This is a genomic window from Pseudoalteromonas sp. SG43-7, assembly GCF_014164295.1.
In the GTDB taxonomy this organism is placed as follows: domain Bacteria; phylum Pseudomonadota; class Gammaproteobacteria; order Enterobacterales; family Alteromonadaceae; genus Pseudoalteromonas; species Pseudoalteromonas rhizosphaerae.
Window position 1 is genome coordinate 57,672 of sequence record NZ_JACJEY010000007.1, and the last position, 89,687, is coordinate 147,358.

Genomic DNA, 89,687 nt, shown 5'->3' on the forward strand with positions numbered 1-89,687 from the left:
GCACGCTGGAACAGTAAAACTCTTGGTGTTGTATCACCTGCGGTGTTTATTCCTATCGCAGAGGAATACCGGATGATCAGCCGACTCACAGATCTCATAATTCAAAAAGTCTGTACTCAAATTGCAACTTGGAGCAAAGATGAAATTCCACTAGTGCCTGTTGCAATAAATATATCATTGCTTGATTTTGGCCAAAGCGATTTCATGTCAAAATTAGTAAAATACTTAGCGGACTTTAATGTCAAACCAAGTCAAATTGAATTAGAACTGACCGAAACGTCATTAGAAGCAAACCAAGAATATTCCTTGGCGCTAATGCAAAACCTACAATCATGGGGATTCACAATTTCTGTTGATGACTTTGGTGTGGGCTATTCAAATATTGCGCGCTTAGCCGAATATCCTATAAATAAGCTAAAACTTGATCGCTCGCTAATAAGCCAAGTTACAAGCTCAACAAGGCAAAAGAGCTTAGTAAAAGCAATTCACGTCATGTGTGATGAGCTAGGTATAAAATGCGTATCTGAGGGAGTTGAAACACAACAGCAAGTTGAAATTATGGCAAATATGGGATGTAAAGAATTTCAAGGCTTTTATTTTTCAAAACCATTATCGGCCTACCACTATACCGAGCATATAAAACAACAAGGTTTGAATTTTAATCCGCAAAAAATACCAACAAGTTAATACCGGAAAAAAATAGAATCGGCTATTAAGCTGACTGGAGTATTCGCATTGAAGACTAATGAGCGGTATTGTCAGCTTGTATTTTATTCTTAGCCACTGTTATTACTACACTTTAAATTTTCCAACTAGATCAGTAAGAACGTGTGATAAGGTTTTTAATTTATCGCCATTATTACTGGTATTGGCAGCAATTTCACTAACATCATCAGCCGCATTTTTGATTTCTATAACATTGCGATTTATACCTTCAGCGACATGCTGCTGCTCTTCTGCAGCGGTTGCTATCTGCGTATTTAAGTCACTAATATTAACAATAGACGCTGTTATTTCCGTAAATTGCAGCTGTGCAGCATGGGATAGTTCAACCGTTTTATTAGTGCTGTCTAAACTGCGTTTCATTTCAGTAGTGACTTGGCCAGACATGCTACGTAATTTGTCTAATTGCGTAGCAATCTCTTCAGTGGATTCAGACGTACGTTTCGACAATGCACGTACTTCATCTGCAACGACAGCAAAACCACGACCATGATCCCCCGCTCTAGCAGCTTCTATTGCAGCATTTAAAGCAAGCAAATTAGTTTGCTCAGCAATGCCTCTTATAACGCCTAAAATTGACATGATATTTTCACTTTCAGTGTCAAGTTGCGATATATCATCCGTTGCTTTACTTATCACTTCGCTCAAAACAACCACGCTTTGAACGGTCTCTGTGATCACTGTTTGACCTATCTCTGATGCCTGTTGCGTTTGCATAGCCAGATCTGCCGCATTAGCACAACTTGAAGCTACTTCGTTGGCTGTCGCAGCCATTTGATTAATTGCAGTTGCCGCCATTTCCAGTGCTTGTTGTTGTTGGGAGGTAGAACGAGTTAATTGCGATGCTTGTGTAGAAGTTTGCTCTGATGTACCGCTTACATCTAATGCACACTCGTTGATTTGTCTTACTAAATCAGCAATCAAGTTTAAAAATAGGTTAAAACTATTGGCAAGCTTTGCCGTCTCATCTTTAGTTTTTATCGTGAGCCGTCGAGTTAGGTCACCACCGCCTTGCGCAATTTCAGCCAGGCCATCACTGACTTCAACTATAGGTGAAGAAATTACTTTTGAGATATAACTTGCGATTAAAATGAATACAATAATTAGCACCGCACTAATAATTAAAATTGTAACGGTCATGGTGTTTGCGGCGCTCATCACCTCTGACTTTTCAACTAAGCCAATAAATTTCCAGCCTAACTTAGCTGAAGTATAAATATTGGCAATAAAATCTTTGTCATTAATAACAATTTCGAACTGACCTTGGGTATTAGCCGCTAACTGCTTGTATTTCCCACCCGCAATATCAGTTAAACGTTTAAAACGAAAATCTTCATTTTTAACATCAACAAGTATGTTTCCCGTATCTTCGATCAGCATTAAGTAACCAGTTTCACCCAGCTTAATATTAGCAATAATTTCTGTCAGTCCTTGCAAAGAAACATCCATTCCCTGTACACCGATAATTTGTCCATTATCTTTTATTGCTTTTACAGTAGAGACTATAACCATGTCGTCAGCTGCCCAATAATAAGCACTAGTGCGAACCGTTTTACCACTTGCAGATTTACCTGTTAAATACCAAGGTCGAGATCGTGGGTCATAATTAGCATTAACTTCTCCCGCTGGCCACTGAATATAACCACCTTGTTCATTACCCATATAAATATAAGCAAGCCCTGGGTGAGTTTGGCCGAAGTGATCAAACTGTTGAAATGCGGCACGTTCAACACTGCTGCCTTGGAGATGTTTTAGCATCACCGAATTATTTGTATCTACATGAGTTTTGACATCTTGCTTGGCAGCTAAGACCATTTGATGGGAAGCTAGATAATCAACATTTTTTTCTATTTCGGCAAAAAATATAGCGATACCATTATCTATTTGCCGTGCTTCTCTTTCGCTCATTTGCGCAAAATTATCAATAGCTTGCTCTCTTGTTTGCGTGATAACAAGTGCTGCAATAATAAAAAGAGGTAAGGCGATGGCGGAGGCAAAAGATAGTTTTAATTTTTTTGATATATTCATATATAGGAGGCCAAATAGATACTCCCATAAAGATAGTAAGCTATTGAGTATCCAGCAAGAAACAATCTCACTAAATTAACTAAGCAGTGACAAAACTAAAGCGGTGCAAAAAGACAACAGTAAAAGGGCTGGCACATTGCCAGCCCTCCATATTAACTGTAATAAATGGCAGCCAATAAACTAATATTTATTATCAACAATAATGCGTAGCATACGACGTAGCGGCTCTGCAGCACCCCATAATAATTGATCGCCAACGGTAAAAGCACTAATGAATTTAGGTCCCATGGCTAATTTACGAATACGCCCTACAGGAATACTTAATGTACCAGTTACTTTAACTGGGGTTAAATCTGTAGCAGTGATATCACGCTCATTAGGGATAACTTTAACCCACTCATTGTGTGAGGCTAAAATCTGTTCTATTTTCTCGACGCTAATATCTTCACGTAGTTTAATCGTCATTGCTTGTGAGTGACAACGCATTGCACCAATGCGTACACATAAACCGTCAATAGGCACAGGCTGTTTAGATGAACCTAAAATTTTGTTCGCTTCAACTTGCGCTTTCCATTCTTCTTTAGATTGACCTGATGGCATTGGCACATCAATCCATGGGATAAGACTGCCTGCTAACGGCACACCAAATTGCTCTTGCGGTAAATCGCTTGAGGCAATCTGCTGCGTGACTAGTTTATCAATTTCTAAAATAGCGGCCTGTGGATCAGCGAGCTTGTCAGCCACACTTGCATGAATAGAGCCCATTTGCGCAATGAGCTCTTTCATATTGCGAGCACCGGCACCCGATGCAGCTTGATAAGTCATTGGGCTTACCCACTCAATCAAGTCTTGCTCAAATAAACCACCCAATGCTAATAACATGAGTGACACTGTGCAGTTACCACCCACATAGGTTTTTACGCCTTGCTCAAGACCTTGTTCAATCACATCTTTATTGACCGGATCAAGTACAATAATACTGTCATCGCTCATACGCAGTGCTGATGCCGCATCAATCCAATAGCCGTCCCAGCCTGCTTCACGTAATTGTGGATACACAGCTTTAGTGTAGTCACCACCTTGACAGGTGATAATAATATCCATTTTTGCCAGCGATTCAAAATCCATTGCATTAAGTAATGGTTTTGCAGGACCCGCTAAATCAGGGCCAAGCTGACCGGTTTGTGAGGTGGTAAAAAAAGTGGTGTCGATATGAGCAAAATCATTTTCTTGTTGCATACGCTCTAATAACACTGAGCCAACCATGCCCCGCCATCCGACCAATCCTACTTTTTTCATTGTTTGTTCCACTGTTTGAGTCATAAGAAATACCTAATACGTTAAAAATTAAAATTCATTGCGTGAGATTTAATTTTTAGAACGAACAATCTAGCACTGTGATCGAGGCAACACCAGTGTTACTCATAGAACATAAAATTTTTTCATCTTGAGTCAATAATCATATTTCTAATAGTTATGATTATTGTGCATCATTGTAAAAGACCGGTGTTTTTGACATCCAACTGATTCATCTGTTGCTATTTTTTTGCAATATGAAACTGACTATCTGTACATAAGTAAGTTAATAAGAATGCAATAAACAAGATTTATAATCATTTCGCACTTTGTAGTCAGATGTATTGTGTATTATTTTATTCATTAAAAGGAATCAAACAAATGAAAACATTATACTTTTCTAGCCTAATTGCAACTTTTCTATCTTTAGGAGTATCTGCAAATGTTAACGAAATCAATGTAGAATCGAATACTTCTTTTGCCAGTTCAACAACTAGTGTTGAACACACATCGGGCTCAACAAAAAGCTTATCTACATCAACCCTACCCTACCGTAATAGTTGATAGTAGTTATAGCAACTTCTTTGTCAGTTTTATATCGGGAAATCAATTCTGTAAAGAGCGAGGTCATAAGCGAGAAATCACTGGCAGCACAGTGTGGTGAGGATGAATATGAGTATGCGGAATATGACTGGTATGGTAGCGCATGGGTTTCAAAAAATACTGGTAGTAAAAATCAGTGTTATCCATTGTACGCTAGTATAAAGTGCGGTAGCGGTAACTAACGTAAACAAACAGCTCAGTAACAACTGAGCTCTTATTCCATGGCGCAAAAATTCCTCCAATTAATATCAACATAGTTCAACTCATCATTAATCACATATCATCATTAAAATAATAGCCTTATATCAATTTGCATTAAATGATCACTTCTTTAATAACACAGATATTACACAACCATTAGTTTTACAAATAGCAGATATTAAAAAGCCCTGCATTTGGCAGGGCTGAGATAATAAAGACTTATGTAATTTGCCTTTATTAGATGACTTTAAAACTCGTAGCTAAAGCTCACGCTTAATTCTCTAGGCGTTTCTTGAGAACGAATTAGCACATCATTTTGATTAACTTCAAAGTTTTGTCCCAACATATTTTTCACTTTAAGTGTTAATGTGGTATTAAACGTTGGGTAATAACTATAAACCATGTCTAACGAGTTTAAAGGTTGTTCGTAAGCGTCATCAAAGTTATTAACACCCGCAGCTAAAATACGATCACCAAATACATTGTAGATAACAGATGCTTGATGCATGCCATCATGTGAATCGTAATTCAGTTGCAAGTTGGCAACATACTTTGAATGGCCCGTCATACGTCGCTTTAGGTTCGTGAGATCGCCACGCTGTTCTTCTGCAATTTCAACTTCTGAATCACTGAGCGTTATATTTCCAGAAGTAAAAAAAGCGCCCCCTAATAAATCACTGTGCAACTCAGTTAACCATTCAGCTTCAATACCGTAAACATAGGCTGTTTCTGCATTGTCAAACTGCAGAGTAAAACGGCCGTCGCTTTCTGTTAATAGTGCTTCGATTGGTTTATCGATATCTTTATAGAATGCGCCAACTGAGTAATTATCGCCATTGTCCATATAAAACTCGATACGTGCATCAAAGTTATCTAGGTAACTAGATTCTAAGAATGGATTACCAAGCGTTCGATAACCTGTCAGCGGATCTTGGAATTGAACAGGGCTTAGCTCTCGCAAATCAGGGCGTACAACCGTGTTGCCATAACCAAAACGAACTTGATACGATTGCTGACTATATGTCATAGATAACGAAGTAAAATACTCATCTTCCATCACACTTGCTTGTTCTATCGCATCTGCACTTAATTTATCAGCCAATAAAGCAGGATCGAATGCTGAGCGAGAAAAAGCAAGCGCAACTTGGCGGAAGTCCTCGTAACGCACACCACCGCTTAAACGCCAATCTTGAGCAAACGTTACGTCAAAAGAGCCGTAATAAGCATCAATCATTTGCGCTGCTAAGTAATCATCAGCTGTTGGTTCTTGGAACAATAACTCGACATCCGTTGAATCAACAACAGCATCGTTAGCAAAAAAACTACCAATTGACAGTGCTTCTTCTTCACTTTGTGCTAGATCTAAAGACTGAGTTTGGTTAAAACGATAGTTAAAAAAGTCAGTGCGGTAATCACGTGTTTTTTCAACAAAATAACCACCACCCGCAATTTCTACTTCGGCGTTATCAAAGTAAAAAACTTTGTTTACATTAACGCCCCAGTTTTCTACATCGTCTTCAAGCTCTACAAATCGATACAAATAAGGATTACCACCTAAGCTACCATTGTAAAAAGTACGTTGATATTTGCCATCTAAGTACTCATCACGAACCGTTACTTTAAGCTCACCAGGTATACTTGTAGTCGCTGTTGAGTCAGTATACTGCCAATCTACACCAACACCTTCAAGAAAACCCCAATCTAAATTGTGCATTCCACGAAGCTGAAGTATTTCAAGTTCTCGTTCCTCAAAAGAGGTTAAGTGACTACGCTGCAACTGCCCAGCATCAATACTTAATGACTTTGAAGGTTCTTGGTAAAGCGCAACAGAGGCTTCATCTTCAGAATCTCGTAACATCATATAAGTTGCTGTTAAATCGTGACCTCCAATTTTATAACCTAAATTTAGAGAGCTATTTAACTTTATATTATGCTTGGTTGACACTTCTTTCTCTGTTGCAGAGTAACAAGTAAAGTCATCTTGTGAACATGAGGACTCAGATGCGTCAACAGAAGAAAGTACAGCGCTAAACTTCTCAGCATTAGACCATTCATTTTCATAGGCAACTGACGCTAAGAAACCAAACGAGCCGTCTAAGCCAAATAAGTTATCAAAACGGTCGCCATACACAGCTTTAATACCGGCATCAGGATTTAAACTTTCTTTTTCCAAGCCAAAATCTCTTGGCAATGCTTTTGCTAAACTTTTATTTAAGTCTATCGCGGCAGCTTGGCCAATATCAGCCCCCTGACGTCTTGACTCTACATCTCTGATATTTCTATACGAAATATCAGACAGGCCATTGATATAGGTATTTAACGCAGTCTTAACTGAACCAGGTAATGCGCGTGTACCATCATCTTTACCTAACCAATCATCACTGCCACCATTATATGTATAGCCTTCGTCGTTTGTATCTTTATAACTGGCACCAATTTCGACTTTAAATAAAGTATCATTTGGAATGCTCTTGGTTCTGATATTAACGTCACCACCACCAAAAGCCGCAGGCATATTTGGTGAATAGGCTTTTTGTACAGCCAAGGATTCAATAATACTTGATGGGAAGATATCAAGTGGAATTACATTTCGTGTTAGATCCGGGCTTGGAACTACCGCGCCATTTAAACGTACGCTAGAGTAACGCTCACCTAAGCCACGGACATAGATAAACTTATCGTTAACTAATGATAAGCCTGTAACACGGCGAAGTGCCGAAGCTGCATCACTATCACCCGTTCTAGATATTTGCTCTGAACCCATTATATCAGCGACAAACGCCTGATTTTTACGCTCATCAATTACGGCACTAGCACTGCCTTTAAGGCGCGTACCTGTTGCAACAACTTCTTCTATCGCGTCTTCATTTATTATTTCTTGTGCCTGATCAGCGAAAGAATGAAATGAAGAAAAAAGGGAGAGCAGAGATAAAGTTATTAGATTGGTTTTAAACTGCTTTTGATGTTTCATATTTATATCCTCTAAACCTAAAATTCCCTTAAAAAAGGCGCCGTAGCGCCTTATAATTAGAGCCGGTCTAGATTAATTACTAGCGCGTTGTAAAGATGCGGCAACAAAATCAGCCCACTCACTTGATTCACCGTCTTTAAGTGCACCAATATAGCCTGCGTTAGTAAAGAAAGAGTTAACTTCACTCATGTCTTTAGCTGTTGTAGCTACTGCAGTGCCTTGTGAATCAGTAATAGTTGCAGCTGTTGAAACACCATCAGCACCAAGTACATTTGCAAAATCAGCAAAACCAATTAACTGGTTATTCTCGCCACCAGTAAACCAAGAAGCAATATCAAAACTTGCTAATGCGCCAGTTAAAGGTGTATTTACGTCTTCAAAATTCTTACCACAAGCAAATATTGAGCTCATAAATGCGATATCGCCATTATTTGCATTCGCATGCACACCAGCATCCCCTGATTGGTCTTTTTCATTATATAAATCAAGACAACCAGCACCATCTACAGATGAAGAGTTTACAAATAGCATATTCGCTAATTGCGCTTTACCCCATTCTTTCATTTCCATACCAGCACCAGTACGACGCCCTTCAGCACCTTGGTCGCCAGTAGTTACAACCGTTGCATTAGCAATTGTTGGATTAGAAACAGTTGTTACTAAATCTTGTGCATCTGCTGATAATGGATCTACCTTAGCGCCATCTGTTTCAAAGCCATGGTTTCCATATTCATTTGAACGTACAAGAATAAATTGTCCATAGCCTTTCCAGCCTTCATCCCAATCAATACCATCATCACCTGTATCAGTAATAACAATATGTTTAAGGTTAACGCTACCACCAAAAAGCTCTATACCATCATCAAAACCATTATGAACATGCACGTAATCAATCGTTGTGCCTGAGCCTACAGCATTAAGGGTTAAACCATTAAGCTCATCGCCTTCAACACCAAAACCCGCATATTTTATAACTATATGCTTAAGGATACCGCTGCTATCTTGCGGATCATTACCACCATAATACGATACAATACCTTCAGCAGCGTGGTTACACATATCTTGCGCCGCAGCCGCAGCCGTACAACGAATAGAATGGCCTCGACCATTTACCTGAACGCCACCCCAATCACCAATTTGTGCGGTTGTTGCATCATCGCCATCAACTTCTTTGATGCTTGTGAAAATAATTGGCTTATCTACTTCACCAATTGCTTCAATATTTGCACCACGTGCAATACGAATAAAACTCTCAGGCTTAGTAAAAGCTATCGTCGCGCCAGCTTCAATAGACAATGTAGGACCATTGCCATCAATTGTAGCGCCTGTTGATGTGTCTACATCATCACCAATAAATAATGCACCTTCAAATACATGTGCGCCGCCATTGCTTAATGCAGGGATAACAAAAGAGCTGGTAATTTCTTTCGCATTACTTGCAAATGCTTGACTGTAAACACAGTTAACACCTTCTGCTTCACCTGTAAATGTAGCTCCATCTAATGTATATGTAGCGCAACTTAATGTATCACCACCATTATCACCACCTGGGTTAGTCACTGAGTTGTCTACACTATTATCTACACTGTTATCAACTGTTGTAGGTGTAACATTAATATCACCACCGCCACAGCCAGCGAGTGTAATTGCAGTAGCCACAAGGCTGACTTTAAATAAACCAGATAATTTCATTGTTCACTCCGTTAAAGTATTTAATTATTTTGTTAGCGCATTAAGTAAAACTCAAGTCACTTTAAAACACGAAAAACATGCTTTAAGGTCACTTGAGCTTTAGAACGAGGACTACAATACGGGAGGTGTATGACAATACAGTTACACTTTAATAAACATAAAGTGACAATATAATTTATTTAAATAACAATTTGTTAGGAATATTTAGAACGAAAAAAACCGCCCTGAGGCGGTTTTGGTGTTGCGATTATAAAACGAGTTTTTTAATAAAATCGTTGAAGTTAAAATGGCATTTTTTAACGCCATATTTACTTATAACAAAGCGGTGCGTAATGTTTCAGCATGCAATTTTTCACGCTTCACGTATTTGATCCATTGTTCAGCCAATCGCTGCGATTTTTTGTGCTTTTCTGCTTGCTCAAACGCTAAAATAGAGGCATCAAAATTTTGCATGCTGTACTGCGCCATGCCAAGCGCAACATAGGCGTTTGATTCAAAATCGAGTGAGCCTTTATCAAGCGCCGTTCGGGCTGCATCAGCGGCATCTTCAAATTGCTCTAAGTTAACAAGTACTTCAGCCATACGTTGATCGTACTTACCGTGATCCGAAAGCTCTGCCGCTTTAGCAAAGTAAGTAACTGATTTATTATCTTCTTTTGCTTGGACCATGGCTTCTGCGATGAATGCATAATTCTTCGCAGACTTTTCAGCAACGCCTGATTCAATCGCTTTACTCATCACATCAGCCGCTTTAAACGCTAAACCGTTGTATAAGTAAACTTGGGCAAGTTGACGTAAATCTGATTTTGACGTTAAAAAACCTTGCTGGTAAGCGGCTTCAAGTACGGCTAGTTGTTGTTTTTCTTTACCCGTTTCACCGTACATACCGCCAAGTTGCACCCAGTATTCAGGCTTGTTATAAAGCTTTACCATACGCTCAAGTACAGCAACTACATTGTCAGTTTGATTAAGTGAGTAATACATGGCGCGTTGCAGTACTAACCAGTTTTCTTTTGGCTGTTTGCCTTCACTATCACTTTGCGCGATAGCCAAGTTAATGTTATCAATACCATTTTGGTAATCTTTTAGCTGATAGTAAGCTTGCGACTTAAGCACATAGTAAGCATCCGTTTTAGGCTTAGTGTTGATTGCATCCCATTGCGCTAAAAAGTCTAACACTTTGTTGTAATCGCTATTCGCCATTGCAAGCTGCGCTAAACTAAAGCTGGTACTTAATCGTAAAGACTCAGGGATCTCTTCTTCAGCAACGACTTTTTCAAACGACGCGATCGCTTTCGGTAAATCATTCTCGTTGTAATAAATAAAACCATAAAAATTATACATCATGGCTTTTTCATACGAGTTCATACTGGATGAACGTTCATTAATATTATCAAGCGCAGCAAGGCCCGCTTTTGCATCACCATCATCAGCTAACTTTTGCGCACGAGCCAATTGGCTATATACTTTTTCACGCAGTGCCGGCACGCGCTTTGTTTTTACTTCCTCTGCATAGGCCGTTGCTAAATTAACACCTGGCAACATACTTACTACGCTTGGTAAAGCAACACTAGCACTTAGTGCTAACGAGCAAAATAATGCTGTTTTTAATAATTTCATAATCGCCTCGTTTCTCTATCCATTTATTCAGTGCTAACCATTTATTTGGAAAGAAATTTTATTCTGTACACCCGCAACTTCAACAGCTTCACCGTCTACTACGCGAGGTTTGTATTTAAATTTAAGTGCGGCATCCATGGCTGCTTGATCAAACAATGATTCAGGCTCAGCTTTTACTACCTTTGCATCACGAACAGTACCTTGCTTAGTCACTGTAAACTCAACAATCACATAGCCTTCAATGCCCCGTGACAATGCTCGACGTGGGTAAACAGGTGCAACTTTAACAATCGGTAAGTATTCACCGTCGCTTGAATCAAGTGCTAACCCGCCACTGAGACTCACGTCAGCATCCACACTGGCACCAAAGTCAAAATTAGACGCTGCTGCATTTGGATCACTATTTTGCATTTGCGGTGAATCCATTGGCGGCGGAGGCTCTTTCGGCGTTGGCGGCTTTTGTGGTTTACGTTCTTTCTTTTGTACCGTTTCTTCTTTTTTAAGCCTTACAAAATCAAGTACATTGCCTTTAGCTGGCTCAGTCATCGCCCCTTCACCACCGGTGATAAGCGCTTGCATGCCCAAAAACAACATAAAGGTCACAACACCGGCAACTAATAATGCTACTAAATAACGCATTATGGCTTCCTTAGGCTTCTTGTGCCGCGATAGACACATCAAATACACCTGCGGCGCGTGCTGCATCCATCACTTTAATAAGGGTATCTGTAGTGGCTTTTTTGTCAGCCTGAATAACCACACTACCTTGTGGATTTTCTGCTTTTAAACGCTCAATGTTTGCTTGCACAGCACGCACATCGATTTGACGTTTATTGATCCAAATTTCACCTTGATCTGAAATCGCAACTAGAATATTTGCACGCTCTTTCTTAACGGCTGTTGCCGCTTCTGGGCGATTTACATCGATACCTGACTCTTTAACAAAAGAGGCGGTTACAATGAAGAAAATAAGCATGATGAACACAACATCAAGCATCGGGGTCATGTTTATTTCTTCAGCTTCATCTTCTTGAAAAAGGCTTCCTAATGGGGCTCTCATTTTATTCTCCTGATTGTATGTGGCTTTCGCCACATACTAAAAATTGTTGTTTAATGGTCTAAAACCATGCTGTCTTCAAGTAGGGCTACTTCGCGCTTTGCTTTGCGTTGTAAGTACGTAGAAGCAAATACACCAGATAACGCACCAACCATGCCTGCCATTGTCGGGATAGTCGCTTTCGATACACCTGATGCCATTGAACGCGCACTGCCCGTTCCGGTAATCGCCATCACATCAAACACTTCTATCATACCTGTTACCGTACCGAGTAACCCCAGCAGCGGACACAAGGCAACCATCACATTGATCAGCGCTAAGTTGTTGTTTAACTTCATCCCAGCGCGTGAAATAGTTGCTTGGCGTATTTGCTCAGCGTTCCAGCTATTACGCTCATCGCGCCCTGTCCAACTACTTTTAATGGCATGTTTGTAACTACGAAAACCATTAAAAAAATAAATAAATCGCTCGAGTATCAATAACCACATCGCGAAGATTAACACTCCGATGACCAACAGAACTTGGCCACCAGTGTCGAGAAAATCACGGATAGCATTGATTGAGTCAATCAATAGCACCATGGGTTATGCTCCCTTTTCGCTACGCTCAGCGATAATACCTGCGCTTTGTTCTTGCAAAATAAGCAGCAAGTTTTTAGAGCGGGTATTCAATAAGGTGTATAAAAATACTGTTGGGATTGCCACAACTAAGCCAAGTACCGTAGTAACAAGCGCTTGTGAAATACCACCAGCCATTAATTTAGGGTCACCTGTACCAAACAAGGTGATTGCTTGGAAGGTATTGATCATACCGGTCACCGTACCAAGAAGACCTAACAATGGAGCAACGACCGAGATAATCTTAATGAGCGTTAAGTTGCGGGTGATTTTTGGCATTTCACGTAAAATCGCTTCACTTAATTTAAGCTCTAAGGTGTCGTATGCTACATCTGGGTATTGATCTTTGACTTTCATTACACGACCAAGTGGATTGTCATCACGTGGCACTGAGTCTTTAAGTTGACGACGGATTTTGCTGCCCATTAGCATCAATGAAACAAATCGTTCAATAGCGATAATTAAAGCAAGTAAGCCAACGCCTAAAATAACGTAACCTACTGCACCACCTTGATGTACTTGCTCTGAAGTATCAGGTGCTTGTACCAATAAACCAAGGATAGAGCCACCGGTTGGGTCAAGCGCAAATTGTACAGTGCCTGATTTAGCTTGTTGTAAATCATTCGCCGTTGAGGTGTAACGGCCAACAGGCTGACGGGTAAGCTCGCTTAACGTATTAGTGCTGGTGTTATAATCAAGGTACTTACCTTCTGAAATTAAGTTAAAAGCCCCCACTCGCATAACTTCTTGTTTAGCTTTGTTGCCGCCTTCTACAATTACATCTGTTGTAAAACGTGACACTTTGCCTTGCTCAGTCATTTCGCGTTGCAGTTCAAACCATACTTTTTCAATGTCTTCGATTGATGCAAGTTTAGAAGTCGAGCCCATTTTTTGAGCCAATTCATCCATAAAAGCACCACGGCCAGGTAGCTGTGCAGACACTACTGACGTTGCAAATTTATTACTTGAATCGCCAGCCACTTGTTGCAGCACACCAAAAAGTTCTTTCAATGAACCCATACGCTTAGATAATGTATCGGTTAGGTTAGCAAGTTTTACTTCATTTTCTTCGAACTGTGTTTCAAGACGCTCAGACTCAACCAGCATTTGATTACGTTTTGCTTGAGTGTTTTTAAGCATTTGCACTTGTTCATTTTGACGTGCAGCAAATTCTTGCTCGCGTTGTTTATTTTGTGCTGATTGCTGTGTTTTACCTTGCTCAAGTGTTTTTAATAACGAGTCTAAATCCATAGCTTCAGCAGCAACGCTGTTGCCCGCAAAACCAAGGGTGGCACCAAATAAAGCAATTTTGGTCATTTTTGTAAAAAGTTTCATTTTAACCTCTTAATCCGCAGCGTGTACTGGCAGTGTTAACATATCTGGGGCAAGTTGCTTACGTGCAATACGTAAACCTTTACTAATTTGGCTGATTGTTGAGTCATCCAGGGCAACAAACTGTTTGCTTGTTGTATCCCATGAGCCTGCTTTTTTACCATCGCGAGTAAGGTAAATAAGTTCTAAACGACCAATGCGTAAGAAATCGACTTCACGCTCTTGACCATCAACATCTAATAACGCGGTATAGGCTTCGATGGTACGGCCGTAATCAACTTCAACTTGGTACGCTTCTAAAACACGGCGGAATTTTTCACTTGAATTAATGTCAGCTCGGTTCATCATGTCTTTTAAAGACGCTAAACGCTTTTCACGTTCATCGGTTAGAAACGGCACATCAAGAGCAACAAATTGCTCAAGGCCTGTGATCATGCGTAGCATTAATGGGGTAATTTGACGTTCAATAATAGACACTTGATCCATAGATAAGTTAATGGCTTCCATTTCACTCATTTGGTTACTAAGCTGTTTGCTTAGTTGTGCGTTATAAACCGTTAAACCATCAATTTCTTTATTGAGGGTTTTAAACTGTTGTAAACGACCCTGCATAGAGTCTGCAATCTTGTCTATTTTTGTTTGTGATTGCACAGCTGATTGGTTAATTTCACTGCTTTTATCGATAACCTTATTTAAATCATTTGCTTGCACTGTTGCACTCATGGCTACAATACTAGCTAATATCAATGGTTTAACGCCTTTCATCGCATACACCTTTACTCGTTAAATTAGCGGATTTGCTAGTTGCTTAATATCAATGAACGAGATTCTATAGGTGAAAAATGACAGAGGTGTTGCACTAAAAAGTCCTTTTTATGACAACTGCCATAAATACAGCTTTTTACCTTAGATAAAGCAATAGTTTTTAATATTTAACAAGCGTGTACGCTTTAATGATGAGTGAAGTGAGATTAAATAAATTAATCGGCAAGTATACGATGAATGGTGCTGAGCACAGCATTTGCGTTGGTATAGTTTACGGCGATAGCAAAGTACTGCTGTTTATGACAAAGAACTAACGATGGAAAACCCTGCACAGGTAACTGCTGAACATACGCTAACTCTTGTTGAAACGCCTGTTCAAGTTGTTCACTTTGCAATATAGCTAAAAACTCATCAGCAGCAATACCTATTTGCTGTGCACAGCTAACGAGTGTATTAAGATCCGATGGGTTTTGTGCCGATAAATAATAACCCTGCTGAATTGCACCAAGCATAACCCGCTCTTTATTAAAATAACGTGCTGCAATCACCGCCCGACATGCAGGGTAAGTGCTGCGGCGTGGTTGACAGTTTTGCCAAAAATCAAAGTTAAATTTAGCACCGGTTTGCTGGCCAATACGCTGCCAAGTTTGTTGTAAAAACTGTTGCATACTTACTGGCATTGGCTGTTCGGAATCAGCAGCAAGGCCACCTACTTTATAAATAATATCAACTTCATTCGCTAAGGCGTCTTGGATTTTTTGCCAGCACTTTTGAAAACCCCAACACCAACTGCACATTGGGTCGTACACATATATAAGCTGACTATTATTCATTATTGGCCTGTTACTGTTCACTGGAAACAACGTTATTTAGCCCTTCATCCTTGGCTTACAGGTGATTCCGGCATCATTTATTTTATCTTTTTAGTTATCGCTGATTGCATTTAGACTTTAAAACGTAGCACCATTTTTTCAAGTTCATCAAATTGCAGTTTTAAACGAGTACACTCAGCTAAAGTGTTATTTAAGTTTAGCTGACCTTGTTGAGATAACTCACTAATTGTATGAATATCATTATCTAAAGAGTGTATTACCTGATTTTGTTCAGTGGTCGCATTTGCAACACTATGATTTACATCATCAATTGCTTTTATAGCTTTGGTTACTCCTGCCATTTGCTCACCGGCTGCTTGCGCTTGTTTTACAGTATTTTCGCTTTCAACTAAACTGGCTTTCATAACCGCAACGGCACTGCCTGAACCTTGCTGTAATTGGCTAACGGTATTTTCAATTTCTTGGGTTGATTGCTGAGTACGGTGAGCTAACTGGCGCACTTCATCTGCAACAACGGCAAACCCACGACCAGCCTCTCCGGCACGAGCGGCTTCAATTGCGGCATTAAGTGCAAGTAAATTCGTTTGCTCGCTGACTCCTTTAATAACTTCGAGTACTTGACCAATACTTGCAGAGTGTTCAGCAACACTACTAATAATTTGTTGTGCTTGTTCCATATTTTGCGATAACACACCAATGGCATTGATATTATCATTTAACGTACTTTGACTTTGTACTGACTGTGTATTCGCATCAGTAGCAAGGGTTGATGCATGACTTGCGCTGCTTGATATTTCAATCGCACTTGATGACAGCTGATTAATCGCTGTTGCAACGCTGTCTGTGCGTTTAGTTTGGTCACTGTACATCGTTAGCGTTGACTCTGTTTGCTCAACTAAGCTTTCCACTGAACGTTCCAGTTCAACCGTGGTCGTTTTTACTTGGTCAATTGAGGTATGAATTTTATCTATAAAGGCATTAAAATAACCTGACAGTTCACCAAATTCGTCATCGTTTTCAATCTCTAAACGACGAGTTAAATCCCCCTCACCTTGGGCTATATCTTTAATTGCATCGTTTAAACGCTGCATAGGCCGCATCAAATAACGCAATGAAAATTGCATCATTAATATCGTCGCGATAACTCCCAAACACATATATATCGCAGCCATATTTCTAAATGAAGCCACTGATGAATAAGCAATATCTTTGTTGATCACCACACCTAAATACCAATCTACATTTTCAATACCTTTGATATGTGTAAATGATACAAGATGATCAATACCAGCGATTTCTTGCTCCACAAACTCAGCTTTTAAAGCAAGGTTTTTACCAAACAGCTTCGCCATACTCTGATCGTTTAATTTGATATCTGGATGGCTTAGAATACGACCGTCACTGTCTAATAGAAAACCATAACCAAAACCTAAAAAATCAATTTCGTTGACTATTTGAGTGATGGTTTGCATATCGATATCGGCGCCGGCGACGCCACTAAAACGGCCATTATTTAAAATGGGCGCAACCGCTGAAATAGTTAGCTCATTGGTGGTTACGTCGATATAAGGAGTCGTAAACGCTGTGGTGGTTTTATTTTCTACCAGCTTATACCAAGGACGGATTGTGGCATCATAATCAGCAGGTAATACAACTGTTTGATCATTGAGTACAAAAGTACCATCAGGTTTGCCTATATAGGTGTTTTTAAACTTACCTGCCATTTCTGCGCTATTGAGTTGGCTAAGAGTTAATTCCTTAGTGTCATTTTGCTGATGCGTTTTCGCTACAGACTGAACGATTGCTAATTTATTATTGAGCCAATTAGCAATATTTTGTGAAACCGATTGAGAGCTTTCTTGTAATATTAGAGACAGTTGCTGCTGCGTTTGTGAGCGCATTGAAATAAAGTTATTGATGGTAAATAACCCCAGCACCAACACTAATACCACAGATGCTGCGATAGTTACCTTAGTGGTAAATTTTAGCGAGCTTTGCATGACACACCTATTTATTTTTTTTATCGTTGTTAGCTAACTACTTTTTAACAAAAATAACGCTATTTGTCTTATCTTATCGCCAACAGTTGCTATGTTATAGCCAAAAACAATAATAAAGCATGGTAAAAAAATTAGTTTAGCGCTTACTCCTATAACAAATTCATAAAGTAATTAATCGATAAGTAAAGACAGTCAATGTCGTAATTGCACCGAAAAAATAACAAACTCAAAATTGGAAGGTTCCAGTGATTTTTATAAACAATAGCTATTGAATACGTATTCAGTGCATATCCGTCGTTATTTTGTAATGAACTAAACTGCGAGGTTTTACTTTAGAGTGCGATTGATTCATTGAGAATAATAAGAAAATAAATGCATTTACAGTGCTGCAAATGCATTTATCTAAAGAGGTTTTACTATTAGCTTAGTTTATTTTTTGTTGCCACTTGCTCGCAAGTTTTACAACATTCAACCCGTACCAAGCGATAAAACAATAGCAAAGTGCTGGGATAATAAAACTAACTTGAATATTCATTGCATCAGCAACAACGCCTTGAATTAACGGTACTAATGCACCACCAACAATCGCTAAACAAAGCCAACCAGATCCTTTACTGGTTAATGAACCTAGCCCTTGAATAGCGACTGAGAAAATTGTCGGAAACAAAATAGAATTAAATAAACCAATCGACAGCACAGCATACAAAGCAACGTCACCTTCAGTGAAGATTGTAATTAAAAGTAACGCAATGACCGCAAATGCATTAAAAGCAATTGCTTTTGATGGTGCAATTTTTTGTAATGCAGCAGAGCCAATAAAGCGCCCTACCATCGCCCCGCCCCAATAATAGGCAATTAATGCGGCAGCGGTATGCTCTTCGAGCCCTGCAATATGAGCTTCACCCAAAAAGTTAACTAAAAAGCTACCTATTGCCACTTCACCACCAACATAACAAAAGATACCTAACACCCCCATAACTAAATGCGGGGCTTGCGTTAAAGAATGACCTTTTGCTTTGCAATCGAGTTCTTCTTTGTGTGATTTGATTTCAGGTAATTTTAAAAATGCAAACACAACAGCAATAGTAAGCAGTGCTGCAGCAAGCATTAAATAAGGAATTTTTACCGATTCTGCTGTCGCCGCAGATGCAGTCAATGAGCCTGCTGCGCCAAAGAACAAAATGCCACCAACATAGGGCCCAATAGTCGTTCCTAATGAATTAAGTGCTTGCGCTAAATTTAACCGTGACGAAGCTGTTTTTTCAGGCCCAAGCGCCACAACATAAGGGTTAGCCGATACTTGTAAAATGGTGACACCACCGGCTAGTACAAATAATGCGGTTAAAAATAGCCAATATTCATGTACGACCACTGCAGGATAAAATAACATACAGCCGATAGAAGCCACGATAAGACCGCTAAGCACACCATTTTTATAACCAAATTTCTTAACCAATATCCCCGCGGGTAAAGAAACAATAAAGTAAGCACCAAAGAAGCAGAACTGCACTAACATCGCTTCCGTATAACTAAGATCAAACACCCCTTTTAAACGCGGGATCAGTACATCATTTAGTACTGTGATAAAACCCCATAAAAAAAATAGAGTTGTCATTGCAGTCAAAGGTAACAGGTAATTATTATTTTGCTGCGGCTGCTCAGTGACAAACGTTTTATTTATATTTATTTCACTCACGTGATTTTCACTCCATTAACAAGTTGTGTGTGATTCTACACATTAGTATAAAAAAATCACAAAAATTAAATTGGAACGATCCACGCATTGATATACAACCGTAACAAATAGTTACTAACGTGACACGTATTTTTGAAACACATAACAGCAGAGTTACTCACGACGATTGATACCACAGTAAATATCAATTTACTGTGGTATCAATCGCAAAGTATTAATCCTGCTTTTTGTTACATTTAGAAATAATAGGTAAGTAACGAAGAACCTTCATATCAGGATCAACGACTACGTGATCACCTGGATTGATATTTAAAATAATTTTTCCGTCTTGCGGATAATAAACATCCTCTTTACCATTGATAGAGATAGGTAAAGGCATAGGAAAAGGCTTATTATTTAAAGATTTCACATCCCAGTTAAGTGTAATAACTCCATCCACTTGTCGTTTATTTAAGATTGGTAGCTCAGCTTGCTTTAAATAAATATCGAATAGCCAATTATAATTATCACCTGTTAGTTTGTTTACAATATCAATAAAATGTTCTGTATTACGATATCGTGGTTTTATTGGATACTTTATGTCTGAGGTATTATCGATACCATACAATAATTCTCGTGTTGCACGCCAGAATAACTGCTCTCCAATTAACCAACGTAATGTATGTAACGTCCAGCCACCTTTACCATAAATATCCGAGTTAAATGCTTCATCAGAAGTAACTTCTCCTTCACGAACAACTGGCTGACAATTTTTTAACCCCAAATACGATTTGTACATCGTATAGCTATATGCGGCATTGCCAAATTTATTTAAGCTGTAAGCAGGCTGCATGTAAAAACCAAAGCCCTCATGAAGCCAGGCATCATTTAATCTCTCATGGGTCATTAAGTTCCCAAACCACTCATGTGCTAACTCATGCTGTAGTAGCCAATCATAGCCATTTTCATCACGTTTATACTTTTTTCCATAAGCATTAATCGTTTGATGTTCCATACCTAAATGAGGTGTTTCAACAAAGCCTAGCTTTTCATTCCCCCATGGATAAGGACCTAAATGACTTTCAAAAAATTGTATTTGATTGATCAAATCAAAATCGATCAAATCCTCTGCTTTTTGTTTGTTTTCAGGTAAGACCCAAAACTCAATAGGTACCTGTGTACCATTAATACTGGTATATGATTTTTGAATACGTTCGTAGTTACCAATATTTAAGGCTATATTATAATCACTGGCGGGAACAGATAACAGCCAATCAAATTGTACCTTATCATTTTGCAGCTTTTTGACATCTTGCAGCACACCATTAGTCACGGCACTAAGACCGTTAGGAACAGTTAAACGAATACGCATTGAATCCGCTTTATCACTAAAATGATCTTTGCAGGGCCAAAATAAATCGCACCCTTCTCCTTGTACTGCCGTTGCAATCCATGGTTTTCCATCAGACGACTTATCAAATACAAAGCCACCTTCCCATGGCGCATTGTTCGCAATATGTGGCTTCCCTGAATATTGAACTGCAACATCAACCAATTCACCCGGCGTTTTAACTTCCCCTAAGTTAATCGTAATAATACCACCTAGCCTTTTATAACTTGCGCTCTTTCCAGCTACAGTTACATCACTGATATTAAATCGACTGTCTAATTTTAGTTCTACATATTGGTTTGCTTTAAGCATTAAAAATGAGGTTTTACCAATACCGGCTATTTTTTTATCCGTAGGAAAAACTTCTAACTCTAAATCATAAAACTTCACATCACTACTTAACGCAATATCTGACAAAGCTTGCCCCGTGTCTCCTACAATAGGATCTAATGGCACTTCGCTTGAGGTGCAAGCAGCTAATGAAACTGTACTTATCAGTACTGCAATATAGTTAAGTACCCCTTTTGTGAAAAAAAGATTATTCATGATTATCCCATCTATTTTTATTATGAATTAGAATAGTCACATAACAACAAACAACATTCGATAATTTTGCGTTTAAACAACAAATTATCCATATAAAATTAATAATTTATATAATACCGTGCCCTCACTACAACCAACACTAATAGTGCTTTTCCTCGCTAGGCTACGCACTTTTATGATATCGTTTTACAAAACATAAATACTACAGAACGTACCGCTTGGTACTGATACAAAAAAGGAATTTCCAAATGAACACCAAACTACTTGCCGGTTGCGCAGTTGCTGTAGCGGCGGGTGCAATAATCTATACACAAACTGACAGTTCAACAGCCTCATTAGAACTTGCTCAACTTGATTACGTCCCTGCTGATACTGCTTTATTTTATGGTCAGCTAAAACCATTTCCCTATAGTAAATATTTCAATTTGATTCCAGATCAAATGAAAGGTGCTGACGATTTTACGCCATTGATCGAAAATTTAGCGGCAAGTAACGATAACAATGCACAGTTTTTAGCGTCTCTATTAGATCAATATCAAACATCATTGTCATCTTATGAAACACTAAAAGCAGCCTGGGGATTCGCCGATGATTATAAAGCTCTAGCCTATACAATTGGTCTAATGCCAGTATTACGCTATCAACTTGAAGATGAAACAGCTTTATTTAATACAATTAATAGCTCAGCTGATAAAGCGGGAATTAACTTCACAACACAAACCATCGAAGGTGTTGACTACAACACGTACCCTTTAGTACTTGAAAATGACATTACATTAAACTTAATTGTGTCTGTTAAAGATAACTGGGCTACCATCACGTTTGATACAAAACTTAATACAATTAAAGATTTACGTCTTGCTTTAGCAATTGATAAACCAACAAAATCATTAACGCAAACCGCTAAACTTGAAAACTATATTACTAATTATTCATTTGATGGCCACTCTATTGCGTATATAGACCATGTTGAGATTGCTAATGCTATTACCGCTAGAACACCATCACGCCTAGGTGAAATGCTTGATGAACTATTAAAAGAATTGGGTGATCCAAATGCTTTAGAGGTAGCTAGAACACCACAGTGCCAAAATGACATTACCAATCTTGTTAGTTATTGGCCTGCATCAGTAACCGGTAGCACGTACATACAAGTAACAAACTCTGATGCTCATTTTAAAGCAGATGCTATTTTCCAAAGCACTGCTACAGATATTATTAAAACATTAAAATCTGTGCGGGGTTTTGTTCCTGAGCATACAACTAAACTTGACGGGCAAATGCTAAGCGTTGCTTATGGTGCGGATATTTCAAAAATTCCACCGCTTTTAAATATACTCTCAAGTACATTTAAAAAAGCTGAATTTGAGTGTGCACCTCTTGTTGCTTTACAGCAACAAACTCAAGACTCAAATTTAGCTGCACTATCAATGATGACCGCTATGGCTAATGGTATTCAAGGTGTCAGTGTAAGTATTCAAGATCTTGCTTTAGGAGCCGATGCAAATCAACTGCCACAACTAAAAGCTTTAGACGCGCTAATCACACTTTCTGCGACAGATCCTGATAATTTACTTTTTACTGCTAAAGGATTTTTACCCGCATTAGCGGAGCTTGAAATACCAGAAAACGGCGATGCAATTAGTGTCAATGCTGCAATTCCTTATCCTTTACCTGCTGGCCTTGATATAAGGTTAGCTAAAAAAGGAAAGCATATTGTTTTATTCACTGGTGAAAAATCAGCGGCTATTGCAAATACATTATCAGAACAAGCACTTGAAAAAAATGGATTTTTAAATACCGCAGTTGATCTGAAATCATTAATGACTCCTGTCATCGAAGTATTTAAAATGACAGGACAAGTGATCCCGGAAGAACTTGAACAATTAAAAAATCAAACAATGTCTGTGTATTTTGCAACAGATATAAAAGATGAAGGGATTGTTATTAATTCAGAGATCAAAATTACTAAAAAGTAATAACTTTTTTGGAATTAAACGAAAAAAGGGGCATTAATTGCCCCTTTTTCAATTGTTTAATTCAGTTTGTACTATTTCTGCCATATCATTTTATTATTGGTGTCGCGGCTTTGAATAATCGTTTGATCAGAACTTTCTACACCACCGAGTTTGGCTTGTCGATCGTAAAGAACCACATTACAGGTAGCTGCTAAATTCATACAACCGATTGTGGGGATATACACCACTTCATCGCACCAGTTCAGTACATCTTTGCTAATAGAGCCATCTTCAGGGCCAAAAATATAAAATGCGTTTTCAGGATGAACAAACTCAGGCAAAGGGGTTGCACCTTCTATTAGTTCAATCACCACAACAGTCGCACCTGCGGGCTTTGCTGTTGCTAAATCGTCAACGCAAGTCAGGGGGATGCGTTCAGCAACATTTTTTGTGTCGGTATGAAACTTTTTAGCATTTAAATAACGCGTGCCAGTAAAAAATACTTGTTCAGCCCCATAGCAACCCGCAGCTCTTAACACTGCGCCAACGTTAGAGGGGCTTTTAGGATTGATCAAACCAATCTTCGCAGTCATTAATCGCAATCCTTAGTTGGCCAATCTGCTTCATACAGATCAAAGTCATCTAGAGCTACATCACAATCTTTTACTGTTTTGTCTTTTACAGAAATACCCAATGTATGCATTAGTTCTTTGCTGCCACCGTTATTTAATGGATGCCAAGACGCTAAACCACGGCCTTCGTGCAAACGGCGGTAACTACAACTTTGCGGCATGAAGAAAATGCTGTCGAGGTTTTCTTTGGTTAATTTTACACATGACGGGACTAATGTTTGTCGATTTTCATACTCACTACAACCACACGTATTATTATCTAAGTATTGGCAAACAATATTAGTAAAAATGAGTTCTTCACCATCGCGAAGTTGATCTGTGGCGGTAAACTCATCTTCATCTTCGCTGTCTATAAAGGTATTTAAACAGCATTTTCCACAGCCATCGCAAATGGCTTCCCACTCATTTTGTGACATTTGCTCAAGTGATTTCTCAAGCCAAAATTGGTTTTCAAACATGGTATAACTCGGTGCCCCTAATAGCGCGCATTTTAGCTTAATTGAGCACCGCGCGCAAAGCTACATTCAGCTTTGCGCTATTTCAAGTTTAAAAGTTAGCGCTGCGTATCAACCCAACGTTTAATTTTCGCTTCTAGTATTGGCATCGGCAAAGCACCATCAATTAAAATTTGCGTATGAAACTCTTTAATATCAAATTTATCACCTAATGCTTGTTTACAATAATCTCGCAGTTCTTGAATTTTAAATTGCCCTAATTTATACGACAATGCTTGTCCTGGCCAAGCTATATAGCGCTCAACTTCTGCGGTTACATCACTTAAAGCCATTGAGGAATTAGCCAGCATGTAATCAATACCTTGTTGACGAGTCCAGCCTTTAGCATGAAAACCTGTATCGAGCACTAATCGCATAGCGCGTAATTGCTCATCAGATAAACGGCCATACCACATATATGGGTCGGTAAATAAACCCAATTCTTTACCTAGACTTTCAGCATATAATGCCCAACCTTCGGCGAACACTGTGTAACCACCAAATTTTCGAAACTCAGGTAATGACTGAACTTCTTGCTGTAAGGCGATTTGAAAATGGTGTCCTGGGGCTGCTTCATGGATTGACAATGTTTCGAGTAGAAACTTAGGCTGCGCTTTTAAATTAAAGGTATTAATATAAAAAATTCCCGGACGAGAGCCATCCGGTGCTGGTGATTGATAAGATGCTCCTGCCGCAGACTCAGCACGAAAATCTTCAACCGCTTTTACAACGTAATCAGCTTTGGGGACAATGTTAAATAATTTAGGTACACGCGCATCAATTTTTAACTTTACGGCTTCATAGGCCGCAATTAATTGCTCAGGTGTATCAAAATAAAACTCATCAGAATCTCGTAAATGAGTAAAAAACTCACTTAAACTGCCTTTAAAACCAACGGTTTCCTTTACTTTTTTCATTTCATTAAGGATACGCGATACTTCTTTTAGACCAATTTCATGAATTTCATCAGCAGATAAACTCAAGGTGGTGTTTTTCTTTATTTGGTATTCATACCATGCTTTACCATTTGGTAAATCGCTATAACCTACTGTTGCACGGCTATTTGGTATATAAGTGGTCGCTAAAAACTCGCTCATTTTTGTATACGCTGGGACCAACTTATCCATAATAAGTGCACTATATTGGTCAGTGAGTTGTTGCTTTTGCGCTGCTGTGAATTGCTCTGGAAGCTGCTTTATCGGACTATAAAATAAAGATTGTTCTGCACTGGTAACTATATGCGCTTGAAATTGCGGTAATAACTTTTCAGCTAATGGCTTTGGTAAAACAATGCCTTCATTTACCCCTTGCTGCATAGCATCTTGCACACTGCTTAACCAAGTTACAAAACCTTCAGCACGCGCGACGAAATTTTCATAATCTTGGTAGCTTGCAAATGGCTGCGCACTTTGCGCCGATCCAAAGCCTGCAAACGTATTGTGAGCGCCAGACATTTGGTTAATTGGTAATAAGTAACTCGGGAATTGAAAACCTTCGATTGTTAATGCTAAATCCCGTGCCAGTATTTCATAACTTAATAAGGCTTGACCGGTTAACTGCTGCTGGTCAATCGCCGCTAAACGTTGCTGATAATCTTTATAAAAAGCAAGCTGCTGAGCTCGGTTTTGCTCGGTAATCGGTGCTGTAAATTGGTTGTTGTATTGGTTATAGCCAATATAAGTGGCATCAAGAGGGCTAAATTGCAACGAATCCACAAAGTACTGCTCAACCAAGCTATTTAATTGTTGTGTTGTTGCGCTGGCAGTTTCACTTGTTAATGCTGATTGTGGCTTATTTAAATTATTATTAGCCGTATTTGAACACGCAGACAAAGCGCTGAGTACACCAGCGACAAGCAAGGTTAACTTAAATTTTTTCATAATGATCCCTGAGTATAAGAAGTTAGCGCAAGTATGCAGCTTTCAAATCGCTAAATAAAGAAAATACGATACTTATCGCGTTTTGTTTACAGCCTAAAAACTGCTTGCTACATTGCTATATAAAATAATCAAAAATTAGAAAATAAATGAATAAATTATCACTTTCTGTCCCTTTGGGCTTACTGTGTGTCAGCGCTTTTAGCGCACAAGCAACAACGTACGTTAGTGCTAAAGCAATGCTAGACGTAAATAATGGCAAGCTTATTAATGCACCGCTTATTCAAATCGATGACGGTATTATTACTAAAATCAGTAGTGGCACCATGCCACCCCTACAACAAGGTGATGACCATATTAAGTTGCCCGAGTTAACCATTCATGGATATGCACGTACACTTAACCAGCGATCCAACAGTCCCTCGTAGTGAACGTATCGGTCAGTCAGTGCCACGTAAAGCGATTAAAGCGGCCTATTTTGCAGAAAAAACCTTAAAAGCGGGCTTTACAACTTTACGTAACGTGGGCGCCGAAGGTTACAGTGTCATTGCAGTACGTGACGGCATTAATGCAGGCGATATTATTGGCCCTCGCATCTGGGCTGCTGGCCCCTCTTTGGGTGTAACGGGTGGTCACTGTGACAACAACCGTCTACCTCCTGAAATGAAATACACTGCCGAAGGTGTGGCTGATGGCCCATGGGCTGTTCGTGCAAAAGTACGCGAAAACATTAAGTACGGTGCCAATGTTATTAAGTTTTGCGCCACTGGCGGAGTATTTTCTAAGGGCACAAAAGTAGGTATTCAACAGTATTCATTAGAAGAAATGACTGCCATTGTTGATGAAGCACATATGCGCGGTTTAACGGTTGCTGCACATGCACATGGTACCAGTGGTATTACCGCAGCCATTAAAGCCGGTGTAGACAGTGTTGAACATGTCAGTTTTGTTGACGATGAAGCAATTAAACTGGCAAAAAAACACGGCACTTGGTTTTCAATGGATATTTATAACACTGAGTATACCCTCACGTTTGGTGAGCAAAATGGTGTAGCCGAAGAAAACCTAGCAAAAGAGCGCCAAGTTTCTAAAAAACAGCGTGATAGTTTTAGCCGAGCAGTAAAGGCTGGCGTAAATATGGTGTTTGGTACCGATGCCGCAATTTACCCACATGGTGATAATGCAAAACAGTTTTCGAGAATGGTTGAGTTTGGCATGACGCCACTACAGGCAATTCAAGCAGCAACGATTAATGGCGCAAAACTGTTAAAAGTTGAAAATCAACTAGGGCAAATTAAAACAGGCTTTGCAGCAGATATCATTGCCGTTAAAGGCAATCCACTGCAAGACATAACCTTGCTAGAAAATGTAGCATTTGTGATGAAAGCAGGTGTTGCTTATAAATAAATGTGTGGAGTTAGCGTTAAGCTAACTCCATCATTAAGCAAGGGTTAAACTAACAGCTAACTAAATACGTTGTTAATATATTAATATTTTGAAAGCAAAAGGTAAGCAGCTTGGGGTAGGTTTAAATAATTGCCTTTTTTAGATAATTAAAACTTGAAATACAAATGCCACACATTATCATTACGAAAATTTTTTAATGGTAATGACTATGACAACGCATAAATTCTCTCTAATTACCCTAGCCTGTTTAACAGCATATAATGCAACTGCGGCCGAACAATCCGATCTTGAACGCATCACGGTTTATCAAAAGCAAAATCATGTTGTATTAAATTCGGGTTTAGCAACAAAGTCTGATATGTCGTTAATGGAAACACCTGCGCCTATCGTTATCGTCGATCAAGAGCTTATCAACTCGCAAGGCGTTGATAACTTACAAGACTTAGCCCGTAATATCAGTGGTGTAACCCAAGCAGGTAATAACTACGGAATTGGCGACAATTTAGTGATCCGTGGCCTTGGTGCAAATTATACTTATGATGGTATGTATGGCGGTGCAGGCCTAGGAAACACATTCAATCCAACTCGATCACTAACCAATGTGGAGGCCGTAGAAGTATTAAAAGGCCCCGCCACTGGTTTATATGGCATGGGCAGCGCAGGTGGCGTAATTAACTTGATTGAAAAAAAGCCACAGTTTACCGAGCAGCACAACGTACAAGCGGAAATTGGTCAATGGAATACCTATTCATTATCAATTGATAGCACCAATGCAATTACCGAAAATCTAGCATACAGAGTTAATGCAAAAACAGCACGTAGTGATGGCTACCGTGATTTAAAAGATGACCGCGATGAAATCTACGGCGCATTAAAATATGTGTTTAATGACCGCCAAAATATTATGATCTCAGCCGCTTATATTAAAGATGCCATTGCAGTTGATTCAATTGGCCACCCTATCCGTATTTATAATGCGCAGTCGGTAAGTGGTAAAACCGCCGGCCAAGTGACTGCGGATGATTTAGTTAACGATCCAACCTCTGCAGGGCTGCAATTATCTGATGCACAACGTGAACAACTCGCTAATTCACTTGCCGCTAACGATGGTTTAACTCCGTATAAATTTGGCCATCGCGGTATTATCTCACCCATGGCAAAAGATAATGAAGGTGAAGAGCTACGCTTAAAACTCACTCATAATTATTACTTAACGGATGATCTATTTTTAAATCAACAATTACAGTACCGTAATTATGAATCGAGCTTTGCCCGTCAAACCGGTGCCTATAACTATGTGTATTGGCAACGCAACGGTGTGATCAATGCTGATCCTCGTGCACCATTGGTGGTTGATGATGTACTTTATCCATTTGCAGCACGGCGCCAAGAATATCGCCAAGTAGAGGCTGATGAAAAGTCATGGCAATACTTTGCTGATCTACGCTATGACTTTAGCCTAGGTGATATAGAAAACGAATTTTTGGTCAATGCTAATTATGAAGACCGCGATATACGCTTTACGCAATACTCTATTTGGGATAAAGACTATATTCTAAAAGATAAAAATGGCGATGTAACTTATCAAGGCTCTTTACCTTATATTTTAGATATCCGTAACCCCAATTGGAGTGATGGCCAGTTTAATGATTACGATCCGCTAAAAACCAGTAACTACAATAAGAAAGTGCAGGCATGGGGCTTAGGGCTGCAACATGTTGCTTACATCAATAACACCTTCACAACTCGTATTGGTGTAGCATACAACGAAATTACTCAAAAATATGAACATTTAGGTGTTGATGCCCGTTATCGTGCTAGTGCCGCTGCTGCAACCCCAGAAGCCAGCACTTCAGATAACGGCTTAACCTATAACTTAGGCGCGACGTACAAACCAAGCGATGATGTTTCTATTTTCATTAATCATTCAAAAGGCCGCACCGCGTATAGCGTTTTAGGCTCTGTGGCAGGTAATGAAGCCGACCGTGAAGATGCGCAATCTCTTAGTACTGATTTAGGTATAAGAGTAAAAGCCTTTGATGATCAGGTACTCGCCTCATTAGTGGTATTTGACACTGCACGTACTAACTTAGAATATGTAAACCCTGCCTATGATGATACAAAGCCAGATCCATCGGTACCAAAAAATTACTTTGATGGTGAAGAAAAAACCCGTGGTATTGAGCTTGATTTAAATGCCTATTTAAATGATCAATGGAAGGTCAATATCAATGGTGTTTATCAAGATGCACGTGATCAGAAAAATCCTAATGTGAGCACATTTGCTGCGCGTCAAAAAGGTGTGCCTTATGTAACAGCAAGCACATGGTTAACATACAGTGCTCAGTGGTTTGAACTAGCACAGCCACTAAAATTAAGTGCGGGCGTAAAGTATGTTGATGATCGCAGTACCAATGCATCATCATTTGGCATTCCTGATGGTTATGTACCAAGCTATACTATTTATGATGCAGCGTTAAGTTATAACACTGATAAATGGGGCTTACAGCTAAATTTAAATAATTTGTTTAATAAAGTTTATTACTCAAAAGCAATGTTTTTAGGTGGTATGCCAGGCGAAGAACGCAATGCGAAACTAACTTTGAGCTATAAGCTTTAAGTTATAAGCTGTAAAAGCGCACAAAATGCTTGTGCGCTTTTTTACGTTTACATAGTGACTACTATACGGCCATTAATTTCACCTTTGAGCATATCGTCAAATATGTCATTGATATCTTCAAGACGTTTTTCTTCAATAATTGCTTTAACTTTGCCCTGTGCAGCAAACTCTAAACATTCTTGTAAATCTCTACGTGTGCCAACAATTGAGCCAACAACAGAAACACCATTGAGTACAGTATCAAAAATAGGCAACGGCATATCCTCTGGAGGCAGACCAACTAACACGCATTTTCCACCACGGCGAACACTCTTGTAAGCTTGCTCAAACCCCGGCTTGGATACAGCGGTACATACCACAGCATGTGCGCCCCCTACCTGTTCAAATATAGCCTCACTAGGCACACATTCTTTAAAGTCCAGTGTGATATCTGCACCTAACTCTTTTGCTAAAGCCAGTTTTTCAACACCAGTATCCACTGCAATTACATTAAAGCCCATTGCCTTTGCATATTGCACCGCAAGATGCCCAAGCCCACCTACACCAACAATAGCAACCCATTGTCCTGGCTTAGCACCTGACACTTTTAGCGCTTTATAGGTTGTAACACCGGCACAAAATAATGGCGCAGCTTCTGAAAAACCTAAGCCTTCAGGGATCTTTACAACATAGTTCCCATCGGCTAAGCAATATTCAGCGTAACTACCATCAACTGAGTAACCCGTATTATGCTGTGAAAGACATAAGGTCTCTTTACCTTCTAAACAAAATTCACAATGACCACATGCACTGTATAGCCAAGGAATGCCAACACGATCACCAATTTCTAAATGAGTAATATTGCTACCCAGCTGTTCGATCACTCCAACACCTTCATGCCCTGGAACTAACGGCATTTTAGGCTTTACTGGCCAATCACCATGACAGGCATGTAAATCAGTATGACACACACCACATGCGGCTATTTTAACTAAAACATCATTGACTCCAACGGTTGGAATGGGTAAGTCTGAAATTTCTAATTTGCCTTTGTAAGTACTATTAACGGCTGCTTTCATTGCTCGTTCCTTGTTGTTGCGAAGTTGTTATTGAGTAGTTGTTGTTAAGAAATTAGTTGTCGTAAATTAGTGTACACCTTACGCGACTCTAGATGAGCAAAAATTAATCTAAATCAAACTTTAGTGATATAACTTGTTCAGAACGACTATTAGTACCAGCACATAATCCCATAGGCTTGCTTCAGCCAAGGAAAATTCAGCGTATTGCGCAGTAAATCTTGCTAAACATATTCAGCGTGCTAGCATTAATTTCATTATTTATTGAAACTTGAGAAGCAATGACGTTATCAGATAAGAACTTTGCCTTTGTAATGCACTGTGGCGAAATGGGCAGTCGTTGGGGTTTTAATCGCACCATTGGCCAAATGTGTGGTTTATTGATCATCACCAAAGAGCCAATGACAGCAAACGAAATCGCCGATGCCTTAAGCATTTCTCGTGGTAATGTCAGCATGGGGATCAAAGAACTGCAATCTTGGCGTTTAATAAAAGTGCAGCATATTCCAGGTGACAGAAAAGAATATTACGCCCCTGCAGGTACTATTTGGGATATGGCAAACCGCGTATTTGAAGAGCGTAAAAAGCGTGAGATTGACCCTACTCTCAGTTTACTCAGAGATAACCTGTTAGAGCCTGCAACCACCGACGATGAAAAGTTTGCCCAACAACAAATGCATGAAATTCATGATCTACTTGAAACCGTCACTAAGTGGTCTTCAGAACTACAGCGCTTAAGCCCTGAGCAACTACAAAGTTTAATGAAGCTAGGCTCTGGTATTGGTAAAGTACTCGATTTTAAAGATAAGATATTGAAGAAATGAAGAGTTAGCGAGGGACGAGAGTAAAGTTAGCGAGCTTTATGGTTCTAGGTTCAAGGTCGGAGTTTTTCAAGTTAGTTGTCGCCTCAAGTTAGAGGCGACAACATTCTGACACTGGGGGATTTAGCAAAGCGTAGCTACTTACGTCTTGATAATTATGTATGTGAGAATGCAGTATAGATAAAAGCCCAGATATAATTTCAAATGAGCTTTATTGTGTGAGTCTGTTAAAAAACGAGAACGAATTTATTCAGAATACGCTTTAATTAATTTATACAAAGTTACTTTTGTTTTAAATATGCTGGCATCATCGTGACGAAAAATACACAGCGTTTTACTATTGTGTCTATCTAAAAATAGCAAATCACCTTCGGTATTTTTACCAATAGTGAGACTTGCAGATAACATCAACATGGACCAACCGTACCCTTTTTGATCATAAAGAGTAGGGCCTAAAACATCTTTTAATGTGTTTGCGTATGCTTTTAATGCGCGAACTTCGCTAACTTCCATGTCATTTATGTTAGTTAACTCAATCATCTTCTCAAAACTTAACAGTTCAAATTCTTCACCTTCTACGGTAACAGTTCTCTCTTTTTCTTTAATGAAGTTACTGTAATTTTTTGCAAATAAATTCTGCGCCAGATCAACTGTTTGTACGATTAAATCTTCATCCATACATATATCCTTATTGAATATTTTTAGAGTTTTGTACTGATATTTTTTACAAACGCAAGCGCGAGATAAACTCGCGCCTACTACAAACGCCCCTAGTTAATCGCTGGATAACCTATGCGGTCTGATAAGTAACCAACACTGGTGGCAAAGTAATATGAGCGGTTCCAATGCATTAACGCTTTGTAATTATCATAAGCTAAATACATACGGCCATTCATATCATCAGGCATAACCAATGCAGCAGTTACATCTACGGCTGGTAAGTCAGTACCATCCATTTTACGCAAACCTAAAGCTTGCCAATCAGCTAGTGAACGCTCTGAATCAGCCCAAAACTCTAACCATTGAGTACGTGTTTTAGTACCACGTTGCAATACATAGCTAGGTTCGAAGCTCTGTGGTAACTTAATTTGACGACCCCAAGTAAGATCACTATTCCAGCCAGCTTGCTTTAAATAGTTAGCTATTGATGCAAAGGCATCAACTTGGGTAGTCCAAATATCTTTTCGACCATCTTTATCATAATCTACCGCGTAGGCATTAAATGAGGTTGGCATAAATTGCGTTTGCCCCATTGCACCTGCCCATGAACCATTGAATTTATCTAAAGTAATGTGCCCTTCCTTTAAAATATCAAGCGCGGCCCATAGTTGGTTTTTATACATAGTTTCGCGACGGCCATCAAAAGCCAGCGTGACTACCGATGAAATAACGTTGTGACCACCTTGGATTTTACCAAAATTACTTTCAAGGCCCCATAACGCAACAATAAAGCGTGCCTGCACGCCGTACTCGGCTGCAATTTGTTCTAAAATATCTTTATTTTCAGCGTATAGCTTTCGTGCACGGTCAATTTTCCATTGTGGCACACGCTTTGGTAAGTAAGTCTCTAAGGTTTCTTTAACTTCAGGCTGATTTTTATCAGCAGAAATTACCTTTTCTTTAAAGTGTGCTGCAGCGAAAGCATCTTCAATTAATTGACTATCGTAGCCTTTTTGTGCTGCTTCTTGTTTTAAACCTGCAACATATTCATCAAATTGTGCTTGGGTCTTGGCCAGTGCCGATGTACTGATACAGGCACTACATAAAATTGCAGCCAATTTAGTCATTATATGTTTAGTCACTATCAACTCCATTTTGTTTTCTATGCTCAGCTAGTAAGTTAGCTTCAGGTGGCGGTAACTGGAGATAAAACCCGACATCAGTTAATGATTTCTCAACCAAACTTAAATCAGCCCCGCCTAAATGCGTTCGTTTTGCTAAATTAATTAACATTACGTAATGAGGTTGACCGAACATAGCCATCAAAGGTTCCGGTACCTTGCTAAAATCATCTCTTTTTTCTACAAAAAGGAAGGTATCCGCTTTTTTCTTACTTTTATATACCGCAGTCAGCATTATGACCCTATAAAATCTTGCTTAACAGTGCTGCACACTATAACATGAGAGTCATAATAAGTTAGAAAAATTAGATTAGAAATTTCACCTTATCCATATAAACACAGGCCTTATTCAGCCTGCGTTTATCTAAAATTGATTTCTGATCACACTATTCAATTGAGCGTGTATGTCGGACCAAACTTTTGAGCTAAAAGGGAATCTTTTTACGTTATCAGTTTTACATCTTTATAGTACTGATATAAACCTGTTAGCTGAGCAACTGTATATAAAAATTGCCCAAGCCCCTCGTTTTTTTGAGGGTGCTCCTATTGTTGTTAATTTAATTGAGATAAAAAATAATCTTGTTGATTTTGTTCATCTAAAGTCTTTATTAGAACGAATGAACTTTAATGCTGTTGGAGTCTGTAATGGCTCTGATGAGCAACATACGCAAGCCAAAGCCGCTGGGCTCTCAGTTTTAAATTATTCACAAGACGTTAAGAGTGAACCTGTTACAAAGCAGAGTAATACTTCAATTGTTGAGAAAACAGTTTACTTACCTGCCCAAGTTATCAATGGCACAGTGCGCTCTGGTCAACAAGTGTATGCTAAAGACCGTGACCTAATCGTTATTGGTGCGGTAAGCCATGGTGCAGAAGTGATTGCTGATGGCAATGTACATATTTATGGCACATTACGTGGTCGCGCAATAGCAGGCGCACAAGGTTACAACGAAGCACGTATTTTTTGCCAAAAATTAGAAGCAGAACTTGTTTCTATCAATGGCAACTACTGGATCAGCGATTCTCTGCAAGGTGAGTTCTGGGGCAACGCTGCACAAATCCAACAAAAAAATGAATCATTAGAAATTTCAGCTTTGGTTAAAGGATAAATCTTATGGCAAAAGTCATTGTCGTTACGTCAGGTAAAGGTGGTGTAGGTAAAACTACATCAAGTGCTGCAATTGGCACAGGTTTAGCACTTAAGGGCTATAAAACAGTCATTATAGATTTTGATATCGGTTTACGTAACCTTGATTTGATCATGGGCTGTGAACGTCGTGTTGTCTATGATTTTGTTAACGTTATAAACGGTGAAGCAAATTTAAATCAAGCACTTATCAAAGATAAACGGGTAGATAAATTATTTTTATTACCTGCTTCACAAACCCGTGATAAAGATGCTTTAACTCGCGAAGGTGTTGAACGCGTATTAAACGAGCTGAAAAAAGACTTTGATTATATCGTCTGTGATTCGCCAGCAGGGATTGAAGCCGGCGCTATGATGGCGATGTACTTTGCTGATGAAGCAATTGTAACAACGAACCCTGAAGTATCATCAGTTCGCGATTCAGACCGTATTTTAGGTATTTTGCATAGCAAATCTAAACGTGCTGAAGAAGGACTTGAAAACATAAAAGAACATTTATTACTGACTCGTTATAACCCAGAGCGAGTAGCTAAAGGTGAAATGCTGTCAGTTGAAGATGTGCAAGATATTCTTTCTATCGAATTGTTAGGTGTAATACCTGAATCACAAGCGGTATTAAGTGCATCAAACTCAGGCCAGCCAGTTATATTAGATACAGAGTCTGATGCTGGACAAGCTTATGCCGATGCAATTAATCGCTTATTAGGTGAAACAGTCGAATTTCGCTTCTTAGATGTAGAAAAGAAAGGTTTGTTCAAACGGATATTTGGAGGTTAACGTGTCACTACTTGACTACTTCCGCTCAGAAAAGAAAAATACAGCGTCACTAGCAAAAGAGCGATTGCAGATCATTGTTGCGCATGAGCGCTCACAGCGTGGTACACCTGATTACTTGCCACAATTGAAACAGGATATTCTTGATGTTATCCGTAAATACGTCAACATCAGTAATGACGCGGTTCAAGTCCAATTCGATCAAAACGAAGATGACTTAGCGGTATTAGAACTCAACGTCACTTTACCTGACGAAGAGAAAGAAAAGAAATAACTAAAAGGGCGCTATTACAGCGCCCTTTTCACATTTTAATAGCATAAAAAATCTAATGTTTATTTTAACTACTTAGCTTTATTATTTAATTAAAGTCTGATTAATAAACCTTGCAATTTAAATAAAATAGGCATCCCAACTAAAGAATACCCTTTAAATTTATATTATAAATTATAATTTTTAGAAACTATAATTAGCACCTAAATAAAAGCGCCGTCCTGAATACTGGTTATAAGTAAAGCGATTACTTTGTTTCCAATAACCTTCTTCAACTTCCTCAGTTAAGTTAACCACAGAGGCTGTTAATGACAACTGCTCAGTCAAACTATAAGCCGCATTAACATCTAACTGACCATAATCTTTCGTGTATAAATTGTAACCTTGATGGATGCCATTAGCCCGATCATCTTTCCAGTTATAGGATGCCCTTACACTAAAGTCATCATTTTCAAAATACACTGAAAGATTATATTGATGTTTGGCTGTTCCTGGGATTTCAGCATCTGTTTTTTGTCCATTCGTTGAAACTTGGCTGGTGCTTGTATCTGTAAAAGTATAGTTAGCTAACACCCCAAAGCCACTCTCGAAAGAGTGTTGAAAAAACAACTCAACCCCTTGTGATTGAGCGTCACCACCGCCAACTTTAGTATTCATTTCAACTTCTATGGGGCCATTACAACAATCATGCTCTCGTTGAACTATTTCAACAGCAGAAATGGGCAAATTAGCAATATCTTTAGTAAAGTATGTAGCACCTAGTGCTGAGCCTTCACCGTAATACCATTCGATACCTAGATCGAACTGATCAGAAATCATTGGATCTAGGCCTGTATTTACAGATGTACCAGTTCCTCGCCCTGTCCAAGAGTCTGGTGAGTTTATATTAACAGGAGGACCATATGACTCAGCTTGGCTCAGGTCAGAATAGCTTACACGAGACATCGTTCTGGCAGCAGCAAATCGAACAACAACATCTTCATTCGCATCCCATGCAAGGTTAAAGCTTGGTAATAATTCACCATCATCGCTGCTGCGTTCATTAGGCGTAGTGTCATTATTATCTTGACCAATAACATCATCATACGTAAGCGTACTTAAATCGGTATTGACATAGCGTACACCGAGATTGCCGCGAAAGTCCTGCCACTGGAAATTACTTTGCGCATAAACAGACCAAATATTTTCTTCTAGTGTATATGTCCCAGCTAAAGATGGCACAACGGTTTGCGTAAAGTTATTGCGTAGATAGCTATCTAATGCAGCAAAATCAAATGCTAAAAAGTTAAAAGCGCCAGTGTTTCCGGCACTGTTATCAACCACGGTATTGCTTACTAACGTTTCTGGATCAGGATGAAAATCTGGGTTATGAAACCATTCGTTTCCGGACAAATAACCACGGTAACCACCGTTATCAGCGATGCCATCATCCCAACGAAAATCATTTTTAATCCCCTTAATTTCATGATTGCGGTATTTAGCCCCAACAAAAAAGGTAGTAAAAATCCCTGTATCGATATCAAATTGCAGATCAGCTTGTGCGTAATCTTCAGTATCTTTATTTTCAGAAGAGTAGGAATCAAACCAGTCATAATATTGATAAGCTTGTTTATCAGACGCTAGATCGGTCGATACTTCATAGCTTGGTTTACCACCCACGGTTGACCACAACCAGCTATTCACAGATCCTTGGCGTGCATCTATATTGGCATAAGTTTCCCGTGAAGTTCCGCCTTCAGCCTCTGTATGGCCGATTTTAAAAGTAGCAGTAAATATATCCCCATAATATTTGGCTTCAAAATCAAAACTATCTGATTTAGAACCACCGATCCTTTCTCTCCCTGTTAATTGAGGAGACAATAAGCCACGGCGAACGGCTACGCCATTATTGACATCAGCATCTCCCCAGTTATTGTCATTAAGTAAACCATTATCTGCATTACCGTAAGCTACGACCGTATCACCGTCTAAAACAACGCCGTAATAGGGGTTATGATTGTCATTCCATTCCGCAAACAATACGCTCTGCGACGATGAGTCATAATCTAATTTTGCACCAAAGTAGTTCAGGTTTAAGTCTAATTTATCTGTAGGCATCCATTGAATAGCAACTTGATAACCATCGCGTGTGCGATCTTCTATTGAGTTACCTGCACTCATTGCACGAGGTGCCCATACATTGTTGTAAACTTCGCCTGTTGCTTGGTCAACAATGGCAGGACGCTCTGCCCCTTCGACTGTGTCAGAATGAAAGCGCCAGTGCGAAGCATTATTAGTAATGGTTGTTACCGTTTTATCTTGGCGAGTAAACCCAGCAAGTACACCAAAATTTGATTCATCATTTTTCCATGAATACAGCACATTCACTTGTGGCTGGGTGTCTTCAGACACATCATCATAGGTTGCCTCTAGGCTAAGTGCGCCTGAGTTAGCCTCCATATCTAATGGCTTGCGGGTGTGCAATATAACAGTCCCACCAATCCCCCCTTCATCTATACGCGCTTCTGCACTTTTAAATACTTCCACACTACTAATCATACTGGATGGCAACAACGTATAATTAAAACTTCGAGTGGGCACACCAGCCCCAGAAGAAGCAATATAATTGCCATTTAACTGTGTGAGGGTCCAATCTGGTGATGTGCCACGAATACTCACTCGACTGCCTTCACCACCGTCACGGTCAATCAATACACCTGAAACTCGTTGCAATGAATCAGCAACATTTTTATCTGGAAATTTACCGATATCTTCAGCTGTTATCGCATCAACAGTTGCATTAGAGAGTCGTTTTATAGCTAAATTTTCAGCAGTTGAAGAACGAATACCTCTCACTTCAATCACTTCAAAGTCATCGTTATTTTGATTATCTTTTTGATCTGCATACGCGACATTGCAGGCAGCCATTAATGCTAAAAATAATACTGATCTATTAAATTTTCGTGAAAGTTCAGTTGATTTATTAATGTTACTATAATCAGCCATACCAATCTCCATCATTGTGTGTGTTATATTTCACTCAGTAAATTTCTAGTTACGTCGAGTGATTTATTATATCTTTACAGCCACTAACTCATGCGGTTAATAAATTGTAAAGGTCACAGTTAGGATAAGGTTACTGTATATAAAGTGATAATATATTTTCGGTGTGAATCAGTATAAAATCGGCGTAAGCCACAATAAAAAACAATTTAAACGGTAAATATTCACCCTTTACTTTATATAAAATTATTCAATAAAAATCATAATTAAAAATTTCGTTGCTTCCTTAATAATTCACAAAATACTCGCCGCATCTAGTAATTTACTTCCTGTCTTAGAGGTTACTGCATAATTAAAACCAGGTTGAATACAATAAGAGCCATATTCACCAGATTTACTCAAGGCTAAAAAACCGACTTGAAACTGTTTATAATCACCCAGCTTATGAGCAATTCGCTCAACTGCGGCCTTACACGCTTGAGTAGGTGTCATACCTTGGCGCATCATTTCAACTACTAAATGGCAGCCTACCGTTTTTATCATCAACTCGCCCATGCCCGTTGCCGTTGCAGCACCGACTTCATTATCAACGTACAAACCTGCACCTATAATGGGCGAATCACCTACTCTGCCTGACATTTTAAAGGCCGCGCCACTAGTGGTACACGCCCCAGATAAATCGCCACTACTATCAAGCGCTAACATGCCGATTGTGTCGTGGTTTTCAATATTGATCACGGGCGCATATTTTGATTCCACCAGCCAATCTTGCCAGGCCTTTTTAGCTTGCGGGGTTAATAAGTTTTCTTCTATAAACCCTTGTGATTTAGCAAATTGCAGCGCCCCTTCACCTACTAACATCACATGCGGGGTGTTATCCATCACTAACCGGGCAACAGAGATGGGATGCTTAATATGTTGTAAACATGCAACAGAGCCGCAGTTTTGATTTTCATCCATAATGCAGGCATCGAGGGTAACGTTCCCTTCTCTGTCTGGATAACCACCATATCCTACTGTCATCACATTCGGGTCTGCTTCAGGAATTCGCACACCGGCTTCCACAGCATCAATGGCTTTACCATGCTCAGCAAGTACCTGCCACGCGGCTTTATTAGCCGCTATACCATGTTGCCACGTTGAGACGACGATAGGCTTATTAACTTTACTTTTAGCTACTGTCTTAAACGGTATTAATGCAACAGCACTTGAAATAGCTGATAACTTTAAAAAGTCACGTCTGTTAGTGATCATTATTGTTCCTCATTAAATTTGCGAGCATCGGCTGTAAATCAAAAGCAAGCGATTTAATTTAACCACGACTTGCATATAGGGTTGGTATATCTGTTTAATCTTTAACTGAGCGTATATTTAAAGACTGTTGAAAACGTTCACTCCAATAATGAGTTCGTTTTAAATAGTAATCAGCAGCTAAAGGGCCGTAATCAAGATACTTATAGTCACCCACTTGCTTCTCAATCGCAGGCTCGATCTGAGTCCCTTCGTGCCATTCATTAAATGAGGTCACTCCGATAAAGGTTGGAGCCACTGCAATTGCTTTTTTAAACATCGTGTCGTAGTACTTTCCAGCTTCGCGTGCTCTGAAGTTTTTTTTGTTCCACGGACGAATTCTATCGTCTGCATACCCAGGACCGACACTTGGAATAAATAGTTTATTATGTTGCTTTGCCCACTTAGCTAGGTATGGCCAGTTTTTAGTGGTACTGCCATAAACAAACCCATCAACAGCAAAGTAGGTATAAAAGCCATCCATACCACTGTTTAAAAAGAATGACTCCTCACCTTCATCAACCCACAGCCCTATAAAGTTAGCATCATACGTTTTACCTCTGACTGTTAATTCGCCTTTTGGTAGCAACACTTTCTGCCATTCACTGATTGGCATTTTGTATGAGTCATAAACATAATATAATGGCTTGCCTTGGTAATGATATAAAGCGGGATGTTGCCCAAAGCGCTGGTCTAGCTGTTTTACTACCTGTAAAAATTCAGCCGCACTGTGATAGATAGGTTCAATATGGAAGTTAACTTTAAGGCCGATTTTAGCGGCTTTATCCATAAAAACTGGCACTGAACTGGTACCAAAATCGCTATCGCCCCACCAGCTTAATATAATTACGCTAACTCCTGCTTGTTTCATCATCGCTAAATGGGTATCCATAAGTGCTTCGTCGTTTGCACTGTAAGTACCTAATTCAGGATAAAAATTAGCACCAATGTCATCGCCGCCAGGGTAGCCTTTACGTCCAACAATAGGTTGATCACCGTAAGGTAATACCTGATGATCCCAGTGCGCCCATTGACCATCAACTTTTAAGTTGCCATACCAACTGTAATAAAAAATATGCAGCCCACGCTGTTGAGATCCGGCTGCAGATTCAGCAGTCACATAAAAACTGCATAATAAAAGGCTTATTAAAATGGCAGAGCACCTTTTTAATCGCGAAAGTTTATTCTTAAACAACATATTATTTACCGTTTCACCTAAAAAATAGGTAGCTTGGAGCGCTATTTAGCACTCACAAGCTGCCAAAAAAATCAAAACTAAAATGGTTGCAGTGGGCCTATTAGTTCGAGTTCAGAAACTTGAACTTGCTGGGCATCGCCATTGTTAGCACTAATACTTAAGCGATATAAGCTAAAGGCAAAACCATTCCCTATTGTAAAGAGACGTCGTTGGTTTAATTGTTCAAATTCCTCGTCTTTAAAGCTCGCTATTTCTAACCATGTTTTACCGCCATCATTTGAGCCTTGTAAGGTGAAGTTTTTCGGATCTTTGTTGTTACTATCACTGCCATTCGTGATTGCGATATTAGTGACAATCTGTGCTTGAGGTAATGCAACATCAAGCCATACAGGCATAGTTTCAGTGGCTGCCGTCCATATAGTCGCTTTATCATCATCCGTTGCATTACTTTCTACCACTCCCTCTTGCTCGCCAGTACCTGCAAGGACTGATGAGGCAGTTGCAGAATGATCAACTGAAGCAACCTGCGGACCTATTAGCTCGATCTCTGCTATTTGCATCAGCGTATCGTCGCCACGGTTTTTAGTTATATTGAAGCGATAAAAACTAAAACCCAAATCGTTAGTAAAAGTGAAAACACGTCGTTGAAAACGCTGCTCAAAGTTCTCACCTAACCAAGCACCAAGTGTGATCCAATTTTCACCGTCATTTGACGCTACTAAGTTAAAGTTTTGCGGATCGCGTGAGTCAGCATCGTTTGCACTTGTTAGTGCCAGCTTATTAACCGCTGTCGTAGTAGTGAACTGTACCATTGCCCAAGATGGATTTTCAGCGCTTGGCGCGCCAGCCCAATCATTATGGTCCAACCATTTGCTATCAACACTACCATCGAACGCTTTAACACCCGCCTCACCATCACCAATCTGGTTACGAACGGTAATTATTGCATCGGCTGATAAAGCATGATTTAAATCTGCCACTTTAGGTCCTACCAAGGCAATCTCAGCAATTTTTAACTCAGCGTCAGCGGCAGTTTTAGTTATGCTTAAACGATAGCTAGAAAATGCCAGTGTATTATTGGTCGCAAACGATAACCTTTCACCACGACGTTCGAATTTTTCATCTGAATAATCAGCTAAATGAACCCATGTTTGCCCATTATCATTACTGGCAGCAAGTGAAAATGTAGCGGGATCACCATCTGCGTTTTGAGCATCTGAGATCAGTACTAACTTATCAACGGCAGCGGCTTGTGCGAGCGTAACTGTTATCGAAACGGGTACTTCAGTTGAAGGCACATCAGAGACCCAACTTGTGTCGTCATTACTATCAAATGCCAGTGCATAACTCTCACCTGCACTTGCAGATATTACAGCACTGCCAATTGGTTCTGCATGATCAACACTTGCATTTATGGGTCCCACAAAAGCAATCTCTGATAACTGCATTAAACCATCATCACCTCTATTTTTAGTGATATTTAAACGATATGAGTAAAATTCTAAGCCATTGTCAAAACGAAACTCACGTCGTTGGAAACGCTCATCAAAGTTCTCACCAATAAATTTAGCCAAGGTTAGCCAGTTTTCGCCATCGACTGAACCTTGAATATTAAAGTTTTGAGGATCTCGAGACTCAGCATCATTAGCACTCGTAATGAACACGCTATTAACAGCATGTTTTTCAGCAAAATCAACTTGGATCCAAGATGGGTCTTGCTCACTTGACGCACCTGACCAATCATTATGATCAAGCCACTTGGTATTCGTATCACCATCAAATGCTTTACTTTCAGCTTCGTTGTCACTTATGCGATTACGAGCTGTGATGGTTGCTGTAGCAAGATTTTCAGCATTGGTAATTTCTTTAACAGGGCCACTAGATGCAGCACTTTCAAGAAAAGGGAGCGCAACATCAATGACATCCTCAGCTGATAGCGCTAATTTATCTAGGTAAGGAAAACCAGCAATGGTTTTCAACATTCGCTCACGCAATGGCTGTAAAGCGACTACATCCCCGTCATTGGCTAAGTTAATCGCGCTAATAAGTTCGTTAATAACACCCGCGACAGTTTCATCTTTACTAAGACTTGCAAATACTGCGTTAGCTAAAGAAAGTTTAATAATATTAATGTCGGCCAATTGGTCAGTACAATTACCTTCACTATCGCAATCTTGGCCTACTACAAAATTATCGTAGCTTTCGGCACTGATCAATTGGGTTTTAAATACATTGGCTTTACTGTCGATCCCCAGTGCTTTTAGTACTAAACGCGAGTTATCCGATAAAGCTAATTCATATAACTCACGCACAGCAACATTTAAACCATTGGCAATACCTTGCTCAACTAAATGAGTGGCGGTTGTAGTTAAAGCATTTACTTGAAAATTAGCGTCTGCTACGCCATCACTTGTGGATGCGTAAGGCACATCAACATATGTTAAAGTCGCTAACTGTAGATCAGCAATCTCAGTGCCACTGAGCTGTTCACCGATTAGGTGTTCAGCACAGCTGGGCGCATCACAGATCATCGTTGAGTTAGCATCCGTATTAACGGTCATCTTAAACATACCGTTAATACCAAAGCCTTGTTGACTTTCTATGCTCAGATTTACCATACCAGCAGCATCGGTTTGACTGTTAGATGTCACCTTAATATCTGAGCCATTCATTTGCTTTACAGTGACCGTTGCGAAACCTAATGTCCCTTTCACTGCACTACCGGCAATATCAGCAGAGGTAATATCAATTTTTGCTGGGATATCAGTCGGATCCGGATCATCAGCTCCACCACACCCTGATAGGCCGATCATTGCTACCAGCATAATGCTAGATATTTTACTAAGTTTGGGCTTATTCATGTTTATTCCTCTATACGATTCTTGGTTATTTGTTCCGTCTCACCTTGCGCTATTAAAAGCGGTAAGTTGCACCTGCGTAAAAACGACGACCACTGTATGCATTTTGAATAAAGCGGTTTTTAGTATCGTCACCTAGATGCATGTAAGTATCTGATTGAGTGAGGTTAATAACGGAAGCAGATAACACGAGAGCATCAGTCAAGTTATAACTTGCATTGACGTCTACCTGATCATAGGCTTCATTGTAATAGTTCATTTCCCATGAGGCGTTGTAGCCTTGAACCGTTGGACCGCGCTTATTGTATGAGGCGCGAACACTGAATAAGTCATCTTCATAAAATACCGATAAATTCATTTGGTATTTAGAACTACCTATCAAAGGTGACTCTCCCACCTTTTCGCCATCAAGCTCTACATTGGCTTGATTAGTGTTATTGCGGGTATAATTAGCATAAAGACCAAAGCCATTATCAAAGAAGTGTTGGATAAAAAACTCAGCCCCTTCAGAAGAAGCATTCGTACCATTAGCTACAGTGCTAAAATCCCTAACTGCAAAATTGTCGCCACTGACATTTACTTGCTCATCACCTGCGTTAGGTAAATTAAATGAAATGTCCGGTGCACTGCGGGTAACATCAATTATTAAAGGCACAACAAAGTTATCAACATCTTTTTTAAATAACGCAATACCAAAGCCAGAGCCAGCTCCGTAGTAGTATTCTAAAGACATATCAAATTGGGTTGACTCAAATGGCGCTAGCTGGTTATTACCACCGGATCCTGTCCACCCTTCGCCATCAATAATTGCATCAAAATTGTCTGCCGATGAGCGATCCGTTGAGTATTCATTCGACGTGTACGTTAAAGTCTGAAACTGGCCTAAATCATCATAACCAGGACGAGCCATGGTTTGTGATGCCGCTCCACGTAGTACCCAGTTGTCATCGATATCCCAGACTATATTAAAGCTGGGCAGTACCTTTGTTTCTGTACTCTCTTTTTCAATAAAAACAAAGTCTTCTACACGTTGTTGGTCGATTGGTAATTCATTGCCATTGTCGTCCTTCCAATCTAATCGGTAGGTGATTTTATCTGATGATCCGGTGGTCGTTTTGGTGCGCACTACGCGTACACCCAAGTTACCCCGTACTTGTGAAAAACGATAATCAGCTTGCATATAAGCCGCTGTAATTTCTTCTTCAACACTATAAACATAGTTAGGTTCTATACGCGTATAATGAACAAAGTTTTCATTTAAATGATCTTGGTATTTATGCCAGTTTACAGCTGGGAATAAGTTCGTATTAATTACATCAGACAAGTTACCTAATGAATCTGAATAAATTAAATCTGCAATATCCGGTATGCCGCCATTTTTAGAATAATCATCATCTAAATCAATGGTGCCTTCAGCTTCACCTTTTGCTATATCAAAATCTGGGGAGAGATAAAAGCTGTTGCGAGTATCGCGATGAATTTTACCTTTGCGATATTTCGCACCAAAATGCAACGTTTCAATTACGCCATAATCCACAAAATAGTCAAAATCAATCTGTCCGTAATCTTCTTCTTGAGTACCGGTCACAAAACTAGAATCGGTGGCTGTTACATCGGGTTCGCCACCAATGCCTGCAGCCAAGTTACTGATCATACTTGGATCCATATAGGTGGTCATGCGCCCATCAGAAAAATCGTAACCATAGTAAAGCGAGGATTCATTTGCATAATAAGCGGCACGATACTTTTGTGAAGGGCCACCTTCAGCTTCGGTATGGCCCAGCACTAGCTTAACGTTGTAATTATCACCTTCGTATTTAGCATAAAAATCATATGTATCAGAGCTGGATTCTTCAATCGTATATTCACCATTAATACGTGGGATAGGAGAAACAGCCTGAGTGCCTGATGCACCAACAGAGTAGTCTATACCTGTAACAAACTGAGACTCTTCATCAACACGGACATCGGTCCAGAAATTATCGTTATTGTTCCATTCTGGGTATTCTAATTGATTTAAAATTGAGTCTTGGCCCAATTTAAAATTAAAATAATTAAAGCCAAGCTCTAAGTTACTAGTTGGTCGCCATTGAGTAGTAAACTGGATCCCGGTTCGATTTCGCTCTTCGTTTAAGACTTCCTGAACCATACTTTGTGCAGCATAACCTTGTGCCCCCCCCTCAACCATTTGATTATCTTTCATTTCAGAATAAAGATAATTTTTATTCATGATATTGATACGCGAGCTTTGTGAGCGATTAGTGCGGTCTTGTTTTGTATAACCCACTAAAACCCCAAAGTCTTCATCATCATTTTTCCATGAATAAATACCGCTAAATTGAGGTTCATACTTATCGGTAATATCAGAATTACTGGTTTCAAAATTAATGATCCCAGAGTTTTTATCCATATCTAGAGGCTTGCGGCTATACAACAAGACCGTACCGCCGATTCCGCCCTCATCAAGGCGAGCTTCTGAAGATTTATATACTTCAACGCGTTGGATCATAGTTGCAGGTAATAATGCGTATGAAAATGAACGCGATGGTTCACCGGGCGACGATGCTATAAAGTTGCCATTTAATTGGGTGAAGGTTAAGTCCGATGATAAACCACGAATACTGACAGAGGCGCCCTCACCGCCATCCCGTTGTATAATGACCCCTGGCACACGTTGCAATGAGTCCGCCACATTCTTATCTGGGAACTTACCAATATCTTCTGCGGTAATGGCGTCAACGGTTGCATTAGACAACCGCTTAATCGCTAAGTTTTCAGCTGCCGAGGCGCGAATGCCCCTAACTTCAATTACTTCTAGGTCGTTTTCTGGTGCTTTTTGTTCTTCTTGTGCGTATACGACATGACAGTTTGCCATCAACGCTAGCAGCAGCGCGGATTTCTTAAACCGCCGTGCAAGATCCGCCGATTCACGACTGTTCTTATTATTGGTCATGTTTATCTCCAGTATTATTGTGTGTGGTTAGTTGTGTTAAAGCACTTTAAAACCCATGATAATCCCTGTGGGTAAACCTTAAGGCATTTCAGAACTGGGTTAATAGCTTGTTAAACTGCTTTTCAAGAATAGGGTTCTGTCGAAGAAAGTGATAATAGAAATTCGGTTGCCACTAGGACAAAATCGGCGTTAAGGTTAAAAAAAGATCCAATCAGTGCTGAGCTAGTTTATAGTCATCAACTTAAATTAATGGCATATAAAAACACTTTTCATATTCATAAAAAGTAAAAAACAAAAATAAACAACTGATTTATAACTAAGTTTTATTTATTCTGATAGTATCAACTATTATTAAATATTTTATTGTTAACAACATCGCTGGTATTTTGGAACGAAACAATGCGTAAAAATTTAGAAGTCTGTTTAAACGCAGATGATCATATTCAGTTAGCTGATAATGTAAAAACCGCATTTACAGCTGGCGCCTCTAGAATTGAACTTTGCAGCACAATGCAACTTGAAGGTCTCACTCCTAGTGCAACAGCAATGACTATCGCAGCTCATGCAATGCCCTCAGAAGGCGAGTTGCTTATCATGATACGACCTGTTGCGAATCAATTTATTGTTGATGCAACAATACTGAAGCTAATGCTTACACAAATAGCACACGCGGCGCACGCAGGTGCTACCGGTGTTGTTTTTGGTGCGCTAAACGCCAATGACGTTGATATCGCAGCTACCACATCGCTTATTGCCTGCGCACATAAATATAATTTAGCAACGACATTTCATCGCGCTTTTGATTGTATAGCAGACAGCGAACAGGCAATTGGCCTATTAACTGAACTGGGCATTGATCGTATCCTCACAAATGGCACTAAATGGACTGATGATAAAGGCGTTATGCAAGGTCTTAATCATTTACAAACAATCATTAGCCACGCCAATGCTCATATAGAAATTGTTATTGGTGGTGGCGTAACCACTGATAATGCAAGTACACTTTGGCAACTTGCCAACAATAATTTAGTGTCACTACATGCCTACTCCGGCGTACACAACAAGGATGGCTGGGTGGATCCGTTATTAATTAACGCAATTTTAAATCAACGAACTAACGAGCAGGCTAAAAATGACTAACCACTTTCAACCGCCGCTGTATTTAGGTATTGATGGCGGCGGTACAAAATGCCGAGTCAGGCTTGAAAACGCACAAGGCACCCTACTTGCAGAGGCAGTAAGCGGTGCAGCAAATATTGCAACCTCTGTTGAAGTGGCGCAGCAATCCATTATTGATGCAACAACACACGCATTACAACAGGCTGGTTTAGGGCTATCAACACTTGGGGCAATTTATGCCTATGCCGGACTCGCTGGCGCTGGCATTGCCGGTGCAAATAAAAAGATGGCACAGTGGCAGCATCCATTTGCACAATTTAACTTTTCAACTGACTTACACATAGCCTGCCAAGGTGCCCATGGTGATAACAGTGGTGCGATTATTATTTTAGGCACTGGCTTTTGTGCTGGAGCAATAAAAAACGGTAACGTTATTGAATTAGGAGGCCATGGATTATTATTAAGTGATGGCGCAAGCGGAGGCTGGATTGGTTTAACTTTATTTCGTTATGCATTAGAGGTTTTAGATGGCTTATCCCCCTCAAGCCCATTAATAAATACCTTATTGGCACAGCTTAATTGTGATACAAGTAACCAGCTGACAGAATTAGCACTCAATGCAAAACCCGCTTACTTTGCCGGTTTTGCGCCTTTAGTTTTCGCAATGCAAGATGATCCTTGGACCATTATTATTTTAGAGCAAGCAGCGCGCTATATTACCCGTTATATCGATCATTTAGTTAGCCACGGCTATCACAACATTACATTAATGGGAGGCACAGCCGAGAAAATTACTCCTTGGTTATCTACCAAAGCACAAGGTTATCTATGTGATGCGCATTACCTGCCCGAGCAAGGCGCTATTCAATTAGCCAAACGGCTGGCTTAGGGCTCAATTTGGTCGCGCATTTGCGAGGGGATCTCACCAAATAAGCGTCTGAATTGTTTACTAAAATAGCTAGGCTCAGAAAAACCGCATTGATAGGCTATTTGTGAAATAGGTAAACGAGTTTCAACAAGTAGCTTACGTGCGTTTTCTAAACGTATTTCATTAATAAATTGATTAGGTGTTTTTGCTAAATGTTTTTTAAAACGCCGCTCTAACGCACTTACCGATAAATGAGCAAGCTCGGCAAGTTCTTCAATACAGATATTGCGATGATAGTGTTCACGTATATAATTTACTGGCCCTTCAATCGCTCTTACATGCGACAAAGCCTTTGATGTTTTTTGTAAATGTCGTGTAACGCCATAGGTGCCCAGTATTTGACCATCGTCAGCTAAAATTGCTTTTTTGGACGTTGAAAACCAGGCCAATTCACCATTTGAGGTTTGGTTTAGCTCCAAACGATCAGTAACAACATAGCCATTCATTACACGTTTATCGTCATTGACGTATTGAAATGCTAAGTGCTTGGATGAAAAATCAAAATCAGTTTTCAGTAAAATTTGCTCTAATGACTTATACCCTTGATGTTCAATAAAATGTTGATTTGCGTACAGAATTCGACTATCAGAATCCTTCACCCAGAACAAAATATCGGGTAATAAATCAAATGCCGCGATCAGTTGATTTACACCCGCTTTATTTATGATCCCTTGCACTTCCATAATAATATATTCTATAAATATGAATTTATAATAATACATAAAACGCCGATTTTATTGCATTGTCAACCGAATTTTTATTATCCCTTACGCTGTTCATTCTCTATTATCAATAACATGATATTAACTAAACTCAGTAGACGATTACTGACATGGAGCTTTTTTCATGAATAATGCCAAAATCCGCATGGGGATGGTCGGTGGTGCACAAGGTGCATTTATTGGTGCAATCCATCGCATTGCTGCACGCTTAGATGGCTTAATTGAGTTAGTCGCAGGCTCCTTTAGTTCAGATCCAACACGCAGCCAAGCTACTGCTGCAATGCTAGGAATAAATCCAACTCGTTGCTATGACAGCTACCAACAAATGTTTAGCGAAGAAGCTAAGTTACCTGCCGATCAACGAATTGATTTTGTGGCAATAGTGACGCCAAATCATTTGCATTTCCCAATTGCAAAGTGTGCGATTGAAGCAGGTTTTCACGTTTTATCAGATAAACCAGCCACCCTAAATTTAGAACAAGCGCTGTTATTAGAAAAAACTCTGCAAGCCAGTGATTGTTTATACGGATTAACTCATACCTACACTGGTTATCCGATGATCAAAGAAGCACGCCAACGTATTACTGATGGCGAGCTGGGCGCTATTCGTAAAATTATTGTTGAGTACACTCAAGGTTGGCTTGCCACCAGCGAAGATGAAAATGCCAAACAAGCCAAATGGCGTTTAGATGCTGATAAGGCCGGTATTAGTTGTTGTATAGCTGATATAGGGGTGCATGCTGCAAATCTAGCTGAATACGTGAGCGGCCTAGAAATCACCGCACTATGCGCTGACTTAAATCATGTTGTTGCAGGCAGAACACTCGATGACGATGGCACCGTTTTACTGCGCTTTAACAACAACTCTAAGGGAGTTCTTCTTGCCAGCCAAGTTGCATTAGGAGAAGAAAACAATCTTAATTTGCGTATTTATGGCGATCAAGCAAGTCTTGAGTGGTCACAAATGGAACCAAATAGTTTGTGGCTCAAAAGTCATAACGCGCCAACCACCCTATTACGTGCAGGTGTTGGTCTAAAAAGTACTGCGGCACAAAATTCACTGCGAACACCTGCAGGTCATCCAGAAGGATACCTTGAAGCATTTGCCAATATCTATGTCAATTTTGCAAAACAAATTCACGCAAAAAAAGCCGGATACTCAGCATCTAACCATGACTTTGACGTGCCTGGTATTAAAGAAGCAATTCGCGGAATGGCATTTATAGAAAATGCTGTAGCAGCGTCGGGCAAAGACACTAAGTGGCAACCATTTAAAATTGGATAAAAAATGAAACAAATTAAAGGTCCAGCGATCTTCTTAGCGCAATTCATCAGCGATGAAGCTCCTTTCAACAGCTTTGCCACTATTTGTCAGTGGGCAGCAAATTTAGGCTACAAAGCAATTCAGCTACCGACTGCAAATTCTCGTATTTTCGATTTAGAAAAAGCAGCCCAAAGCCAAGATTATTGCGATGAAGTGACTAGTATTGCTGCGCAGGCGGGGCTTACAATTTCAGAGTTATCAACTCATTTACAAGGGCAGCTCGTAGCCGTTCATCCGGCATATGATGACATGTTTGACAATTTTGCCCCTCAAGCACTACGCGGTGATCCTATAGCCAGAACTAAATGGGCCATCAATCAGTTAATGATGGCTGCTAAAGCCAGTAAAAATTTGGGCTTAAAAAGCCATGTGACTTTTTCAGGAGCGCTACTTTGGCATACTTTTTACCCTTGGCCGCAGCGTCCAAAAGGACTGGTAGAGCAAGGATTCCAAGAACTTGCGAAACGCTGGCTGCCAATCCTCGACTACTTTGATGAAATGGATGTGGATGTTTGCTATGAACTTCACCCAGGGGAAGATTTACATGATGGCGTAACGTTTGAGCGCTTTTTAGCTGCGACAAATAATCATCCACGGGTAAATATTCTTTATGATCCCAGCCATTTTATTTTACAACAACTTGATTACTTAGAATTTATTGATATTTATCACCATCGTATTAAAGCATTTCACGTCAAAGATGCAGAGTTTAATCCAAATGGTCGCAGCGGTATTTATGGTGGCTATCAAGATTGGCAAGACCGCCCTGGTCGGTTTCGCTCCTTAGGTGATGGCCAAATTGATTTCAAAAGTATCTTTAGCAAATTAACGCAATATGGTTTTGATGGCTGGGCAGTTCTGGAGTGGGAGTGTTGCATTAAACATCCTGAAGATGGGGCGAAAGAAGGCGCACAATTTATAAAAGAGCATTTGATCCGCCCTACGGCTAAAGCATTTGATGACTTTAGCGCAATGGACACAAATGATCAGCGAAATAAGCGGATATTAGGTATTTAATAAACAGGGTCACACACAATGAATAACAACAATAATGGTATTATTTTTCGGCTTTGCTGCATTGCATTAATTGTCACATCAATGACTTTCGCAATAAGGGCTGGCGTTTTAGGACAACTAGGCGAGCAGTTCGGCCTCACTGGTACACAACTAGGTTGGGTAAATGCCATGGCATTTTTAGGGTTTCCGGTTGCAACCATGCTCGGGGGCATCATTTATAACGCGATTGGTGCTAAAAAGTTGGTTGCATTAGCGTTTATTTGCCACCTAGGCGGACTTATTTTAACTATCACTGCAGATGGTTTTTGGGGATTATTGATCTCTACCTTTTTAATTGGCTTTGCCAATGGATCGGTTGAAGCCGGTTGTAATCCACTGATCGCCCAAATGTATCCTAAAAACACCACCACTATGTTAAACCGCTTTCATGTTTGGTTTCCTGGCGGGATCGTAATTGGTGCATTAGCTTCAAATGCAATGACATCCGCTGGCTTCAGCTGGCAATGGCAAGTTTCGCTGATCCTTGTGCCCACCATTATTTATGGTGCGATGATGCTTAAAGCGAAATTTCCACAGTTTGATACACAGCAAAATTCAACCACCAGCAACTTAAAACACTTACTCTCGCCGCTGTATTTGTTTCTCATTATTTGCATGACACTGACAGCAGTCACCGAATTTGGCACACAGCAATGGATTGAGCAAATCCTTGGCTCGTCAGGCGCTTCGCCTATGGTTATTTTAGCTTTGATCACCGGATTGATGGCATTAGGTCGGTTTTTTGCGGGCCCGATTGTGCACCGCTTTAGTCCATCGGGTGTCCTACTGGGCTCAGCCATTTTTTCAACACTAGGGATATTTTTAATGAGCCAAGCGCAAGGTAATACCATCTACCTTGCCGCAGCACTATTTGCCGTTGGCGTTACTTATTTTTGGCCAACCATGATCGGTTGTGTCGCTGAGTATGCCCCAAAAACAGGTGCACTTGGCATGTCGTTAATTGGTGGAGCTGGCATGTTTGCAATGAGCATCTGGAACCCCGTCATAGGCCATTGGATTGATAATGCGCGAACACAAGCACAAACAACTAGTGTCAGTGTAGAACAAGTTGAAGTGCTCGCAGGACAAGCTGTATTACAAAATCTACTGGTTTTTCCGATTGTCCTGATCATTGTATTTATTGGTCTTCATCTGTTTATAACAAAAAATAAAAACGTTGAAAAATACGTTTAATAGCAACAAGTAACACACAAAAATAAGGGGTATTATATGCTTAAATCAATCTCTGTGTTGTCAATTGCACTGGCTTTTAGTAGCAGTGCTTTTGCTAAGACACCCGATAACCAACTTTCTAAAGAAGAACAAACAGCTGGCTGGCAATTACTGTTCGATGGCAAAGATATGTCGCACTGGCGCAATTTCAAAAGTGAGACACTCAGCCCAAAATGGACCATAGACAATGGCGCAATGTTACTCACTAAAGGCGGCGGCGACATACTCACTAAAAAAGTCTATCGCAATTTTGACTTGAAACTAGATTGGAAAATTAGTGAAGTTGGCAATAGTGGCATTTTTGTTCTAGCCGATGAGTTGGGTAAATATATTTACTCGCACGCCCCTGAAATCCAAATTATAGATAACGAACGTCATTCAGATACGAAAATAGATTCTCATTTATCTGGCTCTATTTATGATTTATTTACGCCACCTACTTCAGCTCACAAACCTGCAACTGAGTGGAACACGGTGCGTATTAGAATGCTTAATGACCATTTACAAGTTTGGCAAAATGATGTCAACACTGCCAGTATTGTTGTGGGCAGTAGTACTTGGAATACCTTGGTTAAAAACAGTAAATTTGCAACTTGGTCTAACTTCGCAACAGCAAAGGAAGGTCGCATAGGTTTACAGGATCATGGTGACAAAGTGTGGTTTAAAAATATAAAAATTAAGGAACTATAAGCATGTCTACATTTGATCATAAAGTACTGGTTGTTGGCTCCGGCGCAGGTGGCGCAATGGCCGCTTATACCTTAACTAAACTAGGCCATAAAGTATTATTACTTGAAGCGGGGCGTGATTACGATCCAAAAAAAGAAAGCCCAATGTTTCGCCGTAACAGTGAAGCTCCTTTAATGGGCGCAGGAAATAAAGACAAAAACTTTGGCTTTTACGATGCAACCGTCGATGGTGGCTGGCAAGTTCCTGATGAGCCTTACACTAACGCCAAAGGCACTGATTTTTACTGGTGGCGTGCACGCATGTTAGGTGGAAGAACTAATCACTGGGGACGTTACTCATTACGCTTTAGTGAACATGATTTTAAAGGTAAAAGCCAAGATGGCAACGGCGCAGATTGGCCTTTCACTTATGATGATATCGCACCATGGTACGACATCACGGAAGAACTAGTGGGTATTTGCGGCACCAATACCGGCCTTGATGATATGCCGCCATCTGCACCTGGGGTATTACAGCCACCACCAACGCCGCGAATTCCTGAGTTACTGATTGCTGCCAGTGCGAAAAAACTGGGTATCGCAGCCGTACCTATGCACAGAGCAGTATTAACTCGGCCAAAAGATGATCGTATGGCATGCTTTTATGCAACACCTTGTGGCCATGGTTGCTCAATCGGCGCGGCGTTTCAAACTACAACCTCATTATTACCTATGGCAAAAGCAACTGGGAATTTAGAAATAATTACTGATGCAATGGTTAAATCAGTCGCTGTTAATGATGACGGTAAAGTAACGGGTGTAACTTATATAGATAAGCAAACCGTAGCTGAAAAAACACTGACAGCAGATATCGTGATCCTTGCTGCTAGTGCCTGCGAATCCGCACGAATTTTGCTAAATTCAAAACACGCCAAGCATCCCAAAGGTTTAGCTAACTCAAGTGGCCAAGTAGGTCGTAACTTAATGGATTCAACCGGTGCTTGGCTTGGTGCGCAAGTTCCAGCATTAAAAGGTCGCCCACGTTATAACGAAGATGGCCACACTGGGAACCATTTATTTATTCCTTGGTGGGGACACAAAGCACATGCCAAAGGTGAGCTTGATTTTCCTCGTGGTTATCACTTTGAGATCAGTAGCGGTTTTAATCAACCTGGCTCTGGAGTCTCTGGCGATAAACGTGGTTATGGTATTGAGCTAAAACAACAAGTTCGTGATGCCTATGGATCTTATGTTGGCTTTGCGCTGCGCGGAGAAATGCTCCCCAACGATGATACCTACATGGAAATTGATGAAAATGTTAAAGATAAATGGGGCATTCCGGTTTCGAAATTTCATTTCAAATGGTCAGATCGTGAGCTAAAACAAATTGAGCACGGCTTAAAAACAGCGAAACAGATCCTTGAAAATCTAGGGGCTACTGTGGGCAAATTACCTGCTGCTGAAAAAGCAATTTCAAAAGGTGGCGAGATCATTCATGAAGTAGGCACCACTCGCATGGGCAGCTCAGCAAAGGATTCAGTGACCAATCAATGGGGCCAAACATGGGATTGCGACAACTTATTTGTGATGGATGCAGGGGTATTTACCTCTAATCCACATAAAAATTGCACATTAACCATCATGACATTGGCAATGCGTAATTCAACCTGGATAGCCAAACAAATAGAACAAGGAGCGCTGTAACATGCATAATGAAGATCGTGTTGACTCATACAAATATATTTCCGGCATGACACGTCGTGAATCGTTAAAGTGGCTTGGTTTATTAGCCGCAGGTTCCGCCATATCACTTTCAGCAGGGTGTAGTAAAGCGTTAGAAGAGAAAATTAGTGATAAAGGACATTGGCCTGACTTAGATTTACAGCCTATAACAGCTAAAGGTTATGGCACTGATCCAAATATGGTTATGCCACCACAATCACCTTGGCCATTGACATTAACTCAAGCACAATTAAATTTAGTTGCGGTGTTAGCCGATTATATCGTGCCTAGCGAAGGTAACAACCCAAGTGCAACTGAGGTAAATGTACCGAGTGTGATTGATGAGTGGGTAAGCTCACCTTATAACGGTCAACAAAAAGACCGCGTTACTATTTTACACGGCTTAGCATGGATCGATGATGAGGCAGTGCTGCGTTATAAAGCACCATTTGTCGCATTGAAAAAAGAGCAACAAACAGCCATCTTAAATGATATTGCTTATTTTGATGATGAAACCCCTGCGCAGTTTCAACGCATTGGTAATGCTTTTTTACGCTTTAAAAATCTTGTACTTGGTGCCTACTTTTGTACACCGCAAGGTTGTAAAGATATTGGTTATTTAGGTAATGTGCCTATTGCAGGCGATTACCCAGGACCTACTGACGAAGCAAAAGCCCATTTAGATAGCGTTTTAGCTGAACTGGGTTTGACCGAGTATGCTTATCAAGATTCAGTTGCCAGTTAACACTAAGCTATTTTTTAGCTAGCCCAGCCCTAAGCAGGGAGCAATTCCCTGCTTTTCCTCCTAGGTGTTTTTTATGTTCAAAATCAAATCATTATTTAATTATGTTATTTCAATTCTGTTTATTTTTTGTGTTTTAAACTCGCTGTCTATCTATGCAAAAACAAGCAAACAACTACTCCCTGTTAGTGTTCAGCTTTGGTCTGTTAAAGATGCCTTAAAAGCGGATTTTGATGGCACCCTTTCATCTATTGCTGATATGGGCTTTCAAGGTGTGGAATTTGCAGGTGACTTTGGGCCTTATAAAAACAATCCAAGTGCACTGCAGGACAAACTCGCTAAGCTAAATTTAGTCGTCAGTAGCGCACATATCGGCTTTGACTCCTTAACGGATGACACCTTAACAGACACATTATTGTTTTATAAAACCCTTGGTGTCTCGATTTTATTTGTACCTTGGGATGAAAGAGCTTGGCAGCCACAAGGAATCACCTCTCTGACCGAACAACTCACTCAGGTTAATGAAATCGCTCAGCGCTATGCTATGCACATCGGTTTTCACAACCATAATAAGGAGTTTAATCAATTCCAAAACGCGACATACTGGGACGCTATTGCCAGTAATACGCCAAATACCCTGCCACTGCAGCTTGATATAGGTTGGGTACATTATGCAGGAAAAGATCCTGAATATTTCATTAAAAAATACCCAGGACGAACCCTGGCAACCCACTTAAAAGTTCGCACCCATCCTAACGATGGCTTAAGTCCTATATTAGGTGAAAATGATTATCCATGGCAAAAAATAATAGAAACATTGATTGTTGATGGCGCCACTCAGTGGCTAGTCGTAGAGCAGGAAGAATACCCGAATGGGTTAACACCAATGCAAAGCGTGGCTAAATCTAAAGTTAATTTAGATAAGATCCTCGCTAAAATGGGCGAATAAAGTAACTTTCTCCCTCCTCTGACACAAACAGTAGGGACTAACAATAGTACATTAACTATCTTAGTCCCTATGAACTCTTAATAATTATACATCCCACTCTTTCAGTGTGTCTTTTAAGTATTCATAACGCCATGAGTTAAGTAAATCGGGCTTTGGAGTCTGTTCACGCTCAGCGCTGGTTAACTTCCAATTCCAACTGATCAACTGGTTGATTTGCTTTTTAGATGCAAATACATCTTCTGGAATGCCCTGTTTTTTAGCAACTGCAGTGATTTTTTGTTTAATTTCTTTGGCTACTTTTTTATAACTTGGAAAGTCAATAAGTCGTCTTAGTGGCTCAGGAAAATCTGCAACAGGGATCACTTTAGCTTTTTCAATACACTTTAAGATTTCAACGCCCGAGCGGTTAACTTCGATGCTATCGACTTCTGGGACATTACGCATTGCAGTTAAACTCGTTGGTTTGCGTTTTGCCAATTCAACCAAGCAATGCTCTTTTAATACAAAGTTAAGCGCTAAATTTTTGCGTATCGCTTTGTTACGACGCCAAGCCGCAAGCTCTCTTAATACAGCAAGATCCGCAGGTTTTAATTGCCAAGCATTTTTAATGTCTCGATACAGATGTTCATCCGGTGTTTGATAAGCCCGTTTTTGTGCAATCAACTCACTTTCATTGATCACAATATCAAAGAAACCAGCGTCGTTGATTTGTTCAATAATAATTTTAAAGCACGGTAATAAATGAAATACATCAGCTGCAGCGTAATCGAGTTGTTTAATTGTTAGCGGACGCTGTAACCAATTGGTCCGTGATTCGCTTTTGTCGATTTCAATATCGAGTAAATTTTTTACCATATGAGCAAAGCCCATGCAGTTGCCATTGCCTAATAACTGCAAGGCAAATTGGCTATCAAATAAGGGAGCTGGTACGAAGCCGGCGTATTTTTGAAATACTTCAATATCTTCCGACGGTGAATGCAAGACTTTTAACACCGCAGGATCACGTAGAATCTGCCAAAAATCAAACAATGATAGCTCGGCTAGCGGATCGATTAATGCTAAATGTTCGCCGTCATAAACTTGAATAAGGGCAACTTCAGGATACAAAGTACGACGACGCATAAATTCTGTATCAATTGCTAAGATGGGTTTGTTACGGATCTGCTCTACAAACTCATTTAATTGATTTTGGGTTTGGATCAATTGATATTGCACTTAATCTCCTACAATAAAAAAGCCGACATATGTCGGCTTTTTTAGCTTGCTAATCTTTCAAGGCTCGTCTGAGTATTTTGCCAACGTTTGTTTTTGGCAATTCATCCCTAAACTCAACCAGTTTAGGGACCTTGTAATTAGTTAAATTATCACGACAGTGTTTTATTATATCTTTTTCAGTCAAAGATGGGTCTTTTTTAACAATAAAAACTTTAACTTGTTCGCCGCTAACATCATGAGGGATACCAATTGCTGCTGCTTCTAAAACACCTTCATGCATTGCAATCACTTCTTCGATCTCATTTGGGAACACATTAAAGCCAGATACGATGATCATATCTTTTTTACGGTCAACAATATAAAAGAATCCTTCATCGTCATAAGTGGCTATATCCCCTGTGGCAAACCAACCATCTTGCAAACACTCAGCCGTTGCATCAGGACGATTATAATAACCAACCATCACTTGTGGGCCTTTAACCCATAATTCGCCCGGCTCACCTTTGGCTGCTTCTTCACCATTATCTAACATCAACTTGATCTCAGTATTAGGTGCAGGTAAACCAATCGAACCATTGTATGAATCTAGATCATAAGGACTGACAGTAACTAATGGCGAACACTCAGTTAAACCATACCCTTCCATTAATTTGCTACTGGTGATCTTTTGCCATTTTTCAGCAACAGGTCGCTGTACAGCCATACCACCACCAAGGGACATTTTCAAACTTGAAAAATCAAGCTCGGCAAAACCCGGTGTATTCAACAAACCATTAAATAATGTATTTACGCCCGTGATCGCGGTGAATTTATGTTGGCCTAATTCTTTCACAAAGCCTTTCATATCACGCGGATTGGTGATCAATAAATTTAATCCGCCATACTTCATAAACGTTAAGCAGTTCGCTGTTAGTGCAAAGATATGATAAAGCGGTAAAGCAGTGACAACAACTTCTTTGCCACGTTCTAACACTTGATCTAAGCAACCAGAAACCTGCTCTAAGTTACCTACCATATTGCCATGGGTCAGCATCGCACCTTTAGAGACACCCGTTGTGCCACCGGTATATTGTAAAAAAGCAATATCAGATAAACACACTTCAGGTTTAATGTAATCTTTTTCGTTCGCTGCAAGTAAGGCTTCAAACTTAATGGGGTTAGGCAATGAATAGCTTGGCACCATTTTTTTAATATGCTTAACAACAAAGTTAACCAAGTGCTTTTTAAAGCCACCCACCATATCACCCACTTGGGTAACTACGATGTGTTTTACTTTAGTGTGCGGCAATGCTTTTTCAAGCGTGTCTGCAAAGTTAGCCAGTATAAAAATCGCTGATGTTTCTGAATCATTTAATTGATGTTCAAGCTCACGTACAGTGTAAAGCGGATTAACGTTAACTACGACACAACCGGCACGTAAAATACCGAGTATTGAAACAGGTGTTTGTAATAAATTTGGCATCATTACAGCCACTTTATCGCCTTTTTTCAATCCCAGCTCTTTTTGAATATACACGGCAACACGTTTTGTTGCTTGGTCTATTTCATCATAGCTCAATGTTTTACCCATATTGGTAAAAGCAGGCAAGTCTTTGTAGTCAGTGAAGCTTTTTTCAAACACTTCTAACAACGAGTTGTAGTGCTCAGGATCGATTGTTTCAGGCATCCCCTCTGGGTAGCGCTTCAGCCAAATTTTGTCCACTCTTAGCTCCTGTTCTATTTATAATTTATTTTTATTAAACCTTAAACTAAGTAAGGCAATTTCACAATTGAGCAATCACTCTAATTCGCAAATATTCCCACATTTTGTGCAAATATACAATTAACATGCACCAGTTTGCAGCATAAATGCATGAACCTGCTGTAAACATTGCTCAGGGCTTTGCATATGGCAGTGGTGGCCACCTTCAACTTCATTTACTGTTAAGCTTTTGTAATAATTAGAATATTTATTTAAATTATCACTAATAAATTGATACCCTTTACTGCCTACAATTAATTGGCACGGCACATTTATTTCGCTTATTACCGCTATGCATTGTTGCTCATCAAACCTAAAACCTGAATGATTTTTAAGCTTTGGATCAGTTCTTAGCAGCCATCCATGTTCAGTTTCTCGTATATTTCTGTCCATCAAAAGTGCTATTAAATCCAAAGGTAAGTCACTTTGTGTCGCCCGTGCTTGGTGTATTATTTGTTTTGACTCGTACTGTCGGGGTGCTTTTTTATTTACACGACGTCGATTCAAAATTGCATTTCTAAGCTGCTCAACCACTTTTTCACTGGGTGTTGTGACAACTCCCAGTCCTTCAATCATAGTAACTGTATTTACTTTATCAGGAAAGCAGCTAGCAAAAAGCCCTGCGGCCATTGCGCCCATAGAATGACCAACTAAATGTACTTTATTAACTCCCAGTTTTTCGATCAAATTATAAATATCATCAATGTAATCAATGAAATAATAGTGTGCATCACTACCACGCCAATCTGATAAACCATGTCCTGGAAAGTCCACACAATACCAAGTTGCAGTTAAGGTGTTATGTTCTAACATGGGTAAAAAACTATGACAATTATCAAGCCAACCATGTAATGCAATGACAACCTCTTTTCCTTGCCCAAATGTTAGGCCATGAAGTGTTAATGCGCCACTTTGAACTGAAAATGGATGCACTGCGTAATTCCCCTTTGTTTTTAGTTTGTTTAACGTAAAAGACATTTATTTATACTACATTGCGTATACAATGGCACTACATAATAAACAGGGTACAAAGATGAAGAAACAAATAAGCCTCTTGGCATTATTATGCTCGGCAAGTGCATACGCAGAGCAAGCACCAAAAAACATAATTTATATGATTGGTGATGGCATGGGCCCCGCTTATACTACAGCATATCGCTACTTTAAAGATGATCCGTCGACCAAAGAAATTGAAGGTACGGTGTTTGATACAATTCTTAAAGGTATGGCACATACTTACCCTGACGACCATACCTATGTAACTGACAGTGCTGCTGGCGCAACAGCTTTGAGCTCCGGCCATAAAAGCTATAATGGTGCAATTGCAGTTGATACCGATAAAAAACCGGTAAAAACCATGCTCGAAATTGCCAAACAAAAAGGCATGATCACCGCATTAGTTGCAACCTCACAAATCAATCATGCCACGCCTGCAAGCTTCGCTGCACATAATGAGTCTCGTCGTAACTACGATGAAATTGCCAATGATTACATTGATAATAAAATTGCCGGAAAACTTCCCGTTGATTTAATGCTCGGTGGCGGTACTAAATATTACATCCGTGAAGACCGTAATTTAGTTGCAGAATTTAAGCAAGCGGGCTATCAATACAGTGATGACTTTAGTGCGTTAAAAGATATTAAGCAGATTCCTGCGCTGGGATTATTTGCTCCAGTTGGGCTTGACTTTGCGTTAGATAATAACCCAACACGCTTAGCACAAATGACCAATAAAGCGCTTGAGTTACTTGATGAAAATGACAAAAATGGCTTTTTCGTGATGATCGAAGGCAGCCAAATTGATTGGTGTGGCCATGCCAATGATATTGCCTGTGCAATGGCGGAAATGGATGATTTTGCTAAATCAATCGAGCAAGCAAAAGCGTACGTTGATAAAAACCCGGATACCTTATTGGTGATCACCGCAGATCACTCAACAGGTGGTTTAACATTAGGTGCGCATGGTCAATATAAATGGGAAACCGAGGTAGTAAAAGGCGTGAAAGCCACAGCCGTTAAATTAACTAAATTAATGTCTGAGTCTAATGATTTAAAAGCCATTTGGACTGCTAACACGAATATAGAATACACTCCCGAAAACCAGATCAAGCTTGAACAAGCAAAAAAACTAGGCGATAAACCACTTAATCTTGCCATCAAAGATATTATCAGTAGAGCCAGCTTCACCGGTTGGACTACCGGCGGTCACACTGCTATTGATGTACAAGTATTTGCCTATGGTAAAGGTGCTGATAAATTTATCGGCTCACAAAACAATACTGATATTGCCGATAAACTGATCGGCTTTATTGAACAGCAGTAACGTTTAATTAGCATGTTGCTTTTCCTGAGGGTAGAGGCTAACTGCAACATTAAAGGTTATTATAAAAAGCCCAGTCATAATGTATCTGGGCTTTTTTAATCACAGCTGGAGGTAAACTTTTGCCAAATACAGGCACATCAACACAGAGTTAAATTACTGTCTAATTGTTAAGCGTAGATGTCCACACCAATTAAGTTTTGTACTTCAGCTCGGCGTTCTAAATTAGCAAACTCGGTGTAGGTTGAAATAGCACGACTTACTTTGGCTGTCGGTTGGTCATAAATCGTTTGTCGGTAACTAGGTTGGGCAGTATCACTTTGTAACTTATCAGCCAGCGCAATACCTGCTTGGCTTGATTTAACAAACTCCGCAGACTGTTTATTATCAGCAGCAGATTGCTCCAATAAACCCTGAGGTTTATTAGTGTTGATCTGTCTTGAGGTAATTTTACCGGGTATGTCTCCCGAGTAAAACCCTGAGCCAATAGGTAGATTCAAAGTTGCGTCTCGTTACTTAGGTTATTAAATTATGTGCCAAATTTAATAACCTTGCAAGTTGCTTTATTAATCAGTTTATTCGCGTCCAGGTAATTTTTTCCAGGTTACTGTATCACGTACATATTTAGGTTGAGCTTGCGCAGCACTGACCGTACGTTGCGCACTGAAATCATCGCTAATTGTAGCCAACATAAAACCGGCATCAGGTAATATGATGTCGTTATTGATAGCTATTTGTGGGTTATCTGCCAGTGCCTCAGGGTATGTTTGCCAGCCAGTGCCCACTGCAATCCCTGGTTCGTCTGCAAGAGATAATAATGCGGGTTTTAATACTTGTTCGTCACCTTGTAAGGTCATCACACCATTATCACTGAGTCTATAATGGGCAAAATATATTTCTCCCATACGCGCATCAATAGCACTAAATACACTTTTTTCACCGGTTTGTTGATAAGCTTGCTGCGCCATCATTTGCAGCGTTGACACACCAACTAGTGGCAGTTTACATGCATAAGCTAAGCCTTGCGCAATGGCGACACTTATACGCACGCCAGTGAAACTACCTGGGCCTTGGCCAAAACCAATAACATCTAAATCAGTTAAACGGCAATTTGCCTTAGCTAACAACTGATCAACCAACGGTAAGATTTTTTGACTATGCTGTTGCGGGCATACTTCAAAATGGTGAAATAACTGACCATTATAATTGAGCACTAAAGATAATGCTTCGGTAGAAGCGTCAAATGCTAATAGATTAATATCACTAGTACTGATTGCGTTATTCATGGTAATTATTTCTCTAGTTAATGTGTTCTAAAAATTCACTGGCCACTTGAAGGCTTCGTGTGCGGCGCATCGGCGGCAAGCTTTTTAAAAAGACTTGGCCGTATTGGCGTGTCACTAAACGGTTATCGCAAATCACCAACACCCCTTTATCCTTACTATCGCGGATCAGTCGTCCAACGCCTTGTTTTAGTGCAATCACCGCTTGTGGCAATTGAATATAAGCAAAAGGATCATGTCCTTGTAATTGCGCATCTTGCATTTTAGCTTGGAGCAGTGGATCATCGGGTGCTGCAAAGGGTAACTTATCAATAATAACACAACTGAGTGTGCTACCTCTGACATCAACTCCTTCCCAAAACGACGCAGTACCTAATAATACGGCATTACCATGGCGGGTAAATTTTTCTAAAATAATACGTTTAGACATTTGCCCTTGCATATAAATAGGATAATCAATCTGCGTACTTAGCCCTTCGGCGACTAAATGCATCATCCGATAGCTGGTAAACAATACAAAGCAGCGCCCTTTTGCTGCTTTAATTAAATCGAGGGTAAGCTTAACAATCGCATGAGGCATATTCGCTGCATGTGTTTCAGGCAAATAACGCGGTAAACATAATAAGGCTTGCTGATAATAATCAAACGGACTATCAACCATCATACTTTTGGCAGGCTTAAGGCCTAGGCTTGCGTTAAAATGATCAAGTGCATTATCGACAGATAGAGTCGCTGAGGTGAATACAAAGCCAGCCCCCGTGTCTGCCATCATTTGCGCAAATTTAACTGATACGTTAAGCGGAGTTATATGTACGGTTAAATAGCGGCGTGTTGTTTCATACCAATAACTGTTACCTGTTTGGCTTATATCAAACACCCGCTCTAATTGCCCTTTAAAAGCTAAGGTACGCTCAAATGGGTGTTCTATTTTATCGCTACGGTCTAAACAATGTTTGAGTACTTGATACAAAAAGTCTAAATCGCTGATCACCCTATGTAACGCGGCGCAAATTTCTTTACTTGCCAGCATTTGTCGCCAATCACCTCGGCTACCATCTAAGCCAAATTGTAAGCGCAAGTCTGCAACACTGGTTTCAAGCTTATTTAAGGTTTTACCAAGTTGCAACATATCCGGAATGTCAGAGCGATAAATTGCTCGTAAATCATTAATTAAGTCCACCAGCTTTTTAGTGCTGATACTCTCACCAAAGTAATCACTGGCAATTTCACTTAATTGGTGTGCTTCATCAAATATATAGGCATCAGCTGTGGGAATGAGTTCAGCAAAGCCGGTATCTTTTACCGCCATGTCTGCAAAAAACAAATGATGGTTAACCACTACTATATCGGCATCCATCGCTTTTAAGCGGGCTTTGCGAATATAGCAATCTTGAAAATCAGGACACTCTTTACCTAAGCAGTTATCCGCAGTGGAGCTTACATAAGGTAATACTTTGGCATCTTCTTCGATACCAATACAATCAGCCAGATCACCGGTGTGCGTTTCACTGGCAAATTTAGCCACCATGGCCAATTGATGCATCACATCAGAATCATCGGTCGGTACATGGGCAACATGCTGATTAAGCCGATAAGTACATAGATAGTTACTGCGCCCTTTTAGCAGCGCGGTTTTTTTACTCGCACTAAGCGCTTTGACTAATTGAGGTAAATCACGGTGATATAATTGTTCTTGCAGCGCTTTCGTGCCGGTTGAAATTATTGTTTTACCTTTAGACTTTAGCGCGGGGGCTAAATAAGCGTAGGTTTTACCTGTACCAGTGCCCGCTTCAACCACTAATTGCGAGCGGTTTTTCAATGCATCACTCACCGCAACCGCCATATCGATCTGCGGTTGGCGAGGCGTATAACCATCTAGAGATTGCGCTAACGGGCCTGCTGCACTAAAAAGCTGTTTGATAATAACGATCGCTTTGCTAAAAATAATAGCGGGATTTTACGTAAGCATAGCCCCAAGGGCAAGTGAATACGCAAAGCAAATAGCAAAGGAGCAATGCTCCTTTGCTATTGTTATTATTGTGCGTTGATCGTTAAAGTAATACCACTTGCCGCAGTGTAACCTTGTAAATCAATATACCAAGCACCAGCTTGGGGATTGCTAATAGTACAGCTTTCATTATTACCATTTTTATAAGGTCGACATTGATATGTTGACGTTGATGACGGCGAACCAAAATTCACATACAGATCAGCATCCCCGCTACCACCTAAAATAGAAATATTTAACGACGCGTAACCCGCACTGATATTTTGACTAAAGCGAGTCCAACCTCCTGTTGCCACACTGACATTCGTCTCGGTACGATTAACCGGTGTCGGTACATTATTGTCACCATCATAACTACCCGTTAAGGAAACACCGGTAATAGCGCTCCATGCTTCAACCATGACATGATATGTACCTGATTGTATATTACTAATAGCGCATGCTTCATTACTGTTTGAATTAGTACTGTTACAGTCAAAGTCTTGTAAAGTAGGCAGTGCGCCAAACTTAACGTATAGATCAGCATCGCCACTGCCACCTGCTGTAGTAAAGTTTAAATTACTACTTCCTGCAGGGACTGCTAAGGTATAAAAAACTTGTTCTTTAGCAAGCGCATTAATTCCAGACACTGTGACACCATTTTCCAGTTCATTGTCAGTGGGTGGTACTTCATAGCCGGCATTTTTAGCCATTTCAGCTAAGTAGCTCACCGCAAGCTTGGCAAATTTACTCGCATGATCAGCATCAAAATTACTGTCGTTTGCAGTATGGATTAGCGGGTTAATATCAGCCATGCGCGACTCAAATGGCATTGAGGCGGCAAAGCCCTGCTGATACCACGAAGCATGATCTGAACAGCCATAACCACACTGATCAAAACCATAACTTAGGGTGGGTAAATAAGTATCGATCAATTGTCCCAAAAACTGATTTTGGCCGCTGTTAGTATAATCTGTCATCATCACAATATCATCGCTACTGCCATGATTACCGGTCATATCAAATTGCACCATACCTACCACATTTTTGCCCTGTGATTTATACGCCGTTGCAATCGCTTTTGAACCTCGCAGCCCTACTTCTTCAGCTGCAAAACCCATAATTTGGATTGTTCTTTGTGGTTGATAGTTATTATCTACGATTGCCCGAAGCACTTCCGACAAGACCGCAATACCGGAGGCATTATCATCCGCACCGGGCGCTCTGCCATTACTAGGATTTGATTGATTAATTGAATCTAAATGACCGCCAACAATTACTATTTCATCCGCTTTTTCGCTGCCTTGAATAGTCACAATTACAGATGATTGCGACCAACTATGGCTAAAGTAATCAACACTAATATCAGCGCGGTTGCTCGCTAACTGTTGCCAATAATCTTTTAACCATTGAGATGCATCAACTCCACTTTGTACTGAGTAATAGCGATTATTAAAAGCACTCAACGAATTAACGGTATTGGTTAGATCATTAGGGCTAATGTTATTGATCAGTGTCTGTACCGTTTGCGCATTATCTATTGTGTAGTTAATAGCCAAACTGTTGATTGACTGATTCTGTACTTTAGCTAATTGCTCAGTATAAAGCTGCGCCTCAAGCAATGATTCATGTGCTACAAAGCCACCGCAACGATGGTAATTGTCGTGCATAAATTCACTTAAATTAGCCACTTCAGCCTGTTTAATACGCATAAAATTAACAGAAGATAAGCTGGATGCTTGTGGAGCGAGGAGCTCTGTACTGTGTTTATGAGCTGTTTGGTTTAATTTGTAATGTTTAGCTGCTACAGGGTCAATACTTACCCAAATACTGTCAGGCTCTTGTGCTATTACCAGCTGACTTACCAATAATGACACAGTGCCAAGCAGGACGCTTGGTGCAAAGATATTCATAACAGTTTCCTTTTTTTCTGTGTTTACCCAAATTCAGACTCTGAAAATATAAGGGTAAAAAAGGGAGCGAATGCTCCCTTAGGTGAGGGATTAGTTAGCCGTTATTGTTAACGTTACGCCACTTGCCGCTCTGTAGCCTTGTAAATCAATATACCAAGTGCCCGCTTGTGGAGCAGTAATTTCGCAACTTTCGTTGTTACCATTTTTATATGGTCGACATTGATAAGACGATGTTGATGATGGCGAGCCAAAATTAACATACAAGTCTGCATCACCAGAACCACCCGCTATAGCAACATTCAATGTTGAATAACCTGCGCTTAGTTCTTGACTAAAACGAGTCCAACCACCTGAGCTAACACTTACATTGGTTTCAGTACGGTTTATCGGTGTAGTACCCGTATCACCGCCATCAAAACTCCCCGTGAGTGAAACGCCCGATATTTGGTTCCAGGCTTCAACCATTACATAGTAAGTACCTGCTTGAACATTGCTGATAGCACAGCGTTCAGTGCTGGTTGAAGTCGTGCTGTTACAGTCAAAACTATTTAGTGTTGGTCTTTGCGCAAATTTTACATACAAGTCCGCATCACCACTGCCACCTACCGTGTTAAACTGCAAATTAGTGGCATTAGCTGGTACTTCTAAGGTAAAGAACAGTTGCTGTTTTTCTGTACCACTGATCCCAGTGCGTGGCACGCCATTGCTAAGTGGCTCGTCAATTGGTGGCTCTACTCCTCCACAACTACTACCAGGGCTTAAATTTGACGTTACACCCACTGCCGCAAGTGCGCTTTGTACATCAACTGGGCTGTAATCTAAATCACATGCCGCATCCATTACACCATTACCAGCCAAGTCCCAATTAGTACTAGCGGTCCAATATAATTGGTTTGCACGCGCCATAACCTCAAAAGCTTTTCTAGTATCCCAACCAGCTTTAGTTGCTAAGTTATAGAATGCTTTATTAAATACACCTGAGCTGTAATGTACATCCATCCCAGAATAATAACTCGATTGGTTATCAATTGAACTACCATCTTGGGTCGGGTTATTCATGTAACGCAATGCACCATTGCCTTTGAAAATTTCTTGGCCAACTAACCAATCATTAGTGCCTAGCATATAAAACTCGGCAGCTTCACCAGCCATATCAGAAAACGCTTCATTCAAGCCGCCCGATTTCCCACTGTATACCAGCCCTGAATTTTGCTCAGTAAAACCATGGCTAACTTCATGAGCAGAAACATCTAAACTAACTAATGGATAAAAGGTATTTTGACCATCACCAAAAGTCATTGCTGATCCGTCCCAAAAAGCATTTTCATAATTACTGCCGTAATGAACACGCATTTGCAATTGAAAAGACAGCGGAGGAGAACCAATCCAGTCGTTATACATATTAAAAATAACATTACCAAAGTAGTGCGCGTCATTTAATGGCGAATAAGCGCCATTTATTTCCTTAAAGGTGTTTTCGGGGCAAGTAAAGGAATACGCTGAAGAGCCACTGGTGCCACCATTTAAATTAATGGTTTTAACATTTGCGTTATTCATGGTGCAAGTGTTGCCTGACTGCGACACATCTAAACTACTAAAATCAGTCCCGTAAATGTACTTTCCTGTTTTTAAATTTCCACCAGGGCCTGTCGCATTGGCATGTTGAAGGTTATCAAAGCTATGCAAAACCTCACCAGAATTCGCATCAATGATCTGATAAGGTCGAGAAGGATTAGCACCATAAGTAACATACGATACTTCATACACTAAATGTGCGACATGTTGCGCATCAAGCCAAATCGCTAAACGCGATTGTTCATTGTGTTTTTTAAGGCTTACTGATTTAGCCGCTGCGGGGGAGTTTTTTAACCCCTGTGTAATAGCCATTTTTTTACTGAGTTTTGGCATCACTGAGCTTATATCACTACTAATATCATATACAGCAGCACCATGAGCGCGTTTTAATTGGCCGTTATTATCAAACGTTAAACTCACAGTATCACCAATGACTGGTAATCCTTGATACTGTTGTTGATAACGGCGTGTCGTATCACCATTGTTACTTTTTACTTCTTTTAATACGACTAACTCATTACCTGCATCTAAACCAACTAACTGCATTGGGCTTGCCATAAGTACCGATGACGCACTATTTTGCAAAGCTGTAGTTAGGGCTGCTTGTTCATTTAGATATTGTTTATTTGCAGCTACTGCACTTGATGCTTGCGTTACCGCAAGAGCAGCAAGTGTTGCTAATGTGATTTTAGATAAATTCACGTTTACGCTCCATTTAAGTTGTTATTTATTTAATATTTTTGTATTAAACCGGCACTACCCGTTCCCGATTCAAGTTCAGCCTATACTGCTTTCAGTGAAATTGAAAATGAAACAAAAAATTAACATTAAATAACAAAAAACCAAAACAGAAACATTTTAAAACAACAACTTAAACCAACATTGTTAATTAATCACTAACAAAACCCCGGAAAACTGTAAATAAATAATTACATTAAATTAACATGTGGTTACATATCATTTGTTTTTATTATTGGTAATACATTAAATGTCATTGCTACTCGGCTCTATAATTAATTGGCAATAGGACTACCGATATAGATAGCAAACTGCAAATGTTGACGACTAGAAAAAGAAGCTGTTGACGTTTAGAAGCTGTTCATACCCATAAAACTTCAAACAAAACCATCAATTAATTTCGCTGTCATTGCGTCAGTAGCATAAACGCCTATTAAAAGTGTAATTAACAGTATTATCGCGGTGACATTTGAAAGTCTCAGGAGTAACATACCTGCGCGAAAGTACATTCCTTTTTGCTCATTCCAATATATTATTTAAGGTCAAACAATGAATGCTTGGTACCTCATTTGTTTTTTATCTGCATTAGCGATTTTTATCGCATTTGCTAACCAGTATATCCTCAAAATGCAAACCACTATTGCCATAACAACTGGCTCAGTAGTGATTTCATTGTTATTAATACTCGCGGTAAAATTATTGGGCGATTCAACCGCACTGGAGATTACACAAATAGTCTCAAGTATCGATTTTAATCAATTATTACTCAAAGGCATGCTCGGCTTTTTACTGTTTGCAGGCGCACTGGAAATTAACCTTGCGGCACTCAAAAAACAACGTTTTGAAATTACCGTACTGGTGTTATTTTCGACCTTAGCCTCCACCTTTATCATTGGCTTTTTAAGCTTTTACTTATTTGCCGCGTTAGGCTTTGCGGTGCCTTTTATCTATTGTTTATTGTTTGGTGCATTAATAAGTCCAACCGATCCAATTGCAGTGCTTGCAATTATTAAACAAATGCGTGCCCCTGAAGGCATTTCTGTGCAAGTTGAAGGTGAATCATTATTTAATGACGGTATTGGTTTAGTTATTTTTACCACTATTTTTGCCGTGGCTTTTCTCGACACTGAAGCCAGTGCAGCAGGCATTGCAGAGCTATTCTTTGTCGACGCACTGGGAGGGATTGCATTTGGTTTAGTGATTGCGTTAGTGGGTCATTATCTGATCATCAACAGTCGTGATGTAAATATTCGCTTGTTACTAACCTTAACTATACCGACAGCAGGATTCGCCGCTGCCAATATATGGGAAATATCTGGCGCACTGGCGATGGTAACTAGCGGTATATTGTTAGGTAATATAACCCGTACTAAAGCGACAGAGCGCACCGGGCCTGAAGACACTCGCTACGTAAAAGACTTTTGGCACGCCACCGACAGCTTTTTGAATGCATTGTTATTTTTGATTATCGGGATGCTAATTGTCACTATGCCCATCAGCCTAGCTGAAATTGGTTTAGGACTACTAATGGTGCCTGCAGTATTACTTGCTCGCTTTATCAGTGTTGGCGCACCATTTGTGGTATTTAAGAAATTTAGAAAATACGACAAACACTCAGTTAAAATTTTAACCTGGGGCGGCCTGCGCGGTGGCCTTGCTTTAGCAATGGCTGCGGCAATTCCTCGTGATCAGGTATTTGTGGGCGGCTCTGATTTACACAACCTGCTTGTTATTGTTACCTACGTTGTGGTGATATTTTCGATTATTGTGCAAGGGCTCACTATTTCGCCGTTAATTCACAGTAGCATTAGTGCCAAACAACAAAACTAACATTTAAACTTACTTCTGGCGCCGCAAGCTAATGCTTACGGTGCTAGAATTAGTTATGCATTTTCTATGCATAAGATCCTAGAAATATTACGCCCATGTGTCTAAATGGGTTTCGTCTTCCTCGTCTGTATTGCGCTCTTTCTTAGCTGTTTCAAGCTTTTCTTTAGACAGTAGTTCTTTGCGCTCCAACTGACGTTTTTGCCGCTTTTCACGTTCAATTCGCTGCGCGTTCGAATCTTTTAGCCCCGCAATATGAAAAGCGCCTTTCGACTCAAGTTGCAAACGAGTGATCTGCCCTAAATAAGGGATCATAATATCCATACGTTCCTCCTTTGGTTACTCTTATCATCGGCCGTTATAGCTTATTCTTTAATTTATGCAAAAAAAACTTGCCAGCTTCCCCACAAATGTGTTTTTCTATATGTGAAATTTACTTAAACAGATTAAACACTTTTGTTTACATGAAGCAATGATAAAACGAAAGTTATTTAGGATATATTATAATGCGCTTAAACCTGACAACAGTACATCATCACCACCATTCACCGGAATAACCTGTCAGGTCTTTCGCTGAGAGGTTATTCCTAAAAGGAACCTCTGGCGAGTCAACATACAATGATTCATTTTTCGCCCTGAGGTTCCCTCGGGGTTTTTAGTTTTTAAATTAAAGGAAAAATGAATAATGAGTAATAGCAACCGTCTACGTATCGCCATCCAAAAAGGTGGCCGCCTTTCTAAAGATTGCCAAGACTTACTAAAACAGCTAGGTGTTAAACTTAACTTGCGTGAGCAACGTTTGATTGCCCACTCGACCAATATGCCGATTGACGTACTACGGGTGCGCGATGACGATATACCCGGTCTGGTAATGGACGGCGTGTGTGATTTAGGCATAGTAGGCGAAAACGTACTCGTTGAAGTACAAGCTGAGCGCCAGCGCCAAGGCGTACCAAGTGAAGTTACTAAACTGTCTAAACTTGATTTTGGCTACTGTCGCCTTGCACTTGCATGGCCGTCAGAACTTGGCAAGCAAGATAAAAGCTGGTTTGAAGGCAAACGCATTGCTACAACCTACCCTGAAATCTTAACTCAATACTTAAAGCGTGAAGGCATAAACGCCAGCACAGTAATGCTGACTGGCTCTGTAGAAGTCGCACCACGTGCAGGACTTGCCGATGCAATTTGTGATTTAGTATCTACCGGTGCCACACTTGAAGCCAACGGCCTTATGCAAGGCGATACTATTTTAGAATCAAACGCCTGCCTTATCCAAAATAAAGACTTACAAGATGCTGACAAACTAGCGCTTATCAACAAACTTATGCCACGCTTACGCGGCGTGAGACAAGCCAAAGAAAGCAAATACATCATGCTGCACGCGCCAAAAGATAAACTGGATGAAATTTGCGATATTTTACCAGGCTCTGGCCAACCAACGGTATTAGCGCTTGCTGGCTCTGATGAGTACGTAGCCCTGCACATGGTGAGCAGTGAAACATTATTTTGGGAAACAATGGAGCAATTAAAAGCGCTAGGCGCCAACTCTATCCTCGTTATGCCAATTGAAAAAATGATGGAGTAAGTCAATGTTGCGCTGGAATGAGGTTTCCAAAGATGCACAAGCAGCGGCGCTAATGCGCCCTGCTGTTAGTGCAAGTGTGGAAGTAGAAGCTATTTGCCAAGCAATTATGGCAAACGTAAAAGAGCAAGGCGACACAGCCTTACTCGACATGGCTAAGCAATATGATAACCGCGAAAATCCGCGCTTATTAGTGCCGCAAAGTGAGATCAATGCCGCTGAGCAGCAGTTAAGCGCTGAGCTTAAATACGCGATAGACACAGCCTACGCTAATGTAAAACGTTTTCACCAAGCACAGCTACCCAAAGATATTAAATTGTCGACTCAGCCCGGTGTGTTATGTGAACTAAAATACCAAGCCATTGAAGCCGTTGGAATATATGTGCCAGGTGGCAGTGCGCCATTGCCTTCATCAGTGATCATGCAAGGTGTACTGGCGCAGCTAAGTGGTGCGACAACCGTAGTGTTAGCAACACCGGTGCAAGGTGATTTACCGATAAACCCAGCAATTTTATATGCGGCTAAACTATGCGGTATCAAAACAATCGTAGAAAGTGGCGGCGCAGGTGCAATCGCCGCAATGGCTTATGGTACAGACTCAGTGCCCAAGGTGAATAAAATTTTTGGCCCGGGTAACAGCTTTGTGACTATGGCTAAACAACTAGTAGCTCAGACCATACCAGGCATGGCGATCGATATGCCTGCGGGCCCATCTGAGGTGTTAGTGATTGCCGATGAGCGCGCAAACCCTGAATTTATTGCCGCTGATTTATTATCTCAAGCTGAGCACGGCGCTGATTCGCAAGTAATTTTACTGTGTAACAGTGAACGTATGATTGCCCGCACCGAGCAAGCCATTGAACGCCAATTAGCTAAACTATCGCGTCAAGATATTGCCGCAAAAGCATTGGCTAATTCATCGCTTATTTTGGTTGATTCAATCGAGCAAGCATTTGCTGTATCAGCACAATACGGCCCTGAACACTTAATACTGCAACTGGCTGATGCCAACCCGTATTTAAACAAAGTTAAAAATGCAGGATCTGTATTTGTGGGTGACTACACGCCAGAATCTGCTGGTGATTATGCCTCTGGTACTAATCACGTATTACCAACCTATGGCTACAGTGCCACTTATTCAAGCTTAAACTTACTTGATTTTTTTCGCACTTATACCGTACAAACCATTACTCAAAATGGTTTAAAAAACTTATCAAAAGCAATTTTACCATTGGCTGATGCAGAAGGACTTGATGCCCACGCAAATGCCGTTAAGGTGCGTTTAGAGGCGATGAACAATGAGCAATAATCCTTTATTACCGGCCAATATTGATGCATTAGCAGCATATAGCTCGGCAAAAAGTGAGAAACTAACCGGCACAACGTGGCTTAATGCAAATGAAAGCCCGTATGTTAAAAGTATCGATATCAGCATTAATGATTTAAATCGCTACCCTGATCCGCAGCCTATCAATGTTATTAACCGCTATGCTGATTACGCAGGACTCACTGCTGAACAAGTACTTATGACCCGTGGTGCGGATGAAGGTATTGAGCTACTGGTACGCACCTATTGCCAACCAGAGCAAGATTCGGTTGCTTTATTTTTACCTACGTACGGCATGTACAAAGTCACCGCCGACACCCACAACGTAGCAATAAATGGCTTAAGCCAAGCATTATTACTCGATGGTACTGTTGATGAAATAATCAACGCTGTTGGTAATAGCAAATTAGTGTTTATTTGTAATCCAAATAACCCAACAGGCAGCTTAACACCGCTTGAAAAAATAAAGGCTATTGCAACAGCACTTGCCGATAAAGCACTGGTCGTTGTGGATGAAGCTTATATTGAATTTTGCCCAGAGCAAAGTGCAAGCAAACTCATCAACGAATTTGCCAACATAGTAGTACTTAGAACGCTCTCTAAAGCATTTGCGTTAGCAGGCCTGCGTACAGGCTTTACTCTTGCCCAATCGTCAGTACTAGCGCCAATCCGTAAAGTGATTGCACCGTATCCAGTATCAACGGTAGTGGCAAGCATTGCTGCAAATGCACTTAGCCCAGATGCCATTACTTCAATGCGTCGCCAAGTAAGTATTTTAAATGCACTAAGGGCAAAGCTAAAGCAGTGGCTCGAAGCCTCCCCTGCCGTATTACAAGTGCTCAGTGGCGAAGGAAATTTTGTCACCCTAAAGCTCGCCGATAAAAACAGCTTTAATATCGCACTTGAGCAAGGCTTAGTTATGCGTGCTTTTACTTTATACGGCGAAAACGATTGGCTACGTATTTCAATCGGCAGTGAGCAAGAACTAGAACAAGTAAAAATATGGTTAGATGGCCTAAGCCAATCAGCCACTTTTAAAGAGCAGGAAGTATCATGAGCAACCCGTATTTATTTATCGACCGTGATGGCACTATTATTGAAGAGCCAATCACCGACAAGCAAGTAGACAGTCTTGAAAAGTTAGCGTTTTTACCAAACGTGATCCCTGCTCTTTTGCAATTACAAAGCGCAGGCTATCGTTTAGTGATGGTGTCAAACCAAGATGGCTTAGGCACTGACAGCTTTCCAACGGCTGATTTTGATATTGCCCAAGATAAGATGATGGCTATTTTATCAAGCCAAGGCATTAAATTTGACGACGTATTAATTTGCCCACACTTTAATGAGCAAAATTGTGATTGTCGTAAGCCAAAAACAGGGTTGCTTACCGAGTTAATGCGCTCAGGTAAAGTCGATTTAGCACGCTCATTTGTGATTGGCGATCGCCAAACAGATATTGGCCTTGCACAAAACTTGTGTTGTGAAGGTATTTTGTATGACGGTGATTGGAATGCAATTGTCACTAAACTTACCACCGCTGATCGACAAGGCCGCGTGACTCGCAACACTAAAGAAACGCAAATTGATGTAAAACTCAATTTAGATCAAAGTAAAAATGGCGAGATCAGCACCGGCCTTGGCTTTTTTGATCACATGCTTGATCAAATTCGCACCCATGCCAATATTGGCCTTGATATTCAAGCCAGCGGCGACTTGCACATTGACGAGCACCACCTTGTTGAAGATATCGGCATTGCCCTTGGTTTAGCGCTTAAACAAGCCATTGGTACTAAATCACAAATTGCTCGCTATGGTTTTGCGCTACCGATGGATGAATGCAAAGCAGAGGCACAAATTGACTTGTCAGGTCGTGCTTCGTTTGTATTAAACGCTAACTTTAGCCGTGAAAAAGCCGGTGATTTAGACGTACAAATGGTTGAACACTTTTTCAAAAGCTTAAGCGACAATGCAGCGATCAGCTTAATATTGTCGGTTAGCGACGGTAACTGCCATCACCAAGTTGAAGGTTTATTTAAAGCGTTTTCTCGCGCTTTACGTATGGCCATTGCCGCTGATGCCAGCCAACAAACAGCCAGCTCTAAGGGGTGTTTATGATTGCCATAATTAACACCGGTTGTGCCAACATAAACTCTGTACGCTTTGCTTTTGAGCGCTTAGGGCAAACGCCAGAAGTTATCACCTCGCCAGAGCAACTTAAAAACTTTGAACGCGCTATTTTACCAGGTGTTGGCCATGCATCTGTTGCTATGAAGCGCTTGGTAGAAGGCGGTTGGCAACAGGCAATCAATGAATACCAACGCCCTCTGATGGGGATTTGTTTAGGCATGCAGTTACTGTGCGAAAGCACTGAAGAAGGTAATGTGCAATGCCTTGGCAAAATACCTGGGCACGTTAAAGCACTTGATGTGGGTAGTTTAACGTCTCCGCACATGGGTTGGAATAACCTCACCGTTAATCGTGAACATGCTTTAACCAAAGGCCTTGATGCAAACAAGCAAGTATATTTTGTGCATAGTTTTGCTCATACCGTGAATGATGCAACATTGGTTAGTGGCGAATACGGGCAAACCTTCTCAGCGATTGTTGCCAACGATAACTACGCGGGTATGCAATTTCACCCTGAACGTAGCGCTAAAATCGGCACTCAGTTATTGCAGAACTTTTTAGACTGGCAGCTATAAATAAAGCGTATCAACACAAATTAATAAAGAGAATTCAAGTGATTATTCCAGCATTAGATATATTACAAAATCAAATTGTGCGCTTATATCAAGGTAAATACGATACCGCACAGTTTTACCCGTTTGAGCTTGGTGCGCGCTTACAAGAGTACGCACAAAGCGGCGCAGGTAAATTACACCTTGTTGATTTAGAAGGCGCACGCGATCCTAATAAAAAACAATGGCAACACATTCAAGCAGCCACCAAAGTACTTAACGTACCGTATCAAGTTGGTGGCGGTATTCGTACTGAACAAGACGTAAGCGACTGGCTTAAAGCCGGTGCTAACCAAGTAGTAATTGGCTCTATGGCGGTTGAAAAACGTGATGAAGTAAAAAGCTGGATTGAAAAATTCGGTGCCAAGCACTTTGTTATCGCCCTCGACGTTAATAAAACCGACAATGGCTGGGCACCTGCCACCCACGGTTGGTTAAGTGAATCAGAATTCGGCTTATTTGAATTAGTCGATTTTTATGTAGCACTGGGTGTAATTGATTTTCTATGCACGGACATCAGTAAAGACGGCACCATGACTGGTCCTTCATTTGCATTATATGAAGACTTAATAAAACACAACAGCAATATTAAAGTACAAGCCTCTGGGGGTGTAAGCTCGCTTGATGACATTAAAAAGCTCAAAGAGCTTGGCGTAGGCGGTGTTATATTAGGTAAGTCACTGCTTGATGGCGCATTTAATGTAGAGGAGGCGTTGGCATGTTATCAAAACGCATAATCCCGTGTTTAGACGTTAAAGACGGCCAAGTAGTCAAAGGCGTTAAATTTAAAGGCCACGAAGTGGTTGGCGACATATTAACAATGGCTAAAGCGTATAGCGAAGCTGGTGCTGACGAACTGGTATTTTATGAAATTAGCGCCAGTGTTGAAAAACGCCTTCTCGATGTAAACTGGGTAGAGAGCATAGCACGTCATATTGATATTCCATTTTGTGTTGCAGGTGGTATTAAATCAGTGGCTGATGCAGCACGCGTATTAGAACGCGGCGCTGATAAAATCAGTATAAACAGCCCTGCTATTGCCCGCCCTGAGCTTATCAAAGAACTACATGATGAGTTTGGTAAACAATGTGTCGTTGTCGGCATTGATAGCTTTTACGATGAAGTAACTGGCGAATATTTAGTGTATCAGCTTACTGGCGATCCTAATGCGTCAAGCCGCACCCGTTATAAAACGCAAGAATGGGTAAAACGCGTGCAAGACTTAGGCGCAGGCGAAATCGTACTCAACTGCATGAACCAAGATGGCGTACGCAATGGCTACGATAACCAGCAGCTGTCTAAAATACGTGCTTTGTGTGATATTCCACTTATCGCCTCAGGCGGTGCTGGCACCATGCAAGATTTTGTCGATGTATTTAAACAAAGCCACGTTGATGGCGCACTGGCAGCTAGCGTATTTCACAAAAATGTGATCAACATCGGCGAATTAAAACAATATTTAATAGATAACCAAGTGGCGGCGCGACTATGCAACTAACCAAACAAAACCTTACCCAAGTTGATTTTGCTAAAAGCGAATTGATCCCTGCCATCGTGCAAGATGCCCGTACTGGGGTTATTTTAATGCAAGGCTTTATGAATCAAGAATCGCTGCAAGTCACCTTTGAAAAGCAAAAAGTGACGTTTTACTCGCGTTCAAAAAACCGTTTATGGACCAAAGGCGAAACCTCTGAGAATTACTTAGAAGTAGTGTCTGTCCATACTGATTGCGACTATGACTCTATTTTAGTGCTGGCTAACCCACTTGGGCCAACGTGTCACTTAGGCACACAAAGTTGTTTTGGTGATGCTGCAAAACCAAGCCTAAGCTTCTTAGCGCAGCTTGAGCAAGTAATTGTATCGCGTAAAAACGACGACCCTGAAAAAAGCTACACCGCCTCTTTGTTTGCTAAAGATTTAAGCCGCAGTTGTCAAAAAGTGGGAGAAGAAGGCGTTGAGGTCGCTTTAGCTGCAATGAAACATGATAACGAAGAGCTAACCAATGAATCCGCTGATTTGATATATCACCTAATCGTGTTGCTACAGCGCCAAGGTCTAGAGCTACAAGACGTCGTTGCATGTTTGCAAGGAAGACATAAGTAAGTTTATCTGCTCTTGTTTATTAAGCGCTGAGTTTGGCTCAGCGCTTAATAAAATATTGGATTCTAATGAATAATTGATAATCGTTGTAGAAATGAATCTAGTGCTTCTTTTCGCATACCCGCAAGTTCAGTTTTAGCCATTTGCATTGCTCCAGTAAGGTTCCCAGTATACGCAGTATAAATAGACTTATATCTAATGTAAGACCTATATGTTTGTGAGTTTTTAGTCATTTTTTTATCTAATAACTCAATAGCAGATTTTAGCTTATCAATATTTTTAAACTGAATAGCTAAATCAGCCAGTGTTAAGATGGGATAAACAACATCAGGGAATAGTTCAATTGTTTCTTCCAAAAGACTGTAAGCTTCATTTATATTGTTATCAAAATTGGCTAAAATTTTAGCTCTTGCACTTCTCCACATTTCCTGAGAGCGCTCTGAAGGATCGGATTCTAATTTTCCCACTATTTCTTCTATTAAATCCCTATCCGAATTAGCTTTGTCTCTATGAAATATACATGACAAGTAGTTATTGGCATTTAAAGGGTTATTTGGTGTTCTATTATAAACCTCTTTTGCTAACTCATAGGCTAAGCTGTGTTCATCACTCTGCATATATAATAAAACGAGCTCACTTTTAGCCCTAATATCACTTGGTTTCCTTTCTAATACTCTTTTATAACTATAAATAGCTTTTTCTTGATTACCTGCGATCCGATAATAAAATCCATGAAGAAAAGATGACTCTGGCTCTTTTATTTTCTTAACAACTCCAAAAAAACTATGATCTTTAAGCCTAGCAAGAGCCTGACACTTAAGAAAGTAAACATGATCAACTATATTTAGATGAAGATAATTTTCGCTTAATAAAACACGGTCAGCTAAACGCAGCACTTCTTTATAATTACCACTCCCACCTTTCTCATAAAGGGATTTAATTGTTTTTAAGAAGTATGAGGGAATTAATAGTTGCTCTGGCACATCTTCACCCGTAGATAAAGCTTCTTGAATCGAAAATATATAATCCGAAATATCTCTATTAACATCTGTATAATTTTCAAAAAAATCTCTGACATGCATACGAAGTCGATCAGTAAACTCTATTGGCATACCAAATTGGCTACGAGCAACATAATCTCTTATAACTTCACTAACTCTAATATAATCACCATTAGTACCTAACCTTTCACATACTGAAGACAATAAATATTTACTCAGTATAGGAAAGTATTCATTTTCAGGTACAAGTTCAAATAATAACTCAAAGCTAATAAACTCAAAACGGGCCAAAAAATATAGAAAGTTAATTTCTTTTTCATTATTTTTTAAAGAATCAACTATCAGCTTTGCTTTATCTGTCGCATACTCTTGAATTAAATGAGAGTTTTTTTTTGCTTCAAATATACTGGTGTCATGGATCATGTCTACAGCATAAATTACTTGCTCTGGGTAACCAGTTAATAAATCTGAGAAAAACCCAAGATTTTCTTTACTTATGTCTAATTCTTTAAACTTGGCATATCTTGATAATAACCCATTTCTTTCTACCCTATCTAGTTCAGGGATTTCAACCATATAAAACTCAGGATCACTAAATGCTATGCGACGATTAGCCCTAAATTTACTTGAAATACAAAAAGTCAAGTGCTCCTCTTCAGAGATGTAATTTACAATAGTCTTAAACCAATCAACAACTTCACCATCAAATTGAATGATAGAGCCTTTATCTTCTATGATAAGACGCTCATTCTCAAGAACCATAGCCTTTACAAGAGACGAAGCTATAGATATTTTATCTTCAACACTTGTTGTTAATAAATCTGTTAATTGTACCTCATCAGTAAAACCCAAATCATTTATTTTTAAAATGAAATCTTCTATGCTGTCATTTAGATCCAAAGATATATGCTGAAACTCATAAGAATCCTTAATAATGTTTGCTTTTTTTAATGATTTTTTTATAAATGATTTTCTGCCTATAGAATTTAAACCTGAAGCAATGAATACTATAGGGGAAGTATTACTAAAATCATCAAACCTGGCTTCAACAGCGCTTATTTGGTCATTGCGCCCTACAAAAATATTTTCTCTCTCTTTTAAAGTAGGATGGTTTTGCCAAGCCAACTCTCTCAAACGAGCATTAATTTTACGTACAGCAACCTTTGGTTGTTTGATGTTTTGTATATTCAAAGAATTTTTCATCCACTGAGGAATTCTTGAATCAGTGTAAGTAATACTGTCGTCAATAATGATCGGAAAAATTCTATCTATTTTCCCTATGTCTACTTTCTCTTTAGCTAAACTTAATTCATCTTTTACCCACTGGGAATTTAATGAACTATTCGAAAGAAAAATAACGAACAATGATGTTTCATCCAAATTATTAATTATTTCTTCAGCTGGAGACATGCCTGCTTCAAACGTTTCTTCATCAATAATTCTAACTTCTTTTCTCAAGAATTTTGAGACTTTTCGTACGTAACTATCTTTATCGTCTGAGCTATGTGAAAGAAAACATTTGATCATATTCTATCCTTAATTACAGAGTCCTTTTTAACTATAAATTTCACATTATTAAAAGCGATTAAAAACTGCCTCGGGACACTATATTGATATATTTATTGTTAGCAATTAACATATCAGTGTGTTTATTTTAAAGCAATTTAAAATTTCGATTAAAATTCTCATATGTTTGTCAATGATAAGTACTAAAATAATTAAAATCCCCTTTAAACCTTTCAATCACTGTGTGCGACTAAACTTAAAACAGCAAAGAAATGAAAGGGAATAATAATGATTAACGCATTCACACGATTGACTCTGATTGGCACTGTACTGCTATCTGCTCAAGCTTTGGCTTGGAATAACGAGATGACACTACAAGACACAAAAAAGCTTACCCTTGATGCTCAATCACTATCAGCATTAAACGTTGAAGCCGGTTCGGGCTTTTTACATATCGTAGGCAGTAATACCGACACTGTGACGGTAAAGGCTGAAATTTATCAATATGAAGCGCATGACAACTACTGCCTTACTTTAGATAAAAGTGGCAACTCAGCAAAATTAACTGCGAATAATTGTGATAACCACAGTGAAGATCATACGCGCATAGATCTAACGGTGTCGCTACCAGCAACATTCTTGCTTGATATTACCGATGGATCAGGCGAGATCTCGATTGAAAATGCAGCTGAAACTAGCATTCATGATGGTTCTGGCGCAATTATAATCAATAATATTTCGGGTCAATTAACCATTGAAGATGGCTCCGGTGCAATCACTGCGAGCAATATTACTGACAGTGTAAACATCCATGACGGCTCAGGCAGTATTGAACTGGCAAACACTCAAGGTGATGTAATTATTCATGATGGGTCGGGTAATATCGATGTGCAAAACATTGTCGGTAAAGTCACAGTAACCGATGGCTCTGGTGGCATTTATGTTAACAAAGCAGGCAGTTTTACTTTACTTGCTGATGGTTCAGGTAGCGTAACAATAAAAAATGTACCTGTTCAAAATCTATAAGTGGCCGCGTTTGCTTAAAGTAATACTTAGTTTTGATGCAAATAATTTTGAAATATTACGCTAAAAACGTTTGATATAAGTCATGCAATGATTTTATTTTCACGTCTTTAATGGCATTTTTTCAAGCCCTTAGGTATCCTTTAAGCAACTTCGAAGGATTAGCTATCACAAAAGGATAGTCCACTATGAAAAAGTATTTATCGGTATTATTAACAGGCCTTATTTTATCGGGTTGTAGCAGCTTAACAACAGAGCAAAAAGCAAGTATTGATAACCTCACGCCTTGTGAAAAAATCAATGGTTTATTAGCAGCCTACGACTCACGTTTTGAGGTGTTAAAGCGTACCCGCGTGAATACAAAGTACGCAGAAACCTGGACAGCTAAATACAATCTAGTTGGTGAAGCATGCCAAATCAGTGCTTTGGATGCCGATACAGTGACTTATCGTTGCCAAGATAATTACCAAGAACAAACGCAAGCGGTGGCCATTCATCAAAAGGCTGTTGATTTCACCCGAGCTTGTTTAGCGCAAAATAACTGGCACGAACAACAAAAAGAATCTGCTGATTCATTACGCACTACCTTTGTACTTGATGAAAAAAACCCAGCTATTTCAATTCATACCGGAAAAACTTTATCTCGCTCAACGCCTTGGTCTACCTCATTTGAAGTAGGTAAATCGGTAGCAAATAAATAGCATTAAAACCATAAAACAGGTCAGCAAATGTTGACCTACTTGCTAAGGATTTATGAATTCAACACCCCAAAAAAGTTCATCGCTATTAAAAACCGACTGCATTGGGAAATGCCACCGCCTCAAAGGCTATTGCAGCGGCTGCGGCCGAACTAGCGACGAAATATTTGACTGGATCATTTTATCAGACCAAGAGAAACAAGCTATTTTAGATACTCCTAGAGAGGATGCTAATACCCCATAGCTTATTAAGGTGCATTGCGTTGCGACGGGTCGCGTTTAAAGTCTTTAATTAATTGCTTAGGGTCAACCTGCTCGCGTTGCTTACTTGCTGCCTCAGCCCACCACAGTAACTGATTAAACGACCGCGAAAAATATTCGCGCCATGATGCTTGCTCTGCCTCATTGTTTGTTTCACCACTTTCAATAAATACATCCTGTGCTTTTGGCACATGGATCATAGCCGACACCGGCAAACACCCAAGTTCACTTAAAAAACTGCGCATCCCAACAGCGGCACGAACGCCACCCCACTGCCCCGCAGAATACGTAACAATAACGCTGGGTTTGTAAGCAAATAAAGAGCTACCAAAATGGTTTAATAGATTAGCCAATGCTGGACTCATTGAATGATTGTACTCAGGGCTGACCATAATAAAACCATCACTGGCTTTAATTTTTTCCGCTAGGTCATCGAGTTTTTTAGGCACCTCGGCTTGTGAATAAGCAAAGTGCGGTTTGAATATAGGGTCCAGCTCGTAGTCTAGCGGATCTATCAGTTCAATATCGTGATCACTGTATTGCTCAAGCAAACAGCGTTGGCATGCCTTGGCAACTCTTTCACCGAGACGTGCCGGCTTAGGTGGCGAGCTTTTTCGAACTGAACCTAAAAAAATTAATAGTTTCATGTACTGGCACTCCATTTTATTTAAATCATTATACGAATATAAACGTAAATTTGTGCGGTAGGTCATAAATAAAACCTACCTTACAAGCAAAACATAAAATGCATGTTTAAACATTAATGTGGATCACGCTTTACCCCTGTAGCTAACATTACTAAGCTTTATCGAGCGCTTGGCTTACATCAGCAATGATATCGTCGATGTTTTCAATACCCACTGATAAACGAATTAAATCGCGGCTAACCCCTGCGTTCGCCAATTCTTCATCATTTAATTGTCGATGCGTGGTTGATGCTGGGTGGCAAGCCAGTGACTTTGCATCACCGATATTTACCAAACGTAAAATCATATTCAGTGCATCAATAAAGCGAGTGCCAGCTTCAAGGCCACCCGCTATCCCAAAGCTTAAAATACCAGACGCTTTGCCACTAGTGGTTGTTTTACTCATTGCGTTATAGGGACTTGACGCTAACCCCGCGTAATTAACCCAAAGCACCTTAGGGTGATTCTCTAGGTATTCAGCAAGCTGTTGCGCGTTTTCACAGTGGCGCTGCATTCTTAGCCCTAAAGTTTCAAGACCAATTAAAATGTCAGAGGCGTTTTTAGGCGCAAGTGCCGCACCGGTATTTCTAAGTGGAACAACCCGGCAGCGACCAATAAACGCCGCTTCAGCAAAAGCATCGGTATAAACCACATTATGATACGACGGATCAGGCTCATTCATCATCGCAAAACGAGTGGCATTGGCTTTCCAGTCAAACTTACCCGAATCAACAATTATGCCGCCAATCGCCGTACCATGGCCGTTAATATATTTAGTAAGCGAATGCACCACAATATCGGCACCCAACTCAAATGGCCGGCATAAATACGGCGTTGCCACCGTGTTATCAACAATCAGCGGCACGCCTTTGCTATGGGCTATTTTAGCTAATCGAGCGATATCAACAATATTCCCTGCAGGGTTACCAATCGACTCACAAAAAACCGCACGGGTATTCTCATCAATCGCGTTTTCAAAACCGGCAAAGTCATCCGCTTTAATCATCCGCGCTTCAATACCTTGGCGCGGTAGACTATGGGCAAATAAGTTATAAGTACCACCATACACTTGGCTGGTACTGACAATATTAGTGCCCACTTCACATAAACATTGAATTGCGTAAGTGATGGCCGCCATACCAGAGGCCACAGCAAGCGCACCAATGCCCCCTTCCATGGCCGCAATACGCTGTTCAAGCACCGCATTAGTCGGGTTCATAATACGGGTATAAATATTCCCGGGTACTTTTAAATCAAATAAATCAGCACCATGCTGAGTATTATCAAACGTATACGATGAGGTATTATAAATCGGCACCGCCGCCGATTTAGTTGTAGGTTCAGATTCATAACCGTGATGCAGCGCTAAAGACTCAAGTTTCATAATTATTTCCTTCAATTAATTTGCCACTAAGCTAGCATTTATTGGTTATAAAGTGCACATGAAATATATTAAAGGATGTTGAAGTAATTAGATTTAAGTTAAATTCTGCTAAGAGAGAATTATGTTAGTTTGTTCCACCTTAAACGAACACCTGCTGTTCTTAAGAAAGTGGACATAGCTGTTTATTATGGTTTAGGCTGTGAAGCGTGCATTGACTGATTGAACGTATCTTAACTCCAGATCGTCCTCTGGACTCATTAACTATAAAAAATAAAAAGAACAATAATCTGTTGTATTTTTCACTTATCATTACAGCCAACTATAATTATCTTCTCGTAGTTTGTAGCTATTTGAAAAAATATTGATTCTCGTCAAACGGTACTATAAGGAAATAGCCACTCAATACTCTCTATTTAAAACTTCTGTTTTTACAAAAAATGGACTATAGCTATTGTTATATATAGGAAAAGAAAAAACACAATTAACAGTGAGTTCTTATGAGTAATCCCACAAACGATCTCGAAGCGGAGATTGACCAGCTTAAAGTTCAGCTTGCAAACGCTAGAGCTGAAAATATAAAGTATAAGAAGTTGTTTGAAGTATCTGGGGACGCACTATCAATAATCGATCTGAAATCTGGTAAATTCACAGAATGTAACCAAGCTGCAATCAATATGCACGGCGTGGAAAGTAAAGACAACTTTATTAATTTAAAGCCTTCTGATATCTCACCTGAGTATCAACCATGTGGCAGACGTTCAGAGGAAATAGCCGCAGAACACATTGAAAATACTCTGACTAAAGGGCCACAGCTGTTTCAGTGGGTTCACTCTCGATTAGACGGCTCATCTTTTCCATGCCTTGTATCTCTGACTGTATTAAATGTGGATGGTGATGCTTTTATTTTAGCCATAGGTAGAGATATTAGTGAATTAGTTGAGACGCAAAACAAATTGCATAGTGCTTCAACAGACATAGAACGAATTAGCTACGCTTTCAATGAGGAAAAAGAAAAATTTGAACAGTTTTTTAGCTTAGCGCCGGTAGGCATTGCAATTAATAGGTTAGATAATGGTTTATTTGAGTATGTTAACAAGGAACTGAGTCGTTTTAGTGGTTATGACAAAGACGAACTAAATCAAATGGACTATTGGAAGTTGACACCAAAAAAGTACGAAGAACAAGAAAAAGAACAACTAAAATCCCTCTCAGAAACAGGCCGTTACGGACCTTACTATAAAGAATATATTCATAAAAAGGGTTATGAATACCCCGTACAATTGTCGGGCGTTATAATTAAGAGTGCAAATGGCGATGAGCTGATTTGCTCTGTCATCCAAGATACTTCCCATCAGAAACAGATAGAAACCGAATTACAAATAGCAAAAAACCAAGCTGAAACCAGTTCTCTGAGAATGAAATTGGCAAATGAATCAGCTCAAATTGGTGTGTGGGAGTGGGATGTCATTTCGGGAGAATTAATCTGGGATGAATGGATGTACAAGCTGTATGGCATTACAGAGAATTGTTTTTCTGGTGCTTATGAAGCTTGGACTCATAGTCTTCACCCTGATGATATGGAAGAGTCTAACAAACAATTAGAGGATGCCGTATCAGGTTTAGGTGCTTTTAATCCAGAGTTTAGAGTAGTACATCCAAACGGGCAGGTAAGAACAATCAAAGCTAGCGCAGAAGTTATTAGAGATAATGATGGCAACGCTCTAAAAGTCATCGGTGTAAATTACGACATTACAGATAAAATAAATGCGATAAATGAGCTAGAAGTAGCTAAGCAAAAAGCTGAGCAGGCAACCCAAACGAAAAGTGAATTTTTGTCAAATATGAGCCATGAGATACGTACGCCCATGAATGCAATTTTAGGCGGACTGCAGATGGTCAATACTGAGTATCTCGATGCCAAGTCCAAAGTAATGCTTAAAAATGCAGTATCGTCTTCTAAATCGCTGTTAACCATTATCAACGATATTTTGGATTACTCAAAGATAGAGAGCAATAAACTAAGCCTAGAGCAAGAGCCTTTCTCGATTAGCGATATAATTAAATCTGTGAAATTTGAAGTGGACAGCATAGTCAGTAATAAGGGTATTAAACTTGTCAGTAATATTGATGAAAATTTTAATGATCACTGGTTAGGAGACATTGTCCGTGTTAAGCAAATATTACTCAATCTTGTGTCGAATGCTGTTAAGTTTACTGAAAAGGGTAGCGTAAACATTCACTTGAGCGAAACTCTTTACCAAGAAAAGCAGGCTATTAGTCTTGAAGTGGCTGATACAGGAGTTGGAATGAGTGAGGAAGCTCAAGCTCGTATATTTGATCGTTTTTCACAGGCAGACAACTCAACAACACGTAAATTTGGTGGAACTGGGCTGGGTATGTCGATTACCCTCAGTCTTATTCTTATGATGAGAGGCACTATCGATGTAAAAAGCAATGTGGGTAGAGGCACCACTATAAGAGTCATATTACCATTAACTATAACCAATAAGAGTGTCAGCTCTTTCGTACAAAAATCTATGACTCCGCCGCCGTTGAGGGGAAAGAAAATACTGATTGCTGAGGATAACGAAATCAATCAAATTGTCATTCAGTCAATGCTCGAAGGCACTAATGCATCATTAACTATTGTAGATAACGGTAAACAGGGTAAGCGTCTAGCAAAATGCACCTGCCAGTAACTCGTCAAACCGATTAAACTATTTCTTAATTTCAATTAGGAGATAGCCATGAGAAAAATGCGTAGCCTTGAGCAGTGGCGCAACATTATCGAA

The 89,687-nt window shown here is 40.0% G+C and carries 69 protein-coding genes and 1 pseudogene (1 of these 70 only partly in view); 31 read left to right on the plus strand and 39 right to left on the minus strand.

Annotation, left to right across the window (positions count from 1 at the left end):
* Positions 1 to 687, plus strand: partial view of a bifunctional diguanylate cyclase/phosphodiesterase gene (locus H5200_RS04625; RefSeq protein ID WP_182761039.1) — the final stretch only. It extends 1,563 nt beyond the left edge of the window; the window shows 687 of its 2,250 coding nt (coding positions 1,564-2,250); its start codon lies off the left edge, out of view; the stop codon is at positions 685 to 687.
* Positions 688 to 792: 105 nt separating this feature from the next.
* On the opposite strand, the gene H5200_RS04630 is transcribed toward H5200_RS04625, so the two are convergent.
* The 14 genes from H5200_RS04630 to H5200_RS04695 all read right to left on the minus strand — a co-directional run bounded on the left by H5200_RS04630 (position 793) and on the right by H5200_RS04695 (position 21,349).
* Positions 793 to 2,751: a methyl-accepting chemotaxis protein gene (locus tag H5200_RS04630; protein ID WP_182761040.1), complete on the minus strand. Its 1,959-nt coding sequence runs from the start codon at positions 2,749 to 2,751 to the stop codon at positions 793 to 795.
* 180 nt (positions 2,752 to 2,931) lie between these two features.
* A complete protein-coding gene (gene asd, locus H5200_RS04635) occupies positions 2,932 to 4,074 on the minus strand; it encodes an aspartate-semialdehyde dehydrogenase (RefSeq protein WP_182761041.1) in 1,143 nt (380 codons plus the stop codon).
* A gap of 1,024 nt (positions 4,075 to 5,098) precedes the next feature.
* Complete coding sequence (locus H5200_RS04640; protein WP_182761042.1) at positions 5,099 to 7,822, minus strand: TonB-dependent receptor plug domain-containing protein; 2,724 nt, start codon at positions 7,820 to 7,822, stop codon at positions 5,099 to 5,101.
* A gap of 72 nt (positions 7,823 to 7,894) precedes the next feature.
* A complete protein-coding gene (locus H5200_RS04645) occupies positions 7,895 to 9,514 on the minus strand; it encodes a hypothetical protein (RefSeq protein WP_149980250.1) in 1,620 nt (539 codons plus the stop codon).
* A gap of 312 nt (positions 9,515 to 9,826) precedes the next feature.
* The gene (locus H5200_RS04650) at positions 9,827 to 11,134 is read right to left on the minus strand and encodes a lipopolysaccharide assembly protein LapB (protein ID WP_182761043.1); all 1,308 of its coding nucleotides are present in this window, start codon (positions 11,132 to 11,134) and stop codon (positions 9,827 to 9,829) included.
* 33 nt (positions 11,135 to 11,167) lie between these two features.
* Entirely contained in the window at positions 11,168 to 11,773 is a 606-nt protein-coding gene (locus tag H5200_RS04655; protein ID WP_149980248.1) for an energy transducer TonB, read from the minus strand.
* A gap of 10 nt (positions 11,774 to 11,783) precedes the next feature.
* The gene (locus tag H5200_RS04660; protein WP_145235576.1) at positions 11,784 to 12,194 is read right to left on the minus strand and encodes a biopolymer transporter ExbD; all 411 of its coding nucleotides are present in this window, start codon (positions 12,192 to 12,194) and stop codon (positions 11,784 to 11,786) included.
* A gap of 50 nt (positions 12,195 to 12,244) precedes the next feature.
* Positions 12,245 to 12,772 (minus strand): MotA/TolQ/ExbB proton channel family protein, encoded by a 528-nt coding sequence (locus tag H5200_RS04665; protein WP_145235579.1) that lies wholly within the window; start codon positions 12,770 to 12,772, stop codon positions 12,245 to 12,247.
* Positions 12,773 to 12,775: 3 nt separating this feature from the next.
* Positions 12,776 to 14,143 (minus strand): MotA/TolQ/ExbB proton channel family protein, encoded by a 1,368-nt coding sequence (locus H5200_RS04670; RefSeq protein WP_145235582.1) that lies wholly within the window; start codon positions 14,141 to 14,143, stop codon positions 12,776 to 12,778.
* A gap of 9 nt (positions 14,144 to 14,152) precedes the next feature.
* Complete coding sequence (locus H5200_RS04675) at positions 14,153 to 14,905, minus strand: DUF3450 domain-containing protein (RefSeq protein ID WP_182717241.1); 753 nt, start codon at positions 14,903 to 14,905, stop codon at positions 14,153 to 14,155.
* A gap of 215 nt (positions 14,906 to 15,120) precedes the next feature.
* On the minus strand, positions 15,121 to 15,738 hold the full coding sequence (locus H5200_RS04680; RefSeq protein WP_149980245.1) for a DsbA family protein: 618 nt from the start codon (positions 15,736 to 15,738) through the stop codon (positions 15,121 to 15,123).
* Positions 15,739 to 15,848: 110 nt separating this feature from the next.
* Positions 15,849 to 17,738: a methyl-accepting chemotaxis protein gene (locus H5200_RS04685; protein ID WP_149980244.1), complete on the minus strand. Its 1,890-nt coding sequence runs from the start codon at positions 17,736 to 17,738 to the stop codon at positions 15,849 to 15,851.
* Between the two features lie 424 nt (positions 17,739 to 18,162).
* Positions 18,163 to 19,434 (minus strand): sugar MFS transporter, encoded by a 1,272-nt coding sequence (locus H5200_RS04690; RefSeq protein ID WP_182761044.1) that lies wholly within the window; start codon positions 19,432 to 19,434, stop codon positions 18,163 to 18,165.
* 214 nt (positions 19,435 to 19,648) lie between these two features.
* Positions 19,649 to 21,349: a M1 family metallopeptidase gene (locus tag H5200_RS04695; RefSeq protein ID WP_182761045.1), complete on the minus strand. Its 1,701-nt coding sequence runs from the start codon at positions 21,347 to 21,349 to the stop codon at positions 19,649 to 19,651.
* 248 nt (positions 21,350 to 21,597) lie between these two features.
* On the opposite strand from H5200_RS04695, the gene H5200_RS04700 reads away from it, so the two are divergent.
* Entirely contained in the window at positions 21,598 to 23,328 is a 1,731-nt protein-coding gene (locus H5200_RS04700; RefSeq protein ID WP_182717238.1) for a hypothetical protein, read from the plus strand.
* Positions 23,329 to 23,399: 71 nt separating this feature from the next.
* Here the strand turns inward: H5200_RS04700 and H5200_RS04705 are convergent, their stop codons facing one another.
* The 3 genes from H5200_RS04705 to H5200_RS04715 all read right to left on the minus strand — a co-directional run bounded on the left by H5200_RS04705 (position 23,400) and on the right by H5200_RS04715 (position 26,313).
* Positions 23,400 to 23,900 (minus strand): RNA methyltransferase, encoded by a 501-nt coding sequence (locus H5200_RS04705; RefSeq protein ID WP_024605233.1) that lies wholly within the window; start codon positions 23,898 to 23,900, stop codon positions 23,400 to 23,402.
* Positions 23,900 to 24,397: a YcgN family cysteine cluster protein gene (locus H5200_RS04710; RefSeq protein ID WP_182761046.1), complete on the minus strand. Its 498-nt coding sequence runs from the start codon at positions 24,395 to 24,397 to the stop codon at positions 23,900 to 23,902. The genes H5200_RS04705 and H5200_RS04710 overlap by 1 nt, the downstream gene beginning before the upstream one ends.
* Before the next feature lie 95 nt (positions 24,398 to 24,492).
* The gene (locus H5200_RS04715; RefSeq protein WP_182761047.1) at positions 24,493 to 26,313 is read right to left on the minus strand and encodes a DUF885 family protein; all 1,821 of its coding nucleotides are present in this window, start codon (positions 26,311 to 26,313) and stop codon (positions 24,493 to 24,495) included.
* A gap of 146 nt (positions 26,314 to 26,459) precedes the next feature.
* Here H5200_RS04715 and H5200_RS04720 point away from each other — a divergent pair.
* A pseudogene (locus tag H5200_RS04720) lies at positions 26,460 to 27,717 on the plus strand (amidohydrolase family protein).
* 208 nt (positions 27,718 to 27,925) lie between these two features.
* Positions 27,926 to 30,337, plus strand: coding sequence for a TonB-dependent siderophore receptor (locus H5200_RS04725; RefSeq protein WP_182761048.1), 2,412 nt, complete (start codon positions 27,926 to 27,928; stop codon positions 30,335 to 30,337).
* A 47-nt stretch (positions 30,338 to 30,384) separates the two neighbouring features.
* Here H5200_RS04725 and adhP read toward each other — a convergent pair whose 3' ends face one another.
* Positions 30,385 to 31,395, minus strand: a complete 1,011-nt coding sequence (adhP, locus tag H5200_RS04730) for an alcohol dehydrogenase AdhP (protein WP_149980237.1) — start codon at positions 31,393 to 31,395, stop codon at positions 30,385 to 30,387.
* 278 nt (positions 31,396 to 31,673) lie between these two features.
* Here adhP and H5200_RS04735 point away from each other — a divergent pair, with 278 nt between their 5' ends.
* Positions 31,674 to 32,216, plus strand: coding sequence for a GbsR/MarR family transcriptional regulator (locus H5200_RS04735; protein ID WP_182761049.1), 543 nt, complete (start codon positions 31,674 to 31,676; stop codon positions 32,214 to 32,216).
* Positions 32,217 to 32,459: 243 nt separating this feature from the next.
* Here the strand turns inward: H5200_RS04735 and H5200_RS04740 are convergent, their stop codons facing one another.
* From H5200_RS04740 to H5200_RS04750, 3 genes are all read right to left on the minus strand, one after another.
* A complete protein-coding gene (locus tag H5200_RS04740) occupies positions 32,460 to 32,891 on the minus strand; it encodes a hypothetical protein (protein ID WP_182761050.1) in 432 nt (143 codons plus the stop codon).
* 92 nt (positions 32,892 to 32,983) lie between these two features.
* A complete protein-coding gene (locus H5200_RS04745) occupies positions 32,984 to 34,003 on the minus strand; it encodes a lytic transglycosylase domain-containing protein (protein WP_182761073.1) in 1,020 nt (339 codons plus the stop codon).
* A 4-nt stretch (positions 34,004 to 34,007) separates the two neighbouring features.
* Entirely contained in the window at positions 34,008 to 34,289 is a 282-nt protein-coding gene (locus H5200_RS04750; protein ID WP_145235637.1) for a YcgL domain-containing protein, read from the minus strand.
* 169 nt (positions 34,290 to 34,458) lie between these two features.
* Between H5200_RS04750 and minC the strand changes: the two genes are divergently transcribed.
* Genes minC through minE form a run of 3 tightly spaced genes read left to right on the plus strand, consistent with a single transcriptional unit; the run spans position 34,459 to position 36,249 of the window.
* Positions 34,459 to 35,163, plus strand: a complete 705-nt coding sequence (gene minC / locus H5200_RS04755; protein WP_145235640.1) for a septum site-determining protein MinC — start codon at positions 34,459 to 34,461, stop codon at positions 35,161 to 35,163.
* A 5-nt stretch (positions 35,164 to 35,168) separates the two neighbouring features.
* Positions 35,169 to 35,978: a septum site-determining protein MinD gene (minD, locus tag H5200_RS04760; protein WP_145235643.1), complete on the plus strand. Its 810-nt coding sequence runs from the start codon at positions 35,169 to 35,171 to the stop codon at positions 35,976 to 35,978.
* Between the two features lies 1 nt (position 35,979).
* Complete coding sequence (minE, locus tag H5200_RS04765) at positions 35,980 to 36,249, plus strand: cell division topological specificity factor MinE (RefSeq protein WP_145235646.1); 270 nt, start codon at positions 35,980 to 35,982, stop codon at positions 36,247 to 36,249.
* Between the two features lie 180 nt (positions 36,250 to 36,429).
* Here the strand turns inward: minE and H5200_RS04770 are convergent, their stop codons facing one another.
* The 5 genes from H5200_RS04770 to H5200_RS04790 all read right to left on the minus strand — a co-directional run bounded on the left by H5200_RS04770 (position 36,430) and on the right by H5200_RS04790 (position 47,527).
* Entirely contained in the window at positions 36,430 to 39,231 is a 2,802-nt protein-coding gene (locus tag H5200_RS04770; protein ID WP_182761051.1) for a TonB-dependent receptor, read from the minus strand.
* A 291-nt stretch (positions 39,232 to 39,522) separates the two neighbouring features.
* Positions 39,523 to 40,482 (minus strand): isoaspartyl peptidase/L-asparaginase family protein, encoded by a 960-nt coding sequence (locus tag H5200_RS04775; RefSeq protein ID WP_149980228.1) that lies wholly within the window; start codon positions 40,480 to 40,482, stop codon positions 39,523 to 39,525.
* 94 nt (positions 40,483 to 40,576) lie between these two features.
* Positions 40,577 to 41,638, minus strand: coding sequence for an alpha-mannosidase (locus tag H5200_RS04780; protein WP_310737040.1), 1,062 nt, complete (start codon positions 41,636 to 41,638; stop codon positions 40,577 to 40,579).
* 155 nt (positions 41,639 to 41,793) lie between these two features.
* On the minus strand, positions 41,794 to 44,577 hold the full coding sequence (locus H5200_RS04785; RefSeq protein ID WP_182761053.1) for a discoidin domain-containing protein: 2,784 nt from the start codon (positions 44,575 to 44,577) through the stop codon (positions 41,794 to 41,796).
* A gap of 52 nt (positions 44,578 to 44,629) precedes the next feature.
* On the minus strand, positions 44,630 to 47,527 hold the full coding sequence (locus H5200_RS04790; protein ID WP_182761054.1) for a TonB-dependent receptor: 2,898 nt from the start codon (positions 47,525 to 47,527) through the stop codon (positions 44,630 to 44,632).
* Positions 47,528 to 47,926: 399 nt separating this feature from the next.
* Between H5200_RS04790 and H5200_RS04795 the strand changes: the two genes are divergently transcribed.
* Together H5200_RS04795 and H5200_RS04800 are read left to right on the plus strand one after the other, a co-directional pair.
* Positions 47,927 to 48,667: a copper homeostasis protein CutC gene (locus H5200_RS04795; protein WP_182761055.1), complete on the plus strand. Its 741-nt coding sequence runs from the start codon at positions 47,927 to 47,929 to the stop codon at positions 48,665 to 48,667.
* Positions 48,660 to 49,535, plus strand: a complete 876-nt coding sequence (locus H5200_RS04800) for a BadF/BadG/BcrA/BcrD ATPase family protein (protein WP_182718788.1) — start codon at positions 48,660 to 48,662, stop codon at positions 49,533 to 49,535. Before H5200_RS04795 ends, H5200_RS04800 begins: the two co-directional genes overlap by 8 nt.
* Here the strand turns inward: H5200_RS04800 and H5200_RS04805 are convergent.
* Positions 49,532 to 50,257 carry an AraC family transcriptional regulator gene (locus H5200_RS04805; RefSeq protein ID WP_182718797.1) on the minus strand — a complete coding sequence of 242 codons (726 nt, stop codon included), beginning with the start codon at positions 50,255 to 50,257 and terminating at the stop codon, positions 49,532 to 49,534. The two genes, H5200_RS04800 and H5200_RS04805, sit on opposite strands and share 4 nt — an antisense overlap.
* Before the next feature lie 163 nt (positions 50,258 to 50,420).
* Between H5200_RS04805 and H5200_RS04810 the strand changes: the two genes are divergently transcribed.
* The 7 genes from H5200_RS04810 to H5200_RS04840 all read left to right on the plus strand — a co-directional run bounded on the left by H5200_RS04810 (position 50,421) and on the right by H5200_RS04840 (position 57,990).
* Positions 50,421 to 51,581 carry a Gfo/Idh/MocA family protein gene (locus H5200_RS04810; protein ID WP_182740270.1) on the plus strand — a complete coding sequence of 387 codons (1,161 nt, stop codon included), beginning with the start codon at positions 50,421 to 50,423 and terminating at the stop codon, positions 51,579 to 51,581.
* A gap of 3 nt (positions 51,582 to 51,584) precedes the next feature.
* Positions 51,585 to 52,637, plus strand: a complete 1,053-nt coding sequence (locus tag H5200_RS04815; RefSeq protein ID WP_182740269.1) for a sugar phosphate isomerase/epimerase — start codon at positions 51,585 to 51,587, stop codon at positions 52,635 to 52,637.
* Positions 52,638 to 52,655: 18 nt separating this feature from the next.
* Positions 52,656 to 53,870, plus strand: a complete 1,215-nt coding sequence (locus H5200_RS04820; protein ID WP_182761056.1) for a sugar MFS transporter — start codon at positions 52,656 to 52,658, stop codon at positions 53,868 to 53,870.
* Positions 53,871 to 53,906: 36 nt separating this feature from the next.
* Positions 53,907 to 54,599, plus strand: coding sequence for a DUF1080 domain-containing protein (locus tag H5200_RS04825; protein WP_182718784.1), 693 nt, complete (start codon positions 53,907 to 53,909; stop codon positions 54,597 to 54,599).
* Between the two features lie 2 nt (positions 54,600 to 54,601).
* Positions 54,602 to 56,281: a GMC family oxidoreductase gene (locus H5200_RS04830; RefSeq protein WP_182761057.1), complete on the plus strand. Its 1,680-nt coding sequence runs from the start codon at positions 54,602 to 54,604 to the stop codon at positions 56,279 to 56,281.
* A gap of 1 nt (position 56,282) precedes the next feature.
* Positions 56,283 to 57,044 carry a gluconate 2-dehydrogenase subunit 3 family protein gene (locus H5200_RS04835; RefSeq protein WP_182761058.1) on the plus strand — a complete coding sequence of 254 codons (762 nt, stop codon included), beginning with the start codon at positions 56,283 to 56,285 and terminating at the stop codon, positions 57,042 to 57,044.
* A 73-nt stretch (positions 57,045 to 57,117) separates the two neighbouring features.
* A complete protein-coding gene (locus tag H5200_RS04840) occupies positions 57,118 to 57,990 on the plus strand; it encodes a sugar phosphate isomerase/epimerase (protein WP_182761059.1) in 873 nt (290 codons plus the stop codon).
* 84 nt (positions 57,991 to 58,074) lie between these two features.
* On the opposite strand, the gene rnd is transcribed toward H5200_RS04840, so the two are convergent.
* From rnd to H5200_RS04855, 3 genes are all read right to left on the minus strand, one after another.
* A complete protein-coding gene (gene rnd, locus H5200_RS04845; protein WP_145235687.1) occupies positions 58,075 to 59,205 on the minus strand; it encodes a ribonuclease D in 1,131 nt (376 codons plus the stop codon).
* Positions 59,206 to 59,254: 49 nt separating this feature from the next.
* The gene (gene fadD / locus H5200_RS04850; RefSeq protein WP_145235691.1) at positions 59,255 to 60,907 is read right to left on the minus strand and encodes a long-chain-fatty-acid--CoA ligase FadD; all 1,653 of its coding nucleotides are present in this window, start codon (positions 60,905 to 60,907) and stop codon (positions 59,255 to 59,257) included.
* A gap of 120 nt (positions 60,908 to 61,027) precedes the next feature.
* On the minus strand, positions 61,028 to 61,879 hold the full coding sequence (locus H5200_RS04855) for an alpha/beta fold hydrolase (protein WP_182761074.1): 852 nt from the start codon (positions 61,877 to 61,879) through the stop codon (positions 61,028 to 61,030).
* A 100-nt stretch (positions 61,880 to 61,979) separates the two neighbouring features.
* On the opposite strand from H5200_RS04855, the gene H5200_RS04860 reads away from it, so the two are divergent.
* On the plus strand, positions 61,980 to 63,269 hold the full coding sequence (locus H5200_RS04860) for an alkaline phosphatase (RefSeq protein ID WP_182761060.1): 1,290 nt from the start codon (positions 61,980 to 61,982) through the stop codon (positions 63,267 to 63,269).
* Between the two features lie 167 nt (positions 63,270 to 63,436).
* Here H5200_RS04860 and H5200_RS04865 read toward each other — a convergent pair whose 3' ends face one another.
* From H5200_RS04865 to H5200_RS04885, 5 genes are all read right to left on the minus strand, one after another.
* Positions 63,437 to 63,766: a hypothetical protein gene (locus tag H5200_RS04865; protein WP_149980212.1), complete on the minus strand. Its 330-nt coding sequence runs from the start codon at positions 63,764 to 63,766 to the stop codon at positions 63,437 to 63,439.
* A gap of 75 nt (positions 63,767 to 63,841) precedes the next feature.
* On the minus strand, positions 63,842 to 64,552 hold the full coding sequence (gene tsaB / locus H5200_RS04870) for a tRNA (adenosine(37)-N6)-threonylcarbamoyltransferase complex dimerization subunit type 1 TsaB (protein WP_182718779.1): 711 nt from the start codon (positions 64,550 to 64,552) through the stop codon (positions 63,842 to 63,844).
* Between the two features lie 13 nt (positions 64,553 to 64,565).
* The gene (locus H5200_RS04875) at positions 64,566 to 66,392 is read right to left on the minus strand and encodes an ATP-dependent DNA helicase (RefSeq protein ID WP_220491309.1); all 1,827 of its coding nucleotides are present in this window, start codon (positions 66,390 to 66,392) and stop codon (positions 64,566 to 64,568) included.
* A gap of 191 nt (positions 66,393 to 66,583) precedes the next feature.
* Positions 66,584 to 68,449, minus strand: a complete 1,866-nt coding sequence (locus H5200_RS04880) for a M28 family metallopeptidase (RefSeq protein WP_182761061.1) — start codon at positions 68,447 to 68,449, stop codon at positions 66,584 to 66,586.
* Positions 68,450 to 68,539: 90 nt separating this feature from the next.
* Positions 68,540 to 70,726 (minus strand): pre-peptidase C-terminal domain-containing protein, encoded by a 2,187-nt coding sequence (locus H5200_RS04885; protein ID WP_182761062.1) that lies wholly within the window; start codon positions 70,724 to 70,726, stop codon positions 68,540 to 68,542.
* A gap of 585 nt (positions 70,727 to 71,311) precedes the next feature.
* Between H5200_RS04885 and H5200_RS04890 the strand changes: the two genes are divergently transcribed.
* Positions 71,312 to 72,592 (plus strand): sodium:proton antiporter, encoded by a 1,281-nt coding sequence (locus H5200_RS04890; RefSeq protein WP_182718776.1) that lies wholly within the window; start codon positions 71,312 to 71,314, stop codon positions 72,590 to 72,592.
* A gap of 87 nt (positions 72,593 to 72,679) precedes the next feature.
* Here H5200_RS04890 and H5200_RS04895 read toward each other — a convergent pair whose 3' ends face one another.
* Positions 72,680 to 72,913, minus strand: coding sequence for a hypothetical protein (locus H5200_RS04895; protein WP_182718775.1), 234 nt, complete (start codon positions 72,911 to 72,913; stop codon positions 72,680 to 72,682).
* Between the two features lie 361 nt (positions 72,914 to 73,274).
* On the opposite strand from H5200_RS04895, the gene hisG reads away from it, so the two are divergent.
* The 8 genes from hisG to hisIE are packed head-to-tail and all read left to right on the plus strand — an operon-like array spanning position 73,275 to position 80,339.
* Positions 73,275 to 74,174: an ATP phosphoribosyltransferase gene (gene hisG, locus H5200_RS04900; protein ID WP_145235723.1), complete on the plus strand. Its 900-nt coding sequence runs from the start codon at positions 73,275 to 73,277 to the stop codon at positions 74,172 to 74,174.
* A gap of 4 nt (positions 74,175 to 74,178) precedes the next feature.
* Positions 74,179 to 75,480, plus strand: a complete 1,302-nt coding sequence (gene hisD / locus H5200_RS04905) for a histidinol dehydrogenase (protein ID WP_149980206.1) — start codon at positions 74,179 to 74,181, stop codon at positions 75,478 to 75,480.
* Positions 75,470 to 76,555: a histidinol-phosphate transaminase gene (gene hisC / locus H5200_RS04910; RefSeq protein WP_182761063.1), complete on the plus strand. Its 1,086-nt coding sequence runs from the start codon at positions 75,470 to 75,472 to the stop codon at positions 76,553 to 76,555. The genes hisD and hisC overlap by 11 nt, the downstream gene beginning before the upstream one ends.
* The gene (hisB, locus tag H5200_RS04915; protein WP_182761064.1) at positions 76,552 to 77,613 is read left to right on the plus strand and encodes a bifunctional histidinol-phosphatase/imidazoleglycerol-phosphate dehydratase HisB; all 1,062 of its coding nucleotides are present in this window, start codon (positions 76,552 to 76,554) and stop codon (positions 77,611 to 77,613) included. The genes hisC and hisB overlap by 4 nt, the downstream gene beginning before the upstream one ends.
* Complete coding sequence (gene hisH, locus H5200_RS04920) at positions 77,610 to 78,200, plus strand: imidazole glycerol phosphate synthase subunit HisH (protein WP_182761065.1); 591 nt, start codon at positions 77,610 to 77,612, stop codon at positions 78,198 to 78,200. The genes hisB and hisH overlap by 4 nt, the downstream gene beginning before the upstream one ends.
* Positions 78,201 to 78,238: 38 nt before the next feature.
* Positions 78,239 to 78,973 carry a 1-(5-phosphoribosyl)-5-[(5-phosphoribosylamino)methylideneamino] imidazole-4-carboxamide isomerase gene (locus tag H5200_RS04925; RefSeq protein ID WP_182761066.1) on the plus strand — a complete coding sequence of 245 codons (735 nt, stop codon included), beginning with the start codon at positions 78,239 to 78,241 and terminating at the stop codon, positions 78,971 to 78,973.
* Positions 78,955 to 79,734, plus strand: coding sequence for an imidazole glycerol phosphate synthase subunit HisF (gene hisF / locus H5200_RS04930; protein ID WP_149980201.1), 780 nt, complete (start codon positions 78,955 to 78,957; stop codon positions 79,732 to 79,734). The genes H5200_RS04925 and hisF overlap by 19 nt, the downstream gene beginning before the upstream one ends.
* Positions 79,725 to 80,339 carry a bifunctional phosphoribosyl-AMP cyclohydrolase/phosphoribosyl-ATP diphosphatase HisIE gene (gene hisIE, locus H5200_RS04935; protein ID WP_182761067.1) on the plus strand — a complete coding sequence of 205 codons (615 nt, stop codon included), beginning with the start codon at positions 79,725 to 79,727 and terminating at the stop codon, positions 80,337 to 80,339. The genes hisF and hisIE overlap by 10 nt, the downstream gene beginning before the upstream one ends.
* A gap of 62 nt (positions 80,340 to 80,401) precedes the next feature.
* Here the strand turns inward: hisIE and H5200_RS04940 are convergent, their stop codons facing one another.
* Complete coding sequence (locus tag H5200_RS04940) at positions 80,402 to 82,864, minus strand: toll/interleukin-1 receptor domain-containing protein (protein WP_182761068.1); 2,463 nt, start codon at positions 82,862 to 82,864, stop codon at positions 80,402 to 80,404.
* A gap of 267 nt (positions 82,865 to 83,131) precedes the next feature.
* On the opposite strand from H5200_RS04940, the gene H5200_RS04945 reads away from it, so the two are divergent.
* The 3 genes from H5200_RS04945 (at position 83,132) to H5200_RS04955 (ending at position 84,808) form a co-directional block, all read left to right on the plus strand.
* Entirely contained in the window at positions 83,132 to 83,869 is a 738-nt protein-coding gene (locus H5200_RS04945) for a hypothetical protein (protein WP_182761069.1), read from the plus strand.
* A gap of 185 nt (positions 83,870 to 84,054) precedes the next feature.
* The gene (locus H5200_RS04950) at positions 84,055 to 84,567 is read left to right on the plus strand and encodes a hypothetical protein (RefSeq protein ID WP_145235753.1); all 513 of its coding nucleotides are present in this window, start codon (positions 84,055 to 84,057) and stop codon (positions 84,565 to 84,567) included.
* A gap of 52 nt (positions 84,568 to 84,619) precedes the next feature.
* Positions 84,620 to 84,808 (plus strand): DUF1289 domain-containing protein, encoded by a 189-nt coding sequence (locus H5200_RS04955; protein WP_149980198.1) that lies wholly within the window; start codon positions 84,620 to 84,622, stop codon positions 84,806 to 84,808.
* Between the two features lie 4 nt (positions 84,809 to 84,812).
* Here H5200_RS04955 and H5200_RS04960 read toward each other — a convergent pair whose 3' ends face one another.
* Entirely contained in the window at positions 84,813 to 85,472 is a 660-nt protein-coding gene (locus H5200_RS04960; protein ID WP_182718770.1) for an NADPH-dependent FMN reductase, read from the minus strand.
* Between the two features lie 151 nt (positions 85,473 to 85,623).
* Positions 85,624 to 86,895 carry an O-acetylhomoserine aminocarboxypropyltransferase/cysteine synthase family protein gene (locus H5200_RS04965; protein ID WP_182761070.1) on the minus strand — a complete coding sequence of 424 codons (1,272 nt, stop codon included), beginning with the start codon at positions 86,893 to 86,895 and terminating at the stop codon, positions 85,624 to 85,626.
* Between the two features lie 497 nt (positions 86,896 to 87,392).
* On the opposite strand from H5200_RS04965, the gene H5200_RS04970 reads away from it, so the two are divergent.
* Complete coding sequence (locus H5200_RS04970) at positions 87,393 to 89,594, plus strand: PAS domain S-box protein (RefSeq protein WP_182761071.1); 2,202 nt, start codon at positions 87,393 to 87,395, stop codon at positions 89,592 to 89,594.
* Positions 89,595 to 89,687: the final 93 nt, after the last annotated feature.

What these genes read in the sequence shown, in the direction of transcription:
- H5200_RS04630 (WP_182761040.1), bottom strand. Translation starts at nt 2,751, where the DNA reads ATGAATATATCAAAAAAATTAAAACTATCTTTTGCCTCCGCCATCGCC.
- asd (WP_182761041.1), bottom strand. Translation starts at nt 4,074, where the DNA reads ATGACTCAAACAGTGGAACAAACAATGAAAAAAGTAGGATTGGTCGGA.
- H5200_RS04640 (WP_182761042.1), bottom strand. Translation starts at nt 7,822, where the DNA reads ATGAAACATCAAAAGCAGTTTAAAACCAATCTAATAACTTTATCTCTG.
- H5200_RS04645 (WP_149980250.1), bottom strand. Translation starts at nt 9,514, where the DNA reads ATGAAATTATCTGGTTTATTTAAAGTCAGCCTTGTGGCTACTGCAATT.
- H5200_RS04650 (WP_182761043.1), bottom strand. Translation starts at nt 11,134, where the DNA reads ATGAAATTATTAAAAACAGCATTATTTTGCTCGTTAGCACTAAGTGCT.
- H5200_RS04655 (WP_149980248.1), bottom strand. Translation starts at nt 11,773, where the DNA reads ATGCGTTATTTAGTAGCATTATTAGTTGCCGGTGTTGTGACCTTTATG.
- H5200_RS04660 (WP_145235576.1), bottom strand. Translation starts at nt 12,194, where the DNA reads ATGAGAGCCCCATTAGGAAGCCTTTTTCAAGAAGATGAAGCTGAAGAA.
- H5200_RS04665 (WP_145235579.1), bottom strand. Translation starts at nt 12,772, where the DNA reads ATGGTGCTATTGATTGACTCAATCAATGCTATCCGTGATTTTCTCGAC.
- H5200_RS04670 (WP_145235582.1), bottom strand. Translation starts at nt 14,143, where the DNA reads ATGAAACTTTTTACAAAAATGACCAAAATTGCTTTATTTGGTGCCACC.
- H5200_RS04675 (WP_182717241.1), bottom strand. Translation starts at nt 14,905, where the DNA reads ATGAAAGGCGTTAAACCATTGATATTAGCTAGTATTGTAGCCATGAGT.
- H5200_RS04680 (WP_149980245.1), bottom strand. Translation starts at nt 15,738, where the DNA reads ATGAATAATAGTCAGCTTATATATGTGTACGACCCAATGTGCAGTTGG.
- H5200_RS04685 (WP_149980244.1), bottom strand. Translation starts at nt 17,738, where the DNA reads ATGCAAAGCTCGCTAAAATTTACCACTAAGGTAACTATCGCAGCATCT.
- H5200_RS04695 (WP_182761045.1), bottom strand. Translation starts at nt 21,349, where the DNA reads ATGAATAATCTTTTTTTCACAAAAGGGGTACTTAACTATATTGCAGTA.
- H5200_RS04700 (WP_182717238.1), top strand. Translation starts at nt 21,598, where the DNA reads ATGAACACCAAACTACTTGCCGGTTGCGCAGTTGCTGTAGCGGCGGGT.
- H5200_RS04705 (WP_024605233.1), bottom strand. Translation starts at nt 23,900, where the DNA reads ATGACTGCGAAGATTGGTTTGATCAATCCTAAAAGCCCCTCTAACGTT.
- H5200_RS04710 (WP_182761046.1), bottom strand. Translation starts at nt 24,397, where the DNA reads ATGTTTGAAAACCAATTTTGGCTTGAGAAATCACTTGAGCAAATGTCA.
- H5200_RS04715 (WP_182761047.1), bottom strand. Translation starts at nt 26,313, where the DNA reads ATGAAAAAATTTAAGTTAACCTTGCTTGTCGCTGGTGTACTCAGCGCT.
- H5200_RS04725 (WP_182761048.1), top strand. Translation starts at nt 27,926, where the DNA reads ATGACAACGCATAAATTCTCTCTAATTACCCTAGCCTGTTTAACAGCA.
- adhP (WP_149980237.1), bottom strand. Translation starts at nt 31,395, where the DNA reads ATGAAAGCAGCCGTTAATAGTACTTACAAAGGCAAATTAGAAATTTCA.
- H5200_RS04735 (WP_182761049.1), top strand. Translation starts at nt 31,674, where the DNA reads ATGACGTTATCAGATAAGAACTTTGCCTTTGTAATGCACTGTGGCGAA.
- H5200_RS04740 (WP_182761050.1), bottom strand. Translation starts at nt 32,891, where the DNA reads ATGGATGAAGATTTAATCGTACAAACAGTTGATCTGGCGCAGAATTTA.
- H5200_RS04750 (WP_145235637.1), bottom strand. Translation starts at nt 34,289, where the DNA reads ATGCTGACTGCGGTATATAAAAGTAAGAAAAAAGCGGATACCTTCCTT.
- minC (WP_145235640.1), top strand. Translation starts at nt 34,459, where the DNA reads ATGTCGGACCAAACTTTTGAGCTAAAAGGGAATCTTTTTACGTTATCA.
- minD (WP_145235643.1), top strand. Translation starts at nt 35,169, where the DNA reads ATGGCAAAAGTCATTGTCGTTACGTCAGGTAAAGGTGGTGTAGGTAAA.
- H5200_RS04770 (WP_182761051.1), bottom strand. Translation starts at nt 39,231, where the DNA reads ATGGCTGATTATAGTAACATTAATAAATCAACTGAACTTTCACGAAAA.
- H5200_RS04775 (WP_149980228.1), bottom strand. Translation starts at nt 40,482, where the DNA reads ATGATCACTAACAGACGTGACTTTTTAAAGTTATCAGCTATTTCAAGT.
- H5200_RS04785 (WP_182761053.1), bottom strand. Translation starts at nt 44,577, where the DNA reads ATGAATAAGCCCAAACTTAGTAAAATATCTAGCATTATGCTGGTAGCA.
- H5200_RS04790 (WP_182761054.1), bottom strand. Translation starts at nt 47,527, where the DNA reads ATGACCAATAATAAGAACAGTCGTGAATCGGCGGATCTTGCACGGCGG.
- H5200_RS04795 (WP_182761055.1), top strand. Translation starts at nt 47,927, where the DNA reads ATGCGTAAAAATTTAGAAGTCTGTTTAAACGCAGATGATCATATTCAG.
- H5200_RS04800 (WP_182718788.1), top strand. Translation starts at nt 48,660, where the DNA reads ATGACTAACCACTTTCAACCGCCGCTGTATTTAGGTATTGATGGCGGC.
- H5200_RS04805 (WP_182718797.1), bottom strand. Translation starts at nt 50,257, where the DNA reads ATGGAAGTGCAAGGGATCATAAATAAAGCGGGTGTAAATCAACTGATC.
- H5200_RS04810 (WP_182740270.1), top strand. Translation starts at nt 50,421, where the DNA reads ATGAATAATGCCAAAATCCGCATGGGGATGGTCGGTGGTGCACAAGGT.
- H5200_RS04815 (WP_182740269.1), top strand. Translation starts at nt 51,585, where the DNA reads ATGAAACAAATTAAAGGTCCAGCGATCTTCTTAGCGCAATTCATCAGC.
- H5200_RS04820 (WP_182761056.1), top strand. Translation starts at nt 52,656, where the DNA reads ATGAATAACAACAATAATGGTATTATTTTTCGGCTTTGCTGCATTGCA.
- H5200_RS04825 (WP_182718784.1), top strand. Translation starts at nt 53,907, where the DNA reads ATGCTTAAATCAATCTCTGTGTTGTCAATTGCACTGGCTTTTAGTAGC.
- H5200_RS04830 (WP_182761057.1), top strand. Translation starts at nt 54,602, where the DNA reads ATGTCTACATTTGATCATAAAGTACTGGTTGTTGGCTCCGGCGCAGGT.
- H5200_RS04835 (WP_182761058.1), top strand. Translation starts at nt 56,283, where the DNA reads ATGCATAATGAAGATCGTGTTGACTCATACAAATATATTTCCGGCATG.
- H5200_RS04840 (WP_182761059.1), top strand. Translation starts at nt 57,118, where the DNA reads ATGTTCAAAATCAAATCATTATTTAATTATGTTATTTCAATTCTGTTT.
- H5200_RS04860 (WP_182761060.1), top strand. Translation starts at nt 61,980, where the DNA reads ATGAAGAAACAAATAAGCCTCTTGGCATTATTATGCTCGGCAAGTGCA.
- tsaB (WP_182718779.1), bottom strand. Translation starts at nt 64,552, where the DNA reads ATGAATAACGCAATCAGTACTAGTGATATTAATCTATTAGCATTTGAC.
- H5200_RS04875 (WP_220491309.1), bottom strand. Translation starts at nt 66,392, where the DNA reads ATGGCGGTTGCGGTGAGTGATGCATTGAAAAACCGCTCGCAATTAGTG.
- H5200_RS04880 (WP_182761061.1), bottom strand. Translation starts at nt 68,449, where the DNA reads ATGAATATCTTTGCACCAAGCGTCCTGCTTGGCACTGTGTCATTATTG.
- H5200_RS04890 (WP_182718776.1), top strand. Translation starts at nt 71,312, where the DNA reads ATGAATGCTTGGTACCTCATTTGTTTTTTATCTGCATTAGCGATTTTT.
- H5200_RS04895 (WP_182718775.1), bottom strand. Translation starts at nt 72,913, where the DNA reads ATGGATATTATGATCCCTTATTTAGGGCAGATCACTCGTTTGCAACTT.
- hisG (WP_145235723.1), top strand. Translation starts at nt 73,275, where the DNA reads ATGAGTAATAGCAACCGTCTACGTATCGCCATCCAAAAAGGTGGCCGC.
- hisD (WP_149980206.1), top strand. Translation starts at nt 74,179, where the DNA reads ATGTTGCGCTGGAATGAGGTTTCCAAAGATGCACAAGCAGCGGCGCTA.
- hisC (WP_182761063.1), top strand. Translation starts at nt 75,470, where the DNA reads ATGAGCAATAATCCTTTATTACCGGCCAATATTGATGCATTAGCAGCA.
- hisB (WP_182761064.1), top strand. Translation starts at nt 76,552, where the DNA reads ATGAGCAACCCGTATTTATTTATCGACCGTGATGGCACTATTATTGAA.
- hisH (WP_182761065.1), top strand. Translation starts at nt 77,610, where the DNA reads ATGATTGCCATAATTAACACCGGTTGTGCCAACATAAACTCTGTACGC.
- hisF (WP_149980201.1), top strand. Translation starts at nt 78,955, where the DNA reads ATGTTATCAAAACGCATAATCCCGTGTTTAGACGTTAAAGACGGCCAA.
- hisIE (WP_182761067.1), top strand. Translation starts at nt 79,725, where the DNA reads ATGCAACTAACCAAACAAAACCTTACCCAAGTTGATTTTGCTAAAAGC.
- H5200_RS04940 (WP_182761068.1), bottom strand. Translation starts at nt 82,864, where the DNA reads ATGATCAAATGTTTTCTTTCACATAGCTCAGACGATAAAGATAGTTAC.
- H5200_RS04945 (WP_182761069.1), top strand. Translation starts at nt 83,132, where the DNA reads ATGATTAACGCATTCACACGATTGACTCTGATTGGCACTGTACTGCTA.
- H5200_RS04950 (WP_145235753.1), top strand. Translation starts at nt 84,055, where the DNA reads ATGAAAAAGTATTTATCGGTATTATTAACAGGCCTTATTTTATCGGGT.
- H5200_RS04955 (WP_149980198.1), top strand. Translation starts at nt 84,620, where the DNA reads ATGAATTCAACACCCCAAAAAAGTTCATCGCTATTAAAAACCGACTGC.
- H5200_RS04960 (WP_182718770.1), bottom strand. Translation starts at nt 85,472, where the DNA reads ATGAAACTATTAATTTTTTTAGGTTCAGTTCGAAAAAGCTCGCCACCT.
- H5200_RS04965 (WP_182761070.1), bottom strand. Translation starts at nt 86,895, where the DNA reads ATGAAACTTGAGTCTTTAGCGCTGCATCACGGTTATGAATCTGAACCT.
- H5200_RS04970 (WP_182761071.1), top strand. Translation starts at nt 87,393, where the DNA reads ATGAGTAATCCCACAAACGATCTCGAAGCGGAGATTGACCAGCTTAAA.